This is a genomic window from Pseudomonas sp. Sample_22 (genome assembly GCF_004307635.1).
In the GTDB taxonomy this organism is placed as follows: Bacteria; Pseudomonadota; Gammaproteobacteria; order Pseudomonadales; family Pseudomonadaceae; genus Aquipseudomonas.
The window spans coordinates 56,371-141,712 of the sequence record NZ_RCNY01000047.1; the positions used below are offsets into that span (position 1 = coordinate 56,371).

General features: G+C 59.2%; 78 protein-coding genes, 1 tRNA gene and 2 pseudogenes (1 of these 81 cut by a window edge). 33 read left to right on the forward strand and 48 right to left on the reverse strand.

Translation table 11 applies throughout. From position 1 onward, the window contains the following. Positions 1 to 383, forward strand: the 3' portion of a protein-coding gene (gene tauC, locus D8U73_RS11380) for a taurine ABC transporter permease TauC (protein WP_056852099.1). It extends 451 nt beyond the left edge of the window; only the last 383 of its 834 coding nucleotides appear in the window; its start codon lies off the left edge, out of view; it ends in the stop codon at positions 381 to 383. Between the two features lie 53 nt (positions 384 to 436). Continuing rightward, positions 437 to 1,279 (forward strand): taurine dioxygenase, encoded by an 843-nt coding sequence (gene tauD / locus D8U73_RS11385; RefSeq protein WP_130904500.1) that lies wholly within the window; start codon positions 437 to 439, stop codon positions 1,277 to 1,279. Positions 1,280 to 1,400: 121 nt separating this feature from the next. On the opposite strand, the gene mgrA is transcribed toward tauD, so the two are convergent. The 4 genes and pseudogenes from mgrA to D8U73_RS11405 all read right to left on the reverse strand — a co-directional run. Further along, positions 1,401 to 2,438, reverse strand: coding sequence for an L-glyceraldehyde 3-phosphate reductase (mgrA, locus tag D8U73_RS11390; RefSeq protein ID WP_130904501.1), 1,038 nt, complete (start codon positions 2,436 to 2,438; stop codon positions 1,401 to 1,403). A 132-nt stretch (positions 2,439 to 2,570) separates the two neighbouring features. Beyond that, positions 2,571 to 2,972 carry a type II toxin-antitoxin system HicB family antitoxin gene (locus D8U73_RS11395; RefSeq protein ID WP_056852096.1) on the reverse strand — a complete coding sequence of 134 codons (402 nt, stop codon included), beginning with the start codon at positions 2,970 to 2,972 and terminating at the stop codon, positions 2,571 to 2,573. A 59-nt stretch (positions 2,973 to 3,031) separates the two neighbouring features. Then, entirely contained in the window at positions 3,032 to 3,214 is a 183-nt protein-coding gene (locus D8U73_RS11400) for a type II toxin-antitoxin system HicA family toxin (protein WP_130904538.1), read from the reverse strand. 131 nt (positions 3,215 to 3,345) lie between these two features. Further along, positions 3,346 to 3,444, reverse strand: a pseudogene (locus D8U73_RS11405) (LysR family transcriptional regulator); the annotation flags it as partial. Between the two features lie 136 nt (positions 3,445 to 3,580). Between D8U73_RS11405 and D8U73_RS11410 the strand changes: the two are divergent. Then, complete coding sequence (locus tag D8U73_RS11410; RefSeq protein WP_056852094.1) at positions 3,581 to 3,841, forward strand: hypothetical protein; 261 nt, start codon at positions 3,581 to 3,583, stop codon at positions 3,839 to 3,841. A gap of 8 nt (positions 3,842 to 3,849) precedes the next feature. Here the strand turns inward: D8U73_RS11410 and betT are convergent, their stop codons facing one another. Beyond that, positions 3,850 to 5,805 carry a choline transporter BetT gene (gene betT, locus D8U73_RS11415; RefSeq protein ID WP_177336547.1) on the reverse strand — a complete coding sequence of 652 codons (1,956 nt, stop codon included), beginning with the start codon at positions 5,803 to 5,805 and terminating at the stop codon, positions 3,850 to 3,852. A gap of 543 nt (positions 5,806 to 6,348) precedes the next feature. Beyond that, positions 6,349 to 7,275, reverse strand: coding sequence for a serine O-acetyltransferase EpsC (gene epsC, locus D8U73_RS11420; RefSeq protein ID WP_056852092.1), 927 nt, complete (start codon positions 7,273 to 7,275; stop codon positions 6,349 to 6,351). Positions 7,276 to 7,466: 191 nt separating this feature from the next. Between epsC and D8U73_RS11425 the strand changes: the two genes are divergently transcribed. The 12 genes from D8U73_RS11425 (at position 7,467) to D8U73_RS11485 (ending at position 20,228) form a co-directional block, all read left to right on the forward strand. Then, complete coding sequence (locus tag D8U73_RS11425) at positions 7,467 to 8,465, forward strand: D-cysteine desulfhydrase (RefSeq protein WP_130904502.1); 999 nt, start codon at positions 7,467 to 7,469, stop codon at positions 8,463 to 8,465. A 316-nt stretch (positions 8,466 to 8,781) separates the two neighbouring features. Then, positions 8,782 to 9,582: a cystine ABC transporter substrate-binding protein gene (gene tcyJ, locus D8U73_RS11430; protein WP_056852090.1), complete on the forward strand. Its 801-nt coding sequence runs from the start codon at positions 8,782 to 8,784 to the stop codon at positions 9,580 to 9,582. After that, a complete protein-coding gene (tcyL, locus tag D8U73_RS11435; protein ID WP_056852089.1) occupies positions 9,582 to 10,247 on the forward strand; it encodes a cystine ABC transporter permease in 666 nt (221 codons plus the stop codon). Before tcyJ ends, tcyL begins: the two co-directional genes overlap by 1 nt. A 4-nt stretch (positions 10,248 to 10,251) precedes the next feature. Next, positions 10,252 to 11,007 carry an L-cystine ABC transporter ATP-binding protein TcyN gene (gene tcyN / locus D8U73_RS11440; RefSeq protein ID WP_056852088.1) on the forward strand — a complete coding sequence of 252 codons (756 nt, stop codon included), beginning with the start codon at positions 10,252 to 10,254 and terminating at the stop codon, positions 11,005 to 11,007. Positions 11,008 to 11,462: 455 nt separating this feature from the next. Beyond that, positions 11,463 to 12,284, forward strand: coding sequence for a hypothetical protein (locus tag D8U73_RS11445; protein WP_241664277.1), 822 nt, complete (start codon positions 11,463 to 11,465; stop codon positions 12,282 to 12,284). A 168-nt stretch (positions 12,285 to 12,452) separates the two neighbouring features. Beyond that, a complete protein-coding gene (locus D8U73_RS11450) occupies positions 12,453 to 13,694 on the forward strand; it encodes an SfnB family sulfur acquisition oxidoreductase (RefSeq protein ID WP_130904503.1) in 1,242 nt (413 codons plus the stop codon). Between the two features lie 23 nt (positions 13,695 to 13,717). After that, positions 13,718 to 14,923, forward strand: a complete 1,206-nt coding sequence (locus tag D8U73_RS11455) for an SfnB family sulfur acquisition oxidoreductase (protein ID WP_130904504.1) — start codon at positions 13,718 to 13,720, stop codon at positions 14,921 to 14,923. Next, positions 14,923 to 16,275: an LLM class flavin-dependent oxidoreductase gene (locus D8U73_RS11460; protein WP_130904505.1), complete on the forward strand. Its 1,353-nt coding sequence runs from the start codon at positions 14,923 to 14,925 to the stop codon at positions 16,273 to 16,275. The genes D8U73_RS11455 and D8U73_RS11460 overlap by 1 nt, the downstream gene beginning before the upstream one ends. 133 nt (positions 16,276 to 16,408) lie before the next feature. Next, positions 16,409 to 17,218 (forward strand): MetQ/NlpA family ABC transporter substrate-binding protein, encoded by an 810-nt coding sequence (locus D8U73_RS11465; RefSeq protein ID WP_130904506.1) that lies wholly within the window; start codon positions 16,409 to 16,411, stop codon positions 17,216 to 17,218. Between the two features lie 2 nt (positions 17,219 to 17,220). Continuing rightward, on the forward strand, positions 17,221 to 18,342 hold the full coding sequence (locus D8U73_RS11470; RefSeq protein WP_130904507.1) for an ATP-binding cassette domain-containing protein: 1,122 nt from the start codon (positions 17,221 to 17,223) through the stop codon (positions 18,340 to 18,342). Next, positions 18,332 to 18,976, forward strand: a complete 645-nt coding sequence (locus D8U73_RS11475) for a methionine ABC transporter permease (RefSeq protein WP_020795820.1) — start codon at positions 18,332 to 18,334, stop codon at positions 18,974 to 18,976. Before D8U73_RS11470 ends, D8U73_RS11475 begins: the two co-directional genes overlap by 11 nt. A 622-nt stretch (positions 18,977 to 19,598) precedes the next feature. Next, a complete protein-coding gene (locus D8U73_RS11485; RefSeq protein WP_056852082.1) occupies positions 19,599 to 20,228 on the forward strand; it encodes a class I SAM-dependent methyltransferase in 630 nt (209 codons plus the stop codon). 69 nt (positions 20,229 to 20,297) lie between these two features. Here the strand turns inward: D8U73_RS11485 and D8U73_RS11490 are convergent, their stop codons facing one another. Genes D8U73_RS11490 through D8U73_RS11500 form a run of 3 tightly spaced genes read right to left on the reverse strand, consistent with a single transcriptional unit; the run spans position 20,298 to position 25,518 of the window. Then, on the reverse strand, positions 20,298 to 23,354 hold the full coding sequence (locus D8U73_RS11490) for an efflux RND transporter permease subunit (RefSeq protein ID WP_130904509.1): 3,057 nt from the start codon (positions 23,352 to 23,354) through the stop codon (positions 20,298 to 20,300). Next, on the reverse strand, positions 23,351 to 24,418 hold the full coding sequence (locus tag D8U73_RS11495) for an efflux RND transporter periplasmic adaptor subunit (RefSeq protein WP_130904510.1): 1,068 nt from the start codon (positions 24,416 to 24,418) through the stop codon (positions 23,351 to 23,353). The genes D8U73_RS11490 and D8U73_RS11495 overlap by 4 nt, the downstream gene beginning before the upstream one ends. Then, the gene (locus tag D8U73_RS11500) at positions 24,415 to 25,518 is read right to left on the reverse strand and encodes an efflux RND transporter periplasmic adaptor subunit (RefSeq protein WP_130904511.1); all 1,104 of its coding nucleotides are present in this window, start codon (positions 25,516 to 25,518) and stop codon (positions 24,415 to 24,417) included. The genes D8U73_RS11495 and D8U73_RS11500 overlap by 4 nt, the downstream gene beginning before the upstream one ends. 194 nt (positions 25,519 to 25,712) lie before the next feature. On the opposite strand from D8U73_RS11500, the gene D8U73_RS11505 reads away from it, so the two are divergent. Continuing rightward, a complete protein-coding gene (locus D8U73_RS11505; protein ID WP_130904512.1) occupies positions 25,713 to 26,909 on the forward strand; it encodes an AAA family ATPase in 1,197 nt (398 codons plus the stop codon). 20 nt (positions 26,910 to 26,929) lie between these two features. Here D8U73_RS11505 and D8U73_RS11510 read toward each other — a convergent pair whose 3' ends face one another. The 5 genes from D8U73_RS11510 to D8U73_RS11530 all read right to left on the reverse strand — a co-directional run bounded on the left by D8U73_RS11510 (position 26,930) and on the right by D8U73_RS11530 (position 32,502). Continuing rightward, the gene (locus D8U73_RS11510; protein ID WP_130904513.1) at positions 26,930 to 28,039 is read right to left on the reverse strand and encodes an RHS repeat-associated core domain-containing protein; all 1,110 of its coding nucleotides are present in this window, start codon (positions 28,037 to 28,039) and stop codon (positions 26,930 to 26,932) included. A 397-nt stretch (positions 28,040 to 28,436) separates the two neighbouring features. Further along, entirely contained in the window at positions 28,437 to 29,234 is a 798-nt protein-coding gene (locus tag D8U73_RS11515; protein WP_056852077.1) for a MetQ/NlpA family ABC transporter substrate-binding protein, read from the reverse strand. Between the two features lie 249 nt (positions 29,235 to 29,483). Beyond that, positions 29,484 to 30,407, reverse strand: coding sequence for a sigma 54-interacting transcriptional regulator (locus tag D8U73_RS11520; RefSeq protein WP_056852076.1), 924 nt, complete (start codon positions 30,405 to 30,407; stop codon positions 29,484 to 29,486). 55 nt (positions 30,408 to 30,462) lie between these two features. Continuing rightward, positions 30,463 to 31,044 carry an alpha/beta hydrolase gene (locus tag D8U73_RS11525; protein WP_130904514.1) on the reverse strand — a complete coding sequence of 194 codons (582 nt, stop codon included), beginning with the start codon at positions 31,042 to 31,044 and terminating at the stop codon, positions 30,463 to 30,465. Positions 31,045 to 31,428: 384 nt separating this feature from the next. Beyond that, the gene (locus tag D8U73_RS11530) at positions 31,429 to 32,502 is read right to left on the reverse strand and encodes a fatty acid desaturase (protein ID WP_130904515.1); all 1,074 of its coding nucleotides are present in this window, start codon (positions 32,500 to 32,502) and stop codon (positions 31,429 to 31,431) included. 100 nt (positions 32,503 to 32,602) lie between these two features. Here D8U73_RS11530 and D8U73_RS11535 point away from each other — a divergent pair, with 100 nt between their 5' ends. Next, positions 32,603 to 33,607, forward strand: a complete 1,005-nt coding sequence (locus tag D8U73_RS11535) for an AraC family transcriptional regulator (RefSeq protein ID WP_056852073.1) — start codon at positions 32,603 to 32,605, stop codon at positions 33,605 to 33,607. Here the strand turns inward: D8U73_RS11535 and D8U73_RS11540 are convergent, their stop codons facing one another. The 3 genes from D8U73_RS11540 to D8U73_RS11550 all read right to left on the reverse strand — a co-directional run bounded on the left by D8U73_RS11540 (position 33,608) and on the right by D8U73_RS11550 (position 35,878). Continuing rightward, positions 33,608 to 34,840: a type II toxin-antitoxin system HipA family toxin gene (locus D8U73_RS11540; RefSeq protein ID WP_056852072.1), complete on the reverse strand. Its 1,233-nt coding sequence runs from the start codon at positions 34,838 to 34,840 to the stop codon at positions 33,608 to 33,610. After that, positions 34,833 to 35,081, reverse strand: a complete 249-nt coding sequence (locus tag D8U73_RS11545) for a helix-turn-helix transcriptional regulator (protein ID WP_056852071.1) — start codon at positions 35,079 to 35,081, stop codon at positions 34,833 to 34,835. The genes D8U73_RS11540 and D8U73_RS11545 overlap by 8 nt, the downstream gene beginning before the upstream one ends. Positions 35,082 to 35,191: 110 nt before the next feature. Beyond that, the gene (locus tag D8U73_RS11550) at positions 35,192 to 35,878 is read right to left on the reverse strand and encodes a Crp/Fnr family transcriptional regulator (protein ID WP_056852070.1); all 687 of its coding nucleotides are present in this window, start codon (positions 35,876 to 35,878) and stop codon (positions 35,192 to 35,194) included. An 84-nt stretch (positions 35,879 to 35,962) separates the two neighbouring features. Between D8U73_RS11550 and D8U73_RS11555 the strand changes: the two genes are divergently transcribed. Beyond that, the gene (locus D8U73_RS11555) at positions 35,963 to 36,484 is read left to right on the forward strand and encodes an Mpo1-like protein (protein ID WP_056852069.1); all 522 of its coding nucleotides are present in this window, start codon (positions 35,963 to 35,965) and stop codon (positions 36,482 to 36,484) included. 144 nt (positions 36,485 to 36,628) lie between these two features. Here the strand turns inward: D8U73_RS11555 and D8U73_RS11560 are convergent, their stop codons facing one another. The 6 genes from D8U73_RS11560 to dibA form a co-directional block, all read right to left on the reverse strand. Further along, positions 36,629 to 37,618 (reverse strand): sulfate ABC transporter ATP-binding protein, encoded by a 990-nt coding sequence (locus D8U73_RS11560; protein ID WP_056852068.1) that lies wholly within the window; start codon positions 37,616 to 37,618, stop codon positions 36,629 to 36,631. A gap of 3 nt (positions 37,619 to 37,621) precedes the next feature. Further along, positions 37,622 to 38,494 (reverse strand): sulfate ABC transporter permease subunit CysW, encoded by an 873-nt coding sequence (gene cysW / locus D8U73_RS11565; protein ID WP_056852067.1) that lies wholly within the window; start codon positions 38,492 to 38,494, stop codon positions 37,622 to 37,624. A gap of 12 nt (positions 38,495 to 38,506) precedes the next feature. Then, the gene (gene cysT / locus D8U73_RS11570; RefSeq protein ID WP_056852066.1) at positions 38,507 to 39,325 is read right to left on the reverse strand and encodes a sulfate ABC transporter permease subunit CysT; all 819 of its coding nucleotides are present in this window, start codon (positions 39,323 to 39,325) and stop codon (positions 38,507 to 38,509) included. A gap of 129 nt (positions 39,326 to 39,454) precedes the next feature. After that, positions 39,455 to 40,468, reverse strand: a complete 1,014-nt coding sequence (locus D8U73_RS11575) for a sulfate ABC transporter substrate-binding protein (RefSeq protein WP_056852065.1) — start codon at positions 40,466 to 40,468, stop codon at positions 39,455 to 39,457. A gap of 78 nt (positions 40,469 to 40,546) precedes the next feature. Continuing rightward, positions 40,547 to 40,729 carry a sulfur starvation response protein OscA gene (gene oscA / locus D8U73_RS11580; RefSeq protein ID WP_007975618.1) on the reverse strand — a complete coding sequence of 61 codons (183 nt, stop codon included), beginning with the start codon at positions 40,727 to 40,729 and terminating at the stop codon, positions 40,547 to 40,549. Between the two features lie 238 nt (positions 40,730 to 40,967). Then, positions 40,968 to 42,884, reverse strand: a complete 1,917-nt coding sequence (gene dibA, locus D8U73_RS11585) for a phosphodiesterase DibA (protein ID WP_056852064.1) — start codon at positions 42,882 to 42,884, stop codon at positions 40,968 to 40,970. A gap of 147 nt (positions 42,885 to 43,031) precedes the next feature. Between dibA and desA the strand changes: the two genes are divergently transcribed. Together desA and D8U73_RS11595 are read left to right on the forward strand one after the other, a co-directional pair. Further along, positions 43,032 to 44,213 carry a delta-9 fatty acid desaturase DesA gene (desA, locus tag D8U73_RS11590; protein ID WP_056852063.1) on the forward strand — a complete coding sequence of 394 codons (1,182 nt, stop codon included), beginning with the start codon at positions 43,032 to 43,034 and terminating at the stop codon, positions 44,211 to 44,213. 261 nt (positions 44,214 to 44,474) lie between these two features. Then, entirely contained in the window at positions 44,475 to 45,464 is a 990-nt protein-coding gene (locus D8U73_RS11595) for a sensor domain-containing diguanylate cyclase (protein WP_130904516.1), read from the forward strand. Positions 45,465 to 45,517: 53 nt separating this feature from the next. Here D8U73_RS11595 and D8U73_RS11600 read toward each other — a convergent pair whose 3' ends face one another. From D8U73_RS11600 to gabD, 3 genes are all read right to left on the reverse strand, one after another. Then, positions 45,518 to 46,732: a response regulator gene (locus tag D8U73_RS11600; RefSeq protein ID WP_056852061.1), complete on the reverse strand. Its 1,215-nt coding sequence runs from the start codon at positions 46,730 to 46,732 to the stop codon at positions 45,518 to 45,520. Between the two features lie 136 nt (positions 46,733 to 46,868). Then, a complete protein-coding gene (gene gabT, locus D8U73_RS11605; RefSeq protein ID WP_007994487.1) occupies positions 46,869 to 48,146 on the reverse strand; it encodes a 4-aminobutyrate--2-oxoglutarate transaminase in 1,278 nt (425 codons plus the stop codon). Positions 48,147 to 48,330: 184 nt separating this feature from the next. After that, on the reverse strand, positions 48,331 to 49,773 hold the full coding sequence (gene gabD, locus D8U73_RS11610) for an NADP-dependent succinate-semialdehyde dehydrogenase (protein WP_130904517.1): 1,443 nt from the start codon (positions 49,771 to 49,773) through the stop codon (positions 48,331 to 48,333). 349 nt (positions 49,774 to 50,122) lie between these two features. Here gabD and D8U73_RS11615 point away from each other — a divergent pair. Next, positions 50,123 to 50,199: transfer RNA gene (locus D8U73_RS11615), tRNA-Arg, on the forward strand. A gap of 82 nt (positions 50,200 to 50,281) precedes the next feature. On the opposite strand, the gene D8U73_RS11620 is transcribed toward D8U73_RS11615, so the two are convergent. Beyond that, complete coding sequence (locus D8U73_RS11620; RefSeq protein ID WP_241667769.1) at positions 50,282 to 50,512, reverse strand: hypothetical protein; 231 nt, start codon at positions 50,510 to 50,512, stop codon at positions 50,282 to 50,284. A 97-nt stretch (positions 50,513 to 50,609) separates the two neighbouring features. Then, a complete protein-coding gene (locus D8U73_RS11625; RefSeq protein ID WP_056852058.1) occupies positions 50,610 to 51,173 on the reverse strand; it encodes a YbhB/YbcL family Raf kinase inhibitor-like protein in 564 nt (187 codons plus the stop codon). Between the two features lie 139 nt (positions 51,174 to 51,312). Between D8U73_RS11625 and D8U73_RS11630 the strand changes: the two genes are divergently transcribed. Then, a complete protein-coding gene (locus D8U73_RS11630) occupies positions 51,313 to 52,842 on the forward strand; it encodes an apoptosis inducing factor family protein (RefSeq protein WP_130904519.1) in 1,530 nt (509 codons plus the stop codon). 123 nt (positions 52,843 to 52,965) lie between these two features. On the opposite strand, the gene D8U73_RS11635 is transcribed toward D8U73_RS11630, so the two are convergent. The 7 genes from D8U73_RS11635 to D8U73_RS11665 form a co-directional block, all read right to left on the reverse strand. Beyond that, positions 52,966 to 54,471 (reverse strand): YdgA family protein, encoded by a 1,506-nt coding sequence (locus tag D8U73_RS11635; RefSeq protein ID WP_130904520.1) that lies wholly within the window; start codon positions 54,469 to 54,471, stop codon positions 52,966 to 52,968. Between the two features lie 282 nt (positions 54,472 to 54,753). After that, the gene (locus D8U73_RS11640; protein WP_056852055.1) at positions 54,754 to 55,389 is read right to left on the reverse strand and encodes a hypothetical protein; all 636 of its coding nucleotides are present in this window, start codon (positions 55,387 to 55,389) and stop codon (positions 54,754 to 54,756) included. Positions 55,390 to 55,482: 93 nt separating this feature from the next. After that, positions 55,483 to 56,931, reverse strand: coding sequence for an efflux transporter outer membrane subunit (locus D8U73_RS11645; protein ID WP_130904521.1), 1,449 nt, complete (start codon positions 56,929 to 56,931; stop codon positions 55,483 to 55,485). Continuing rightward, positions 56,928 to 57,815: an HlyD family secretion protein gene (locus D8U73_RS11650; protein WP_056852053.1), complete on the reverse strand. Its 888-nt coding sequence runs from the start codon at positions 57,813 to 57,815 to the stop codon at positions 56,928 to 56,930. Before D8U73_RS11650 ends, D8U73_RS11645 begins: the two co-directional genes overlap by 4 nt. After that, positions 57,812 to 58,021: a DUF1656 domain-containing protein gene (locus D8U73_RS11655; RefSeq protein ID WP_056852052.1), complete on the reverse strand. Its 210-nt coding sequence runs from the start codon at positions 58,019 to 58,021 to the stop codon at positions 57,812 to 57,814. Before D8U73_RS11655 ends, D8U73_RS11650 begins: the two co-directional genes overlap by 4 nt. Further along, positions 58,018 to 60,090, reverse strand: a complete 2,073-nt coding sequence (locus tag D8U73_RS11660) for an FUSC family protein (protein ID WP_130904522.1) — start codon at positions 60,088 to 60,090, stop codon at positions 58,018 to 58,020. The genes D8U73_RS11655 and D8U73_RS11660 overlap by 4 nt, the downstream gene beginning before the upstream one ends. Continuing rightward, positions 60,087 to 60,515, reverse strand: coding sequence for a MarR family transcriptional regulator (locus tag D8U73_RS11665; RefSeq protein ID WP_056852050.1), 429 nt, complete (start codon positions 60,513 to 60,515; stop codon positions 60,087 to 60,089). The genes D8U73_RS11660 and D8U73_RS11665 overlap by 4 nt, the downstream gene beginning before the upstream one ends. Before the next feature lie 198 nt (positions 60,516 to 60,713). On the opposite strand from D8U73_RS11665, the gene D8U73_RS11670 reads away from it, so the two are divergent. Together D8U73_RS11670 and D8U73_RS29720 are read left to right on the forward strand one after the other, a co-directional pair. After that, positions 60,714 to 60,992 (forward strand): hypothetical protein, encoded by a 279-nt coding sequence (locus tag D8U73_RS11670; RefSeq protein ID WP_056852049.1) that lies wholly within the window; start codon positions 60,714 to 60,716, stop codon positions 60,990 to 60,992. Then, positions 60,989 to 61,084 (forward strand): annotated as a pseudogene (locus D8U73_RS29720) (type II toxin-antitoxin system RelE/ParE family toxin); the annotation flags it as partial. The gene D8U73_RS11670 and the pseudogene D8U73_RS29720, both read left to right, overlap by 4 nt. Before the next feature lie 192 nt (positions 61,085 to 61,276). On the opposite strand, the gene D8U73_RS11680 reads toward D8U73_RS29720, so the two are convergent. Together D8U73_RS11680 and D8U73_RS11685 are read right to left on the reverse strand one after the other, a co-directional pair. Next, on the reverse strand, positions 61,277 to 61,522 hold the full coding sequence (locus D8U73_RS11680; protein WP_056852047.1) for a DUF2789 domain-containing protein: 246 nt from the start codon (positions 61,520 to 61,522) through the stop codon (positions 61,277 to 61,279). A 113-nt stretch (positions 61,523 to 61,635) separates the two neighbouring features. Then, positions 61,636 to 62,097: a YbaK/EbsC family protein gene (locus tag D8U73_RS11685; RefSeq protein WP_056852046.1), complete on the reverse strand. Its 462-nt coding sequence runs from the start codon at positions 62,095 to 62,097 to the stop codon at positions 61,636 to 61,638. Positions 62,098 to 62,293: 196 nt separating this feature from the next. On the opposite strand from D8U73_RS11685, the gene D8U73_RS11690 reads away from it, so the two are divergent. Further along, complete coding sequence (locus D8U73_RS11690) at positions 62,294 to 62,824, forward strand: NfeD family protein (protein ID WP_056852045.1); 531 nt, start codon at positions 62,294 to 62,296, stop codon at positions 62,822 to 62,824. A 2-nt stretch (positions 62,825 to 62,826) separates the two neighbouring features. After that, on the forward strand, positions 62,827 to 63,585 hold the full coding sequence (locus D8U73_RS11695) for a slipin family protein (protein ID WP_056852044.1): 759 nt from the start codon (positions 62,827 to 62,829) through the stop codon (positions 63,583 to 63,585). A gap of 7 nt (positions 63,586 to 63,592) precedes the next feature. On the opposite strand, the gene D8U73_RS11700 is transcribed toward D8U73_RS11695, so the two are convergent. The 4 genes from D8U73_RS11700 to D8U73_RS11715 form a co-directional block, all read right to left on the reverse strand. Next, positions 63,593 to 65,158, reverse strand: a complete 1,566-nt coding sequence (locus D8U73_RS11700; protein WP_130904523.1) for an efflux transporter outer membrane subunit — start codon at positions 65,156 to 65,158, stop codon at positions 63,593 to 63,595. Further along, positions 65,155 to 66,219 (reverse strand): HlyD family secretion protein, encoded by a 1,065-nt coding sequence (locus D8U73_RS11705; RefSeq protein WP_130904524.1) that lies wholly within the window; start codon positions 66,217 to 66,219, stop codon positions 65,155 to 65,157. The genes D8U73_RS11700 and D8U73_RS11705 overlap by 4 nt, the downstream gene beginning before the upstream one ends. A gap of 26 nt (positions 66,220 to 66,245) precedes the next feature. After that, positions 66,246 to 67,778 carry an MFS transporter gene (locus D8U73_RS11710; RefSeq protein ID WP_130904525.1) on the reverse strand — a complete coding sequence of 511 codons (1,533 nt, stop codon included), beginning with the start codon at positions 67,776 to 67,778 and terminating at the stop codon, positions 66,246 to 66,248. A 217-nt stretch (positions 67,779 to 67,995) separates the two neighbouring features. Beyond that, entirely contained in the window at positions 67,996 to 68,913 is a 918-nt protein-coding gene (locus D8U73_RS11715; protein WP_130904526.1) for a LysR family transcriptional regulator, read from the reverse strand. 313 nt (positions 68,914 to 69,226) lie between these two features. Between D8U73_RS11715 and D8U73_RS11720 the strand changes: the two genes are divergently transcribed. Then, positions 69,227 to 70,087 carry an RHS repeat-associated core domain-containing protein gene (locus tag D8U73_RS11720; protein ID WP_130904527.1) on the forward strand — a complete coding sequence of 287 codons (861 nt, stop codon included), beginning with the start codon at positions 69,227 to 69,229 and terminating at the stop codon, positions 70,085 to 70,087. 57 nt (positions 70,088 to 70,144) lie between these two features. Here D8U73_RS11720 and D8U73_RS11725 read toward each other — a convergent pair whose 3' ends face one another. From D8U73_RS11725 to D8U73_RS11740, 4 genes are read right to left on the reverse strand one after another with little or no spacing between them, the layout of a single operon-like run. After that, positions 70,145 to 71,011 carry an ABC transporter permease gene (locus D8U73_RS11725; protein WP_130904528.1) on the reverse strand — a complete coding sequence of 289 codons (867 nt, stop codon included), beginning with the start codon at positions 71,009 to 71,011 and terminating at the stop codon, positions 70,145 to 70,147. Positions 71,012 to 71,032: 21 nt separating this feature from the next. Then, entirely contained in the window at positions 71,033 to 71,893 is an 861-nt protein-coding gene (locus tag D8U73_RS11730; protein WP_130904529.1) for an ABC transporter ATP-binding protein, read from the reverse strand. Positions 71,894 to 71,898: 5 nt separating this feature from the next. After that, positions 71,899 to 72,924: an ABC transporter substrate-binding protein gene (locus D8U73_RS11735; RefSeq protein WP_056852037.1), complete on the reverse strand. Its 1,026-nt coding sequence runs from the start codon at positions 72,922 to 72,924 to the stop codon at positions 71,899 to 71,901. A gap of 17 nt (positions 72,925 to 72,941) precedes the next feature. After that, positions 72,942 to 73,832, reverse strand: coding sequence for a TauD/TfdA family dioxygenase (locus tag D8U73_RS11740; protein ID WP_130904530.1), 891 nt, complete (start codon positions 73,830 to 73,832; stop codon positions 72,942 to 72,944). A 226-nt stretch (positions 73,833 to 74,058) separates the two neighbouring features. On the opposite strand from D8U73_RS11740, the gene D8U73_RS11745 reads away from it, so the two are divergent. Beyond that, entirely contained in the window at positions 74,059 to 74,424 is a 366-nt protein-coding gene (locus tag D8U73_RS11745) for a hypothetical protein (RefSeq protein WP_056852035.1), read from the forward strand. Between the two features lie 134 nt (positions 74,425 to 74,558). Here the strand turns inward: D8U73_RS11745 and D8U73_RS11750 are convergent, their stop codons facing one another. The 3 genes from D8U73_RS11750 to lapG all read right to left on the reverse strand — a co-directional run bounded on the left by D8U73_RS11750 (position 74,559) and on the right by lapG (position 78,008). After that, the gene (locus D8U73_RS11750; protein WP_130904531.1) at positions 74,559 to 74,876 is read right to left on the reverse strand and encodes a DUF6124 family protein; all 318 of its coding nucleotides are present in this window, start codon (positions 74,874 to 74,876) and stop codon (positions 74,559 to 74,561) included. A gap of 479 nt (positions 74,877 to 75,355) precedes the next feature. Beyond that, on the reverse strand, positions 75,356 to 77,302 hold the full coding sequence (gene lapD / locus D8U73_RS11755; RefSeq protein WP_130904532.1) for a cyclic di-GMP receptor LapD: 1,947 nt from the start codon (positions 77,300 to 77,302) through the stop codon (positions 75,356 to 75,358). A gap of 13 nt (positions 77,303 to 77,315) precedes the next feature. Continuing rightward, on the reverse strand, positions 77,316 to 78,008 hold the full coding sequence (gene lapG / locus D8U73_RS11760; RefSeq protein ID WP_130904533.1) for a cysteine protease LapG: 693 nt from the start codon (positions 78,006 to 78,008) through the stop codon (positions 77,316 to 77,318). Between the two features lie 197 nt (positions 78,009 to 78,205). On the opposite strand from lapG, the gene D8U73_RS11765 reads away from it, so the two are divergent. The 5 genes from D8U73_RS11765 (at position 78,206) to D8U73_RS11785 (ending at position 85,195) form a co-directional block, all read left to right on the forward strand. Beyond that, positions 78,206 to 78,916: a GntR family transcriptional regulator gene (locus D8U73_RS11765; RefSeq protein WP_056852031.1), complete on the forward strand. Its 711-nt coding sequence runs from the start codon at positions 78,206 to 78,208 to the stop codon at positions 78,914 to 78,916. Positions 78,917 to 79,566: 650 nt separating this feature from the next. Next, a complete protein-coding gene (locus D8U73_RS11770; RefSeq protein ID WP_130904534.1) occupies positions 79,567 to 80,343 on the forward strand; it encodes a DUF3050 domain-containing protein in 777 nt (258 codons plus the stop codon). Continuing rightward, positions 80,340 to 81,269 carry a diiron oxygenase gene (locus D8U73_RS11775; protein WP_130904535.1) on the forward strand — a complete coding sequence of 310 codons (930 nt, stop codon included), beginning with the start codon at positions 80,340 to 80,342 and terminating at the stop codon, positions 81,267 to 81,269. The genes D8U73_RS11770 and D8U73_RS11775 overlap by 4 nt, the downstream gene beginning before the upstream one ends. Before the next feature lie 13 nt (positions 81,270 to 81,282). Next, positions 81,283 to 84,699: a non-ribosomal peptide synthetase gene (locus D8U73_RS11780; RefSeq protein ID WP_130904536.1), complete on the forward strand. Its 3,417-nt coding sequence runs from the start codon at positions 81,283 to 81,285 to the stop codon at positions 84,697 to 84,699. 28 nt (positions 84,700 to 84,727) lie between these two features. Continuing rightward, complete coding sequence (locus D8U73_RS11785) at positions 84,728 to 85,195, forward strand: SRPBCC family protein (RefSeq protein ID WP_130904537.1); 468 nt, start codon at positions 84,728 to 84,730, stop codon at positions 85,193 to 85,195. Positions 85,196 to 85,342 lie beyond the last annotated feature (147 nt).

The following is an 85,342-nucleotide window of genomic DNA, read 5'->3' on the forward strand; positions in this document are numbered from 1 at the left end:
TCTACCTGGCGATTTTCGCTCCGATCGCCATTGCCACCGCCACCGGTGTGCGCACGGTGGACCCGGCCAAGCTGCGCGCTGCGCAGTCCCTGGGTGCGACGCGGGCACAGTTGATTCGACATGTGATTTTGCCCAGTGCATTACCGGACATCCTGACTGGCGTGCGCATCGGTTTGGGCGTGGGTTGGTCGACACTGGTCGCCGCCGAGCTGATTGCCGCCACCAGCGGCCTGGGTTTCATGGTGCAGTCGGCCGCGCAGTTCCTGGTCACCGATGTGGTGGTGCTGGGGATTTTAGTGATCGCGCTGATCGCCTTCGCCATGGAAATGGGCTTGCGCAAGTTGCAACGCAAACTGGTGCCGTGGCACGGCCAGGCTCACTGATACGTTTTGATCGCACTGACTACGCCGACAGCCCCGGATTGAAGAGAACCACCATGAGCCACCTGACCATCGTCCCCCTCAGCTCTGCCCTCGGCGCACAGATCAGCGGCGTCGACATCAGCCAGCCGCTGAATCTGGAACAGCGCGATGCCATCGAGCAAGCGCTGCTCAAGCATCAAGTGCTGTTCTTCCGCGACCAGCCAATCAACCCACAACAGCAGGCGCGTTTCGCCGCCAATTTCGGCGACCTGCACATTCACCCGATCTACCCGAATGTGCCGGAGCAACCGCAAGTGCTGATCCTCGATACCGCCGTCACCGACGTGCGCGACAACGCGATCTGGCACACCGACGTGACCTTCCTGCCGACCCCGGCCATGGGCGCGGTGCTCAGCGCCAAGCTGTTGCCGGAGTTTGGTGGCGATACCTTGTGGGCCAGTGGAATCGCAGCGTATGAAGCGTTGTCGGCACCGTTCAAAACCTTGCTCGAAGGGCTGACCGCCACCCACGACTTCACCCGTTCGTTTCCGTTGGAGCGCTATGGCAACACGCCTGAAGCGCTGGCCCAATGGGAAGAAGCGCGGCGCAAGAATCCGCCGCTGTCGCACCCGGTAATCCGCACCCATCCGGTGAGCGGGCGCCGCTCGCTGTTCGTCAACGAAGGCTTCACTTCGAAGATCAACGAACTGTCGGAAACCGAGAGCGAGGCGATTCTGAAGTTCCTGTTCGCCCACGCAACACGGCCGGAATTCACCATTCGCTGGCGCTGGCAGAAAGACGACATCGCCTTCTGGGACAACCGCGTGACTCAGCATTACGCGGTGGATGACTACCGGCCGGCGCGGCGGGTGATGCAGCGGGCGACAGTGTTGGGGGATGTGCCGTTTTTTCGCTGATTTGATCGTTCCCACGCTCTGCGTGGGAATGCCGCCCGGGACGCTCCGCGTCCCATCCGAAAGCCGAACGCGGAGCGTCCGTTGATGCATTCCCACGCGGAGCGTGGGAACGATCATGCTGTCACTCAGCCGTCGAAGGCTTCTCCCACAGATTGATCCCGCCCTCTTGGGCAAAACGATCGATCTCCGCCAGCTCCTCTGCACTGAAGCTCAAGTTCCGCAACGCCCCGACGTTCTCGATGATCTGCTCTGGCCGGCTCGCACCGATCAGTGCCGACGTCACCCGCGGGTCGCGCAGGGTCCAGGCCAGTGCCAGTTGCGCCAGGCTCTGACCGCGGCGCTTGGCGATTTCATTGAGTGCACGCACGTGGGCAATGTTGGCCTCGGACAGGTGCGAAGCCTGCAACGAACCGCCGCCCGGACGGTTGACCCGCGCGTCGCTCGGCACGCCGTTGAGGTATTTGTCGGTCAGCAAACCCTGAGCCAGCGGTGTAAACGCAATCACGCCGGTGCCCAGTTCGTCAGTGGTGTCGAGCAGATCTTTTTCCACCCAGCGATTGAGCAGGTTGTAGGCCGGCTGATGGATCAATAACGGCACCTTCCACTCCTTGAGCAATGCCGCCATCTCACGGGTTTTCACCCCTGAGTACGACGAGATGCCGATGTACAACGCCTTGCCCTGCTGCACTGCCGTGGCCAATGCGCTGGCGGTTTCTTCCAGCGGCGTATCCGGGTCGAAGCGGTGCGAATAGAAAATGTCGACGTAGTCCAGGCCCAGACGCTGCAGGCTCTGGTCGAGGCTGGCCAGCACGTACTTGCGCGAACCGCCGCCCTGACCGTAAGGACCGGGCCACATGTCCCAACCGGCCTTGCTGGAGATGATCAACTCATCCCGGTACTGCTTGAAGTCTTCCCGCAGCAATCGACCGAAATTGATCTCGGCGCTGCCGTATGGCGGACCGTAGTTATTGGCCAGGTCGAAATGGTTGATGCCCAGGTCGAACGCCGTACGCAGCAGCGCCCGCTGGGTGTCGATCGGCGTGCTGTCGCCGAAGTTGTGCCACAGGCCCAGCGACAGCGCCGGCAGCACCAGACCGCTGCGACCAACGCGGCGGTAAGGAATGGAGTCGTAGCGGTTTTCGGCAGCGGTGTAAGTCATCGAATCCTCTCTTGTCTGTCTTGAATCTGGTCTCGACTGCTTCGCCAGTCGCCCAGCATACCCTCAGACAAACACCAGAAAACCCCGGACTCGACTAATTGCTGAAACGTTTCATATTTCTTTCGCCTAACCTTATGCCGACAATTCGCGCAGAGCTGCCGCCGCCAGAAAACCGGAGCGCGAACTGTAGCGTTGATCACGTCTGACAGTCTGATCGATACGCTCAAGCAACTGTTCCGGCAACGTCGCATTGAAGCGCACTGACTTGCCGAAATAAGGCGTGATATCAAACTCAACTACCGCCCACACACCACCTGCGTAATCGGGATTTTCAAGGTGGGCATCAATCTCGCGTACCTGTGGCAATGGCTCGCCATCGGCTACCAACCCTTCGTAGTGCAGGGACAGCGCCTCTTTCACGCTTTCAAGTGCCTGCGCCACGGTGCTGCCGGCCGAGAAACAACCTGGCACATCAGGGACGATCACTCCGTAGTCCGAGTCGGCATCCTTGTGCAGAACAACCGGGAAATTCATTTCGATGAGCCCTTCATGTGATGTGTCCCTGCAGGGACTTTCGTATCCGGTGGCGGGCATCATTTGAGTCCCGCCTGTTTCAATATGCTGCTGATCGTTCCTTTCGGAAGATCCGAATCCGGGTGTTTGACCGTCACCCTCCCGGGCTTGCAGGGATGCTTGTACTGATGATGGCTTCCCCTTACGGCAACCAGATACCAACCATCGTCCTCGATCATCCTGATCATTTCCCGACTTCGCATTTCCTTCGCCTTTTTCCACAGCAATCGCTGCGTACTTTAAGCAGGTCGAAGTGGAAACAATACACACCATACACACTTGGAAAAATAATAGCCGATCTGGACGAAGTCGACTTTTCCTCTCGGACCGGCGGCTACTGCGCTTTCGCAAACACCTCCCCCATCCAATCCACAAACACCCGGACCCGTGGCGACATGTGTCGGTTGTGCGGGTACAGCACTGAAATTGGCAGGTAAGCAGGACTGGCGCAGGTGATCTGACGCAGGCGGGATGGTTTAACTATGCTCGCTGTATGGGGTTGAATCAGTAAAGGCTTGCCCGCGATGACGGCCTTTACGGCAACACACATTTAAATGGCGAAACCCACCATGCACACGACGATCATCATCACCTTTGGCCTGATTCTCCTAGCGCTGATGCTCTACATCGGCGAGAAAATCGGCTTCAGCCGCCAGATTCTGGCCTACAGCTTTATCGTGCTGTGGCTGGCGCTGACGTTGATCAACGGCGCGGTCGGCATCGTGCATGCCGGCCAGCCGTTAAGCACCGAGCTGGTGGTGGGAAGCGCCGTGTTCGGTATCCCGGTGGCGGCGCTCGTGTTGTTCATGGTGCTGACCACCGAGACCTGAGAGACCGATCAACGCACCAGGTGCAGGAACTGCATGTGCCGTTCGTACTGATCGAGGATGTCATTGATGATCTGCTCCTTGGTGTAGCCCACCAGATCGTAGTTCTGACTGCCCTCGCTCAAGTGCACTTCGGCCCGATAGTAGCGACGATTGTTGAGCTCCTTGGAGCCCATGCCACCCCGGGCAAACGACGGCGTGAAGTAGCCACGCATTTGCACCTGGTAGATAAACGGGTGTTCATCGCCGTGACCGATTTCCAGGCTGACGCTGTCGTTGACCGGCTCTGGATGGGTGATCACCTTGAGGCCCTTCTCGACGAATACCGCCGAGACCTCTTCAATCGCCGGACGTACCGTCGTGTCGAGGAAGCGATACACCTCGTCCCGCGACGGAAAATGCACCGCCTGACTCAAGCGCTGACGCCAGCCACCGCGCCGCGAGCCGGACACCGGTGCCAGGGAATGCAGTTGCGCGATCTGTTTCTGCGATTCCAGATAAAACGCCTTGTGCAGACCCCACATCATCAGCAGCAAAATCAGCGAGAACGGCAGCGAGGTCAGGACCACCGCTGACTTCAATGCGTCGATGCTGCCGGAGAACAGCAGCGCACTGGTCACCAGCGCCGTCATTGCTCCCCAGAACACCCGCAGCCATTTCGGCCCATCCTCATCCGGGTTGCCACCCTTGGCGGACAGGGTCGACAACACCACGGTGCCCGAGTCGGCGGAAGTGACGAAGAACACGAAGCTGATGAACACCGTGACCGCGATCACGGTTTTGCTCCACGGGTAGGTTTCCAGCAGCAGGTAGAGGGTCATCGAGGGGTTGTCGATGGCCGACATGCCCAGCGCGCTCATGCCGTGGTTGAGCACCTGGTCGATGGCGCTGTTGCCGAAGATCGACATCCACGCCAGGGTGAAACCCAGCGGAATCAACAGCACGCCGAAGACGAACTCGCGGATGGTCCGGCCACGGGAAATCCGCGCGATGAACAGGCCTACGAACGGCGACCATGCGATCCACCAGGCCCAATAGAACACGGTCCAGCCGCCCAGCCAGTCGCTGGGTTTGTCATAGGCGTAAAGGTCAAAACTCTTCATCGGCAAGGCGCCGAGATAATCACCGACGTTCTGGATCAGCGTATTGAGCAGATGCTGCGTGGGCCCTGCGAACAATACGAACAGCAGCAGCGCGCAGGCCAGCAACATGTTGATGTCGGACATCACCCGCACGCCTTTATCGACGCCAGACACGGCGACGATGATCGCTGCGCCCATCATCAGCGTGATCAGCCCGACCTGAATCCACTGGGTATGGGCGATGCCGAACAGATAGTCCAGGCCGGAATTGAGGTGCAGCACGCCGAAGCCCATATCAGCACCGAGACCGAAGACCGTGGCGATGATGCCAAAGCCATCCACTGCATAACCGATAGGGCCGTTGATGCGTTTGCCGATCAGCGGATACAACGCCGAACGCAGCGCCAGTGGCAGGTTATGCCGATAGGCGAAATAGGCGAGCGCCATGCCGACAAAGGCAAACACACCCCAACCGTGCAGGCCCCAATGCAGAAACAGAATTTGCATGGCCTGGCGCGCCGCGTCCGCGGTGCCCGCCTCGCCTTGGGGCGGCTGGAGCATATGGGTCAACGGTTCGGACACGCAGAAGAAGAACAGCGTGATGCTGATCCCGGCGGCGAACAGCATGCCGGCCCAGGACAGGTAACTGAATTCGGGCTCGTCGTGGTCGGCACCGAGTTTGATCTTGCCGTAGCCCGATAACGCGGTGACGACCACGAAGACCAGATACAGGGTCATCGCCAACATGTAGTACCAGCCGACCGTATTGGCCGCCCAGTTTTGCGCAGCCAGCAACCAGGCACCGGCCTGTTCGGGCATGGCAATGACCACGACGCCGAACAACAGAATGAAGCTCGCCGCAAAGTAAAACACCGGCGGATTCATGCGGACCAGGCCGCTTGAAGGAACGGACGATGCACTCATGAACGGTGCACCTCGAAGGGGGAAATCGTGGCTGTAGAAATCGGACTCAGCAAAGGCAAGCCTCCTGTTGTGAGCGGGCAGCGAACCACCGGTTTAACTTGAATGAACGTTCAAGTTAAACATGAATAGGCTGCTAAGGACTAATCGCAGGGCTGGGCGGTCGCGTAATTACGCTAGCTCAATGAAGGGTAGAAGGCGATCGTTCCTACGCTCTGCGTGGGAATGCAGCCCGTGACGCTCTGCGTCATTGCGGTGCCAGGCTTGAGATCGAGGCGCGAATCGGAACGCGGAGCGTCCCTGGAGGCATTCCCACGCGGAGCGTGGGAACGATCAATGGGGGGTAGAAGGCGATCGTTTTTGATCGTTCCTACGCTCTGCGTGGGAATGCAGCCCGTGACGCTCTGCGTCATTGCGGTGCCAGGCTTGAGATGGAGGCGTGAACCGGAACGCGGAGCGTCCCTGGAGGCGTTCCCACGCGGAGCGTGGGAACGATCATTGTGGCGCTTACTTTTGCGCCCCATCATCGAGTTGCAAATTCGCTTGAGTCAGATTGCTACCCGCCGGCACGCTGCGGGTCAGCCAGACGTTGCCGCCAATGGTCGAGCCCTTGCCGATGGTGATCCGCCCGAGGATTGTCGCCCCGGCGTAAATCACCACGTCATCCTCGACGATCGGATGCCGCGCCTGGCCCTTCTGCAATTGACCGTCTTCATCCGCGGGAAAACGCTTGGCACCCAGCGTCACAGCCTGATAAATCCGCACGCGCTCGCCGATGATCGCGGTCTCGCCGATCACCACGCCGGTCCCGTGGTCGATGAAGAAACTACGGCCGATCTGCGCGCCCGGGTGAATGTCGATACCGGTTGCCGAATGAGCGATTTCTGCGCTGATCCGCGCCAGTAACGGCAGGCCGGCGCGATATAAATGATGGGCCAGACGATGGTGAATCACCGCCAGAATCCCCGGGTAGCACAGCAGCACTTCATCGACACTGCGCGCCGCCGGATCACCGTGATAGGCCGCCAACACGTCGGTGTCCAGCAGGCTGCGCAGCCCGGGCAGTGCCAGGGCGAAATCCTGAATGATCTGAATGGTTTTGCCTTCGACTTCAGCCTCGGCCTGGGCGCTGTGGCGCGCCGCATACCGCAGTTCGAGCCGTGCCTGCGCCAGCAACGCATTCAGCGCGACATCGAGGGTGTGGCCGACGTAGAAGTCTTCACTCTCTTCGCGCAAATCCACTGGCCCCAGACGCATCGGGAACAGCGCACCGCACAGGGCCTCGAGAATCTCCGCCATGGCCGCCCGGGACGGCAGCTCGCGCCCGCCCTGCTCGCCGCTGACGCGGCCGTTTTGTGCACGCCACTGATCACGGGCCGTGCGCAGTTGGCTGACGATGGTCTGCAATTGCCAATGGCTGGAACGCTCACTCACGGTAAAAACTCCTCACGGAGCGGCCGGACAGTCTGGCCGCGTCAACGGCGATTACTTTACGGCAAGGGCCTTGGGCCAAATTAAGAACCAATTGTGCTGTATCAAGCACCATCGGCTATAAGCGATTGACGGTTGCCCGGGGAAATTGGCGTGCCTATAGTCCTGACATCATTCACCGCCAGTACGGACCCATGATCAAACAACAGCTTGCCCGCTTTAACCGCCTCGACCTGCTCGGCCAGCCCACCGCCCTGGAAAAACTCGAACGCCTGTCGATGTGGCTGGGCCGCGATGTATACGTCAAACGCGATGACCTGACACCACTGGCAATGGGCGGCAACAAGCTGCGCAAACTCGAATACCTCGCCGCCGATGCCTTGGCCCAGGGCGCGGATACCTTGATCACCGCAGGCGCGCTGCAATCGAACCACGTACGCCAGACGGCTGCCATTGCCGCCAAGCTGGGCCTTGGCTGCGTAGCGTTGCTGGAAAACCCGCTTGGCACCGATGACGTCAATTACGTCGGCAACGGCAATCGGTTGTTGCTTGATCTGTTCCATACCAAAGTCGAGCGGGTGGAGAATCTCGATAATGCCGATGAGCAATTGCAGGCATTGGCCGCCCGCCTGCGCAACAACGGCAAAAAACCGTATCTGGTGCCCATCGGTGGCTCCAATGCATTGGGCGCGTTGGGTTACGTGCGCGCAGGCCTGGAACTGGCCGAGCAGATCAAGGACACCGGCCTGGACTTCGCCGCCGTCGTCCTGGCTTCCGGTAGCGCCGGAACCCATAGCGGTCTGGCGCTGGCGTTGAACGAAGCGTTGCCGCAGTTGCCAGTGATCGGCGTGACGGTTTCTCGCAGCGATGAAGATCAACGCCCGAAGGTTCAGGGTCTGGCCGAGCGCACTGCCGAGCTGCTGGGCATGTCGTTGCCGGCGAACTTCAAGGTCGAATTGTGGGACGAGTATTTCGCGCCGCGCTACGGTGAGCCGAATGCCGGGACGTTGGCGGCGGTAAAATTGCTGGCCAGTCAGGAAGGCCTGCTGCTTGACCCGGTCTACACTGGCAAAGCCATGGCCGGACTGCTGGATGGCATCGGACGTCAGCGTTTCGATGAGGGGCCGATCATCTTCCTGCACACCGGTGGGGCGCCGGCGTTGTTTGCCTATACAAGCTTTTTGCAGGACTAGAGATGGCTGATCGTTCCCACGCTCTGCGTGGGAACGCAGCCCGTGACGCTGCGCGTCACTGGACGCGGAGCCTCCCATGAGGCATTCCCACGGAGCGTGGGAACGATCACCCATTGCCGACCAATTATTCTATTAATGCATAACAAAAATAGAATTTATTATTTTCTAATCTAATAACGCCATCATATAGTCATGCCGCAGGCGAATTTGCTGCGAGACGCATAAGCTGCTTTAGGGCAGGATATCGCAGTCGTTCCAATCCCGAATTTGCCAACTTTCCTTAAGCGTCTTCCATAAGAAAACACAGGGGCTTGTCATGAATTTTTCCGCACTACGTCGAAATCTGCTGGTGGGTTCGCTGGGCCTGGCACTGAGCGCCGGCCTGATCGGCCAGGCGGTTGCCGGTGAGCAACTGCAACAAATCAAGGACAAAGGCGTGATCAACGTCGGCCTGGAAGGCACTTATCCACCGTTTAGCTTCGTCGACGAAAGCGGCAAGCTGTCGGGCTTCGAAGTCGAATTTTCTGAAGCGCTGGCCAAAGAGCTGGGCGTGAAGGTCAAGCTGCAACCGACCAAATGGGAAGGCATTCTGGCAGCCCTGGAATCCAAGCGTCTGGACGCCGTGATCAACCAGGTGACCATTACCGAAGAACGCAAGAAGAAGTATGACTTCTCCGAGCCGTACACCGTTTCCGGGATTCAGGCGCTGGTACTGACGAAAAAGGCCGCCGAGCTGAACATCAAGTCGGCTGCCGACCTGGGCGGCAAGAAAGTCGGCGTAGGCCTGGGCACCAACTACGAAGAGTGGGTAAAAGCCAACGTACCGACCGCTGACGTGCGCACCTACGAAGATGATCCAACCAAATTCCAGGACCTGCGCGTGGGCCGCATCGATGCCATCCTGATCGACCGTCTGGCCGCACTGGAATATGCCAAGAAGGCAAAAGACACCACCGCGGCAGGTGAAGCATTCTCCCGTCAGGAAGCCGGTATTGCCCTGCGCAAAGGCGAGCCTGAGCTGCTGGCTGCAGTGAACAAGGCTATCGACAAGCTGCGCGCCGACGGCACGTTGAAAAAGCTTTCGGAAAAATACTTCAACGCTGACGTCACTCAATAATGGAAGAAGCTTTTCAACTCGCACTCGATTCCCTGCCCTTCCTGCTCAAGGGCGCGTACTACACGGTCATCCTGAGCCTGGGCGGGATGTTCTTCGGTCTGGTGCTGGGCTTCGGCCTAGCACTGATGCGTCTGTCGCGCTTCAAGCTGGTGAGCTGGATCGCCCGTGTCTACGTATCGTTCTTTCGCGGCACGCCGTTGCTGGTGCAACTGTTCGTGATCTATTACGGCTTGCCGCAACTGGGCATGGAACTCGATCCACTGCCGGCGGCCCTGATCGGCTTTTCGCTGAACATGGCCGCCTACGCCTGTGAGATCCTGCGCGCCGCGATCAGCTCCATCGAGCGCGGTCAGTGGGAAGCTGCTGCCAGTATCGGCATGACCCGTGCGCAGACCCTGCGCCGGGCCATCCTGCCGCAGGCGATGCGCACCGCATTGCCGCCACTGGGCAACAGCTTCATTTCGCTGGTCAAGGACACCGCGCTGGCGGCCACCATTCAGGTGCCGGAGCTGTTCCGCCAGGCACAACTGATTACCGCCCGCACCTTCGAAGTGTTCACCATGTATCTTGCCGCCGCGCTGATCTACTGGATTCTGGCCACGGTGCTCTCGCACCTGCAGAACAAGTTGGAAGAGCGGGTCAATCGGCACGACCAGGAGTCCTGACCCAATGATTGTCGTGGAAAAACTGACAAAGCAGTTCAAGGGTCAAGTCGTGCTCAACGGCATCGACCTGCAAGTGAAGGAAGGCGAGGTCGTGGCGATCATCGGGCCTAGCGGCTCGGGCAAAACCACATTCCTGCGTTGCCTGAATTTTCTGGAAGAGCCCACCAGTGGCCGGATCAAGGTCGGCGATATCGAGATCGATACCGGCCGCCCGTTGAACCAGCAACAAAGTCTGGTGCGCAACCTGCGCCAGCACGTGGGCTTCGTGTTTCAGAATTTCAACCTGTTCCCCCATCGCACAGCCCTGGAAAACGTTATCGAAGGCCCGATCATCGTCAAGAAGATCCCGCATGCCGACGCCGTCGCCCTGGGCAAGAAACTGTTGGCCAAGGTGGGCCTGGCGGGTAAGGAAGACGCTTATCCGCGCCGCCTCTCGGGCGGCCAGCAACAACGCGTGGCGATTGCCCGCGCGCTGGCGATGGAACCGGAAGTGATCCTGTTCGATGAACCGACCTCGGCACTTGACCCGGAGTTGGTCGGTGAAGTGTTGGCGACGATCCGCGGCCTGGCCGAAGAGAATCGCACGATGGTCATCGTGACCCACGAAATGGCTTTCGCCCGTGACGTGGCCAATCGCGTGGTGTTTTTCGACAAGGGTGTGATCGTCGAACAAGGCGAATCCAAGGCACTATTCGCCAATCCGAAAGAAGAACGCACGAAGCAGTTCCTCAGTAAATTCCTTAATAACTCACACAACTAACACCTTGGCAACACTGCCAACTTCCACGGACGGAAGTTGCGCCCACCGCCCGCCTACGCATAACAAAATCAAAAAACCATAGTTAATATTTTGTGCGCATGCGCAGTACATATATATATCCCGCAACAGACTTTCACTGCCAATTCCCCCGCATCCGCCAATGACCCGCCGCACGCCCTCCCCGCGCATCCAAGCCCGACTCACCCTGTATTTATAAGCATTTTCTACTCACCCATAGCGCTTCTTAACTTTAATGCGTAGGACTTTTCTGAATAACATCATATTCCAAGCCTAACTAACAATCGCTATTGACACTGATTCACCCGCACTCTTATCTAGTCACCAAGACGCGCCACCCGTTATTTAAAACAAAATAAGCAATTGCCTTTTTACTCGCACTTGATGCATTTATTTTTCAGAAACGGACTTCGCTGCAACAACTTCAAGGAGACTCCATGAAAAACATTTCGAACCATCCCGAACTCGCAGCCCCAACCCTGGCGCAATCTCACAAAAGCGACATCAATATCGTATCGGCCTCGCACCTGCTGATCGATGTGCCGCCCTACCCTGCGATGGACGAAGGCGACCTCATCGAACTGTTCTGGGACAACTGCTACGTCGCCTCCAGGGTGGTCACGCCCGACGATGTAGGCCGTTCCGTCCACTTGCGCGTACCGGAGAGTTTCATTGCCAATGGCGCCTCGCGCATTCATTACCGGATCATGCAGATTGGCCGGGGGCCGGCGGTATCGGCTGTCGGACGCGTTCGGGTCAAGCTCGATTGTCCGGGTGGCGAACCTTCCAACCTGTGCGGCGACGAAAACCAACGCCTGGCCCCCGTGAGCATCCCTGAAACGATTCGCCGCCAGGGCGTGAATCCCAACCAGATCAAACGCGGCGTGCCGCTGACCATCGAGCCGTACCTGAACATGGCGGCGGACGACGAAATCACCCTGCGCTGGGGCGATGTGCGCATGGACTTGCCACGACTCAAGGCGAGCGACGTGGGCCAGCCGATCCAGGTATGGGTGCCGCCAGCGATCATTATCGAGGCGGGCGAGGATCTGCGACTGGAGGTGACTTATTGCATTCTCGACCGGGTCGGCAACAACTCACGGTGGGCGCCGGCACGTTCGTTGAAAATTGGTTGCGCCGGTTCGTGGCTGAAAGTCGCGAAAAAGCAACGACCCGAGGCCGCACAAGCGCGCTGTTGCTACAGCAGCAAGTGTTGCCCTGCGCACACCACCCCTTCTATATATATTCCTAAAAGTTAGTTCATAACTTTTTTATAAACGCTTAGGGTATATACACCGGACCACCGGACATTCTTGTTTTCTACGCCGCAGCGGCGTTTCCATGAGATGTGAGGTAGGTATGGTCCGGAACACAATCACCCCAGTGCAGATCGCCAGGGCATTGCGCGCAGCCAAGGAGCGGCACTGATGTCCAGTCTGGCAGATGCAATTGTCCAGAGTGATCTGGATATCGCCCCCCTGTTGTTGCCCGCGCAAGTGCTGCGCAACGACGCACAAGCCATCAAGGCCGCCCACGAACTGGCGCAGATAGCACGCCTGCACGCGGCCAAACGTGACCAGTTCCGCAAGTTGCCCTGGTCGGAAATCGAACAATTCACCCGCAGCGGGCTGGGCAGCATTGGTATCCCGCGGGAGTACGGTGGCCCGCAAGTTTCGTTCGTCACCCTGGCCGAGGTTTTCGCGATCATTTCTGCGGCGGACCCGGCCCTCGGACAGATTCCACAGAACCAGTTCGGCATCCTGAACCTGGTGTTGGGCAGCGCCACTGAAGCGCAGAAAAAACAGCTGTTCAAAAGCGTGCTCGAGGGCTGGCGCATCGGCAATGCCGGGCCGGAGCGAGGCAGCAAGAACACGCTGGACCTCAAGGCGCGCATCACCGCCGATGGCGATGGCTTTGTCCTCAATGGGCAAAAGTTTTACTCCACCGGCGCGCTGTTCGCGCACTGGGTTGCGGTCAAGGCCCTGAACGACGATGGCAAGCAGGTACTGGCCTTCGTCCGTCGCGGCACACCGGGATTGCGCATCGTCGATGACTGGTCCGGTTTCGGCCAGCGCACCACCGCCAGCGGTACGGTTTTGCTCAACAACGTACGGGTCGACGCCGAACTGGTAGTGGACAACTGGAAGATCAACGACAAGCCCAATACTCAGGGCGCAGTCTCGCAATTGATCCAGGCAGCCATTGATGCCGGAATCGCCCGGGGTGCCATCGACGATGCCATCGAGTTCGTGAAAACCCGCTCCCGGCCATGGATCGATGCCAACGTCGACAGGGCCAGTGATGACCTCTATGTGATCGCCGACATCGGCAAACTGAAAATCGAGTTGCACGCTGCCGAAGCCCTGCTGCGCAAGGCCGGACACGTGCTTGATCAGGTCAACGCTGCGCCGCTCACCGCCGAGTCAGCCGCCCGCGCTTCGATTGCCGTGGCCGAAGCCAAGGTGCTGACCACCGAGATCTCACTGTTGGCCAGCGAAAAGCTTTTCGAACTGGCCGGCAGCCGCGCGACCCTCGCCGAATTCAACCTCGACCGCCACTGGCGCAACGCCCGCGTGCACACCCTGCACGACCCGGTGCGCTGGAAGTATCACGCAGTCGGTGCCTATCACCTGAACGGCACGTTGCCGGCTCGCCACTCCTGGATCTGACGACCAGACATCTGGAGAAACACATGACAAGTTCTCAGCACGTCGCGGTCCTGACCAGCGATGAGCAAGCCCTGATTGTCGCCAGCGACCTGGCCGACGATTTCAAGCGCGATAGCGCCCTGCGTGACCGCGAGCGTCGACTGCCGCACCCGGAGCTGGAAGTGTTTTCCCGTTCCGGCCTGTGGGGCATCAGCGTGCCGAAAGAGTATGGCGGCGCTGGCGTTTCCAACTTCACCCTGGCCAAGATCATCGCGCTGATTGCGCAGGCTGACGGCTCGCTCGGGCAAATTCCGCAGAACCATTTCTATGCCCTTGAAGTGTTGCGCGTAAACGGCAACGAAGAGCAGAAAAAACGCCTGTACGCCGAAGTGCTGGCCGGACAGCGCTTCGGCAATGCGCTCGCCGAGCTCGGCACCAAAACCGCTCACGACCGCGTCACCCGCCTAACCCCTGATGTGCAGGGAGCGCGCAAGGGCTATCGCATAAACGGTCGCAAGTTCTACGCCACCGGTGCGATATACGCCCAACGCATCCCGACCTCGGTGATCGATGAAAACGGCGTGCAGCAATTGGCCTTCGTCCCAAGCAACAGCAAAGGCTTGACCGTCATCGACGACTGGAGCGGCTTCGGCCAGCGCACCACCGGTAGCGGCTCGGTGGTGTTCGAAGATGTCTTCGTCGCCGCCGAAGACGTCATCCCGTTTCAAAGCGCGTTCGAGCGCCCGACACCGGTCGGCCCGTTGGCGCAAATTCTCCATGCGGCCATCGACACCGGCATCGCCCGCGCCGCCTACGAAGATGCCCTGCACTTCGTGCGCACCAAGACCCGCCCGTGGATCGACGCCCCCCATGAAAAAGCCACCGACGACCCACTGACCCTCAAGAGCTTCGGCCACTTGAGCATTCGTTTGCACGCCACCGAAGCGCTGCTGGAGCGCGCCGGTGAGTTCCTCGACAAGGCCCAGGCCGACACCAACGCCGAAACCGTCGCCGCTGCATCGATTGCCGTCGCCGAAGTTCGGGCCATCAGCAGCGAAATTTCCCTGGCCGCCGGCAGCACCCTGTTCGAATTGGCCGGCAGCCAGGCAACCCTGATGGAACACGGTCTGGATCGCCACTGGCGCAACGCTCGGGTGCATACCCTGCACGACCCGGTTCGCTGGAAGTATCACGCGGTGGGCAATTACTACCTCAACGATGAAAACCCGCCACTGCGGGGGACCATCTGATGGCCAAGAAAAAGATCCTGCTCAATGCATTCAACATGAACTGCATCGGGCACATCAACCATGGTCTGTGGACACATCCACGGGACACCTCGACCCGGTACAAAACCATCGAATACTGGACCGAACTGGCACAGTTGCTCGAGCGCGGCTTGTTCGACGGCTTGTTCATCGCCGACATCGTCGGGGTCTACGACGTCTACCAGAATTCGGTGGACGTTCCACTCAAGGAGTCGATCCAGCTGCCGGTCAATGACCCGCTGCTGCTGGTCTCGGCCATGGCTGCCGTGACCAAAAACCTCGGCTTCGGCCTCACCGCCAACCTCACCTACGAGCCGCCGTATCTGTTCGCCCGACGCATGTCCACGCTGGATCATCTGAGCCGTGGCCGGGTGGGCTGGAACATCGTCACCGGTTACCTCGACAGCGCCGCCAAAGCCATGGGCCTGAGCGAACAGGTCGAGCACGACCGCCGTTACGACCAGGCCGACGAGTACCTGGAGGTGCTCTACAAACTCTGGGAAGGCAGCTGGGAAAACGCTGCGGTGCTCAACGATCCACGGCAACGCATCTATGCGCAACCGGACAAAGTGCACAAGGTCGAGCACAACGGCGAGTTCTATCAGGTCGAGGGATATCACCTGTGCGAACCCTCGCCACAACGCACGCCGGTGTTGTTCCAGGCCGGCAGTTCCGATCGTGGCCTGGTGTTCGCCGGCCGGCACGCCGAGTGCGTGTTCATCAGCGGCCAGACCAAGGCGTCGACCAAGGTCCAAGTGGACAAAGTCCGCGCCAGCGCTGTCGACGCCGGGCGCAATCGCGAAGACATCAAGGTGTTCATGGGCCTGAATGTGATCGTCGGCGAAACCGAAGAACTGGCCTTGGCCAAGCACGCCGAATACCTGAGCTACGCCAGTGCCGAGGCCGGGGTGGCGCATTTCTCGGCCTCTACCGGGATCGATTTTTCCGAGTACGCCATTGACGAACCGATCCAGTACGTCAAAAGCAACGCGATCCAGTCAGCGACCAAAAACCTGCAGAACAATGACTGGACCCGACGCAAATTGCTGGAGCAACACGCTCTCGGCGGGCGCTACATCACCGTGGTCGGCTCGCCGCAGCAAGTGGCGGATGAGCTGGAATCGTGGATCGCCGAAACCGGCCTCGACGGCTTCAACCTGACGCGGATCGTCACGCCGGAAAGCTATGTGGACTTCATCGAACTGGTGATTCCCGAGTTGCAACGACGTGGCTCGTACAAGACCGCTTATGACGATGGCAGCCTGCGGGAAAAGCTGTTTCGCGAAGGGGCGCATTTGCCTGAGCAACATATCGGCTCTCACTACCGACACTAACCCGATCGTTCCCACGCTCCGCGTGGGAATGCAGCCAGTGACGCTCCGCGTCACAACCGCAGGGACGCGGAGCGTCCCGAGAGGCATTCCCACGCAGAGCGTGGGAACGATCGCACTGACTGGAAAAAACATCATGACCAAGAAGCTCTTCTCTCAGCCAGTCAAAGCACTGGCCCTGGCCCTCGGCCTGTTCAGCTCTGCGGTTTTCGCCGCCGACGCTCCATTGAAAATCGGCACCACTGCCGCCTTCGCCATTCCTCTGGAAGCGGCGGTCGAAGAAGCCGGGAAGCAAGGCCTGAAAGTCGAGCTGGTGGAGTTCACCGACTGGATTGCACCCAACGTCAGCCTCGCTGCCGGCGACATCGACGTGAACTACTTCCAGCACATCCCGTTCCTGGAAAACGCCAAGGCTGCCTCCGGTTTTGACCTGGTGCCGTTCGCGCCGGGAATCATCAACAACGTCGGCCTCTACTCGAAAAAATACAAAAGCTTCGACGAGCTGCCGCAAGGCGCCAGCGTCGCCATCGCCAACGATCCGATCAACAGCGGTCGTGGTTTACAGTTGCTGGCCAAGGCTGGCCTGATCACCCTCAAACCCGGTGTCGGCTACAAGGCCACCGAAGAAGACATCATCGCCAACCCGAAGCAAATCAAGATTCTCCAGGTTGAAGCCGTGCAACTGGTGCGTGCCTACGACGACGCCGATCTGGTCCAGGGTTACCCGGCCTACATTCGATTGTCGAAGACCTTCGATGCCGGTTCTGCCCTGCTGTTCGACGGCCTCGATCACAAGGAATACGTGATTCAATTCGTGATCCAGCCGAAGAGCAAAACCGACCCGCGCCTGATCAAGTTCGTCGACATCTATCAGCATTCGCCAGCCGTTCGCGCCGCTCTGGATAAAGCCCATGGCAAGCTCTATCAAGCCGGTTGGGAGAGTTGAGCATGACGGCTGCCACGCAACGGCGACTGGAAACTCCAGCGCCTCACAAAGCACAACACACCGAGTTGCACCCAGCGCTCAATAGCGCTCACGTGCGCTTCATCGGCCTGGGTAAAACCTACGACGGCAAACAAGGTCCGGTGGCCGCGCTGCACGGCATCGACCTGGCGATCCAGCACGGTGAAGTGTTCGGCATTATCGGTCGCAGCGGCGCCGGCAAGTCGTCGCTGATCCGCACCATCAATCGCCTTGAGCAACCGAGCTCGGGCCGGGTGCTGATCGATCAGATCGACATCGGCGAGTTCGATGAGGACCGCCTCGTGGCGCTGCGCCGGCGCATCGGCATGATCTTCCAGCACTTCAATCTGATGTCGGCCAAGACGGTTTGGCAGAACGTCGAACTGCCCCTGAAAGTCGCCGGTGTCGCCAAGGAAAAACGCGAGCAAAAGGTCCGCGAGCTGCTGGAATTGGTGGGCCTGCAAAGCAAGCACAGAGCATACCCGGCGCAGTTGTCCGGCGGTCAGAAACAGCGTGTCGGTATCGCCCGCGCGCTGGTGCACGACCCGGCGATTCTGCTGTGTGACGAGGCCACTTCGGCACTGGACCCGGAGACCACGCAGTCGATCCTCGGCCTGTTGCGCGAGATCAATCAACGCCTGGGGCTGACCATCATTTTGATCACCCATGAAATGGCGGTGATCCGCGAGATCTGCGATCGCGTCGTCGTCCTCGAACATGGCCGGATCGTTGAACAAGGCCCGGTGTGGGAAGTGTTCGGCAATCCGCAGCATGAAGTCAGCAAGACCTTGCTCGCGCCGTTGCAACATGCCCTGCCGCCGGAGCTGCAAAGCCGTTTGCAGCCTCAACCGCGGTCTGCCGAAGACGCTGTGGTACTGCGCCTGCAATTTACCGGAGCGGCCCAGGCTGAACCGGACCTGGCCGCGCTGTTCGCCGCTCTCGGTGGACGCGTGCGTCTGTTGCAGGGTGGCGTGGAACGGATTCAGGGACACGCGCTTGGGCAACTGCTGCTGGCAGTGACCGGATCATCCCTTGCTGCCGAAGTACTGCAACAACGCGCCGGCCGTTGGGCGCAACAGGTGGAGGTATTGGGTTATGTGGTTTGATCGCTTGCTGCAAGGCTTCATCGACACGTTTCTGATGGTCGGTGTGTCATCGCTGATCGCCCTGCTGGCGGGTATTCCGCTGGCGGTGATCCTGGTCACCAGCTCCAAGGGCGGCATCTACGAAGCCCCGGCGCTTAATCGCGCATTGGGCGCGTTCGTGAACTTGTTCCGTTCGATCCCGTTCCTGATTTTGATGGTCGCGCTGATCCCCTTCACCCGCCTGATCGTCGGCACCACCTACGGCGTCTGGGCGGCGGTGGTGCCGCTGACCATCGCCGCGACACCGTTCTTTGCGCGTATTGCCGAGGTCAGTCTGCGTGAAGTCGACCATGGCTTGATCGAAGCGGCGCAAGCCATGGGTTGCCGGCGCGAGCACATCGTCTGGCACGTGCTGTTGCCGGAAGCGCTACCGGGGATTGTCGGTGGATTCACCATCACCCTGGTGACCATGATCAATTCGTCGGCCATGGCCGGGGCGATCGGTGCGGGCGGCCTGGGTGACATCGCCTACCGGTATGGCTACCAGCGCTTTGACAGCCAGATCATGTTGACGGTGATTGTGTTGCTGGTGGCGTTGGTGGCGGTGATTCAGTTGGGCGGGGATCGGTTGGCGCGGGGGCTCAACAAGCGCTGAGTAGGCTGGGGGATGGAGGTGCTTTTGTGGCGAGGGAGCTTGCTCCCGCTCGATTGCGCAGCAATCGCAAAAACTGACACCCGCATGTTTCTGATACACCTCTTTGAATGGTCTGGGGGGCTTCTTCGCAGCCCAGCGGGAGCAAGCTCCCTCGCCACAAAGCGTGTTTGTCCTGCATAACAGCTTCCTGGCCATGAGGGATTATTGGACGCAGAAGGGAAGTTTTCCCACAGAGAAATCGGCAATTCCGAAGTCCCGATTCCTTTCCTTTGCAGGTCATTTCCTAGATCATTTCGCTCGCTTGCGCCTGGCAAATTCGCTGGCTAGTCTCGGTTCGTCACTGCTCATCAGTGAACGGGTTTAGTCGCCCGGTTCCTCTAGGCGTACAGCGTCACCTCTTTCAGGTGTTTTTTATTGCCTGAATTTTATGGTGGCTGTGCGCAGGGCACCTTCGGGTGCGCCGGTATTCCTAGAGGCCGGTCGACTAACCTGCGTGCAGCCGCCACCCCTGTTCGTTTAGTCGCGATATCGGTTACCCATGTAGGCGCTGCCGTAGGCTGCGACCATTTGAAGCGCGAAAGCGCTTATAGTCGGCACAACTCCTTTACCTGCGCAGCCGACCATGAAACAAACCCCCGACGACCTCAAGCAGATCACCGCCACCACTCTGGGCCATTACAACTCGGTCGCTGAGAACTTTCGTGAGGGGACACGCGATCACGATGTCAGCCAGAACATCGATGCGCTGTTACGGCACATTCAAGGCACGGCGCCATTCGACATTCTCGATTTTGGCTGCGGTCCCGGTCGTGATTTGCAGACGTTTACGCGCATGGGCCATCGGGCCGTCGGACTGGACGGTTCGGAAAGGTTCGCGCAAATGGCCCGTGACGACAGTGGCTGCGAAGTCTGGCAACAGGACTTCCTGAAGCTCGACTTGCCGGCCGAGCGTTTCGACGGGATTTTTGCCAACGCGGTGTTGTTTCATGTTCCGCGACAGGAACTGCCGCGGGTGTTGAAACAGTTGTGGGGAACGTTGAAACCGGGAGGGGTGTTGTTCAGTTCCAATCCTCGTGGCGAAAATCAGGAAGGCTGGAACGGGCCACGGTATGGGGCGTATCACGATCTTGCGGCCTGGCAACAGCTGCTGACCGAGGCGGGCTTTGTCGAGCTGGAGCATTACTACCGGCCGGCGGGGCTGCCGCGCGAGCAGCAGCCCTGGCTGGCGAGTGTCTGGCGGCGCGTCGACTGATCGTTCCCACGCTCTGCGTGGGAATGCAGCCAGTGACGCTCTGCGTCATGCCGCAGAGCGTGGGAACGATCACTGCGCGGCGTCTTTCTTCGGCTCGCGAATCTTGTACCAGGCCACATACAGTGCCGGCAAAAACAGCAGCGTCAGCAAGGTCGCGACGATGATCCCGCCGATCATTGCGTAGGCCATCGGTCCCCAGAACACTTCCCGGGCAATCGGGATCATGCCCAGGCTCGCCGCCGCGGCGGTGAGCAAAATCGGGCGCCGCCGGTGTTCGGTAGCTTCCACCACGGCATCCCATGGTGAAGAACCGTCGGCGATGAACGTGTCGATCTGGGTTACCAGGATCACCGAGTTGCGGATGATGATGCCGATCAGCGCCAGGATGCCGAGTATCGCCACAAAGCCCATTGGCGTTCCGGTCGGCACCAGCGCCAACACCACGCCGATCAAGCCCAGCGGCGCGACGCTGGCTACCAGGAACATCTTCTGCACGCTGTGCAGCTGAATCATCAGAAAGGTGGCCATCAGGAATATCATCAACGGCACGACTTTGTTGATCGGCCCCTGGGCCTTGGCACTCTCCTCCACCGTACCGCCCGTGGCGACCTTGTACCCCGCAGGCAATGCGGCGGCGTACTTGTCGATGTCCGGTTTGAGCAGCTTCACCAGATCGGTTGGCTGAATATCACCGATCACTGCGGTCTTGATGGTGATTGTCGGTTTGCGGTCGCGACGCCACACAAGCGGTTGCTCCAGTTCGTAACGCACCGAGGCAAACGCGAGCAGGGGAATCGAGGTGCCGCCCGGCGTGAGAATTTGCAGGTTCTGCAGGGTTTCCGGCGAGCCCCGTTCTGCATCCACGGCGCGGCCGACCACATTGATCAGGTAGATATCGTCGTCGACCTGCGTCACCGTCGAGCCAGTGACGATGCTGTTCATCAGGTTCGCCACGTCTTCGGAAGACAAGCCGAGCTGGCGAGCCTTGTCCTGGGCGATATCGATGCGCAGCACCTTGCCAGGCTCGTTCCAGTCGAAAATGATTTCGCCGATGTGCGGGTTCTTGTCCAGCTGGCTGGCCAGATCGATGGCGTGCTTGCGCACCTGGTCGATGTCCGGGCCGCTGACGCGGTACTGGATCGGCCGCCCCACAGGCGGGCCTAACTCCAGCGCCTGGACGAAACTGCCGATACCCACGAAATCATTGCGCAGACGTTCACGCAGCCGATCGCTGAGGGCGGCGCGCGTCTCGAAGTCTTTGGCGACGATCACCAGTTGCGCGTAATAAGGGTTCTGCAGTTGCTGGTCGAGGGGCAGATAAAAACGAATTGCACCCTGGCCGACGTAACTACTCCAGCGCACGATATCCGGGTCACCCTTGAGCGTCGCCTCGAGCTTGTCCACGGCCTTGCGGGTTTCATCGATCGAGGCGTTTTGTGGCAGGTTAAGATCCACGAGGATTTCCGGGCGATCCGAGGCCGGAAAGAATTGGTTCTGTACAAACTGCATACCCACAACCGACAGCGCGAACAGCAGCACCGTGATGCCGATCGCCCACCACCGGTTGCGCATGCACCACAACAGACCGCCGTTGAATGCCCGCCCCAGTCGACCGGGCTCCGCCGCGTGCGGCTTCACATTGGCACTGAGGATGTGCACGCCGATGACCGGCGCAAACAGCACCGCGACCACCCACGAAACCATCATCGCGACGGCAATCACCGCGAACAGGGTAAAGGTGTATTCGCCGGCCGAGCTGCCATTCAAACCAATGGGGACGAAACCGGCGACGGTCACCAGCGTGCCGGTGAGCATCGGGAACGCGGTCGAGGTGTAGGCAAAAGTCGCAGCCTGTTCCTTGGACTCGCCCAGCTCCAGACGCGAGACCATCATCTCGACCGTGATCATTGCGTCATCCACCAGCAAGCCCAGCGCGATGATCAACGCACCGAGTGAAATCCGCTGCATGGTGATTCCGCTGTACTCCATGAACACGAACACCATGGCCAATACCAGCGGGATCGAGCAAGCCACCACCAAGCCAGCACGCAAGCCGAGGCTGATGAAGCTGACCACCAACACGATCACTACGGCTTCAAACAACGCACTGGTGAAGCCGCCAACTGCGGCTTCTACCACAACAGACTGATCGGACACATTGTGCACACCGACACCCACCGGCAGGTTGGCAGTGAGCTCATTTATGCGCTGGTGCAGGGCCTTGCCGAATTCCTGGATGTTGCCCCCGGTCTGCATGGCTATGGCCAGACCGATAGCCTGTTGGCCATTGAAGCGGAATTCCGGCGTCGAGGGGTCGACGTAGCCTCGGCGGATATCGGCTATATCGGCCAGACGATAAAAGCGATCATTGAGTCGCAGATTGACGTTGGCCAGATCCTTCTCGGAAATGAACTGCCCTGACGTGCGTACGGAAATCCGCTCGGGTCCCGCCTCGATCACCCCGGCCGGGGTCACGGCGTTTTGCGTTTGCAGACTTTGCACAACCTGTTGCTCATCGATACCCAGCGCCGCCAGTTTGCGGGTCGAGAAGTTCAGGTACAGGACTTCGTCCTGCTGGCCAATCATCTCGATTTTGCCCAAGCCCGGTACGCCGCGGATATCGGCACGGGCCTGTTCGACGTAGTCGCGCAATTGGCGCAATGTCAGACCGTCGGCGGTAAAGGCATAGATCGAACCGAACACGTCGCCGAATTCATCGTTGAACGACGGTCCCTGAATGCCTTGTGGAAACGAATAACGGATGTCGCCGATCTTCTTGCGCACCTGGTACCAGATTTCCGGAATGTCCTTGGCCTTGGTCGTGTCGCGCAAGTAAACGTAGACCGTGGACTCACCGGGTCGGGTATAGCTTTTCACGTAGTCGAGCGAGTCGAGTTCTTCAAGTTTTTTCTCGATGCGGTCAGTGACCTGCTTGAGGGTTTCCTCCTGGGTCGCACCTGGCCAGCGGGTCTGGATAACCATGGTCTTGATCGTGAAGGAAGGGTCTTCCTCGCGCCCCAGGTTCAGGTACGAAAACACGCCCATCAGCAATGCGACGAACATCAGATACCAGACAAACGACTGATGTTTGAGCGCCCATTCGGATAAGTTGAAACTCCCTTTCATTGTGGGCTGCCCTCATCTACTTTCACTTTTTGCCCCGGTTTGAGGCTGTTGACTCCCGCACTGACAATCCGCTCGCCGGACTTCACGCCGCTGGCGACTACGACGGTGCTGTCCGTGCGGCTGATGATGCTGACATCCCTGGGAGAAACGGTTTGCGCCTGGGCATCGATTACCCAGATGCGCGACTTGCCTTCGACTTCCTGCAACGCGCTCAGAGGCAATTCGATCTGCGGCTTGATCGCCGAAATCAATGTCACGCTGATCGCCGTGCCCAGGCGAAATCCGCTGGGTGTTTCGGAAAGGGTCAGGCGCGCGCGTCGGGTACGGGTTGCACTTTGTGCCTGGGGCTCGATTTCCCGCACGATAGCCGTGGTGTTGATCTCCGGGCTCAATTGCGAAGCAACCTGGAACACCACGTCTTCGGGTAACTGATCGACCAGGGTGTCCGGCAGATCGATCACCGCCTCCTTGATATCCGGTCGCGCCAGCGTAACCACTTGCTGGCCGGCGGTGACAACTTGTCCGGCTTCGGCCATCCACGCGGTGACGACCGCTTTGTGATCGGCACGCAATTCAACGTAGTTGAGTTGATCCTTGGCCTGGCTGACCGCTGCCTGAGCCTGGTCCAGCGAGGCCTGGGTGGTCTTCAGGTCAGTCAGTGCAGCGTCGAGTTGCGCCTGGGAGCCCACGCCTTGATCGAACAGGCTCTGCTGTCGCCGGGCGGTGGCCTGGGCGTTGATCAGATTCGCCCGGATGCTCGCCAGGTCGCCCTCTGCCGAGCGCAATTGGTTCTGCTGATCCGTAGGGTCCAGCGAGGCAAGCAACGCCCCCTTGTCGACCTCCGCGCCGACATCGACGCTACGGCTCGCGATGCGTCCCGGTACACGGAAACCGACATTGCTCTCATAGCGGGCCTGGATGCTCCCCGCGAATCGGCCAAGGTTTTGTTCACCCAGTGCCTCGACCTTGATCGACAACACCGGTCGCACCGGCTCCGCTGGCGCTTCTTTTTCCGAACAGGCCACCAGCATCACACTGGTCAGAACCAGTAACAGATGCTTCATGGTTGACTCTCCGCGGCCAATTCCTTGTAGGTGTCTTCAGCGATTTCCACCGTCACGCCGGGATGCAGCAACTGGCCACCGGCAACGACGACTTTTTCGCCTCCTTTGAGGCCCTCGCTGATGATGACTTTACCGGTCAGATAGCGGCCGACGGTGACGGTATGCAACTGCGCCTTGCCGTCGCCGTCCACCAGCCATACCGCGGGCTCGCTGATTTTTTTGGTCAGCGCCGACCACGGCAACTCCACCGCGGACTTGCCCCGGGTATTGGCTGTGGCACTCACCACCGAACCCAGTTGCATGCCGGGCGGCAAGCTGTCGAGGGTGACTTTGACTTGCACAGTGCCAGTCTGCTCCGAGACCGCCGGGGTAATCTCGCGGACTGTACCGGTGGTTTTGATCGCCGGATTGTCGAGCAGGCTGACCACAACACCCTTGTCTGATGGTGGTTCGGCCAGCAGCGATTCATAGACGTTGAACACCGCATCGCGCGCACCGTCCTGGGCCAGGCTGAAGATCGGCACGGTGGCCTGAACCACCTGGCCGACCTCTGCCTGGCGCGCAGTGATCACGCCTGGCGCATCCGACATCAACGCGGTGTAACTCAGTTGTTCACGGGCATTGGCCAACTGCGCCTGGGCCGCCGCGAGTGAGCTTTGGCTACTGCGCAATGCCGCCTGCGCAGAGTCGTACTCGCTTTGGCTGGTATAACCCTTGGGCAACAGTTTTTGCTGGCGCACGAAAGACGCGGCGTTCTGTTTGACCTTGGCCTGCTCGGCCACCACTTGAGCCTGTGCCGAGTCGAGACTGGTTTGCAGGTCCTTCGGGTCGAGCCGGGCAAGGACCTGCCTGGCCGCGATCCGGTCACCCACATCGACCATACGCTGGATGATCTTTCCACTCACGCGAAAAGACAGCTCGGTCTGCACCCGAGCCTGCACATCGCCGGTCAAGGTGATGTTGGCAGCGTAATCGGTGAGTTTGACTTCCTGAACGAAAACCCGTGGCCGAGCCTTCTCGAGCGGTTTCTCTTTGTCGCAGGCACTGAGCAATACCAGGAGGCTCAGGCCAAGCGCTAATCTCAATCCGGGACCAGCCATGCAGACTCCTTTGCGTTTAACGGGCGCGATTCGTTTGTCAGCTTAGAACAGGGATTAACCTTCGCCTACGCAAATTCAGCTTTTCCTCTTGTACGAGCTGCCGCGGGCTGCGATCTTTTGACCCTGATCAACTCAAAGGCAAGAGATCGTAGCTGCGGCAGCGCCTGCAGGGTCGGCCAATAGGGACATTTTCCATGCTCAACACCCTCGCGGTGGCCAATTACCGCTCGATCAACAAACTGGTGATCCCACTGGGTCGCTTGAACCTGATCACCGGGCCAAACGGCAGCGGCAAATCGAACCTCTACCGCGCGCTGCGTTTGCTGGCGGAAACCGCTCAGGGTGGCGTGGTCAATGCGCTGGCCCGTGAGGGTGGGCTGGGCTCGACCTTCTGGGCGGGACCGCAAACCATCTCCCGGCGTATGCGAAATGGTGAGGTGCCGGTCGAGGCCGGCGTGAGACAGGGCGCCAAACGCCTGCGTCTGGGGTTCACCAGTGAGGACTTCGGTTACTCGATCAGTCTCGGCCTTCCTGAATCCAACGGCCACTTCATGCTTCCAGGGCACGACACGCCCATCCCTTCACGGTTCAGCCTCGATCCGCAGATCAAGCGCGAATGCATCTGGAACGGGGCGTTCTATCGTCCGGCAAGTCTGTTGGTGGATCGCGACGGCCCGATGATCCGCAGTCGGGCCGATCGTCAATGGGATGTACTGGCACAGCACACCCCGAATTTCGACAGTCTTTTTGATCAGGTCGGCAGCTTGCGCACCTCGCCGGAAGTTCTGGAACTGCGCGAACTCATCCGCCGCTGGCGCTTCTACGATCACTTTCGCAGTGACGTCGACGCACCAGTGCGCCAACCGCAATTGGGCACCCGTACGCCGGTTCTACACCACGACGGCCGCGACCTGGCGGCGGCGTTGCAGACCATTATCGAAATCGGCGACCCCGAGGCATTGCGCGACGCGATCAGCGATGCATTTCCCGGTGCACGATTGCACATCGAACCGCTCGCCGGTGGCCGCTTCGCCATCGAGTTTTATCAGGAAGGATTGTTGCGCCCGCTGTCCGCCGCCGAACTATCGGACGGCACGCTGCGCTATCTGCTGCTGGTGGCGGCGCTGCTGACGCCACGCCCGCCGACGCTGATGGTGTTGAACGAACCGGAAACCAGCCTGCATCCGGATCTGTTGCCGGCATTGGCGCGGTTGATCATCCGCGCCTCCGAGCAGTGTCAGGTGTGGGTGGTGTCCCATGCCCGACGACTGATCTCTGCATTGCAGCAGGACCCGGAATGCAACTGCATCGTGCTGGAGAAAACCCTTGGCCAGACCGGGATTGTCGGGCAGCGGATGTTGGACGAACCGGCGTGGTATTGGCCGGATTGAATGACAGGTGTCGAGTTGTTCTAAAAGGATCGGCGGATTTTCATGGCACGCCCGGGATTCTCGACTTGACTGTCGAAACCCATGTTCAAGTTGACATCGGTTCGATGTCTGACCGTTGGAACCTGAAAACTTTCAAAGCCAATCGGCCCGGGCGAAGGAAGCGGAGCTGAAGGAATCGGCGAGCCTGGCGCTGCGGGCGGACTTACCTGCGGGTTTCTGAAGGGACCTGATTTTACTCCTCTGTAGGCAACCTTCACTGCTTCAGCCCGGTTTATCCTGTAAGCACGAAAGTTGAAGGACACCGCAGTTGCTGTAGCGGCAAACGATAAAGCGCTGAAGGCGGCCATGATCGCAAGCAGGGGATCCAGGGCTGAATTATCCGGATCCGCGGCAGCGATACTGGACCTCACGAACCCCGTCCCGGCACCGACGAATCCTGTCACAGCCCCCGTCATACCTGCGTACTTGGCGTGTTTCGAGACGGTTCCAGAGGCCGTGCTGCTAGCGACTTTTGCATTCCTGATAGAGAGCCTTGCCGAGTAAATTCCGACAGCGCCCGACACCAGACCCAGCGCAGACATTGCGACGAACATCCACGATTGCCAGTTTGGCTCGCCCGCATGCCCCGTCGGATCACTGAAATTCACCGGATCCCCCAGGCAATACGCATACGGATTCAGCCCGCCCCGCCCAAACGGACTCAGACTGTCCGGGCTGTTGAAGCGCATCAGCACCGGATTGAATGCACGATGACCATTGCCCAGCAAATAGTGGCCGGTGACCGGGTCACCCCTTTCGCCATTGAAACCCAGAAGACTGCCGAGACCGCTTTCGACCCGGCGATGGCCGTAGGGCGAATAGACCTGCCGTAGAGGTGGATGGGTGAGTTGCTGAATGGATCGTTGGTGGTCAGTCGCCAGCAATCGACTCGCAACGTTATCATGATCGCGACGTTGCTCCGCCAGCAGTTGCGATTCTGTTTGAAACACACTCTGGCTGGTGCAGCCTTGCAATTCCGTCACCAAATGTTGGTGACGATAAAATCGCTGCATTTTTTCTTGCCCCAATGGCTCCAGCCCGATCAGCAGATCCAGTGCGTCGTAACCATAGCGGCACAAATATGTGGTCATCGTCAGCACCTCCGTTCAATGATCGTAGCTTGAAACGGCCGGAGGATTCGGAACAACTGGCAAAAGTGCTAGTAATTGAGGAAAAGTGTTTGGCCTGTTTGCCGAGGCGGCGTAAGACGGCTATTTTCCTTTACGCCGTAGGAAGGATCTATTTTTCGATTTGCCCCTCCAAGGACGGACCGTTATTGGCCAGACTCCCTGGCCGAACACTCACAAGGAAGAGAACATGGCAGATGCAAAAGTGCTTAAACCCATGAATCCGCAGGACATCGTAAAGTTACTGGTCGCGTTGCGCAGGGCGTTGCTGGCCAGCACTGCTTGATTTTCAAACACAAAAAAACGCCGACGCTAGCGCTAGCCGTCGGCGTTGGAAACCTTGAAGGGTTTACCTCGCGAATCAGAACGCCGGCAGTACCGCGCCGCTGTACTTCTTCTCGATGAATGCTTTCACTTCCGGGCTGGTCAGGGCTTTGGCCAGTTTCTGGATAGCGGCACTGTCCTTGTTGTCCTCACGGGCCACCAGGAAGTTCACGTAAGGCGAATCAGCACCTTCGATCACCAGGGCGTCCTTGGTCGGGTTCAACTTGGCTTCCAGCGCGTAGTTGGTGTTGATCATGTCCAGATCAACTTCCTTCAGAACACGTGGCAACAGGGCCGATTCAAGTTCCTTGAACTTGAAGTTGTGCGGGTTCTTGGCGATATCTTTCGGGGTCGCCAGGGCGTTTTTCGGATCCTTGAGTTCGATCAGACCGGCTTTCTGCAGCAGGATCAACGCACGACCGCTGTTGCTGCCTTCGTTCGGGATAGCGATGGTCGCGCCGTCAGGCAGCTCGGCCAGGGTTTTGTATTTGCTCGAGTAGCCACCGAACGGTTCAACGTGCACACCTTGCACGGTGACCAGGTACTTGGCTTTGTCATCCTTGTATTTGCCGGCGTTGAAGCTGTCCAGATAAGGCTTGGTCTGGAAGTAGTTGGCATCCAGGCGCTTTTCGCCAACTTGCACGTTCGGCTGTACGTAGTCGGTGAAGACTTTGATTTCCAGGTCCACGCCTTCTTTGGCGAGGGTTGGCTTGATCAGCTCAAGGATTTCGGCGTGTGGCACCGGGGTCGCGGCAACCACCAGTTTCTCGCCAGCCTGGGCCAGGCCCGCGGTCAGGGCAGCCGCCAGTGCGGTGAACAACAGAACCTTTTTCATGCAGTGTCCTTATCGAATATCACAGTCGCTTGTGGCGACGGCTATCAGTACGTGTGCCAGTGAAGTGCTATCGCTGGCGTGAAGCGGACAATACCGGGATTTTTTATTCCCGAACAATAACCTTTATTCAGCTTCATATTCCATTTTGTTCATACAGCTCTAGCCCGCGCATTCCCTTGGTTGCGAGACTGCTCGCGAGGGTCGCCAAACGATAACGCAGGGCTCCTGAGACTCTGCGGCGTTCTCGGGTTACAGGAGGCCAGCCTGCTTAAGTATTTGTTTCAGGGCGGCTTTTTCAGACGCGGAGCCCTTGTCGAGTATCTGCTGGAGTTGCCGTTCAATCTGCGCCAGCCCTTCATCCGGCAAATTCAAATGCTCCGGCAAAATCTCGTCGCCGGTACTCACCAACAACGCAAAGTGAATGACATTTTCCAGTTCGCGGGTGTTGCCCGGCCAACTGTGTCGCTCCAGCACGTGTTGCGCGGTTTCGCTGATCAGCGGCACCGGCAGATCGAGGCGTTGGCTGTAGATACCCAGGAAGTATTCGGCCAACGAAAGAATGTCGCCGACCCGCTCGCGCAAGGCTGGCAGTTCGAGTTGCCCCTCGCTGAGGTAGTGATAGAGCCGCTCATGGAATTTCCCGGCGGCAACCGCCTGGGCCAGATCGATGCTGGTGGCCGCTACCAGACGCACATCTACTGGGCTCGGCTGCTGGGCACCAACGCGTGTCACTTCGTGGTTTTCCAGCGCGGCGAGCAGTTTGATCTGGATCGGCAGCGGCAAGTCGCCGATCTCGTCCAGGTACAGCGTGCCGCCGTTGGCCGAACCAAACCATCCCGCGCGACTGCTCGCCGAACCGCTGTAGCTGCCTGCGGCATAGCCAAACAATTCAGCGTCGGCGTAGGTCGGGCTGATCGCGCCGCAATTGACCGACACAAACAATCCGCCACGATCGCTGGCGCGATGGATGTGCCGCGCCAACAATTCTTTACCGCTCCCCGTTTCGCCACGGATCAGCACCGAAATCGAGCGCGGCGCCAGTTGTTCCAGCTCCTGGCGCAATTGCCGGGAGCGCGGATCGACGAACACCAACGCCTTGGCGCGAATGCTCAGGGGACTTTTTTCAGCATCGGGAAAGGTCAGCAGCGGCTGACCGAAGGTTTCAAAGCTCATGGCAGACTCCCGCCCAAAACCGCCGGGAGACGGGGGCGTTAACTAAGGAAAGTGTTCAAGCGCGGCGCAGGGCGTGTTGTTCCATGCGGTTTTGCAGGCGATAGAGATAGGCAAACCCCTGCTCCCAACGCTGATGTCCGGACTTGACGTTGATGTGGCCGGCACCTGCGAGGATGCCCGCTTCGGCTCCCCAGTTGCGCGCCAGCTCCAACGCTCGCGATGCACTGACGGCACTGTCGTTATCGGAACTGACGACCTGGCTGGGAAATGGCAGCAGGTCAGTCGGAATCGGTGCGAAATTACGCAGGGCCGGCGCACAGGCCGGACGCTCGACGTCTGCCGGTGCGACCAGCAAGGCGCCGCGCACCTGCCGCAAGAACTGCACGGGCGCCGTCGCAGCCCAATGGGCGACGGTGATGCATCCCAGGCTGTGGGCAATCAGAATGACCGGAGTGCTGTCGGCCGCGATCGCCTCAGCCAAGGCCGCTACCCAGTCTTCGCGGCGCGGTGTCAACCAGTCGGCCTGTTCGACCCGTGCGCTGTTCGGCAAACTTTTCTGCCAATGGCTTTGCCAATGATCTTCTGGCGATCCTTGCCAGCCCGGCACAATCAGGTAGCGAATCGATTCGTTGCGCATGGGGAACTCTCCTGCTGCGTGTCTGTTCCCGATCGAGTATAGGGAGGAGAGTTATATTCGTTAAGGAATAAGAAGCTATTTATTAAGGCCTGATTGGAATATAAAAACAATTGGTGGGTTGGTGTTTCTTGCGGAATAAAAAAGGGGCCGCACCCTGCCAAGGAGACGGCCCCCGGAAACTCAAATTCTGTCAGTGCTGATCAGCAACACCGGAAGCCGATGATTGGCTAAAACGGTTATCCAATAAAGGAATATTTGATTACTTTGTTAGCACTTTATGACATAAGACGATCCATCGCCGGGCCTCCTTCCTGCGTCATAACCTAACGTCCCTTTGGGTCAGATTTATGACGAACGAACAGATTTGAGTTTCCGGTGTAGTGCTCACACCTGAGCGGTTCGCACTTGCTGTGGTTCTGTAGTTTCCTTGCGCACAAACCGGTTCGCCCGGCCGAAGGTGCCGAGATCGTTGAACCGCACCCCCATCTCGCGCATTACTTTGTGACCCACCGGCACTGTCAGCTGGCGGATGTAGAACGGCTCCTTCACCACAAAATGATGAATCCCGTGGCTGCTGCCGAAATTGAAGCAGAATGCCTGCAACGGCCATAACCACCATGCATTCAGCACTTGGGTTTGCTGCATGACGTTGCCCGGTTCCACGTCGCCGTAGTAGTGCATGTTCGAGCTGATGAAGTGCAGGCAAAACGTGCGCAGTACATTCGGGCCGATGATCACGACTGCCGCGATGTCGATCACCTGCATGACCGACAACGTCGTCGCCGACCAATCGATCGGCGCGCCTATCAGTTGCGCAATGCCATTGGCCGCATGAAAACCGAGAAACACATACCACGCCCCCCAATGCACCAGCGCCAGCGGTGCATAGACCTTCAAGGTGCGCTTGATGATGCTGAACTTGTGTGCCCATGTCCTGGCTCGCAACATGCGGATAAACGCCGACATGATGTTGTCGCCAATCATCAAGAACCGGGCGAAACCCCATGGCTCGCCGTTGGTGATCGCGCGCTCTTCCATGTCGTTTTCAGAGCCGGAAAACTTGTGGTGATTGAGGTGCAGGTGACGGCGAATCCATGGGTTGATGGTGCTCGGGCGGGCCAGCCACACCAGCCCCATCATCAGGTTGTGCGGCACCTTCTGTTTACGGAAGTACATGCTGTGAATCAGATCGTGTTCCAGCTCATGGGTCAGCGAAGCAAAAAACGCGTTAAGCAACAGGCACGCCCACCAGGCCATGTGTCCGCTGATGTAGAGCGTTGCCGAACCGATCATGCCGGCCAATGCGAACGCCAGAATGCTCGCACCGATAGCGTCCTGATGCTTAAGAACCGGGTAGCGCTCCCGCAGCTCGACACCCTTGGCCAGCACCACTTCGCGAATTTGTGCCGATCGTTGAGCTGCATTCAGTCGTTGGGGGCTTGCAGAAGTACGGTCCATGCTTCCATCCTCTGGTTATTGATGTTCGCATCCTGCCTGCCGCGCCCGTTTGCAGCGGTAGCCGTGAACGCCAACCTGTTGACCGGAAGCGCCAATCAGCATGACTGAACCGACCTCACTCGCCAGCTGGACCCGCGCCTTGCGCAAGCAACTCGATGCACTGGGCGTCGACAGCACCAGCCTGTGCCGGCAAGCGGGACTCGATCCGCAGTTGATGGAGGACCCGAACGCGCGTTATCCGTTGTCCGGAACCACGCGTCTGTGGGAGTTGGCGGTACAGGCCAGCGGTGACCCGGCGCTTGGCTTACGCGTATCGCGCTTTGTCAGCCCGACCACCTTTCACGCCCTGGGCTATGCGCTGGTGGCCAGCGGCAGCCTGCGCGAAGTATTCGAGCGCATCGTGCGTTATCACCAGGTGGTCAGCGATGCTCTGGAACTGGAGCTGATCCGCGACGAGGATCGCTACCGCTTCCATCTGAAAATTCCCTGCGGCAACCCGGCCCCGGCCTTCGAAGCCATCGATGCGTTCATGGCGATTTACGTGCGCACCTGTCGCAATCGCCTGGGCCGGGATTACGCACCACTGGCGACCTACCTGCGGCGCCCGGAACCGGCAGACGCGCACCCATGGCATAAAGCCTTTCGCTCACCCGTGTACTTCGGCGCCGAGGAAGATCGGCTGGAATTCGCCCTTGTCGACTTCGACAGCCACCTGGATGACGCCAACCCGGAGCTGGCCGAGCACAACGAAACCGTGCTCAAACGCACCCTCGCGCAACTCAAGCCGCTGACATGGGAGCGCAAGGTCCGCGACGCCATTGAAGAACAACTGCCCGAAGGCGAACCCAGTGCCGAACACATCGCCAAGGCCCTGCACCTGAGCCTGCGCAGCCTGCAAAGGCACCTGGCGGACGAAGGCTGTCGCTTCGATACGCTGCTCAACGAAAGCCGCGAGAACCTCGCCCTGCTGCACCTGCGCGACCCGCAGGTTTCGCTGAGCGAGATCAGTTATCTGCTCGGATTCGCCGACACCAGCAGCTTCAGCCGCGCGTTCAAACGCTGGACCGGGATGACACCGGGACAGTTTCGGGATGGGTTGCGCTGATTAGTTTTTTACCAGACTACGCGCAATGCCTGCTTGCCACTGCTCCAGCATTTGCGCGCCTATCCGGGCAAAGGAACCGTTTGCCTTGATATGCTGGACCATCTCGTCCATCGCTACTTCCATACCATGGCCGACTTGTTGCAGTAACTCGTTGCAGCGCCCTTCGGTCAAGTTGCAGGCAGACCGACCAAAGCGCATCAGCATTTTGTACTTTGGCCACGCCTTCGATCCCCCCAACAGTAACGCCATGCTGTCGGCCTTGATGTAGACCGACGTAGTGATGATGTCGTAGGTAGGGGCCAGACTGATTTGCGCATCGGCTGCGCAATCCTCATAGAGAACGCCAAAGTTTTTCAGGTGCGCGTCGCCGTTCTTCAAACCCGATGAAAGTGCGACGATTTTGAAAAACGACTCAAGCGCCTGATTGAGCATTGAAGGAGAAACGAACGCTTTGATCTGTCTGGCAATACCTTCATATGAGCCGTCGTATTTGGCTTTTGAAGGCCAGGCGTTAAGCACGCAAAAATCCTCGAAACCCAAATAACCTTTGTCGTTCAGGTCGAAGCGTTCAACGATCAGGAATCTACCTTGATCACTCAGTTCAAACTTCGGCACCTCAAGCCCCGAGTGCAATGCAGCCCGCATGCAGAAATATTCGTTTGCAGCGAGTTGCGGGTATTGTTCCGGGTGAAAGGTTTTAACCAGATGTGTCGCCCCCCGATGGGACAGTCGATCGATGGTTGACCCGCTATCACGAATCAGAACTTTCGGCTGCACACCGGAAACGCCCGAGTACTGGCCATACGTGTGCAAGAGGTCGTCGAACAATCCTTGCGCACCATCATGCACAAGAAGGTCCGCCAAGCTGGTTTCAGGTGGCTGGTCGAGCCCGTCCTGCGCCGGTGAAATGCTCACTCTGCCGAGTTGGTGCGGGCCGACGATAGCAAGCATCGAAAAGTCGTCAAAGCCTCGGACAGCCTTGCTGAAACGACGAGTCAACTCATCGCGCAAAGTCCCCTCCGGCAAGTTCATCTCGAAAACCGGAGGAACACCTGGCTCCCACGCGTAGCTCTCCAGGCGTACCGGCATGATCAAAGAAACGGCATCTTGCTCTGATGCGTTTTCGGCGTAGGCAAAAACGCTGTCAGCGGACGATTGGCCTCGACCAAGAATTCCGACGGCATTGCTGGAAACACTGATCGCCAGCCGATCCCTTTGCTGCAGCTCAACCATGGAAGTTCACCTTTTTCAGGCTATCCAGTGTCGGCCGCTTCGATTGCCGCGGTACGGCGGTAAGTTCATAACCAAATCCGTTGAGGATTGCCTCGACCTTGCGCAGGCCAATTTCGGAGAGGGTGTTGTTTTCGATTCCAGAGATAGTCGCACGGCTCATTCCGTACTGCTGTGCCAGTGCCTGTTGGGAGAGTTTTCTTTCTTTGCGTAAGGTTCGGATCAGCTCACCCAGATTTTCCATAGTGCTACCTTGCCTCGTATACAGTGCAAAATTGAAATTTGTCACACTTTGCATTGTATTTAATGCATCTCCGAATTAAAGTCCAGCCGCTTTTTTACCCACACGAGGCATCAAACCATCGCCAATGCCCGCAATCGCACGGCATCGAGGATTTCAATTTCGCCGTAGCTCAACCCGATAATCCCCTGCCCCTGCAAATCCTTGAGGATCTGATTGGTGGTCTGGCGCGACAGCGACAACATCGACGCCAGTTGTTCCTGCGGCAATTGCAGGACGCGGCGCGGTGGGTCGTTTTCGCCGTAGCCTGTGGCAATCATCAACAAGCGGTGGGCCAGTCGAGTGGGGGCCGGCATCAGGCTCAGTTGTTCGAGATTGATAAAGGTCAGGCGCAGTTTCTGGCTCATCAATAACGCCAACTGGCGCCAATGCATCGGCTGTTCTTCGAGCAACGCCAGCAAAACCGATTGCGGGATATGCGCCAGGGTGCAATGCCCCAGGCCGAACGCATCGTGGGTGCGCGGCTGGCCATCGAACAGGCCGATTTCACCGAACCAGTGCGGTGCCTCCACCACGCTCAACAACGCCTCTTTACCTTGCTCATTCACCGCACCGATGCGCATCGCACCTTCAAGCACCGCATACAGCCCACAGGGCGGATCGCCGCGCTTGAACAGGCGCTGCCCCGGAGACAGGCGCCGCAACCTGGCCGCTGCCAACAGACTATCCTGTAGGGAAACAGGCAGATGACTGAACCACTGACCGCGCAGCAGGCGTTGACGCCAGACCTGCATATCCATGAAAACTCCTAGAGATTGTCGCCTGGCTGACAGAGCGAAGAACGGCCCCGGGGCATGATCGATCACCCTACAGGAGGAATAACAATGAAAAAAAGCCTGGTTGACCATCTCAGTCAATACGCCGCGTACCACCGTGATCCGCGCAACATCGCCACTCACTTTATCGGCATTCCGCTGATCGTGGTGGCGGTGGCCGTGTTGCTGTCGCGTCCGCAGTGGGCCGGGGGCTGGTTATCACCGGCAATGCTGGTGGCGTTGGCGTCGGCGTGGTTTTACCTGCGCCTGGAGCTGCGCCTCGGAATACTGATGACCGTGTTGCTGGGGCTGTGCGTCTGGGCGGGTCAAGTACTGGCGCAGCAAAGCACCCTGGTCTGGTTGAGCAGCGGCATGGCGATGTTCGTGATCGGTTGGGCGATCCAGTTCGTCGGGCATCACTACGAGGGGCGCAAGCCGGCCTTTGTCGATGACGTGACGGGATTGATCGTCGGGCCGTTGTTTGTGGTGGCTGAACTGGCGTTCTTGCTGGGGATGCGGCATGAGCTCAAGGAGCAGATCGAGGCGCGGGCGGGTGGTGTGCGTTTGCGTCAGAAAGGCGCTGCGGCGTAGATCGCCTTCGCGGGCAAGCCTCGCTCCTACTGATCGTTCCCACGCTCTGCGTGGGAATGCATACCGTGACGCTCTGCGTCACTGGACGCGGAGCGTCCCATGAGGCATTCCCACGCAGAGCGTGGGAACGATCAGCTGGAGGGATTAAATGTTGGCGACTTTCTGCCAGACTTTCGGCTTGAAGAACAACGTCTCGCCCTTGGCCAAGCCGATCAGACTGTCGTGATCCTTCACCACTTCGGCTTCGATCAGATCGCTCTGCCCTTCAACCTTCAAAGTCACCCGCGTCGTCGCGCCCAACGGACGAATATCACGCACTTCGGCTGCATGGTGATCGTCCAGTTCATGCCGCGACAACGACACCTCGTGCGGGCGGAACAGCACGTGATTGTCCTCGCCCAGATGCAGGCGGTTGGAGTCTCCAAGGAAGTGATAAACGAAATCGCTGGCCGGGTTTTCATAGACGTCGCCCGGTGAGCCGATCTGTTCGATCACGCCCTTGTTCATCACCACGATGCGGTCGGCGACTTCCATCGCTTCTTCCTGGTCGTGGGTCACGAAAACGGACGTCAGGTTGATGTCTTCGTGCAGGCGCGCCAGCCAGCGGCGCAACTCTTTACGGACCTTGGCGTCGAGGGCACCGAAGGGTTCGTCGAGCAGCAGCACTTTGGGCTCCACCGCCAAGGCACGGGCCAGCGCAATCCGCTGACGCTGACCACCGGAGAGTTGTTCCGGGTAGCGATCCGACAACCAGTCCAGTTGCACCATGTTCAGCAGTTCGTGGACTTTCGCCGCGATCTGGCTTTCGTTCGGGCGCTGGTTCTTCGGCTTCATGCGCAGGCCGAACGCGACGTTATCGAACACCGTCATGTGGCGGAACAGGGCGTAGTGCTGGAACACGAAACCGACGTTGCGATCACGCACGTCATGGCCGGACACGTCTTCTCCGTGGAACACGATGCTGCCGTTGTCCGGGGTTTCCAGGCCGGCAATGATCCGCAACAGCGTGGTCTTGCCACAGCCCGATGGGCCGAGCAACGCGACGAGCTCGCCGCTCTGAATGTCCAGGCTGATGTTGTCCAGCGCTTTGAACGCATTGAAATTCTTGCTGACGTTACGCACTTCGATCGACATGAATTATTCCTCCGCGGCGCTGGCGCGCAGGCGGTTGATACGGTTTTCGCTCCACTGCTTGAGCAGCAGGATGAAGAGCGCCAGGATCAGCAACAGGCTCGCCACGGCGAACGCGGCCACGTGGTTGTATTCGTTGTAGAGGATCTCGACGTGCAGCGGCAAGGTGTTGGTTACCCCGCGAATGTGCCCGGACACCACCGACACCGCACCGAACTCACCCATGGCCCGCGCAGTACACAACACCACGCCATAGATCAGGCCCCATTTGATGTTGGGCACGGTGACGTGCCAGAACATCTGCCAGCCATTGGCCCCGAGCAAACGCGCGGCTTCTTCTTCCTGCGTGCCCTGCTCTTGCATCAGCGGGATCAACTCACGGGCCACGAACGGCACGGTGACGAAAATCGTCGCCAGCACAATGCCCGGCAAGGCGAACACGATCTGGATGTCGTGATCCTGCAGCCACGGGCCGAACAGGCCCTGGGCGCCGAACATCAGCACATAGACCAGACCGGCGATCACCGGCGATACCGAGAACGGCAGGTCGATCAGCGTCACCAGCATGCTCTTGCCACGGAACGTGTATTTGCTCACGCACCACGCGGCGCTGACGCCGAACACCAGGTTCAACGGCACCGAAATCAGTACGGCGATCACCGTGAGTTTCAGGGCGGACAACGCATCCGGCTCGAAGATGGCGGTGAAAAACGCACCGATACCGAGCTTCAAACCCTGGGACACCACGATGAACAGCGGCAGCAACAGGAACAGGGCAAAGATCAGCCAGCCGAGGCCGATCAGGATGCGCCGCGAAGTCGCACTGCCACGGCGGGCAGCGTTGGCCGAAGAGGCGGCCGCGATAGACGATTGGGACATGTTCGCGCCTCCTTATGGGGTTTCGATGCGCCGCTGCAACAGGTTGATCAGCAGCAGCAGAATGAAAGAAACCACCAGCATCAGTACACCAATGGAGGTAGCGCCGGTGTAATCGTACTGGTCGAGCTTGACCATGATCAGCAGCGGCAGGATTTCGGTTTTCATCGGCATGTTACCGGCGATGAAAATCACCGAACCGTACTCGCCAACCCCGCGGGCAAAGGCCAGGGCAAAGCCGGTCAACCAGGCCGGCAGCAGTGCCGGCACGAGGATATGACGGAACACCTGCCACGGCTTCGCACCCAGGCACGCCGCCGCTTCTTCGACTTCACGGGGGATATCGGCCAATACTGGCTGTACGGTACGTACTACGAATGGAAGTGTCACAAAAGTCAGGGCAAGGGTGATGCCCAGAGGGGTGTAAGCGATCTTGAAACCCAGGTCCGTGGCGAACTGACCGACCAGCCCGGTGGGGGCGTAAAGCGCAGTCAGCGCGATGCCCGCCACCGCGGTGGGCAACGCGAACGGCAGGTCGATCATCGCGTCGATGACTTTGCGCCCCGGGAAGGTATAGCGCACCAGCACCCACGCCAGCAGCGTGCCGATGATGCCGTTGATGATCGCGGCATACAGTGCGGTGCCGAAGCTCAGCTTCAACGCCGCCAGCACTCGTGGTGCCGAGATGATTGCCCAGAACTGATCCCAGGTGAGTTGAGCGGCGTGCACGAACATCGCCGCCAGTGGTATGAGCACAATCAGACTGAGGTACACCAAGGTGTACCCCAGCGTCAGCCCGAAGCCGGGTATGACGGGGGAGATACGACGCGACATAAAAGTCCTTGGTTGTGTGGCGAGGGAGCTTGCTCGCGCTGGACTGCGCAGCGGTCCCTGCTTCTGATGAGCGCTTCGCACTCAAGCGGGAGCAAGCTCCCTCGCCACAATGAATCCGGATTGTTCAGATTACTGCGCCTGGTAGATCTGGTCGAACACGCCGCCGTCATTGAAGAATTTCGGTTGCGCGGTTTTCCAGCCGCCAAAATCCTTGTCGATGGTCACCAGCTCCAGTTTCGGGAACTGCTGGGCGTACTTGGCGGCCACGTCCTTGTCACGTGGACGATAGAAGTTTTTCGCCGCAATTTCCTGACCGGCCGGGCTGTACAGGTGCTTGAGGTACGCCTCGGCGATCTCGGTGTTGCCCTTTTTCTCGGCGTTCTTGTCGACCAGCGCCACCGGCGGCTCGGCGAGGATCGACAAAGAAGGTACGACAATGTCGAACTTGTCGGCGCCGCCATCTTCTTTGAGCGCCAGGAAAGCTTCGTTTTCCCAGGCCAGCAGCACGTCACCCTGCCCGTTGTTGACGAAGGTGATGGTCGAACCGCGAGCACCGGTATCCAGCACAGGTACGTGCTTGAACAGGGTCTGCACATACTCTTTAGCCTTGGCTTCGTTGCCGCCATTGGCTTTCAGACCGTAGGCCCACGCCGCAAGGAAGTTCCAGCGTGCGCCGCCGGAAGTCTTCGGGTTCGGCGTGATCACCGACACGTCGTTCTTGATCAGGTCGCCCCAATCCTTGATGCCTTTAGGGTTGCCCTTGCGCACCAGGAACACGATGGTCGACGTGTACGGCGTGCTCGCTTCCGGCAGCCGCTTTTGCCAATCCGCTGGCAGGGTTTTGCCAAGCTTGGCGATTTCGTCGATGTCACCGGCCAGCGCCAGCGTCACCACGTCGGCACGCAGACCATCAATGACCGCCCGGCCTTGTTTGCCAGAACCGCCGTGGGATTGCTGGATTTTCACCGTATCGCCCGCATGATCCTTCTGCCAGGACTTGATGAATTCGGCGTTGTATTCCTGATAGAGCTCACGGGTCGGGTCATACGACACGTTCAACAGCTCGTAATCCTTGGCAACCGCGGTACCGGCAAAAAGAGCACTGGCCAGAGCGGCCAAAGCGAAATGGCGAATCGACGACATGGTGAAAGCTCCTGGAATTCTATTGGCTAGTTCTTATGGATTTTAGGAATCGCGGTGCCGGCTCAAGGATCGCAAGCTTCAGCCCGGCTTGTTGCCCGGCTGCTGCAATCGGAATTTTTCCTTGCGTTCGATTTGAACCACCTGGGCGTTGTGCACCGTGATTTCCACGGCACCGAAACGCAGATCGCGCAGGGCGCTCTGGATTTCACGCAGAATGGTTGCTTCGTCCTGACCGTCAACGCTACGCAGAGATGCGCTCATGGTGCTGCTCCTTCGACTGTGTGGTTGCCTGGCAGTGGCGGCACTGCTTGCGGCGTGAAACCAATAGTAGAGAGGCGCAGATATTCTTAAAAAGACTATTTAAGAATGTTTATATAACCAAAAGACTTATCTTCCCACGCACCGCGTGGGAATGCCGCCGAGGACGCTCTTCGTCCCTGATCTCAGGGTGACGCAGAGCGCCACGGGATGCGTTCCCACGCGGAGCATGGGGGAACGATCAGATGATGGGGGTTCGGGCCCAATCCAGCTCCATTGGCGGCACCGGCCGACCAAACCAGTACCCCTGGCCCTGATCAGCGCCGTGCTCAAGCAGGAACGCCGCCTGCTCGACCGTTTCGACGCCCTCCGCCTGTACTTGCATACCCATGCTCTGCGCCAGGGCGATGATGACCCGCACAATGGCCGAGTCGTCTTCATCCCAAGGCAGACCGGCGACGAAACCCTGATCAATCTTGAGTTTCTGCACCGGCAAGCGTTTTAGCCGCAGCAATGACGAATAACCGGTGCCGAAATCGTCGATGGCCAGGCGCACGCCCAATTCGCGCAGTCGATGCATTTGCTCAAGCGCGACCTCCGGGTCCTCCATCACCGCGCTTTCGGTGACTTCCAGCTCCAGGCAAGCAGGTTCCAGCCCGGTTTCGTGCAGGACCTGCGCCACTTGCCCATAAAGCTCACGACGAGCGAACAATCGCGAAGAAACATTCACCGCGACAAACGAAATTTCAACACCGGCCTGCCGCCACTGACACATCTGCTGACACGCTTGCTGCATCACCCAGGCATCGATTTCGGCAATTAGCCCAGTGCGCTCGGCGACGGGGATGAATTCTGCCGGCGAAACCAGGCCGCGCAGTGGATGCTCCCAGCGCACCAGCGCCTCGACACCGATCAAGCAGCTGGTTTGCAAGTCATGCACCGGCTGGTAATAAACCCGTAATTGCTGCTGTTCCAGCGCCTGACGCAATTGGAATGCGACTTCGACCCGTTGCTGAGCATGGGCAGTCAATTCTTCGGTGTAGAGCGCATATCCGTTGCGACCCGCGCTTTTGGCCTTGAACAGCGCCGAATCGGCATTGCGCAACAGTTGTTCGGCGCTCAACGCATCGCTGGGGAACAGGCTGATGCCTATGCTCGCATTGATAAACAGTTGGCGCCCCTCGATAGCGAAAGGCTCTTTGAGGCCGTTGATGATCCGTTGCGCCAGCGCAGCTGCCTGGATCAGTTGCGGACAGCAATCGGCCAACACGGCAAATTCGTCGCCGCCCAGTCGCGCCAGTGTGATGCCCGGGTCAAACATGCCTTTCAGACGCCCGGCTACAGCCTTGAGCAACTGATCCCCAATGGGATGCCCAAGGCTGTCGTTGATCATCTTGAAGTGATCGAGATCCACCACCAGCAATGCACAACCGCGTTTGTGAAGCTGCGCCGAGGCCAGGGCTTGTTCGGCACGATCGGTGAGCAGCAAGCGATTGGGCAAATCAGTCAGCGGGTCGTGGTGCGCCAGGTGCATCAGCTCGTGTTCGGAATTCTTGACCGCACTGATATCGGAAAACACCGCCACAAAATGGCTGCGTCGCCCCTGGTCATCGAAAATGAGGCGGATGGTTTGCCATTGCGGGTAAATTTCCCCGCTTTTGCGCCGATTCCAGATTTCCCCGCTCCACTCGCCCAAATTGTCCAGGGTGGCAAACATCGCCTGATAGAAATCCGCCGAATGACGACCGGATTTGAACAGACTGGGTCGCTGCCCCAACACCTCTTCACCTTGATAGCCGGTGATCTCCATGAAGGCGCGATTCACATGGACAATCAGCCCGTCGCTATCGGTGACCAACACCCCTTCGCGGGTGCAATCAAACACGGCGGCCGCCTGACGCAATCGCTCGCGATCCTCACTGCGTTCGCGCAGTTTGGCGCCGATGCCAAGACATCGAAACAGCCGGGCACGGGCAATGAAGATCAACCCGGCGCTCACCGCCACCCAGAGGTAACCGTTGATCAGTTGCCATCGCAACCGCTCGAGCGAGTGATCGAAGAAACTGTTCAATAAATAGTCACTAGCCTGCAGCCAGACCACAGAAAGCAACAGGTAAAGCAGCGCTGCGCGCAAGGCATCGCGATAGCTGGCAGACATACGACGGTCCATGTCCCTACAAAATTGCCGGGATTATAGATTTAAAGAAACATCCAGCCACTCTTATCTGAAAGGGCGACTGGTTTTCTGCGCGGGCTTAGTGATAATGCAACGGCTGTTTTTTATTTATCGAGGGCCCTATAGCCTATGTGGTACGAAGGTTTTCTCGGCTTGTCGCCCTGGTCGCTGGTGGCAGTCACCCTGCTGATGACCCACGTGACAATCGTCGCCGTCACGGTCTATCTGCACCGTTATTCAGCCCACCGCTCGCTGGAGCTGAATGCGGGCCTGAAACATTTTTTCCGTTTCTGGCTGTGGCTGACCACCGCGCAGAACACCCGTGAGTGGACCGCTATCCACCGCAAGCATCACGCCAAATGCGAAACCGAAGACGACCCGCACAGCCCGGTCGTCAAAGGCCTGTCCACCGTGCTGCGCAAAGGCGCCGAGCTTTATCGCGCCGAAGCGGAAAACCCCGAGACCCTGCGCATCTACGGCAAGAACTGCCCCGAAGACTGGATCGAGCGCAACCTTTACTCCCGCTTCCCGCTGCTGGGCGTGGCGATCATGGGCGTCATCGACCTGCTGCTGTTCGGCACCATCGGCATCACCATCTGGGCCGTCCAGATGATGTGGATTCCCGTGTGGGCCGCCGGCGTGGTCAATGGCCTGGGACATGCCGTCGGTTACCGCAACTTCGAATGCCGCGATGCGGCGACCAATCTGGTGCCCTGGGGCATTCTCATTGGCGGCGAAGAACTGCATAACAACCATCACACCTACCCTAACTCGGCCAAACTGTCGGTGAAGAAGTGGGAATTCGACATGGGCTGGGCATGGATTCAAGTGTTCAGCTTCCTGCGTCTGGCCAAGGTCCAGCGGGTCGCGCCGATTGCACACCGCGTCGAGGGCAAAGGCAGCCTCGACATGGACACCGCGATGGCGATCCTCAACAACCGCTTCCAGATCATGGCCCAATACCGCAAATTGGTGATCGGCCCGCTGGTCAAGCAAGAGCTGGAGAAAGTCGATCACTCGGTCCGTCACCAGTTCCACCGCGCCAAGCGCCTGCTCTCCCGGGAGACCAGCCTGCTGGATGACAAGCACCACGTACGCATCCAGAACATGCTCGAGCACAGCCAGGCGTTGAAGGTCATTTACGAGAAACGCCTGGCCCTGCAGCAGATCTGGGTCAAAACCAGCTCAAATGGTCATGACATGCTGGCTGCCATCAAGGACTGGGTACACGAAGCTGAAGCCAGCGGGATTCAATCCCTGCGTGATTTCGCTGACCAATTGAAAACCTACTCCCTGCGCCCTACCGCCTGACTGTGGCAAGGGTGCTTGCTCCCTGCGCCCTACCGCCTCACTGTGGCAAGGGTGCTTGCTCCCGCTCGGCTGCGAAGCGGCCGCCAACCTGACAAATAAAACGCGTTGTCAGGACCGCCCAGCGGGAGCAAGCTCCCTCGCCAAAAAAAGCGGGAACTTCGCTGCAAATCCCCCATCTCAAAGACACTTCGCCGCCCCGGCGGGCTTCGTTATGGCCGCTTTCGAACCTCAAGCGGCGCACGTCCTTTGAGATTTGTGCCAATGGTCAATAGAAACCAACGAGACTCATCCCCTGCGCAGTGGCCAGAAGCCGCACAAACCCTGTTGGCGCTGATGCACGCTCAAGGCGAAGTGGCGCGCCTGAGTGAGCGCGAACAGCTGTTCAGCACCCTGCTGGTCAGCGTCAACGCCGTACTTTGGGCATTCAACTGGGAAACCCGCCAGGTGCTGTATGTCAGCCCCGCTTATGAACGGATTTTCGGCCGCTCCGCCGACCTTTTGCTGTCCGACTTCAATCAATGGCGCGACAGCATCTATCCCGACGACCTGGAATACGCCGAGAGCAGCCTGGCACAGGTGCTGGAAAAAGGTGCTGTCGAAGACCGCGAATACCGGATCATCGATGGGGACGGAAAGGTGCGCTGGCTCAGCGACAAATGTTTTATCAACCGTCAGACGGACCCCGGCCTGCCACTGATCATCGTGGGTATCGCGGAAGACATCACCGAAAAAAAGCAGATGGAAACCGAGTTGCAACGCCTGGCCACTACCGACGCCCTGACCCAGAGCAGCAATCGCCGACATTTCTTCGACGGTGCGCATCAGGAATTCGAACTGGCAAGGCAGCAAGGCATGCCGCTGTCGTTCCTGATGCTGGACATCGATGATTTCAAAGTGATCAACGACACTTACGGTCACCAGGAAGGCGACAACGTGCTGCAACGGATTGCTGACAGCGGCCGCGCAGCGCTACGTCGCGGCGATCTGTTCGGGCGAATTGGTGGTGAAGAATTCGCAGCGATTTTCCCCGGCTGCTCACCGGAGATGGCCCTGCAGGTGGCCGAGCGTCTGCAACGGGAGATCCAGCGCTTGAGCTTTAACCATGACGGCCAGACATTTGGCATCACCGTCAGCCAGGGCCTGACCAGCCTCACAGCTGAAGACGAAAACATCGACAGCCTGTTTGCTCGCGCAGATGCCGCGATGTACCAGGCCAAGCGCGAAGGCAAGAACCGGATCGTCACTGCCTGAGCGGCTCAGCACAGCCCCCTGTAGGCTCGCTCCCACAGTGTTTAGGGGTGAGTCTATTTTTTGCGCATCCGCATCAACTCCGGCAACCCGATCTTGAGTAACCTCGCCGTTCGGCTCCTGGCCAGCTCTTCGATGCCTTCATGCTCAGTCAACCGCGCCAGTTGCGCCGCCATGTTCATCACCAGGGCCTCGCGCGAATAAACCCCGCCACCGAGCTGGTAGACCGCGGCAATCAGCTCTCGCAGCTCCAAAGGCAGCCGCCAGCGCGTACGTAATGCCGAACCATAGGCGGCGCCGAATTCGGCCAGCGCTTCTCCGACCTCCTCTTGCTCGTCCAACTCGCCACCGGCTTGCTTCCATTCCTGCAAGCAACGCAGCAACGCCAAATCACCCAAGCGATGCAGCATGCCCGCGCAATAACAACGTGCCTGATCCAGGTCGAGCAGGCGCGCCAGGGTTCGCGCGTATTCCGCCGTGTGCAGCGACAGGTCCCAATAGCGCTCGGCGTAGTCCGCCAGATACGGGTCGCTGAGCCGGGCACTGCGTTTGAGCGCCAGCCCCAGAATCAGGTTCATGCTTTGTCCGGTACCCAGTCGATGCAGCGCCTGAGACAAGGTTTGTACGGCGGCACCATGGTGCTGGGCCGCACTGTTGGCGGCAGCGATCAGCACGGCAGTAATCTGGGGATCGGTGCGAATTTCACTTTCCAGCACCGTCAGGTCGAGACCATTGGGGTTGAGGCTGCGTTTGACCGCCAACTGCACATCGGTCATCAACGGCGCGCCTTCGGCCAGTTCACGACGACGCTCCAGGAACACCGACAATGTCATGCCTGGCGCCAATGCCGGGATTTCGCACGACACCTCCTGGCCGGCGCTGAGCAGCAGATCCTGCAGCCGTTGGGTCAGGCTTTCCATGTTCAGCGGCTTGGTCAGGTACGCGGTAGGCGCCAAGGGCAACGCCTCGCGCACACTCGCACTGTCGTTGCGGCTGCTCATCAGGATGAAGGGCAACGGAGGATTGCGTTTGCGTTGACGGACATTGCGCAACACATTCAGGCCATCGACGCCCGGCAATTCCCAGTCGACGATCACCAGGTCATACGGGTTTTGCGCCAACAGCTCCAACGCCCGATGGCCATCGGCGCACAGATCCAGTCGCGCGTCGCAGCGAACGTTCAACAACACTTCCTTGAGCAGATCCCGGGACCAAGGGTCGGCTTCGGCAATCAGTACTCTCGGAACGGCGGGTAAATTGACGACGGTCATACAGCTCTCCCTGGCAATGTCTGAACCTTAGCGAATGCTGGCCTTTCGATACAGCGCTAATGCGCGGGTTACATTTCGGTTGGCATAAAAAAACCCGCCGAAGCGGGTTTTTTGTCGATCAGGTCACACTAGAAGATCACAGCTCGGAGAAGCACTCTTCGATGATCGCCAGACCTTTGTCCAGTTGCTCGTCCGGCGAAGTCAGCGGTACCAGGACGCGCAGAACGTTGCCGTAGGTGCCGCAGGACAGCAGGATCAGACCCTTGTCGCGCGCCTTGGCCACGACGGACGCTACAGCTGCAGCGTTCGGCTTGTGGCTGTCGCCGTTTTCGAACAGCTCGACCGCGATCATCGCGCCCAGGGCACGGACTTCGCCGATCACCGGGTACTTGGCCTGGATGGCCTTCAGGCCAGTCACCAGACGCTCGCCGACCGCTTTGCAACGATCCAGCAGGTGCTCTTCTTCGAACACTTCCATCACGGCCAGGGCCGCGGCGCAAGCGATCGGGCTACCGGCGTAGGTGCCGCCCAGGCCGCCAGGTGCGATGGCGTCCATGTACTCGGCCTTGCCGCAGACACCGGCCAGCGGGAAGCCGCCAGCGATGGATTTGGCGAAAGTGGTCAGGTCGGCGGCAACGCCCATCTGTTCCATGGCGAAGAAAGTACCGGTACGGCCAGCGCCCGTCTGCACTTCGTCAGCGATCAGCAGGATGCCGTGCTGGTCGCACAGGGCACGCAGACGCTTCATGAATTCTTTAGGCGCAACGTAGAAACCACCTTCGCCCTGAACCGGCTCGATGATGATCGCGGCGATGTCTTTCGGCTCGGCGTCGTTCTTGAAGATGCGCTCGATGGAAGCGATCGAGTCGTCGATGCTCACACCGTGCAGTTCGTTCGGGTACAGCGCGCGGAAGATGCCGCCTGGCATCAGGCCCATGCCGGCCGAGTAAGGCACGACTTTACCGGTCAGGCCCAGGGTCATCATGGTACGACCGTGGTAAGCGCCGGTGAACGCGATCACGCCGGCACGGCCAGTGGCGGCACGGGCGATCTTGATGGAGTTTTCCACGGCTTCGGAACCGGTGGTGACCAGCAGGGTTTTCTTGTCGAAATCACCTGGCACCTTGGCGTTGATTTTTTCGCACACTTCTACGTACGGCTCGTAGGCCAGAACCTGGAAGCAAGTGTGGGTCAGCTTGTTCAGCTGCTCGGTCACGGCGGCAATGACTTTCGGGTGCACGTGGCCGGTGTTCAGCACAGCGATGCCGCCGGCAAAGTCGATGAACTCACGACCTTCAACGTCGGTTACGGTCGCGTTCTTCGCGGAGTCGGCGAAGATCGGGTGGATCTGGCCAACACCACGTGGAACAGCAGCGGTACGGCGGGCCATCAAAGAAGCATTAGTCTTGCTCATACATTCCTCATTCACCGCTCATCGGGCGGTGTGGTTCAAGGATAAAGCGACGGGGAACAGCGGCGGCAGCATGCGATGATCGACTGCCACAGCGTTCCCGGTCGCCGAGAAAATTCCGGTTTGAAGCGGCGCAAAGGGACAGCGCTCTCGTGCCCTTTGCGCTTGAAGCGATCCTTTACCGGGCTTAGATGCCCAGGCAGAGGTATTTGATTTCCAGGTAATCTTCGATGCCGTACTTGGAGCCTTCACGGCCCAGGCCCGAGGCCTTGATGCCGCCGAACGGCGCGACTTCGTTGGAGATCAAGCCGGTGTTGACGCCGACCATACCGTATTCCAGAGCTTCTGCCACACGGAACACACGACCCAGGTCGCGAGCATAGAAGTACGAGGCCAGGCCGAATTCGGTGTCGTTCGACATCGCGATCACATCGGCTTCATCTTTGAAGCGGAACAGCGGCGCCAGTGGGCCGAAGGTTTCTTCCTTGGCCACGGCCGCGTTGTTCGGCACGTTGGTCAGAATAGTCGGCTCGAAGAAGTTACCTTCCATCGACTTGCCACCGGACAGCACAGTAGCGCCTTTGGCAACGGCGTCAGCAATGTGCTCTTGCACCTTGGCCACGGCTTTTTCGTCGATCAGCGGACCGGTGGTGGTGCCGTCTTCCAGACCGTTACCGATCTTCAGCTTGGCGACTGCCACTTTCAGCTTCTCGGCGAACGCATCGTAGACCGAATCCTGGATGTACAGGCGGTTGGCGCAAACGCAGGTCTGGCCGTTGTTGCGGTATTTGGAAATGATCGCGCCTTCGACGGCCTTATCCAGGTCTGCGTCGTCGAACACGATGAACGGCGCGTTGCCGCCCAGTTCCAGGGATACTTTCTTGATGTCCTTGGCGCATTCCGACATCAGTTGACGACCGATTTCAGTGGAACCGGTGAAGGACAGCTTGCGCACGATCGGGTTGCTGGTCAGTTCGCTGCCGATGTCGCCAGCGCTGCCGGACACCACGCTGAACACGCCAGCTGGAATGCCAGCACGCTGGGCCAGTTCAGCCAGGGCGAAAGCCGAGAAAGGCGTTTGCGAGGCAGGCTTGAGCACCATGGTGCAACCGGCGGCCAGGGCCGGGCCGGCTTTACGGGTGATCATCGCGGCCGGGAAGTTCCACGGTGTGATGGCAGCGGTCACGCCGATTGGCTGCTTGATCACGATCAGGCGCTTGTCAGGCTGGTGGCCCGGAATCACGTCACCGTAGATGCGCTTGGCTTCTTCGGCGAACCACTCGATGAAGGACGCGGCGTAAACGATTTCGCCCTTGGCTTCGGCCAATGGCTTGCCTTGTTCCAGGGTCATCAGGCGAGCCAGGTCATCCTGGTTCTCGATGATCAGCTCGAACCAGCGACGCAGCTTGTTCGCACGTTCTTTGGCAGTCAGTGCACGCCAGGCCGGCAGCGCTTTGTCAGCAGCTTCGATGGCACGGCGGGTTTCGGCAGCGCCCATCTTCGGCACGGTGCCCAGAATTTCGCCCGTTGCCGGGTTGTTGACCTTGATCGTCTGACCATTGTCCGCATCAACCCAAGCGCCATCGATGAAGGCTTGTTGGCGGAACAACTGGGTGTCTTTAAGCTGCATGTCGGCTTTCCTTAACAGCACCGCAATGTATGCGGAGCAAATTATGATTGTAGAAAGGCGCCTCGGTAGGCTGCCGTCAGGGAAATCATTCACCGGGCTGAAGCACAAAATAGCGCACGGAATGAACGCGTGCGGTTCAGCACCCAGACAAGAGCGTTTGAAATCTCAAACGAATCCTAGGATCAAAGGGGGTAAAGGACAATAGGGCGTTCGAAAAAAAGAACGAAAAGGTCTTTTTTACTCAATTTTTCTGATCAACGTAGCAAACGCAGCTTACGCTTTGGAAAAACGCAGGCGATTCAGCAGCATGGACGCCCGCAGTGCATATGAGTATCATGGCGCCCGCATCGCACCAGTAGCTCAGCTGGATAGAGTACTGCCCTCCGAAGGCAGGGGTCGTGGGTTCGAATCCCGCCTGGTGCACCATACGCTGTAAACAGAAAGCCTCAGGCCCTTTGGGACTGGGGCTTTTTTGTTGCCACAAAAAAACCGCCGAAGCGGTTTTTTCTCACTCTGTCGTCCAGTCAAACTCGTCGTACTCATCATCCTCGTCGTCCTCGAAGCATTCCTCTTCGAGATCGTCTTCTTCAGCAACGGCTTCTTCCGGCTGATTGAGCAGAAAATCCTTACGACTTTCGGTCACTGCTCGCCGCAGTTCCTCGCCCTTTTCTGGGCAGTTGAGCATTTGGGCGATGCGGTCGATTTTTTTTGTCACGGCATCCTCCAACGCATCGACTATGGCCCGATAGTGCGCGCTTTCGGGCCTTTATGCCAAATTGTCGAGCGTGTTAACCGATCGGTTTTCCTGCAATTCCTGAGTCGGGGCGCAAAAATCTTCAGCGATGGTAACGCCGCACCACGCTGCTGTTTTTCAGCACATGGCCTTTGATTTTTTCCAGGAACTGCGTGCGGGTCAGGCCGGCGGGCAGTGCATCCGGGGCCAGGTCCAGGGCGTAGAGCTGGATGATGTAATGGTGCGCGCTGTCGCCCACCGGCGGGCATGGGCCGATGTAACCGGTGGTGCCTTTGCTGTTGGTGCCGCCCACGCCTTCAAGCGCGGATTTGGCGCCGACGCCGGACGCAATCTGATGCGTGCTGGCCTTGATGCCGTAATGCAGCCAGTGATCGACGCCCTGCCCTTTTTGGCCATCCGGGTCGTGCATGACAATGGCGTAGCTGAGGGTGCCGGCCGGGCCGGCGTTCCAGGCCAATGCCGGTGAAACGTTATGCCCGCCACAGCCCGGCGCATCGCTGGCGGCGGCCGATGTGAACAAGCGGTCGTCCGATACACCCGGGATGTTCAGGGTGAAACGCTCCTGGGCGGCGTGTGCCGGAAGTTGCACGCAAAAAACCACGGCTACGGCCGCGAGCCAAGGTTTCAGAGAGGTCAATCGGGGCATTCCGGAGCACCTTGTGCGTGTTGGGCCGTCGTCGGCGTGCAAACTATAGCCGGACCGTTCACGCGGTGGCAGTGCCAATTGGATGAACCTCGCAACAGGCACCAGACTCTTTAGAGAAACGCCTGTCTGGAGAGCGATCATGACCCTGCATCGCGTTGCCCGTTTTACCGACGTCCCTGAAAACCAAGGTCTGGAAGTGCAGATCGACCAGCGCAAGATCCTGTTGCTGAAGGTGGGCGATCAATTGCGTGCTTATCAGGGTGAGTGCCCCCACGCCGGAGCGCCACTCGCCGAGGGTGCACTGTGCAATGGGCGCCTGACTTGCCCGTGGCACAAGGCACAGTTTCGCATCGAAGATGGCGGGTTGTGTGAGCCACCCGCACTGGACAGTCTCAAGCGTTATCCGCTCGAAGTGCGTGATGGTGAGGTCTGGGTAGACGATCAAGCGCTACGGGATGCGCATACCCCGCCCGCCGATGACGCGCGTACTTTCGTGATTGTCGGTGCCGGCGCCGCAGGTACGGCGGCGGCATCGGCCTTGAGGGAATTGGGTTTCGGCGGCCGAGTGCTGTTGATCGACCGCGAAGCCGGCGCCGGATACGACCGTACGGTGCTGAGCAAATTCGTGATTGCCGGCGAAACGCCTCCGGAAGAAATCCCTGCGTTGCGTGATGACGACTTCTATCGCGAGCAACGCATCGAGCGCATCAATGCCGAAGTAACGAGCCTCGATTGCGCCAACCGCACGTTGCAACTGAGCGACGGCCAGTCGCTGCAGTATGACGCCGCCCTGCTGGCAACCGGCGGCGCACCGAAACAATTGGAGCTGCCCGGCGCCGACCTGCCACAAGTATTCGTTTTGCGCTCAAGAACTCATGCACAACAGATTCTGGAAAGTGCCAGACCCGGTCAGCATGCAGTGATCATCGGCGACAGTTTTATCGCCATGGAGTCCGCTTCGGCCCTGCGCCAGTTCGGGCTCGAGGTTACCGTCCTTGCGCATCAACCGGTGCCATTCGCAAAACAGTTCGGCGAGACCGTCGGCAAAGCGATTCTTGCCCTGCACCAGGCCAATGGCGTGGTGTACCGAGCCGAGGGCGAAGCGACGCAGATAGAAGGAACACATAAAGTCGAAGCCGTACGCCTGGACAATGGCCAGCGACTGCCAGCGGACCTGGTGCTGGTGGGGATCGGCGTCAGCCCGGCCACGGCACCGTTTGCCGACCTGCCCCAGGAAAAGGATCATTCGCTGCGCGTCGATGGCGGCATGCGCGTGACCGACGGGCTCTGGGCCGCCGGTGACATCGCCACCTTCCCGCTCAACGGCCAGCCCTGCCGCATCGAACACTGGCGCCTGGCCCAGCAGCAGGCACGGATTGCAGCGGCCAACATGCTCGGCGGCGATGAGCATTACCTCGATGTGCCGTATTTCTGGACGTGGCACTTCGGCAAGAACTACGACTACCTTGGCCATGCGCAAAGCTGGGATGAAGTCGAGTTCAAAGGTGATCCGTTCAAGCCGCCCTTCATCGGGCTGTTCGGCAAAAACGGCCTGGTGATCGCCGCCGTTGCCTGCGATGAGGAGCGAAACATGGCAATGCTCGCCGAACGGATGAAACAGCCGCTGCCGGTGGATAACGCATGGCGACTTATCCGTGATGCACCTTGAATTCGGTCGGATGGTCGCGGGCGATGATCGACGGGCGCGCTCAGCCGTGCCCATCACCAGACAGCAAAACGCCCGGCGCCTGCTGTGTGCAGAGGCCGGGCGTTGCGGTGTAACTAAAGGTTTTTACTGGACTTCGCCAACCCCACCGAACTTGCTCATCACGAACCCGACGAACTCTTCCAGGGTCATTTTCTGGCCATTGAATTCCACCTGATTGTTGGCGTAATGCAATTTAGTGACGATGTTGTTGCCGTCCAGTTTCGCCAACTGCGAGCCCACGGCCATGCTGCTGAACATGTCGGCGGTAGCCGTGGCCTGATCGGCGATCAGCTTGGCGTCGGTCTGGCCGTCGATCTGCGACTGTACGGTAAGTACGTCAACGAGCATTGGCTTGGACACTTGCAGATTGAAGTCCAGCAATGCGATCAGCTGTCTGACCAACTGATCGGCCGGTAGATCGATCGATTGCGGCTTGGTCAGGTCCAGCACCAGGTTGGCTTTACTCTGGCCGTTACTGGTATTGAACGAGAGGTTCTCCAGGGCCACTTGCGGTCCGGCAGCGAGCAACTGCTCCAGATTGGTCTTGAGCTGCGCTTCTTCGGCTTCCGTCAGATTCAATTCCGGAACCGGTTGCCCGGCTTCGGCGGCCTCGGCAGCGGCCTGCTCGTAGGGTTGCAACTTGGTCTGATAAATCTGCATCAATGCCATGGTGGACGGGATGTCGAGATTCTTCAGACTCAAGGCCATGTGCGCAGAACCCACGGCCTTACCGTTCAGCGACACTTCACCGATCTTGTAATCGGCTCGCCCGGAAGCGCTGGTGCCAGACTCCTCGGTGTGGTTCTTCATTTCGAAATTCTTCAACCCGAGCACCGATTGCTTGGCGCCATAGGTGGTTTTGCTGTTGCTCAGCTCGACGGTGTTGTCGCCGGTGTAGTAGCCATAGGTGCTTTTGCTCAGGTTGCTGGCCAGGGTCAGACCGTTCAATTCGACCTGAACCGGCGCTTGATCCTCGGAGACGGTGGTCAGCTTCAGGCTGTCCATGTAGCCATCGGCCTTGACCTTCTGCGCCTGGGCGCTGGCCGCGACGTCCACCTTCAGGCCGGAAAACTTCAGGCTGGACTTGTCATCCAGCGCCGTTTCCAGTGGCAGCAGTTCCAGCGTGCCGTTGGTGGAGTTGTCGTAGCCGATGTTGACTACACCCTTGAGCGGAGAGGCGTCCTTGGCGGCGACGAACCATTTTTCGGTGAGTGGCGTCTTTTCCAGTTCGTAATGACTGGTGGCCATGACGGGCAGCCACTTCAGCGACATCAGGCGCGAAAATGGCAACGGGCCGTGTTCGATGTGATCGACAAACAGCAATTCCACCGGAGCCTCGCCGAACATTTCACCTTCGCCCTTGAGGCGATAGTGCGCGGTGCTGCTGAATACATGACGCTCCAGCGAAACCAGCTCCAGCGATGCGGTGCCCTTGTAACCGACCAGCGCGGCCTGCAGTTGCTTGTTGGCATCCGCCAGGGACGTGTTCAACACCCCTTCGATTTTGGTGCCGGTAAACCAGGCACCGCCAGCGCTGATCGCACCAATGGCGACAACAATTCCCAGAAGCACGCCTGCTGATTTATTCATGTATGACCCGTTCAATGTCCGTTGTTGAAGGTGTGGTCGTCTTCCCTGAACCCATGACGGGTTACGGTCACGACTGCGCTGAAAGTGAGGTGCAGATTAGCATCAGGCATGCGCAGCGGCCCAATGATTAAAGGTGAAAGAGTGTCCGGGCGCTTTTGTAAGGCAGGAATGTTTTAGTGTTGATGAGATCGCTTTCGCGGGCAAGCCTCGCTCCTGCAGGTTTGGCGTAACCCTGTAGGCGCGAGGCTTGCCCGCGATGGCGTAGGTTCGGCCAGCGCGGAGTCAGGAATACTGCACTTCAATCTCATCGAGCTGATGATCAAAGGTTTTCAGTCGCGCGGTCCAGGTGTACACCAGCACTTCAAAATCCCGGTTGATCACCGCCCCGCCCGTCACTTCTGCACGCGGGTCGCAGAAATCCAGCTGATAGCGTTCACGGGCCATGGCGGTAGCGACATCGGCCAGTTCCCGGGCGTTGTTCAGCCAGTGCCGGCCGTCGTCCTCGACTTGTTTGTCCAGTTCCAGGCATTGCTTCTTCAGGGTTTCCAGGCTTTTTTCCAGCGGCGTGCCGGTCAGTTCACCCATGACTTCCTGGAAGGTACGTCCCGGCTGCCAGTAACTGCCCCAGAAATAACGATCGAACACTGTTTCGACCCGACGCAACGCGACCTTGGTGTCCCAGATCAGCAGCAACGTCTTGCCTTGCTGGAGTTGTCTTTTTTTGATCCGTTGAGTCTGGACGCACGCCCAGGCCGCCACCGCAACGGACATCACGGCGATCAGCGCCACTGCGCTGTCGAGGAACACCAGCGCCTTGTCGATCTGATGCGCCAGCATGATGCCGTAGAAATAGGTGGCCGAAAGCAGCAATAACGCCACGACGGCGCACCAAAAGCCGAGAGCATAAGGGTTTTTCATTATTGGTTTCCCCATGACCTGCGCGAGCCTTGTATGCGGCAAGGGCGCTTTGCACGGGGCGCCCTTCCAACACTTCAAAGCATAGCAACGGCCTCAGGGTTTGCCGGAGTTCGACGCTTGCGTTCGTCCGCTTTCCCAGCCACCGCCCAACGCCAGGAACAAATTGATCTGGCTGGCGGCAACCTGGGTATTCGCCGCCGCCAGTTGCGCGGTGACGTCGATGTAGGTGCGCGTCGCCTGCAAGTCGGCCAGAAAGGAGGCGCGGCCGGCCTGGAAGAACCGGTGAGTCTGGTCAGCCGCCAGTTTCGCCGATTGCTCGGCGTCCGCCAGGGCATCACGGCGTTGCAGCAATGCTGAATACTGGGCCAGGCCGGTCTGGGCTTCGCGGATCGCGTTGAGCACGACACCGTCGAAATGCGCGAGCGCGCCCTGGGTGGCCGCCTCGGCTTCGCGAATGCGCGCTCGGGCGCCGTTGGTCGGCACCGTCCAGGATAACGACGGCCCGAAGCCCCAGCGATTGGTCGACGGCTCGCCGAGGTTGTCGAGAATACCCACGGTGCCGATGGTCGCGCCAATGCTGATGTCCGGGTACAACTGCCCCGTGGCGACGCCAATGGTGGCGGTCGCTGCCGCCAGTCGACGCTCGGCCTGCCGTATGTCGGGACGCCGCTTGAGCAACGATGCGCCATCGCCCACCGGCATCAGTTGGGCGATTTTCGGCAATTCTGCACAGGTCGCCGTGCCCGACGGCAGTTGATCCACCGGTTTGGCCAGCAGCATCGAAAGCTGAAACAGCCCTGCCTGACGCGCCGCCTCATAACGTGGCATATCGGCGCGCAAGGATTTGAATTGGGTTTGCGAGCGCGTGACCTGGGTTTCGTCGCCACGCCCGGCGTCGCGCAAGCGCTGGATCAGCGAGGTGCTCTGGGCTTGCAGATCAAGGGAGTGCTGGGCAATTTCCCGCTCTTCGTTGGCCGCGCACACCTGGGTGTAGGCGCGGACCACATCGGCCACCAAGGTAATGCGTGCGGTATCCGCGGCAGCCTGGGTCGCATCGGCATTGGCCTTGGCCGCTTCGATGCCGCGTTGCAATGTGCCGAACAGGTCAAACTGGTACGAGGCGCTGATGCCGATATCGCCGATGTTGGCCACCGGCACTTTTTCCGGCAACAGGAACGCTTCCCCGGATTCCTGCAAGCGCTGGGCGCCCATTTTCACCCCGCCACTCCACCCGCCCGCGGCCTCAGCCTCATCGACCTGAGCCCGCGCCCTGGACAGGTTGGCTGCGGCCACGCGCAAGTCGCTGTTGGAGGCCATGGCTTGCTGGACCAATTGGTCGAGTCGCGGGTCTTGATACAGACGCCACCAATCGGCCGGCACCGGCTGCGAAACCACCGGCTTGCCCTCCACCGCCAGTTCACCCTGCAAATCCTTGCGCTGGATGGCGGCTGCGTCCGGCACTTTATAATCCGGGCCGACCACCTGACATGCCGACAGCAACAGGCCTAATCCGGCAACCGCCAAACCCGAGGCCTTGCTCATTGCGCGGGCCCCCGGTTGTGATCGTCGATGATCGATACCGTCGCCGTGCGTCCGGCGATCATGCGGAAATCCGCCGGCACGTCATCAAAAGCAATCCGCACCGGAATACGCTGGGCCAGCCGCACCCAGCTGAACGCCGGGTTGACGTTGGGCAACAGGTTATTACCGCTGGTTCGGTCGCGGTCTTCGATGCCGGCGACGATACTTTCCACGTGTCCGCGCAAGCGCGCATTGTCGCCGATCACACGGATATCGACGCTTTGGCCGATGTGGATACCGTTGAGCTTGGTTTCTTCGAAATAGCCGTCGATGTGGAAGGAGTTACTGTCGACCACCGACAACACCGGGCGCCCGGCGCTGACGAACTCCTGGGTGCGCGGCGCGCGGTCGTTGACGTAGCCATCGACAGGACTGCGGATCACCGAGCGGTCGAGGTTGAGCTGCGCACTGTCGACCGCCACCTGCGCTTCCATCAACGCGACCTGGGCGCGGGCCACCCGCGACTGGCTTTCTTCCAGTTGCTCGCCCGGCACCAGATTGCCCAAGCCCTTGTTACGTTTGGCCTCGCGCTGGGCCTGGGCCAAGGTCTCCTGGCGGTCGGCGACCGCCGCTTTCGCCTGGCGCAGGGCCAGTTTGAAGCGGTCCTGGTCAATGCTGAACAACACCTGGCCACGCTTGACCAACTGGTTGTCGCGCACTTCCACTTGCTGGATCAGCCCGGAAACGTCCGGCGCGATCTGCACGATGTCGGCACGGATGTGCCCGTCCCGGGTCCAGGGCGCGAACATGTAATACATCACCATGCGCCAGACCACGACCACGGCGAAGCTCACGATCAACAGGGTCAGCACCACGCGACCAAGGGTTAGAAACGGTTTTTTCATGTCATCAGGTATCGACTGAGTGAATCCACGGCGCCAAGCAACAAGGCGTAGAGGGCCACGTTGAACAATGCCCGGTGCCAGACCAGACGGTAAAAGTGCAGGCGCGTCAGCACCCCGTGCACCAACAGGTAGAGCAGATATGTAATACCCATCAACACCAGCAGCGTGGGCAGGAACACCCCGCTGATATCCAGATCACCGATCATAAAGGCGCTCCATCGATGCCATGGGGAAGCGGTTCTTCAGGCTCGGCAGAACCCACGAATTCGACACCGGGCAACAACGCCAGGCGCAAGCCGCTCAAGGCGTGCAGCAGATGCCGACGGGTTTCATCGTCACCCGCGCCGGCAAGGGCGCGTCGGGTACGGTCGAGGGTCATCAGCAACGGACTCGGTGCCGGCAGGCGTTCACCGGCCTTGAGGCAAACCTTGAAATACTCGCCGACTTCGGCCACCACTTGATGCAACAACGCCTGCGGCACGCCGTGAACCCGTGGCGTGTAGGCGAGCAGGTCGAGCATATTCAACGCCACACGGACCTCCCGCAGCGCGATGCCGGTGTCCTGACCGGTCATGGCCAGACGCGGCAAATGCTGCATCAGCCGATCCAGGACCTGCACACCCAGTTTGCGGTGATCGGCCAAAGTGGCCGGTTCGCTGAGGCTGACAATGTCGTGCCAGGCAAAACGGGTCAGGCGCTTGGCTGCCAGTTCTGCACCGAATGGGCGGGCGATCAGGGTCCAGACGAACGCGAACAGCAACCCCACAGGCCCGGCGAGGTTGGAATTGACGAAGCTGAGGAAGTCCGCGTCGTAGGCGCCTTGAATGCTGATGAACGACGACGTGTTGACCAGCGTCAACAGCATGCCGAGGTAGAACTGCGGCTTGACTGTCAGGGTGCCAATGACGATGAACGGCACGGCAAACGCCAGCACCAGCATTGGAAAATCATGCAGGTTGGGCAGTACCAGAAACAGATAGAGGCTGGCGAACAACACCGACATCGCCGTCCAGAAGAAAAACCGGTAAATCTGCGGCGCCGGGTCGTCCATCGAAGCAAAGAAGCTGCACGCCACTGCCGCCAGAATCACCGCCGCGCCGCCATCGGTCCAGCCAAGCAGAATCCACAGCACCGAAGCGACAATGATCGCCATCACAGTGGACGCGGCGGAATAGAGCATCAGCCCCCGATCCAGGAATGCCGTCAGACGTCCCAGGCGCCAGTGTCGATAGACCGCACGCCAGCTGTCCTGGCTTTCGCATTGGATGGCCTGTTGCAGGCTGCGGCAGTCTTGCCACAAGTCGATCCATTCACCGAGGCGATAGATGGCGTTGGAGAACAGCAGTTGCTTGCGATCTTCCAGCGCGGCGGCGTCGGGTTGCAGGGCTTGGAGTTGGTCTTTCAACGCCTGCCAGCGGTCGAGGTCCGCCTCCTTGTGCTCGAGCCATTGCGTGGCGGCGACCAGTAGCGGCGTGAACTTCTCCACAAGCTCCGGTGTGCGCCGCTCCAGCGCGTAGAGCGCATCGTCGAGGTCATCGATCACCGGCAACAGGTGAATCATCCGCCCGCGCAGTTCCTTGGTGTTGCGCACGGTTTGCGGTCGCGCGCCTTCGTGGGGCAACTGGCCGATCATCAACTCAAGGGTGTTGAAGGTGGTCACCATCGAAGCGCGCAATGCACTGACTTCCTCCGGCTGTACATCGCGCCCAAGAAAACGCAGGCTGTAAGTCGATGCGTCGGCGAACCACTTGCTCACCGAGTCATTGAACACCGGGGCCAAACGCCGGGGCCAGAACATGGCGCCCACCACCGCCGCGACGGCGATGCCGAGGAAGATTTCTTCGGTACGCGCTTCGGCCACGTCCCACACACCCAATGGATTGTTCACTACCGGCAGCGCGATCAACGGCAAGGTGTAGCCGGCCAGCATCAAGGCGTAGTTGTTGGCGGTGCGCAAATGCATGGACAGGAACAGCAGAATTCCGGTCCATAGCGCGATGACTACCACCAATACGTATGGACTCTGGACAAACATCGGCACGAACAGAACCGCAGCAGCGGCGCCCAGGAAGGTGCCGACTGCGCGGTATAGCGACTTGGAACTGGTAGGACCGACAAACGGGCTGGAAACGATATACACCGTGGCCATCGCCCAATAAGGACGCGGCATCTGCATGAGCAACGCGATGTACAGCGCGATCATCGAAGCCGCGAAGGTGCGTACGCCGTAGAACCAGTCGCGCGCTGGAGGCATGCCTGCAAAAAAGCCGCTCACGGATGAGTTTCCGAAGGGTGCCCGGCCGCCTCGAAGGCCTTCAATACACGCAGAGCGGCTTCAAGGTCCCGCGGGTCAATGCCTTCGAGCACTTCGTTACGCAGTCGCACCAATTCGACTTCGACGGCTTGCACCAGGGTTCGCCCCGTTTCGGTGAGGCTCAGGCAATTTGCGCGCCGGTCCTGGGTATCGGCGGTACGACAGACGTAACCGGCATGGCACAGCTGATCCAGCAAGCGCACCAGGGACGGACTTTCCATCCCCGCCGCCTGAGCCACCGTCACCTGCCGCACACCCTCGCCCAATCGCCCGATCATCAATAAGGGGACGGCACAGGCTTCGGAGATTCCATAGTTGACCAGCGTGGTCTGGCAGATCTTTCGCCAATGCCGGGCGGCCACCACCATGGAGCTGCTGATGTTCATCTGGAGAGCGTCGAGGGAATTTGGCACGGGGGGAAACACACACTGTTAGCTTGCTAACTATCAATATCGCATTCGAGGGGATTTTTCGTCAAGTTTTGAAACAAATTCCCCACCAGTCGGAGAGCGTGCGCCCTTGGTGCCAACTGCGATACTGAAAACGTATATACTTTTTCAATACAAATGCCGAGAAGTCCAGCCATGTCAAAGCAAGCGGTTTTTACAATGAAACTTGAGTCTGAATTGCGCGAACAGTTTATGGCCGAGGCGGAAGCTGCTCATCGTCCAGCCTCGCAAATAGTGAGGGAGTTGATGCGTCAGTTTGTTCAATCCCAACGAGAGTCGCGCGAGTACGATGCGTTCTTGCAACGCAAAGTGGACATCGCTCGTGCTTCGATACGCAACGGCGACGTTCTGACGAACGATAAGGTTGAAGCAGAGTTCGCTGCCAGGCGCATGCAGGTGTCCCTGCAAGAATGAAAATAATCTGGACGAAACAAGCAGCACAGGACCGTGCAGACATTTGGGATTATTTGCATCCCATCAATCCAAAAGTAGCCAGCGAAATGGATACCCGTTTCAGTGATGCGATAGCCCGGCTTGCCCATTACCCGGAAAGTGGCCCTGCAGGAGTCATTGCAGGCACGCGCGAACTGATCCCCACCAGAATTACCGCATTGTTTATGAGTCTTGGGCGGACTCCATCTGCATACTCGCGGTGGTTCACACGTCCCGACAGTGGCCGCCTGAGAAGAGTTGAGCCCCTACAGTCCCCGCCCCTTCCTCAACATCACATCCAACTGATCCACCACCTCGGCCCAATCGGCGTCATCCAGAATTTCATTGCGCAAAAGCTCCGCCTGGCTCGGACTCCAGAAAAACGCGTCCGCCAGATGCAGTTCGGGTTTGAGCGGTGAATGGGTGGCGATGAATTTGTCGATGCTTTCAGCGTCGTCGTCCAGGCCCAGTTGCTTGAACAGGGATGGGAGGCTGTGGGTTGGGTTTTCCATGTCTGACTCCATTGGGTGACGTAGGTGACTCGCAGCATTCGCGGGCAAGCCTCGCTTTGCAGGAGCGAGGCTTGCCCGCGAAGACGGCAGCACAAGCACAGCAAAATTCAAATTCAGTGGCTCAATTCCCGCACCTCCGCATGCGGCAGCATTTTCAGGAAGTCCGGCATGTTCATGTGTAGCAGGTTGGTGTGGTTGCCGGCTTCCAGGTAGATGTCTTTTTGCCGGGTCAGCAATGGATCGATGACCACGTCCAACCCATAGGCTTCACCCAGGGCAGGCACTGCACCGCGTTCGCAGTCTTCGAACAGATGCGGCAGATTGCTTTCCCGGGATACCTGCCACTCACCACTGCTGCGGACCTTGCTCAGGTCCAGATGACGGCTGGCGGGCAGCACGGCCATCAGATAATGCCCATGGTGATCATCCAGGATCACCGACTTCGCCACCCGCTCCGCAGGAATGCCCGCGACTCGCGCCGTTTCCAGGCTGCTGGCCGAGTGGGGATGGCTGACGATGTCATAGTCGCATTGAGCCTTCTCCAGGCTTCGCTGCACGGTTCTTGCCATACGCATGATGCACCTCGATGTCCGCAACAATGCCTGGCGGACGCTGGTTAACGCTATTCTGCGTAGTAAAAGTCTAGGCCCGCCGGGCCGGTTCGAAGGGAAATCCGCCCATCGGACAAGTCGACATCTGAGCAAAAATCATACAGATGCCGGGTCAACTAGACTGAATACAGAACCACTGGCGACTCTCCCGGAGGGTCACGTGAAAACGCGTTGTTGTGCCTTTGCCTTGTTGTTGGCATTAAGCGGCTCTGCGCTCGCCGCGGATGCCGGCCTGCCGGCAACCAATCCCGTCGGAATCTGGCTCATTACCTTTGGTATCGCCTTTCTGATTGCCGAGGCTGCCCTGCCCAATTACGGCGTGATCGGCCTGGGCGGGATCGTGATGTTCGTGATCGGCGCGGTAATCCTGACCAACGCCGAAATGCCCGTGCCGTTGATGATCGGCCTGGGAATGATCAGCGCATTGCTACTGATATTTCTGCTGATCCGTGCCCTTAAAACCCGACCACGACAAAACGTCAGCGGCGACGCCGGCTTGCTGGGCAGCGTGACGCCAGTGTTGTCATTGCAGGCTGGCGATGCTTTTCACGGCTGGGTGCATTTGCAGGGTGAACGCTGGCAAGTGTCGAGCACCAAACCGCTGCACATCGGGCAGCGGGTCCGCGTGGTGGGGCGCAACGGATTAACGCTGGAAGTGGCCGCGACTGACGCGGTGGCGGCTGGAGAATAGCCATGGGTTTGCAACTGGGTTTTGTCGCGCTACTGCTGCTGTTGATCGCATTGGCAGGGGCGACTTTGCGCATCCTGCGTGAATACGAACGCGGTGTCGTATTCCAGCTCGGACGCTTCTGGCAGGTCAAAGGCCCCGGCCTGATCCTGTTGATTCCGGTGATCCAGCAAATGGTCCGAGTCGACTTGCGCACGGTGGTCCTCGACGTACCGGCGCAAGACGTGATCACCCGCGATAACGTTTCGGTCAAGGTCAACGCGGTGCTGTACTTCCGCGTGCTCGATCCGCAAAAAGCGATCATCCAGGTCGAGGACTTTTTCATGGCCACCAGCCAATTGGCGCAAACCACGTTGCGCGCCGTGCTCGGCAAACACGAGCTCGATGAATTGCTGGCCGAACGCGAACGGCTCAACACCGACATCCAGCAAGTGCTCGACGCCCAGACTGACGCTTGGGGAATAAAGGTCGCCAACGTCGAGATCAAGCATGTCGACCTCAATGAATCGATGGTCCGCGCCATCGCCAAACAGGCCGAAGCAGAGCGCGAACGCCGGGCCAAAGTGATTCACGCCGAAGGCGAACTGCAAGCCTCGGAAAAACTCATGCAAGCGGCCGAAATGCTCGGCCGCCAACCCGGTGCGATGCAACTGCGGTATATGCAAACACTGAGTTCGATTGCCGGCGACAAGAGTTCAACCATCGTCTTTCCGTTGCCGATCGAGTTGCTCAAGGGCATGGCGGATTTGTCGTCGAAGCCTTGAGCGGTCCTCAGCGTTGCGCCGCCAACGGATACACCGACTGCCAGCCACCACCCAAGGCCCTGTACAAGCCAACCGCCGCCAGCGACACGCCAGCAGAACTCTCGACCCATTGCTCCTGGGTCGCCAGCAACGCGCTTTGAACGGTGAGTACGTTGACGAAATCCACCACTCCTTCGGTGTATTGCCGTTGCGCGGTCTGCAGGGCGACCCGGTTTTGCCGCACCGCTTCGGCTAGGCTGTCGCGGCGCAATTGACTGGCGTTATAGGCACTCAACTGATCGTCGATTTCATGCCAGGCACGCAGTACGGTTTGCTGATAGGCAATGGCGGCTTCCTGTTGTTGGGCTTCACGCAGGTTCAGCACGCCGCGCAAGCGTCCGCCGTCGAACAACGGCAAGCTGAACTGCGGGCCGATGCCGAATGCCCGTGAGCCCCACGAGCCGAAATTGCTCAGTTGCATGGCCTGTGATCCGACATTGCCCGACAGCGTGATGCGCGGATAAAAATCACCCTTGGCCACGCCGATGCTCGCAGTCGCGGCATGCAAACGGGCTTCGGCTTCGCGGATGTCCGGACGGCGTTCGGCCAGTTGCGATGGCAGCCCGATGGCGACCTGACGAGGCGTCTGCGGCACTGGCGCGTCGCTGGACAACTCGGCAGCCAACGCTTGTGGCGGCTCGCCCATCAACAGGCTCAAAGCGTTGATCAATTGCGCCTGACGTTGCTCAAGCGCCGGCAGGCGCGACTCGATAGCGGCGACTTGCGCGGCGGCTTCGGCAACATCCAGATCGGTCGCGACACCGTCCGCCAGACGCAGTTGCGACAGCTTCAAGCTGTGGCGAGCGACATCGAGGTTCTGCTCGGTGACGGCGCGGGTATTTTGCACACCGCGCAACTGAATATAGTTTTGTGCGGTGTCGGCGAGCACCGACAACAACACGCCGCGACGATCGTTTTCGGCAACCTCGAGAGTGGCGTCGGCGGCTTCGGTTTCGCGGCGCACCCGGCCCCAGAAATCCAGTTCCCAGGACGCGGAGAAACCGCCGTCCCACAAATTGAAGGCGGCGTTGCCGTTGTTCCCCGACGGGTCCATCAGGCCTTCGCCGCTGTTACGTTTACGCGCGTAACCGCCGCCGACGGCGGTTGTGGGATAGCGATCGGCCGTCACCACCTGGCGCACGGCGCGGCTCTGTTGCAAGCGACTGCTGGCGAGCTTCAGGTCGAGGTTGTCGGTGAGGGCGCGCTGGCTCAGGGCCGAGAGTTTCGGGTCATTGAAGACTTCCCACCAACGCTCACCCAGGGTCTCGTTGACGACCTGACTGGCGGCGGCTTTTGCAGGCTTGGCCCACTCGGTCACTTGAGGCGATTCGGGCTTATGGAAATCCGGGCCGACGGTGCAGGCGCCCAACGCAAACAAACTAAAAACCCACACTGCTGACTGGGCTAACGCCTTGTGGCGAGGGCGCTTGCACCCGCTGAGCGGCGAAGCGGCCGAAAAATCCGTGAGCGCTGCGCACTCAAGCGGGAGCAAGCTCCCTCGCCACAGGGATCGATGTTTGTCTGAAAAAATCATCGCTGAACAACCTCGTTCACCTTGCCACTGGCCGTATCAATCCGCGCCTCCACCGACATCCCCACGCGCAACCGTTCAGCCATCGGCTGCCCCGGTTCCAGCACAATTTTCACTGGAATCCGCTGCACAACCTTGGTGAAGTTACCGGTCGCGTTGTCCGGTTTGACCGAAGCGAACGTCACGCCAGTAGCCGGCGCGATACTTTCGACATGACCGTTCAGCGCCGCACCGCCAAAGGTATCGACCCGCACCTGCACAGCTTGCCCCTGCTGCACATTCGTCAATTGGGTTTCCTGAAAGTTGGCCACCACGTAGGCCTGTGCCAAGGGCACTACCGCCAACAACTTGCTGCCGGGCGTGACATAGGCGCCGACCCGTACGGCGCGTTCGCCAACCATGCCATCTTGCGGCGCGACGATGCGTGTGTACGACAGCTCATAACTGGCGATTTCCAGCTTCGCTTGCGCGCGTTTCAAGCCACCTTCAGCCCCGTCACGTTGCGCCGCGAGAATGTCGACCTGCTTGCGCTCCGCCGCCAGCACCGCCGTGGCATTGGTCAACTGCGCGCTGGCCTGATCGATGCGCGTGCGGGCCTGCTGTGCATTTTGCACCGTACCCGCACCGACCCCGGCGAGGTGGTTGTAGCGATTCAATTCGTGTTCGGCAAACGCCATTTCCGCCTTGGCCGAAATCACTTTTGCTTGCGCCTGGGCGATCACCGAGGCTTGACGCTCCAGAGTCGCCCGGGCGTTTTGCAGTTGCGCCTGCGCCACCAGCGATTCGGCTGCGGCGGCCTCAGCGGCGGCGCGCAGATCACGGTCATCGATCAGCGCCAGCAACTGACCGGCCTTGACCTGCTGGTTGTCCTCCACCAGCACTTGCTTGATGAAACCGGCAACGCGCGGCACCACCAGCGTGTAGTCCGCCGAGACGTAAGCGTCATTGGTGCTCTGCTGCGTGCGCTGGCCGAACAGGTTGGGCGAAAGCAGATAAACCAGAACGCCTAGCGTGATCACGACCGCAACGCTCACGGCCACTTTTTGCTTTGATTGAGTCGTCATAAAAACCTTCAGTTTCAGTGGAGCATTCAGGTCGGTGCGCGCGGCGGATAGATCCGCGTCGGCAGCCAGAAAATCAGCAGGATCAGCGCTACGGCGACACCGGCCATGCACAGGTAAAGATCCGAAGCGGCGAGCACCACGGCTTGCTCATGCAGGCGACGGGCAAGGCCCGGAGTGTCGCTATCGACCAGAGGCGAATTGCCGAGACGGTCCACCAGCATCGTCGAGTGAAAGTGCAGACGCTGGGTGGTCAAGGTTTCCAGCACCCCGGTGGCGATGACTGCCGCCAGGCCTTTCACGGTGTTGAACCAGGCCGACGCGAACGGCCCGTCAATGGGTTGAATGCTGCCGGTCGAGAGCATCAACAGCGGCAACACCGCCATCGGTTGGCCGAATATCTGCAGCAGTTGCAGCACATAGAAATCGTCGCGAATCCACGCCGAGGTCAGCTGCGAACCGCCCATGCAGGACAGCGTCAACATGCTCAGGCCGATCCCCAGCACCCAACGGCAGTCAACCCAACGCAAGTTGCACAGCGCCGCCACCAACGGCAGCGCGATCAACTGGGGCAATGCTGCAATCAGCGTGATCGGTGCGGTTTGCACCGGGCGGTATCCCTGAACCTGTGCCAGATAGCTCGACGGAATAATCACCACCGCCAGCAACACCACCAGCACCCCGGCCAGGGTGATCAGGGCAAACGACAGGTTGCGGATGCCGAGCATCTGCATCTTGAAAAACGGAATCGGCTGCGACCACTCGTTGATCAGAAACAGCACCAGCAACAGCACCCCGCCCACCAGCAAACCGCAGATCAAACTCGACTCGAACCAGTCCAGCCGATTGCCCTGCAGAATGCCGATCACCAGCATGCAAATCGCCGGGAACCCCAGCAGCAGACCGCGCCAGTTGAACTGCTTGAAGCGCTCCAGGCGCAGCGGATCCTGAGGTATGCCATAGCCCACCGCGACCATGGCAATCAGGCACGGCACGACGATTTGCCAGAAGGTCCATTGCCAACCTACATATTCGGTCCAGAGCCCGGCCAGCGGCGTGCCCAGTCCGGGGCCGAAGGTGGCCGTCAGGGTGTAACCGGCCAAACCGTAGAGCTTGACGTTGGCCGGCAGAAATCGCAGGGCGACGGTCATCAGCATCGGCGGCAGTGCCCCGCCGGCCAGGCCTTGCAAAGTACGCAGTACCAACAGGCTTTCGTAGTTCGGCGCCAGCGGGCACAGCACCCCCAACAGGGTGAATGCACTGATCGCGTACAGGGTGAAGCGCCGCAACGAAAACGTCACCGAGCACCACGGGGCAAACGCCGCCGCGGCCACCGAAGTCGCAGCGTAACTGGCGACCAGCCAGGTGCCCTCGTCATAGCCGATGGCCAGGGCGCCCCGGATATCCGCCAGGGCGACTTTGGTCACCATCTCGTTCAGGCCGGAGACCAACACAGCCAGCAACACGCCCACCAGGCCAATGATAAGCCGTGGGCCAAACACCATCGGCGCAGCCGCTGTCATGGGCGCAGCCAAAGGCGCCGAGGCCGTCAGGGAGGTCATCGGTGTACAACTCCGAAAAAAGAAGGTGGCAGTCTACGAACGCTCATCGCTGACGAAAACTGACTTATCGGCAATTTATAAGTGCGTCGGACGCAGCATTTGAACCACGTCAATCAAGCGATAGCGATCACGGCCTCATCAGGAAAATGACGGAAAAAACTAACACCGCCGCGTCAGCGCAACCACCATCCATAGGTGTTAATGGCCCTTGCGGCCATCAAGGCTGAGCGGCCAGCCATGTCTCGTCGCAGCAGGCTTTCAGGGTTTCTCGCAGCCAGCGATGGGCGGGATCGTTGTCGAAGCGTGGATGCCAGGCTTGGCTGAGCACGATGGTGGGCAGCGGGATGGGCAGGGTGAACGAACGCAACTTCAGCCCCAATCGGCGCACGCTCAACAGCGTCTCCCGGGGCACCGGCAGAATCAGGTCGGAATCGGGCAAGGCGAACATCGCCGCATGAAAACTCGGCGCGATCACCGCCACCCGCCGCTCCAGCCCCAAGGCGTTGAGTGCCGCATCGATCGGCCCGCGGGCGATACCGCGCCGGGACATGCTGATATGCGAGTAACCGGCAAAACGTTCGGCGGTGATTTCCTGATCGAGCAAGGGATGATCCTCGCGCACCAGGCCGACAAACTGGGTGGAAAACAGATTCTGCACTTTCACTTCCGGCATCAGCGGCCGATTGTTGCTGACGCTCAGATCGATGCGGCCCTCGCGCAAGGCCTCGTCATCCCCGTCGCCCTCCGGCGCAAAACGCAATTCGCAATGCGGGGCCTGGCGCTCCATGGTGTCGAACAACTTCCCACCGTAGATGCCAATGAAAAAGTCGTTGGCCCGTATGCTGAAGCGCCGCCGCAAACTGCTCAGATCCACCACGCGAGCCGAGTGAAACAACTGCGCGGCCTGCTCCACCACATCGCGCACCTGCTCGCGCAACTCCAGCGCCTTGGGCGTGGGCACCAGACCGCGACCGGCGCGCACCAGAATCGGATCACCGATCGCCTCGCGAACCCGCGTCAATGTTCGACTCATCGCCGCCGGGCTCAGATTCATCCGCCGCGCAGCACCGACCACACTGCCCTCGTCGAGCAAGGCGTCGAGAGCGACCAAAAGGTTCATGTCGGGCAGTTGCATGGCGAGCACTCGTTTCTGGTCCGGATTGATCCAGACGCAATGCTAGCAAACAACGATTGGATGAGGTGCAGGCAGTACCGGCCCCATCGCGAGCAGGCTCGCTCCTACAGGGGATCTGGGCAGCTGCAAAATTGGCGTACGACACACCCCCCTCGTAGGAGCGAAGCTTGCTCGCGAAAGCGGCTGAACTGACACCACCTACCCACAAGCAAGCCCAAAAAAACGACTCACGCCACTATCAGTTCTGATAGTTCTCAAACCGATTCATACGAGTAAAACTCAAGGCCTGCCCCGTTTACGTAGAGACTCCGGCATGAGCCAACCTGGTGATCAAGACGACCGCAGCCGTTCACGCACAGTGTTGCTGGCTACCGACATCAGCCATTCGGTCATTGGCGAAATCGTCGATGGCCGCACCCACACCATCGCCTACTCAGCTTATGGCGAGCAATCCGCTCAACAGAAAGTCGAGACACGATTGGGGTTCAATGGTCAGTTGCGTGAAGCGAATATCGGTTGGTATTTGCTGGGTAACGGCTACCGCGCCTATAACCCGCGATTGATGCGGTTTCATAGCCCGGACAGTTGGAGCCCGTTTGGGGAGGGTGGGTTGAATGCGTATATGTATTGCGGTGGCGAGCCGGTCATGAATACCGACTCATCAGGGCATTTGCCCTTCCCCGTACTGAGCAAGGCTTTTGCCAACTTGATGGATGTTAAAAATATCTTTGTGAATACCTATCGGGCGAATGTTGCCGTGAGCAACAACCCAGTGACAGCTTTGGTCTCGAGCATTAAAGGACTCGGTTTGTCCAACACGGCGGATTTTCTACCTACGAATGGAACACTGACATTTGGGACCAGGCCAATGTCGAATCCAGTTCTTACCACTGCGAAAGTCGGAGGTTTGCATCATAAAGTCGGAGGGGTGCCAAGCTCTACGCCTAATCAGGGAACTAGCGCCTCACTTCCTGGCTCGTCCGATGGCGGTCAACGCGGAGGTTTTAACTCAGATCCTGGCAGAAGTTGGACACCAATTCCCCCAACTCGGAGACCTCCAGATAAGGAAACGATCACAATCTGGACGCGCTACCCAGATGAGGTAAAAAGATCGCTATCTCCAGAGAGTCAAAAACGAGTGAGGGATATAAGGGATCGAAAAGAGCCATTGTAGAAAACGATCGATCGCTCCTCCGATATCAACCCATCCAAGAGTAGTGGGGGATGTTTTTCACCGCACCATCCCCCACCGCTTCACCGTCACCCTTTCCAACGAATCAAACACCAGATTCTCCACCAGCAACCCGATCAAAATAACCACCGCCAACCCGGCAAACACCTTGTCGGTATACAGCTCATTGCGGTTCTGAAAGATGTACCAGCCCAATCCACCCTTGCCGCTGGTCGCGCCAAACACCAACTCAGCCGCGATCAACGTGCGCCAGGCAAATGCCCAGCCGATTTTCAGGCCGGCGAGGATTGACGGCAATGCTGCCGGGATCAGGATGAACAGCACGAATCGCATCCCTTTGAGGCCATAGTTGCGCCCGGCCATGCGCAGGGTTTCCGAGACGCCGAGGAAGCCGGCGTAGGTGTTCAGCGCCAGCGCCCAGAGCACCGAATGGACCAGCACGAAAATCAGACTGTTCTGCCCCAACCCGAACCACAACAGCGCCAGCGGCAGCAGTGCAATTGCCGGCAGCGGGTTGAACATCGAGGTCAGGGTACTCAGCAGGTCGCGACCGAACTGCGTCGACACCGCCAGCGTGGTCAGGGCAAACGCCAGGACGATGCCGATCAGGTAACCCTTGAGCAACACCACCAGGGAAATCCATACCTTGCCGAGCAATTCACCGCTGAACAGGCCGTCGTACAGCGCACTGGCGGTTTGCAGAAAACTCGGAAGCAGCAGGTCGTTGTTCTGGTAGCGGGCAACCGCTTCCCACAACACCGCGAGCAAAATCAGGATCAGGCCTTTGCGCAGCCAGCCCTGTTGCCAAAGACGTTGGCCGAGGGGCAATTCACGCTCCAGCGGCACGCTGGTCAGTGGTGGTAAAACCGTTTCGAACGCTTCACGCGGGGATGATAATTGGCTCATTGAGCCCTCCTTTCAATTGGCTCAATAAGCGATGCGGATATCGGCGAAATCCAGTTCGTGTTCGGTTTCCGGCGACTGGCCTTCATCAAACAACAGCCTGTGAATGCGCCGCGCCGATTCCTGGAACGCCACGCCGCCAAGACTGTGCAAATCGTATTGATGGCTGTGGACTTCCGCCCGCACTCGCCCCGGATGCGGTGACAGCAACAGGATGCGATTACCCACCACCAGCGCCTCTTCAATGGAGTGCGTAACGAACAGCAAGGTGAAGCGCACTTCCTCCCAGAGCAGCAGCAATTCTTCCTGCATCTTGCGTCGGGTCAACGCATCAAGGGCCGCGAAGGGCTCGTCCATCAACAGGATTTTCGGCTGCATCGCCAATGCGCGGGCGATGGCAACCCGCGCTTTCATGCCGCCCGACAAGGTGTGCGGATAAGCGTCGGCGAATGCCGCCAGCCCGACTTTCTCCAGATAGTGCAGCGCCCGTTCTTCGGCCTCTTTGCGCTTGAGGGTTTTCGAAGCCAGCAGTGGAAACATCACGTTTTGCTTGACGGTTTTCCACGGCGGCAGCTGATCGAATTCCTGGAACACCACGATCCGGTCCGGCCCCGGTGCGTCGACGCGCTGACCTTGCAAACGGATCTCGCCCTCCACGGGCTGGATGAATCCGGCAGCGGCTTTGAGCAGTGTCGACTTGCCGCAACCGGACGGCCCGAGCAGGACAAAACGGTCCGCCGGATCGATCTCGAAACTGACTTGATGGGTCGCCCGCACCACACGCTGCGGCGTGCGGTATTCGAGGCTGACGTTATCGACCGACAACAGCGCCTGGGCTGCCGTGGCCGGTTTGCTGACCGTGTGGCCTTGCAAGGGGGCATTCATGTCGATCAGCTCCCTTGCAGTGGTTTGGCGTCCTGGAAGAAGTAGTCCTTCCATGAATCGGGTTTATTTTTGATCGCGCCGACGCGGTAAAGAAACTCGGCCAAGGGGTAGGTGTTTTTCGGCGTGACGCTGAATTCGAACTGCGGGTTGTCGATGATTTTCAGCAACGCCGCGCGGTCGATTTTCGCCTTGGTGACGCGAATGTAGGTGTCGGCTGCCGCGCCTTTATCGTTCTGCGCGAACGTGGCTGCTTCGGTCAAGGCATCGATAAAGGCTTTGTAGGTTTTCGGGTTTTCGTTGCGGAATTTCTCGGTGGCGAACAGCACCGTTGGTGAGTTCGGGCCGAGTAAATCGTAAGTGTTGAGCACCACGTGCACGTTCGGATTGGCCAGTGCCTGATCCTGGAACGGCGGGTTGGAGAAATGTCCGGTCAGCTCCGTGCCACCAGCCACCAGCGCTGCCGTGGCATCCGGGTGCGGAACGGCGATGGTGTATTTGTCGAGGCGATTGAAATCCTTGTCGCCCCACTGTTTGGCGGCGGCGTATTGCAGGAAGCGCGACTGCACGGAGACACCCACGGCCGGCACCGCGATACGGTCCTTCTCGGTGAAGTCGGCGATGGTTTTGACTTTCGGATTATTGCTCACCAGGTAGTACGGAAAGTTACCCAGGGAGGCCACGGCTTTGACGTTCTGCTTGCCGTGGGTGCGATCCCAGATGGTCAGCAGTGGGCCGACACCGGCACCGGCAATGTCAATCGAGCCTGCGAGCAGCGCATCGTTGACCGCTGCACCGCCCGAGAGCTGGGTCCAGTCGACTTTGATGTCGAGGCCTTCCTGCTTGCCGTACTTCTCGATCAGGTTCTGATCGCGCACCACGTTGAGCAACAGATAAACGATGCCGAACTGTTCGGCGATGCGGATTTCACCTTCGGCCTGGGCCACGCTCGGCGCCACCAGGCTACCGGCAATCAGGCTGAAACCCAGGCCGATGGCGGCGGCCAGCGGTGTGAATGGAAGACGTTTGGACATGATCGATCTCCGGCAAATCAGAAAGGCGCGTCGCCCTGGATGGTGGTGCGATACAGCTTGCGGCGCAGATGGCTGGGGCATCCGGCGGCAAGGTGAATCAGCGAACGGTTGTCCCAGAACACCAGGTCGTGGGCCTGCCATTGATGGCGGTAGATGTTTTGCGGCAGCACGCTGTGGGCAAACAATTCGGCCAGCAGTTGCCGGCTCTCGTCCTGCGGCAGGCCGACGATGCGGGTGGTGAACCCTTCGCTGACGAACAATGCCTTGCGGCCATTTTCCGGGTGGGTGCGCACCACCGGGTGAATGACTTCCGCCACTTGGGCGAGCTGTTCCGGGGTCAGCGTCGGGCGCCAGTTGCCTTCGAATTTGCTCTCGCTGTAGCGCGCCGTGTACGAGTGCGCCGCCGAGCGACCTTCCACCGCTTTGCGTAGCGCCAGCGGCAGGTTGTCCCAGGCTTTGTGCATGTCGGCGAACAGCGTGTCGCCGCCCTCGGATGGCAGTTCCTGGGCATGCAGCATCGAGCCCAGGCTCGGCAGTTCCTTGTAGGAGAGATCGGAATGCCAGAACTTGCCGGCATCACCGAGGCCAATGTTCTGGCCGTTTTCGACAATGTTGGAAACGATGAGGATTTCCGGGTGGTTGGCCAACAAAAACTGCTTGAGCACATGGATCTGCAGCACGCCAAAACGGCGGCTGAAATCGATCTGTTGTTCGGGGGTGATGCGCTGGTCGCGGAACACCACCACATGATGATCCAGGTGGGCGCGATGGATGTGGGCGAAGTCCTGATCATTGATCGGGCGGGACAAATCCAGGCCGATGATTTCGGCGCCCACTGCGCCGCTGAACGGGCGAACTTCAAAGTGTTGTGGCGCGATGGCTGGCGCTGCGGATACGGCTGCTGACATAAATCACTCCCACGCACGGCACGCTCAAGGGCGCGCGCGTCGATCAGAAACTCACGGATATCGTGTTGGTTCGTGTCGTGCGGCGCGCCGATTGGTCGGCAGGTACGCAGGTGGTTGACTTTATAGATATAAGAAAAGGAATTTAAATACCGTTAGCGAATAACCATATGGCTGAATTCGCCTATGCTGCTGACAGCATGACGCGGTTCTCTGTGAGGAATGTTCCATGTTCTACGTGCAACGCGATACAGCCGGGCAACTGCTGCGCGTCGAAGCCCAAGACTACGCCGAAGCCACGGAAACGCTGCCGGCCGACCATCCTGACCTCCAGGCCTGGTTTGCCAATGAACTGATGAACACAAGCCTCAACCAGCTCCAGCAGATCAAACAGCTCAAGCAATTGCGCAAGAGCGACCTGGAAATGATCCGGGTCATCGACGATTTGATCGAAGTGCTGATCAACAAAGGTGTGATCCTCGTCACCGACCTGCCGGCGCCGGCACAGGCCAAACTCATGGACCGCAGCCAGGCGCGGGAGGCGTTGGGCGGGTTGAGTCATTTGGTGGATGATGATGAGGATGGGGTGATCTGAGTTTTTTATTGCCTGTACTGACGCCATCGCGGGCAAGCCCCACAGAGTTATGTGTGATGCACAAATTTTGCTAACACCTGCAACCACTGTGGGAGCGGCGGTGCGACGATTCGACTTGCCCGCGATGGCGATCTTCAGCTCACCGCCGGCTTGTCCTTGAACAAAAACTCAAGCAGCTCCGGCGATTCGAGGTGATCCAGCGCCCGCTCCACCAACAAATGCACCCCGTCAGCCATGCGGCTCAGCGCCAGCGCAACGGATCGGCGTGAGCCTTCCACATCGTCCGCCAGGTCGGCGGCGATGGCGCTGATGGACAGTAAATCTTCGGAGGCGTTGGCCAACAGGGCTTCGATGTTGATGTCGTCGGCGACGGTGAAGAGGTGGTTTTTGTGGGGCTTGGTTTCGGGAGTGTCGCCAGGGGTTTCCGGCGGATTTGGCGTGACTTTGAACATAGAGGCCATCCTAAACAGTAGTGGGGGCCGTTCGCCTTTCGTTTGCACGCGAAATGGGTGGCGGCCGTGCGCAGGTGTGCAAAACCGGGCCTGTTTAGACACCCAGCAGATCCGAGGATCTCCTGCGCGCAGCCGCCATAAAGCAGTGGGCATACTAATGCTCATCTGAGGAATGGCAATACGCGTGTCAAACAGTCTGGTCGGATTTGCACGTCCGAGTCACTGCTTATTCAGTGACAAACTCAGACTAGGCTTGGGCACTTGGCCAAACAAGTTCACCGACACCACTACAACTTGAAGGAAATCTCCGACGCCGGTGTCCCCTCTAGGAACATTCCCACAGCAATTGTGTTGTCTGTGCTGACGCCATCGCTAGCAGGCTAGCTCCCACAGTAGATCGGTATTGATCGCAGGGAGTGTGTACGACATGAGCCCATGTGGGAGCTAGCCTGCTAGCGATGGCAACCTCACAGGCAACCCTACCCCCAAGGCCTCGGCTCCCCGATCAACCGCCCCTGAACCCCATACACCCCCAACTCGCGAATCACCGCCAGTTCGCCCTCGGTCTCGACCCGTTCGGCAATCAACGGCAGATCAATGCTGTGGGCCGCCCGTTGAACAGCCTCAATGAACAAGCGCTTGTCGCTCTCCTGATCAATCGCACGGATGTAGCTGCCATCGATTTTCAAGTACGCCAACCCCAGCCGCGCCAGGTTGCCGATCATGCTGAAGCGCCCGCCAAAACGTTGCAGGCTCAACGTGAACCCGAGCTCGCGCAGGCGCCGTGTCAGATCTTCAAGCATGGCTTGATCGGGCAGTTGTTCTTCGCCGATTTCCAGGGTCAGTCGCGGCCCTAGATTGGAATGCGAGCGCAGCAGCTCGAACAGCGCATTCAATGCCTGTGGATCTTCAACGGTTGCCGAAGACAGGTTCAGTGCCAGGGTCGATTCGTGGTCGGCCATCTGTTCCAGCACTAACTCCAACATCAGGCGATCCAGTCGCGCCGTCCAGTCGAACCGCTCCAGCCACGGCAGAAAGCGCCCTGCCGGAATGCTCTGGCCCTGATCGTCGATCAACCGTGACAGCACTTTGTAGTGCAGCACCAATTGCGTGTCCTGGCTCGCCACCACCGGTTGAAAAAACAAGGTGAAGCGCCGCTGCTTCAACGCCTGATCCAGCAGATCGTGCCAGGCATGATGATCGTCGCCGACACCGGCCAAAGCGCTCTGGTCAAGGCAGACCCAGTTCGAATCACCCAGGCCTTCAGCTTGCGCCAACGCCTGATCCGCCAATGCGAGCACGGATGGCGGCGCGTCGCCATAAACAAATGGCGCCAGCCCGATCGCGGCCACCTTGGCCACGTCCGTCGCACCGGTCGCATGCAGGCTGGTCATGGCGATGTCGAGGTGCTGCGCCAACTGCAATGCTTCTTCACGCACCAGCCCCGGCGCCAGCACGGCAAATTCGCCACCACGAATGCGGGTCACCAAATTCTGGGTTTCCGGGTATCGGGCGCACGCTCTGGAAAGTTGCTCGCCGACCGCCCGCAACAATTCGTCTGTACGTTGCCCCCCCAGGCGCTGGTTGAGACCCGCCAGATCCTGAACCCGTAACAACAGCAAATAACCAGAGCTGGCCTGTTCAGGGTTACTCACCCGCGCATGCAATTGCATCTCGAAATATCGCCGGTTGGCCAGCCCGGTCAAATTGTCCTGATAAGACTCCGCCCGCAGTTTTTCACTGCGCTCGGCCTGTTCCTGAAACAGCGCCTTGAGCTTCTCGACCATCTGATTCATCGCCTGCACCACGCGCCGCAATTCAGGGGTGCGCGGCAGGTCAGGCAAACTGAGAAACTCGCGACGGGCGATGGCGTGGGACTGCCGGACCATGTAATCCAGCGGTTTCAACTGGCGCCGCAACAACAGCGCACCCAGTATCGCGCTGACCACCCCACAGAGCAGCAACCACGCCAGACTGCCCAACGCGCTCTGCCACAGTTTGGCCAGGGCGAACATGGGGTGGCTAACCACTTCGACCCGCGCGGCCTGCTCCCAGCCACGGCTGACGATCGCGTCGCCACCGGCAGGTTCCAGCCCGATCAATTTGACGAACCAGGCCGGGACATCGGTATCGGCCGGGATGCCGCTGCGCTCGACCAACGTTTTGTCGTTTGCCAGATCGACCACGCGAATGCTCGCGTAATAGCCGCTGTCGAAAATCGAACTGACCAGCAACTCAGTCATTGCCGGATCATCGATGTTCGGCGTCAGGGACAGCGCCAGCGCCGTCGCGGCGTCCTGGGCATGGGAGCGCAGCTGATTGACATACTGAGTTCGCGAACTCTCCAGGCTGACCATGAAGCTACCGGTGAAGGCGATGACCAGGAACAGACAGATTGCGATCAACAGCTGTTTGAACAATGACATCTGTGGGCGGCTCCTAGTTAATCGACTCGACCGGAAATCCTTCGGCCTGCATTTTTTTCAGCACGTCCTGCCAACGAGACAGACGCTTGCTGTCACTGACCCTCTGGTTGCCCTTGGCACCGGGCAACCACAACCCGTTTGCATTGAAAGAGTAGACCGGCAGCAGATCCGTTCGTTGGCTGGCTGGCCGGATATCATCGATCAGGCTGTCGAGCACCAGCGGCATGGCCTGGGGGCTCGCGTAATAGGTCAAGACCATGTGCGCACGATTCAATTGCAGCGCCTTCACGTAGGTGATGCGCAGCTTGTCACTGGCAACGCCCAGATGACGCAAGCTGAAATACTTGGCGATAGCGTAGTCCTCGCAATCGCCGGCGCCTTTGAACAGGGCTTCGACCGGCGTTTCCCAGTAATCGGCCTGATGCCACAGGTCGGCATCTTCGACGTAGCGTATGCGCTGGTTGAAGAACCGGTTGACCCGGTCGAGCTGTTCCAGTTCGCTGGCCTTGCTCTGGCTGGCCAGCAAGTATTGCCAGTCATCAATACGCTGCTGACCTTCGCCCAAAGGTCCGTACAATGCCTGCGCCCGGCGGCTGATCGACGAGAAATCCCAATCGCCCAGTACATCGCCCAGCATTACACCGGCCAACAGCATCGCACCGCACAGCCAGCACAACATCCGGGGTATCGGGAAACGTACTGCCAATGCGCGGCATCCAGGGTAGACAGTTGGAAGTCGGTTGATGGTGTAGGTTAATCCGCTAAAAAACAATGGCACGGTGAGATCACCAAGGGCGCGCTAGACTCAAAGAAAGCGCTGCGTTGCGCGTTTGACAAGCCTCCAGGCAGTTACTAGTGTCAGTTGGATCCAAAAAACCAAATAGCCAATCAGGGTGCGTAGTAGTGACACAAAAGCCCAATCCGCTCAGCAGTATCAAGGTCAACGGGCCGATTCCCGCTCACTTGGCTCGCTCAGTCATCGAGGAAACCCTGCGTTCGGCGATTCTCGATGGTCGCCTGCCCTGCGGCATCGCCCTGCGCCAGCAAGATCTGGCCGACCTCTTCGGTGTCAGCCGTATGCCGGTGCGCGAAGCCCTGCGTCAGCTCGAAGCCCAGGCGCTGCTCAACGTGGTCGCCCATAAAGGCGCGGTTGTCGCGCCGCTGATTCAAGGCGACGCTGCGGAAACCTATGCCCTGCGGATACTGTTGGAGTCCGAGGCGCTGCGCATGTCGGTGCCGCTGTTGGAGATTGCTGACCTCGAACAGGCCGCCCGTTATATCGATGAGCTGGAAACCGAACACGACTACAGCGAAATCGGCCGGCTCAATCGCCTGTTCCACATGTCGCTGTACAGCAAGGCACCCAATAAGCGCCTGCTGAAACTGGTGGAAGATGGCTTGAACGAGGAAGAACGCTTCCTGCGCTTCAATCTGGAAGCAATGGGCCTGGGTAAATTGTCCCAGGAAGACCACCGGGCCATGTTGCATGCTGCCCAAGAGCGGGATGTCGACAGTTCGGTGAAGTTGCTGGTTCATCACCTCAATCGTGGCGTCGAGGTCATCACCCGTTACCTCGCCAGCCCTGAAGCCCAAAGTCGAAAACTCTCCAAGTAAAACAGTGATGAGGGAGCTTGCTCCCTTTCCGTCATGCCGCGCCCAGCCCGCTTGAAACCGAACGATCCACTTACAAATTTCCCATCCCCTTATGCCCTCTCCGATTCCCGAATTCGGTGATAGCGGCTGTCTTGAATTACGCTCACTCCTGGGGTGCCGACAACCCATGAACGGGGCGACGCATCGCAATTAAGCAGCAGCCCCCCGCACCAGGAACCTACGGAAGGAGCCTTGCCACGGGAACAGGAGAGTCGGCGCTATTCCCGGCGAACTTCCCCCTCATATCACTTCAACGATTTAGCCCAGAAAGTTGCTTCGAGTGAGGCATTCACTCTTTATTAAAATTCTGACTTTTAAAAGACGGAAGGAGCAACTACGACCAAATAAAACTTATTCAAAAAGTCTTATAGAAACTTGCCGCACCCGAAAAAGTTTAACTTTAAAATATCTGAAAAATAACTTGCCCGACACTTAATTTGTGTACTAGTTTTTCCAGGCCGATATATGGCGCCGGCTGATAAGCCACAGCAGCAGCCCTTACAGCACCTTAACAAAATCATTCAGATTGAGGCATTCGCTCGCCACAAGAAAACTTTTACCAACAATAAAGAGTGACCACTCCTTCATACCAGACAACTAAAGGCTCGCCGATGAAACCAACCAAAGAGCATCTTGAACAAAAAAAATCGCAACTGAGTGCGCACCCGATATTCTCCGAAATACACTCACTTCCAGTATTGCGGCGTTTTATGGAAACCCATGTTTTTGCGGTTTGGGATTTCATGTCGCTGACCAAACGACTGCAACAGGAGCTGACCTGTACGCAATTGCCCTGGCTCCCGCCACGCGACCCGCAGGCAGCACGATTGATCAACGAGATCGTACTGGGCGAAGAGTCCGATGACCGCCCCGCTCAAGGCCACTACAGCCATTTCGAGTTGTACCTGGATGCCATGCGCGAAGTCGGCGCGAGTACGACCGCCGTCGAGCGGTTTGTGGCGCTGCAGCAGGAAGGCGTGAGCTATGACGTAGCGTTGCAAAGTATCAAGGTGAACCCGGCGGCCGCGCGGTTCGTGCGCCATACGCTGCATACCGCCTTGCATGCGCCTGGCCACAGTGTCGCAGCGGCATTTCTGCATGGCCGCGAGAGTGTGATTCCACAAATGTTCCAGCGCATCCTCGACGACTGGGGTATCGGTATCGAACAAGCCCCGACATTTCGCTACTACCTGGAACGCCACATCGAGGTCGACGCTGAAGACCACGGCCCCGCTGCAGAACGACTGCTCGCGCGACTGGTCGACAGCGACCCGCAACGCGAAGCAGACGTGTACGCCAGCGCCATCGCCGCCGTAGACAGTCGCATCGCTCTGTGGGACGGCTTGCGCCTGAGCATGAACGAGCTTCTGGCGGAGGTGAACCCATGAACGCCGCCGACTATCTGTCGTTCGCCGATGCCTGGGAGAGCCGCGCCACCATCCGCACACGCCCGCGTCGCCTGCTGGAGAACGACGACAGGCTGATTTATCCGCTGAGCCGGCAACCGCTGGTTCTCAGCCAGACGTTTGTGCGCGAGTGCCCGGAGCAGCGCGACTTCGCCCTGGTGCAGACGCTCTACAAATTCATCAATGACGTGGTGATCTTCGAAACGGAAATCGTCGACAAGACCGCCCGTAGCATTGCCAAGAATCGCTTCGCCGTGGCATTCCCGTTCGCCTGTCGCTACGACGCCATGACGGTGGTGGTCGATGAGGATTACCACGCGTTGGTCGCCATGGATTTCATGCAGCAGGCCATCGCCATGACTGGCATCAGCCCCATCGGGCTGCCTGAGGAAATCGAGTTGAGCCGGGCGATCCCGGCAGCCATCGCTATGGCACCGGAACACCTGCACAGCGCTGTGGAGCTGATTTGCGTGGCGATTGCCGAAAACACCGTGACCGGCGACGTTGCCGCGTTCGCCAAGGACGATACCGTCAAGCAGTCGATCAAGGGCTTGATGGCCGACCACTTGCTCGACGAGGGCCGGCACTCCGGATTCTGGTCGCGGATGGTGCGCATCTACTGGCACACCGCAAGCGCAGCCGACCGCGAGTGCATCGCGCGAATCCTCCCGGTGTTCATCAGCCACTACCTGACCAACGACATCCAGAAGGCCTTTGACTTCCAACTGATCGACGCCTTGCAGATCAGCGATGCCGCGCGCCAATCCCTCAAGAATGAGGTGTCCGGCCTGGCCTTCCCGATCAATCGCCATCACCCGCTGGTCGCCAACATCGTGCGGTTTTTCCGCAGCAGTTCGCTGCTCGATTCGCCGTGCGTGCAAAGCGCCTTGAGTGACTATTTGCTTTGACGAGGACCCCGTCATGAGACGTCTCGAAATTCTGCTTGCCGGCCACAGCCAGGCCCTGACCGACCTGGCGCTGGAACTCGAACAACACGGTCATGCACTGACACGGGTAACGACAATCGATGCACCCTTGCCGGAGCATCTGGATCTGATGATCGATGATGCCAGCCTGAACCCGCTTGTTTTCAGTCCTGCACCGCGCCTGACGCTGCAACTGGGCATCGGCCCTTCGGCAGCTTCAGGATTATCGCCGCTGGATCTGTTATTCACCGTTGATGCGACTTTGGTCAGTCGCGTGCCGATTGCCGATGAACCCTCGGGCAATGGTCAGGCACTGCGTCTGCGCGCAATCAAGGAACTGGTGGATCACGTCGCCCTGCTGGTCAGTCGCTACTCCCGCGACGCTGAGTATTTCCTGCTTGCACAACCGGCCATTTGCCCTCACTTCGCAACGTTCGAAAACCTGCTGTATCTCGACAGCCTCGCTTACATCCATCGCCGTAATGCAACCGCTGCACCATGGCTGCTGGAGCTCGCCGAAATACCGATGATCGAACGGCTTGAACAGCGTTTCATTCAGAGTGCCGACAGGCCTGCGTTGACCGTTGCCGGGACCACCCTCGACTATCGCCAGTTGCACACCCTGAGCCGTGCTATCGAGCAGCGATTGCAGCCCTTGCTCAGCCAGCATGAAGCCCCGCTGGTGGTGGGAATCTGCCTGCCGAAATGCAGCGCGTTGTACGCAGGGATCCTGGCGATTCTGGGCAGCGGCGCGGTGTATTTACCCCTGGAACCAAGCCATCCGCTGCAACGTCAGCGGTACATCCTGTCAAATGCCGGTGCGGTGTTACTCCTGCATGACGGTCAGCATCCGCTTGCCGCGCAAATGCCGGGATTCGATATCACTTCGATCGATGCCAGCGACGTCAATCTTGAGCAACCGTTGATGCGTCAACGTCCAGCGCTTGAGGCGCCGTGCATGGCCCTCTACACATCGGGAACCACCGGCCAGCCCAAAGGCGTGTTGCTCAGCCAGGCCAATCTTGCTCACTTCACCGCATGGTATGCCGACTATGTGCAGCTGACCGAAGCGAGTCGGGTTCTGCAATTTTCCTCAGTGAGCTTTGACTCATCGCTGATCGATATTTTCCCGACGCTGCTGCAGGGTGCCGAATTGATCGTGCCTGCTGAAGACCAGCGCCGCGATCCGCTGCAACTGGTGGAGCTGATCCGTCTTCGGCAACTGAGCCACGCCTTTTTGCCACCAGCGCTGCTGAGCATTCTGCCGCTGGAGTCATTGCACAACCTCGAACACGTGATGACGGGTGGTGATGTCTGCGAGCCGTGGGTGATCCAGCAACTGACTCGCCAAGGCAATCTCCACAACCTCTATGGCCCCACCGAAGCCACCGTGCTGATTACTGCGCGGCAGTTGCAAAGGGATGACAACAACCGGACCCTCGGCGATCCGATCGCCAACAGTCAGGTGCTGATCCTCGATGATGATTTGCAACCGGTGACAGAGCATGCCGTCGGTGAGTTGTACATCGCAGGGCCCGGTGTGTGCCTGGGTTATCTGAACAACCCGCAGCAGACCGCCGAACGCTATCTGACCCTGACGTTGCCTGATGGCCAGCACTTGCGTGTCTATCGCACCGGGGACATAGCGAAGTGGACGAACGAAGGGATCGAGCTGTGCGGACGGCGCGACAATCAGGTAAAGATTCGCGGTTTCCGAGTCGAGCCAGAAGAGATCGAACGCTGCCTGCGCGACAGCCAGTTGTACCGCCAAGTGGCGGTGGTGATCGACAGCCATCGTCGAATCCTGGCCTTCCTTGCACAGCCTCAAGAACACCATGGCGGTATGGCGCGCGATGCGCTGAAGGCTCACGCCATGCAGTATCTGCCGGAGTACATGCAGCCGGTGGCGTGGACCGAACTGGCGGGCATGCCGTACGCCAGCAACGGTAAGGTCGATCGCAAAGCGCTGCTGGCGCTGCCGGTCAGTGTCAGCGAAAACACCCCGCGACGCCTGCCGGTCAATGCCGATGAAGCGCTGCTGCTGGAGATCTGGGCCGATCTGCTGGAGTTGCCGGCCGGCGATATTTCCACCGATGAAAGCTTCTTCAATCTGGGAGGTCACTCCATCCTGTTGTCGCGCATGCTCCTGCGTTTGCGCGAAGAATTCGGTCGCAGCATATCGATCAACCGCTTCATCGAACTGCCTACCATCACCAAGCTTGCGACACTGGTGCGGGGTTCAGGCCGTGAAGAAGTATTGAGCGACCGAGCCTTGGCCGATGCCTCTCGCGAACTGCATGTGCAGCCATTGCCCATCAGCCGTCTGGGCGATGTACACAAAGTCATCGTCACCGGCGCCAACAGTTTCGTCGGGGTGCACATCGTCGAAGCGCTGTTGGGGTGGGGCGCCAGTGAAGTCGCTTGTCTGGTCCGCGACGGCAACGGGCAAACGGCGGCTGAGCGGTTTGCTCAGGCGTTGCGTGAGAACCGCCTGGAGCATCTGGACCTGAGTCGGGTGCGGGTGTACGCGGCAGATATCACCCAGCCAGGCCTGGGCCTGGCCGACGAGGTTTACCTGCGCCTGGATCGAGAGTTCGGCGCCTTGGTGCACAACGCCGCCAACGTCAATCACGTACTCGATTACCAATCGCTGGCGCGGGACAACGTCGAGCCGATTTTCGAATGCCTGCGGCTTTGCGAAGGACACAGCAAAAAGATCTTCAACTTCGTCTCGACGCTCTCGGCTTCCAGCGCGGTTTCCGCAGATGGCAAGGTACTGGAGCTGCCCGCCGCGCAGACTCCACCCATCTACATCAAGAACGGCTACAACCTGTCCAAATGGGTCGGCGAGCGGATCCTGCAACGGGCGCGGGAGCGCGGTGTGCAAGTCAATATCTATCGCCCCGGCAACATCAGCTTCAACAGCCTTACAGGCGTCTGCCAGCCACACAAGAACCGTTTGATGTTGATGCTCAAAGGCTCGATCCAACTGGGCCAGGTGCCGGAGTTCGCGCTGAATTTCGATCTGATGCCGGTGGACTTCCTCGCCCGCTTCATCGCCTTCCATGCCAGCCGCTATCAGTCGGAAAAAGCGGTGTTCAACCTGCACAACCCCGAGCCCCTGAGCTGGGACCGATACGTGGCGTCGTTTCGTGAAGCCGGGCAGGAATTTTCATTGGTCAGCGTTGCAGACTGGCAGCAGCAACTGGCTCGGGTCGACAGCGATAACGCGCTGTTCGGCGTGCTCGGCTTCTACCTCAACGGCTTTGAAGAAGACATCGGCGACATCTCGATGATCGGTCACGACAACGCCCAGGCCGGTGTGTGGCAGATGGGCGCGTGTTATCCGGAAAAGACCACGGCGCTGCTGCGCCGTGGCTGCGACTACCTCAAGGAAATCAATTTCATCTGAGTCATCCCAACCCGCACGGAGCAAAACCATGAGCACTCTGCAACCCGATACCCTGATCCAAAATCCACAAGGCTGCCACGTTGTATCCTCGGTGGAAATCCCTGCCGAGGCCGCACGGGTCTGGGCCGTTGTCGGCAACTTTGCCGGCTTCGACCGATTCATACCTGCGCTGTCGCACATTGAAATGACGGGTGAGGGAGTGGCTTCCCTGCGCAAAAAGCACTTCAGGGACGGCAACCTTGTCGTCGAGCAACTCAACTCCCACGACGATCACACGATGAGCATGACCTGGACCACGATCTACAACACCCTGGGTGTGGCCAATCTGTGGGCGGCGATGCAGGTGACTCCCATTGATTCAGGCAAATCCGTTGCGACCTGGACGATCATCGCCGAACCGGCGCAGGGAGGTGCTGACGCGATGCCAGGGTTCCAGGCGTTCGTCCAGGGCTTTGCCGATGATGCGATGAACAATGTGTTGAAGTTATTTGTATAAGGCTTTTGTTTTGCGGTGACCGCCAACGGCTTTTGGCTGCCCTGAAACGACAAAACCCCTGTCTGCGTTAGCAGACAGGGGTTTTGAATTTGAATCTTGACGATGACCTACTCTCACATGGGGAAACCCCACACTACCATCGGCGAT

Bases quoted from the DNA above. Each gene is read 5' to 3' on its own strand.
- tauD (WP_130904500.1), top strand. From the start codon at position 437: ATGAGCCACCTGACCATCGTCCCCCTCAGCTCTGCCCTCGGCGCACAG.
- mgrA (WP_130904501.1), bottom strand. From the start codon at position 2,438: ATGACTTACACCGCTGCCGAAAACCGCTACGACTCCATTCCTTACCGC.
- D8U73_RS11395 (WP_056852096.1), bottom strand. From the start codon at position 2,972: ATGAATTTCCCGGTTGTTCTGCACAAGGATGCCGACTCGGACTACGGA.
- D8U73_RS11400 (WP_130904538.1), bottom strand. From the start codon at position 3,214: ATGCGAAGTCGGGAAATGATCAGGATGATCGAGGACGATGGTTGGTAT.
- D8U73_RS11410 (WP_056852094.1), top strand. From the start codon at position 3,581: ATGCACACGACGATCATCATCACCTTTGGCCTGATTCTCCTAGCGCTG.
- betT (WP_177336547.1), bottom strand. From the start codon at position 5,805: ATGAATCCGCCGGTGTTTTACTTTGCGGCGAGCTTCATTCTGTTGTTC.
- D8U73_RS11425 (WP_130904502.1), top strand. From the start codon at position 7,467: ATGATCAAACAACAGCTTGCCCGCTTTAACCGCCTCGACCTGCTCGGC.
- tcyJ (WP_056852090.1), top strand. From the start codon at position 8,782: ATGAATTTTTCCGCACTACGTCGAAATCTGCTGGTGGGTTCGCTGGGC.
- tcyL (WP_056852089.1), top strand. From the start codon at position 9,582: ATGGAAGAAGCTTTTCAACTCGCACTCGATTCCCTGCCCTTCCTGCTC.
- tcyN (WP_056852088.1), top strand. From the start codon at position 10,252: ATGATTGTCGTGGAAAAACTGACAAAGCAGTTCAAGGGTCAAGTCGTG.
- D8U73_RS11445 (WP_241664277.1), top strand. From the start codon at position 11,463: ATGAAAAACATTTCGAACCATCCCGAACTCGCAGCCCCAACCCTGGCG.
- D8U73_RS11450 (WP_130904503.1), top strand. From the start codon at position 12,453: ATGTCCAGTCTGGCAGATGCAATTGTCCAGAGTGATCTGGATATCGCC.
- D8U73_RS11455 (WP_130904504.1), top strand. From the start codon at position 13,718: ATGACAAGTTCTCAGCACGTCGCGGTCCTGACCAGCGATGAGCAAGCC.
- D8U73_RS11460 (WP_130904505.1), top strand. From the start codon at position 14,923: ATGGCCAAGAAAAAGATCCTGCTCAATGCATTCAACATGAACTGCATC.
- D8U73_RS11465 (WP_130904506.1), top strand. From the start codon at position 16,409: ATGACCAAGAAGCTCTTCTCTCAGCCAGTCAAAGCACTGGCCCTGGCC.
- D8U73_RS11470 (WP_130904507.1), top strand. From the start codon at position 17,221: ATGACGGCTGCCACGCAACGGCGACTGGAAACTCCAGCGCCTCACAAA.
- D8U73_RS11475 (WP_020795820.1), top strand. From the start codon at position 18,332: ATGTGGTTTGATCGCTTGCTGCAAGGCTTCATCGACACGTTTCTGATG.
- D8U73_RS11485 (WP_056852082.1), top strand. From the start codon at position 19,599: ATGAAACAAACCCCCGACGACCTCAAGCAGATCACCGCCACCACTCTG.
- D8U73_RS11490 (WP_130904509.1), bottom strand. From the start codon at position 23,354: ATGAAAGGGAGTTTCAACTTATCCGAATGGGCGCTCAAACATCAGTCG.
- D8U73_RS11495 (WP_130904510.1), bottom strand. From the start codon at position 24,418: ATGAAGCATCTGTTACTGGTTCTGACCAGTGTGATGCTGGTGGCCTGT.
- D8U73_RS11500 (WP_130904511.1), bottom strand. From the start codon at position 25,518: ATGGCTGGTCCCGGATTGAGATTAGCGCTTGGCCTGAGCCTCCTGGTA.
- D8U73_RS11505 (WP_130904512.1), top strand. From the start codon at position 25,713: ATGCTCAACACCCTCGCGGTGGCCAATTACCGCTCGATCAACAAACTG.
- D8U73_RS11510 (WP_130904513.1), bottom strand. From the start codon at position 28,039: ATGACCACATATTTGTGCCGCTATGGTTACGACGCACTGGATCTGCTG.
- D8U73_RS11515 (WP_056852077.1), bottom strand. From the start codon at position 29,234: ATGAAAAAGGTTCTGTTGTTCACCGCACTGGCGGCTGCCCTGACCGCG.
- D8U73_RS11520 (WP_056852076.1), bottom strand. From the start codon at position 30,407: ATGAGCTTTGAAACCTTCGGTCAGCCGCTGCTGACCTTTCCCGATGCT.
- D8U73_RS11525 (WP_130904514.1), bottom strand. From the start codon at position 31,044: ATGCGCAACGAATCGATTCGCTACCTGATTGTGCCGGGCTGGCAAGGA.
- D8U73_RS11530 (WP_130904515.1), bottom strand. From the start codon at position 32,502: ATGGACCGTACTTCTGCAAGCCCCCAACGACTGAATGCAGCTCAACGA.
- D8U73_RS11535 (WP_056852073.1), top strand. From the start codon at position 32,603: ATGACTGAACCGACCTCACTCGCCAGCTGGACCCGCGCCTTGCGCAAG.
- D8U73_RS11540 (WP_056852072.1), bottom strand. From the start codon at position 34,840: ATGGTTGAGCTGCAGCAAAGGGATCGGCTGGCGATCAGTGTTTCCAGC.
- D8U73_RS11545 (WP_056852071.1), bottom strand. From the start codon at position 35,081: ATGGAAAATCTGGGTGAGCTGATCCGAACCTTACGCAAAGAAAGAAAA.
- D8U73_RS11550 (WP_056852070.1), bottom strand. From the start codon at position 35,878: ATGGATATGCAGGTCTGGCGTCAACGCCTGCTGCGCGGTCAGTGGTTC.
- D8U73_RS11555 (WP_056852069.1), top strand. From the start codon at position 35,963: ATGAAAAAAAGCCTGGTTGACCATCTCAGTCAATACGCCGCGTACCAC.
- D8U73_RS11560 (WP_056852068.1), bottom strand. From the start codon at position 37,618: ATGTCGATCGAAGTGCGTAACGTCAGCAAGAATTTCAATGCGTTCAAA.
- cysW (WP_056852067.1), bottom strand. From the start codon at position 38,494: ATGTCCCAATCGTCTATCGCGGCCGCCTCTTCGGCCAACGCTGCCCGC.
- cysT (WP_056852066.1), bottom strand. From the start codon at position 39,325: ATGTCGCGTCGTATCTCCCCCGTCATACCCGGCTTCGGGCTGACGCTG.
- D8U73_RS11575 (WP_056852065.1), bottom strand. From the start codon at position 40,468: ATGTCGTCGATTCGCCATTTCGCTTTGGCCGCTCTGGCCAGTGCTCTT.
- oscA (WP_007975618.1), bottom strand. From the start codon at position 40,729: ATGAGCGCATCTCTGCGTAGCGTTGACGGTCAGGACGAAGCAACCATT.
- dibA (WP_056852064.1), bottom strand. From the start codon at position 42,884: ATGTCTGCCAGCTATCGCGATGCCTTGCGCGCAGCGCTGCTTTACCTG.
- desA (WP_056852063.1), top strand. From the start codon at position 43,032: ATGTGGTACGAAGGTTTTCTCGGCTTGTCGCCCTGGTCGCTGGTGGCA.
- D8U73_RS11595 (WP_130904516.1), top strand. From the start codon at position 44,475: ATGGTCAATAGAAACCAACGAGACTCATCCCCTGCGCAGTGGCCAGAA.
- D8U73_RS11600 (WP_056852061.1), bottom strand. From the start codon at position 46,732: ATGACCGTCGTCAATTTACCCGCCGTTCCGAGAGTACTGATTGCCGAA.
- gabT (WP_007994487.1), bottom strand. From the start codon at position 48,146: ATGAGCAAGACTAATGCTTCTTTGATGGCCCGCCGTACCGCTGCTGTT.
- gabD (WP_130904517.1), bottom strand. From the start codon at position 49,773: ATGCAGCTTAAAGACACCCAGTTGTTCCGCCAACAAGCCTTCATCGAT.
- D8U73_RS11625 (WP_056852058.1), bottom strand. From the start codon at position 51,173: ATGCCCCGATTGACCTCTCTGAAACCTTGGCTCGCGGCCGTAGCCGTG.
- D8U73_RS11630 (WP_130904519.1), top strand. From the start codon at position 51,313: ATGACCCTGCATCGCGTTGCCCGTTTTACCGACGTCCCTGAAAACCAA.
- D8U73_RS11635 (WP_130904520.1), bottom strand. From the start codon at position 54,471: ATGAATAAATCAGCAGGCGTGCTTCTGGGAATTGTTGTCGCCATTGGT.
- D8U73_RS11640 (WP_056852055.1), bottom strand. From the start codon at position 55,389: ATGAAAAACCCTTATGCTCTCGGCTTTTGGTGCGCCGTCGTGGCGTTA.
- D8U73_RS11645 (WP_130904521.1), bottom strand. From the start codon at position 56,931: ATGAGCAAGGCCTCGGGTTTGGCGGTTGCCGGATTAGGCCTGTTGCTG.
- D8U73_RS11650 (WP_056852053.1), bottom strand. From the start codon at position 57,815: ATGAAAAAACCGTTTCTAACCCTTGGTCGCGTGGTGCTGACCCTGTTG.
- D8U73_RS11655 (WP_056852052.1), bottom strand. From the start codon at position 58,021: ATGATCGGTGATCTGGATATCAGCGGGGTGTTCCTGCCCACGCTGCTG.
- D8U73_RS11665 (WP_056852050.1), bottom strand. From the start codon at position 60,515: ATGAACATCAGCAGCTCCATGGTGGTGGCCGCCCGGCATTGGCGAAAG.
- D8U73_RS11670 (WP_056852049.1), top strand. From the start codon at position 60,714: ATGTCAAAGCAAGCGGTTTTTACAATGAAACTTGAGTCTGAATTGCGC.
- D8U73_RS11680 (WP_056852047.1), bottom strand. From the start codon at position 61,522: ATGGAAAACCCAACCCACAGCCTCCCATCCCTGTTCAAGCAACTGGGC.
- D8U73_RS11685 (WP_056852046.1), bottom strand. From the start codon at position 62,097: ATGCGTATGGCAAGAACCGTGCAGCGAAGCCTGGAGAAGGCTCAATGC.
- D8U73_RS11695 (WP_056852044.1), top strand. From the start codon at position 62,827: ATGGGTTTGCAACTGGGTTTTGTCGCGCTACTGCTGCTGTTGATCGCA.
- D8U73_RS11700 (WP_130904523.1), bottom strand. From the start codon at position 65,158: ATGATTTTTTCAGACAAACATCGATCCCTGTGGCGAGGGAGCTTGCTC.
- D8U73_RS11705 (WP_130904524.1), bottom strand. From the start codon at position 66,219: ATGACGACTCAATCAAAGCAAAAAGTGGCCGTGAGCGTTGCGGTCGTG.
- D8U73_RS11710 (WP_130904525.1), bottom strand. From the start codon at position 67,778: ATGACCTCCCTGACGGCCTCGGCGCCTTTGGCTGCGCCCATGACAGCG.
- D8U73_RS11715 (WP_130904526.1), bottom strand. From the start codon at position 68,913: ATGCAACTGCCCGACATGAACCTTTTGGTCGCTCTCGACGCCTTGCTC.
- D8U73_RS11720 (WP_130904527.1), top strand. From the start codon at position 69,227: ATGAGCCAACCTGGTGATCAAGACGACCGCAGCCGTTCACGCACAGTG.
- D8U73_RS11725 (WP_130904528.1), bottom strand. From the start codon at position 71,011: ATGAGCCAATTATCATCCCCGCGTGAAGCGTTCGAAACGGTTTTACCA.
- D8U73_RS11730 (WP_130904529.1), bottom strand. From the start codon at position 71,893: ATGAATGCCCCCTTGCAAGGCCACACGGTCAGCAAACCGGCCACGGCA.
- D8U73_RS11735 (WP_056852037.1), bottom strand. From the start codon at position 72,924: ATGTCCAAACGTCTTCCATTCACACCGCTGGCCGCCGCCATCGGCCTG.
- D8U73_RS11740 (WP_130904530.1), bottom strand. From the start codon at position 73,832: ATGTCAGCAGCCGTATCCGCAGCGCCAGCCATCGCGCCACAACACTTT.
- D8U73_RS11745 (WP_056852035.1), top strand. From the start codon at position 74,059: ATGTTCTACGTGCAACGCGATACAGCCGGGCAACTGCTGCGCGTCGAA.
- D8U73_RS11750 (WP_130904531.1), bottom strand. From the start codon at position 74,876: ATGTTCAAAGTCACGCCAAATCCGCCGGAAACCCCTGGCGACACTCCC.
- lapD (WP_130904532.1), bottom strand. From the start codon at position 77,302: ATGTCATTGTTCAAACAGCTGTTGATCGCAATCTGTCTGTTCCTGGTC.
- D8U73_RS11770 (WP_130904534.1), top strand. From the start codon at position 79,567: ATGAAACCAACCAAAGAGCATCTTGAACAAAAAAAATCGCAACTGAGT.
- D8U73_RS11775 (WP_130904535.1), top strand. From the start codon at position 80,340: ATGAACGCCGCCGACTATCTGTCGTTCGCCGATGCCTGGGAGAGCCGC.
- D8U73_RS11780 (WP_130904536.1), top strand. From the start codon at position 81,283: ATGAGACGTCTCGAAATTCTGCTTGCCGGCCACAGCCAGGCCCTGACC.
- D8U73_RS11785 (WP_130904537.1), top strand. From the start codon at position 84,728: ATGAGCACTCTGCAACCCGATACCCTGATCCAAAATCCACAAGGCTGC.